The sequence below is a fragment of the Pseudarthrobacter sp. CC4 genome (genome assembly GCF_048957775.1).
In the GTDB taxonomy this organism is placed as follows: domain Bacteria; phylum Actinomycetota; class Actinomycetes; order Actinomycetales; family Micrococcaceae; genus Arthrobacter.
This window is the reverse complement of the sequence record NZ_JARCCZ010000017.1, coordinates 55,444-136,660: the sequence shown is the minus strand read 5'-3', so window position 1 is coordinate 136,660 and position 81,217 is coordinate 55,444. Positions and strand designations below refer to the sequence as shown.

Below are 81,217 nucleotides of genomic sequence, written 5' to 3'. Positions count from 1 at the left end.
ACAGGAGTCTCGAACCTCGGCCAGCCCTGCCCGAAACACCACAAACTCCGCCACACCAGCGGCTGGAAACCCACCCCCGCCACCACAACCGCACCACCCGGCTGGACCTCACCCGCCGGCCGCCACTACACAAGCGAACACCAGGACTGGGAACCACCCCACTGGCCGGACGTGCCGGCGCGGCCAAAACCGAAGGAGCAGCACACCGGGCAAACGCCTGGCCTGCTGCCGTATCCATCCATGACCACTACTCATGGCTGCCCTGCCGGAGACCTCCCTTACGTGGAACCTCCACCCGAGGAACCTGTGGGTGACAACCTGCTGGACCCGGACGACCTGCCGGCGGACGACCCCTTATGGGAGGACTTCTATGCCCTGCCGGCCGTTTGGGCCCGCGACCCGCTAAGGGCCGGCTACCCGGCGCTGACCTAGCTGGCACCACATGCCCGCCGCAGACCCGGCCAAATAGACGGTGCCAAGTACGCGGGCGGGACACCGCCCTGCCCTGCGGCCGGGCGCACGCCCGGCTAAGGCCTCAGGCGAGCGCGCCTACTCAGCCCCCGGCAGGCACACTTCCACGAGGCCGTCGCTCACACGGGTCTCGAACAGTGGCTGCCGTGCCGTTGCGGGGCCAGCCTGGACTTCTCCCGTACGGAGCGAGAAGGTGCTTCCGTGCCAGGGGCAGACGACGCACGGGTCGCCGCTGCCATCACCACCGCCAGAAGCCCCGGCAGCCTGAACCGCCCCGGCCTGAAGCCTGCCGCCCTTCAGCTTGCCTTCGTGAAGCGGCCCGGAGAGGTGGCTGCAGACATCGGACAGAACGCGCACATCTTCTGCCTCCCGGTAGACAAGCAACGGGATTTCGGCAACAACAACCTTGTGCAGCTTGCCGTCCGGCAGTTCCGCCAGCGGTGCCAGGGGCTGCCAGCCGGCCGGGAAGCGGTGCGGGATCTCCTCGCTGTGGTTAACGCCGGCCGCCTGCCGGTAGGTCAGGTGGCCACCCAGGAAACCGCCCGCACCCACCACGGCAAGGCCCAGGTAAGCGAGCACCTTGCCGCTTCCCCGGCCGCCCCGGGCACGTGCAACCAAGGAGGCAAGGTATAGGCCCGTTGCGGTGATGTTGGCGGCAGCGTGAACCAGCCCCACCCGCTGCTGCTGGGGGTGCAACTGGCTCCAATCGGTAAAACCTGCGACGGCGGAGGGCACAGCGGTGCCGGTTCCCATTCCGATCAGGACTGCGGCAGCCCGATCATTACCGGGGAAAGCATCCAGTACAGCGGCCGATATCCAGGCCCCGAGCGGCACCTGGACCGCCAGCGGATGCACGGGGTGCCCTATGGGAACGCCATGGAGGACGTCGCGTGCCCACTTCGGGCGGATAACCCGCTTCACCACCTTTCGGACCTTCTTGGCCACAGGATCCAGCCACTCGGCATCCTCCAGGCGGGTAACAAGTTCCAATGCAGGCAGCGGTTTCATGCGTCTCCCTTACCCCTTTGCTCCGTGTCCAGCCGTTGCCCGGAAGCTTACTTGCTGGGGCGGGCGGGGCACAGGGCAATGGGGCGCGGAAGGCTAACGGAGTGGAGAACCAAGCACCGTGAACTGGTGGCCGCCCATTTCGCCGGACAGCAGGGGCATGGCCTCGGTTATGGCAGCCTGCACGCTGTCCAGTTCCAGCGAAGCCCGGTGGGCCTCCGGCGATTCCCACAGTTCACATACGAACACCGTGTCCGGCGCGGCATCGTTGATGCCGACCTCATACAGCAGGCAGCCTGCCTCCTTCAGCCCGGCCATGGGCCGGACCAGGATGGAAACGACGGCGTCACGCTGGCCGGGTTTGGTCTCGAGGGTTCCCACATTCGCAAAGGTCATAGGGACAGTGTGCATGACGGGCACGACAGAACGCGGCGCTACCGCGCCCTCGCAGGGGACGTCTCCACGGGCAGGGTTTCCGCCGGCCGGGACGGTTCTGCTTCGGGCACCACTGCGGGGCCACCCGGCACTTTGCTGCTGGCTGGCTCCGTCGCTGCCTCCGCCGTCGTAATGCCACCGGCAAAGGCGATGTCACCGGCAAAGGCGCGAAGCATGGCGGCACGGTCGAACTGGCCCTCCCACTTTGCCACCACAAAAGTGGCAACGCAGTTCCCCAGCAGGTTCACCACTACGCGCATGGAGTCCATCAACCGGTCCGCGCCAAGGAGCAGCGCGACGCCGGCCACCGGGAAGATCCCCAGCGCACCCGCGGTGGCGGAGAGCGCCAGGAACGCCGAACCGGGTACGCCGGCCATTCCTTTGGACGTAAGCATGAGGACCCCAAGGGCGGCAAGTTGCTGGCCCAGGTCCAGGTTGTAGCCAAAGGCCTGCGCCAGGAACAGCAGCGAGATGGAAAGGTAAAGCGCGGCGCCGTCCAGGTTGAAGGAGTAGCCGGTGGGGACCACCAGGCCGGTGGTGGCGCGGGAACAGCCGGCGTTGGTCAGCTTGGTCATGATGCGTGGCATCACGGACTCGGTGGACGCGGTGCCCAGCGCCAGGAGGAATTCCTCCCGGGTGTACTTCATGAACTGCCACAGCGGCACCCGCGGATACGCCCATGCCACCACGAACAGCAGCCCGATGAACACGATTGCCGCGCCATAGCAGGCTGCGATGAGCAACGCATAGGTGCCCAGCGAGCCCAGGCCGTATTGTCCGATGATGAAGGCCATGGCGCCGAAGGCTCCCACGGGAGCCACCCGCATGACCCAGCCCATGATCTTGAAGAACAGTTCCAGCACCGTTTCCATCAGGGTGATGACCGGCAGGCAGCGTTCACGGCCGACGACGACGATCGCCGCACCGAAGAACACCGCGAAGCACAGGACCTGCAGCAGGCTGTTGCCGGCAAAGGCGCCCACCACGCTCGTGGGAATGATTCCCAGGATAAAGGCGCCGGCGTCCTTGGGCGGGGCGGTGGCGGTTTTCGCGTTGAGGGCGTCCTGGGAGAGCGACGCCGGATCGATGTTCAGTCCCGCGCCGGGCTGGACAAGGTTCCCCACAACGAGGCCGAAGACCAAGGCAAACAGCGTGGCTGCCGTGAAATAGGCCAGCGCCTTCACCCCGACGCGGCCTACGGCCTTGACGTCGCTGACTGCCGCGATGCCGGTGACGATCACCAGGAAGATCAGCGGCGCGATGATCATCTTGATCAACTGGATGAAGCCGTCACCCAGGGGGCGAAGCGCCGCGCCGGTGTCAGGCCAGAAGTGGCCGATCAGGACGCCGGCGACGACGGCAACCAGGATCTGGAAGAAGAGGGACTTGTAGAGCGGCTGCCTGGGCGCCCCGGTTGGCGGTTGCAGGGAAGGTGCTGCGTCGGCGGTGAAGTTCATGCCAGTGCCTGTTCGTTGAAGGACGGACGGCACACGGGATGCCGCAGGGTCACGAGCAACGCTAGGGAATGCATGTTTCCGGAAAGATAAATCCGTAATGCGGAATTATTAAACCGACGGGGTCCGTCGGGGCGAAATGAGCCGGCAACTTATGTGACATGACAGCGCCACGGGGGAGTGAAAGTATCCCCTTGTCTCAGCTGCACGGGCTGCACCCCAGCCCCGAAGAAACGGAGCATCATGCCACTCACTCCCCCCACCGACGCCGAACTGGACACCATGATCCGGGCCCGCCTCGCCTCGCTCGGCATCGACCTGAACCAGCTCCCCGCCGGAACCGCCAGCGACCCGGAGACGGGAAGCCCGGGACAGGCGTCGGTCCTGGCCAGCCTGCGCTCCTTCATGCGCACCACAGTCGCTGAACTCAGCGCCTACCAGGTGCCTTTCGCCGGCCCGGCAGGCAATGCGGACCCTGCGCTCTTGTCCCAGCAGGCGGCCCCTCCGGCCCTGTACCCCTCGATTGACACTGCACGGAGGACGGCATGAACCCGGTGGAAAGCTCGACCAGCCAGCCCATGGACCGCACCATCGACCGCCGGTCATTCGTCAACAGGTTTGCCGTGCTGGCTGCGGCCACCTCGTTGGGCGCGGCGGCGCTTCCCGCCGTTGCCCATGCGGCGCCCTCGGCAACAGTGCCCGCAGGCATCAACCCGGACGCCTACGGCGACGTCCGGCCCGAGGCCCTCACCGACATCACCGAACTGACCATCGCGGAAGCAGCAAGCCTCATCCGGCAGGGCCGGCTCAGTGCGGAACTCCTGGTGGAGGCCTACCTCGACCGGATCGGCGCCTTTGATGCGGGCTACCAGGCTTTCAACCTCGTGGCCGCCGACGACGCCCTTGCCAGCGCCCGCGCCCGGGCCGGCGCGGCGTACAAGGGTCCCCTGCACGGTATTCCCCTGGCCATCAAGGACAACTACTACACCCGCGCTTATCCCACGACGGCGAACTCCTACATCTTCAAGGACTTTGTTCCCCCTTTTGACGCAACGGCGGTCTCCAGGCTGGCGAATGCCGGCGGCATCGTCCTTGGCAAGACCCAGATGGGGCCGCTCGCCACCACCAGGGCCACCACGCCGGACGGCCGCATCACCACCGTCAATGCGTGGACGCCGGGGAATCCGCAGACGAATCCCGGCGGGTCCTCGTCCGGCTCAGCCACGGCTGTGGCCGCAAGGATGGCGGCGTCCAGCGTCGGAACCCAAACCGGCGGTTCCATCACCGCGCCCTCCAACGCCCAGAACCTCACCGGGCTCAAACCCACCATGGGCCGGGTCTCGCTGTACGGCATCATCCCCCTGAGCTATACCCGCGACCACCCTGGCCCCCTCGCCAGGGATGCCAAGGACGCGGCAATCATGTTGAGCACCATGGCCGGCGAGGATCCCAACGATCCGCGGACACTGGGGCTTCCACCGGTTCCGGACCTGATCCAGGCCGCCACCCCGGTGAAGCGCGGCAACAAGGTGGCCATGCGCTGGGGGACCCGCGTGGGCGTCATTCCGGACTTCACCGCGGGCTCATCCGAAACCGCGGCCGCACGGAAGGCCTTCCTGGACAAGCTCGCCGGCATTGAAGGCATCCAGGTGGTCGACGTGCGGTTGCCGGAGGACTGGGACACCCTCACCAGCACTGCCTTCAACAACGTCCGGCTGCCGGAACGCAGCGAGCCCTTCCTGCCGGTGCTGCGCAAGGACCTGCGCAGCTTCGGGGTGTCGGTAACCGGCTGGCTGCAGGGCTCCATGCTCGGCGCGAACGAGTATGTGCTGGGCCAGCGTGCCAAGGTCCTGCTGCTGGAACGCGTGCTGGACAACCTGTTCGAGCAGTGCGACGTGGTGCTGCAGACCAGCCCCAACCCGTTCGATGCCATCGGCCTGCCGGAACTCGCCCTGCCCATCGGCTTCGACTCCGCGGGCGTTCCCATCGGCACCATCCTCGGCGGCCAGCCCTTCGCCGAGGACCGGCTCCTTGCCGTGGCTGCGGCGTACCAGGCCGTGACGGACTGGCACCTGCGGCGCCCGGCGAACCCTGCCGGGGACTCCCCCGAGCCGATCTCCGTTGATCCGTCCAAGTCCCGGAAGCCCTTCAGCAAGAGCGCCCGCGGCAAGGTTGCGGCCGCGCCCGTTCCACCGGGCCGGGGCCGCCTCGAGGCGCACGAGGTGGCCGAGCTGTCCCAGTAGCAGCCCCGGAAGCCCCCGGCCCGCCCCCTTCCCGGAGGCGGGCCGGGACGTCCACGGCTCAGTCCGCAGCCGGCAGTCCTCCGGCCTCCACCACCACCGCGCCGCTCGACGTCGTATCCTCCTTCAGCATCCAGCCGACCCGCTTGACGGTCCGCAGCATCACCACGCTCTCCACCAGTTCGATGTCCGGGACCTTCTGCTGCAGTGCCAGTTCGGCGTTCATCACGTCGGCCAGGGACTGCAGCCACATGATGATCACGAAATTGGTGGGGCCTGTGGTGGAGGCGCTGAGCCGGACGTTGCTGATGGTACGGATTTCGGCGGCGGCAGCCTCATGGCGGCCGGCCGGAACGTTCGCGAACCACTGGCAGGTCACCGGGTAGGAAGAGTAGGCCTGCGCAATTTCGCACCGGAACAGCAGGATGCCGCTGGCCAGCACGCGGTTCAGCTGCCGCTGCACTGTGGCCGGGTGGCGCCCCAGCCCCCGCGCGATGTCAGCCGCCGTGGCGCGTCCGTCCCGCGCGAGGTACGGCAACAGGTCCAGGTGGCTCGCCGGCAGTTCACCCTGCGGGTCCGGCCGCCGCGTCCCCGCACCGGCCGAAGCACCCAGCGTCCTCAGGGTAGCCAGCTGGGTCCGGTCCAGGACGTTCAGGCGCCACTCGTCCGCGCTGGTGTGGAGCCGTGTACAAAGCGCCGTCTGGTACTTGGTGAGCCCCTCAACGGTCTTCAGCCGGGAAACAACCCGGCTGCTGAACTCGTCCAACGATTTCGTGATGACGGTCAGCATCAGGTCCCGGTTGCTGGCCGCCTCCTCGACGGTGACGATCTCCGGCACGGCCGCCAATTGCGCCGTGACACTGTCACGCAGATGCATCTCGCAGTCCACCGCAACGAACGCCAGGAGCATCTGCTGCGGATCCCCCACCAGGTGGGCGGTGACCCACGCTGCTCCGCTTGAGGCCAGCCGCTCCCACCGGGCAGCAAGCGTGGTGGCGTGGACGCCCAGCACCTTTGACGCATCCGCCCAGCCGAGCCGCGGGGAGGACTGCAGTACCTGGATGAGCGCCAGGTCGTCTTCGCTGAGTTCCACGGATCACCCCTTGTTTCTTCTGCACGAATCCTGCAGAGAGGCCGTACTTGCAGCATATTTCCAGCGGTTTCGGAGGATGTGAACTGCGCCACTCCAGAATAGTCCTCAGACCCGGAACGCCAATGCGAGGAGTGACAAGTGCCCGTAACCGAAGATGCGCAGGAACTGCAGGGGGACCTCATCCGCCTCCGCCAGGACCTGCACAGGCACCCGGAAATCGGGCTTCACCTTCCCCGGACCCAGGACAAGGTCCTCCAGGCCCTGGACGGGCTTCCCTTCGAGATCACCCTGGGCAAGGACACCACTTCCGTCACCGCGGTGCTTCGCGGCGGCGGCAGGCCTGCTGCCGAAAGCACCACGACGGACCGGCCCGCGGTCCTCCTCCGCGCGGACATGGACGGCCTCCCGGTGCAGGAAAAGACCGGCGTCGAATTCTCATCCCGGGCGGACGGCGCCATGCACGCCTGCGGCCACGACCTGCACACCTCGATGCTCGCCGGGGCCGCAACGCTCCTCGCCGAGAGGCAGCACCAGCTGCAGGGCGACGTCGTCCTCATGTTCCAGCCCGGCGAAGAAGGCTGCGACGGAGCCAGCTACATGATCCGCGAAGGCGTCCTGGACGCCGCCGGCACCCGGGTCCGGGCGGCCTACGGGATGCACGTGTTTTCCTCCCTCGAGCCCCACGGCACGTTTTGCACAAAGTCCGGCGTGATGCTCAGCTCCTCGGACGGGCTTGAGGTCACAGTACTCGGCGCCGGCGGCCACGGCTCGGCCCCGCACTCCGCGAAGGATCCCGTCACCGTGGCGGCCGAAATGGTCACGGCCCTCCAGGTCATGGTGACCCGGCAGTTCAACATGTTCGATCCCGTGGTGCTCTCGGTGGGCGTGCTCCATGCCGGCACCAAGCGGAACGTCATTCCCGAAACGGCGCGCATCGAGGCGACGGTCCGGACCTTCTCCGAGGAATCCCGCCTGAAGATGAAGGAAGCTGTGCCGCGCCTGCTCCAAGGAATCGCTGCCGCGCACGGGGTGGAAGTCCACGTCGACTACCAGGAGGAATACCCCCTCACCATCACCAACGAGGACGAAACCCACACGGCGGAAAAAGTCATCGCAGGGCTCTTCGGCGAGCGCCGCCTCTCCCGTTGGGCCACTCCGCTGAGCGGCTCCGAGGACTTCTCCCGCGTGCTGGCCGAGGTGCCGGGCACCTTCGTCGGCCTCAGCGCCGTCGCCCCCGGCGGCGATCCGGCCACCTCACCGTTCAACCACTCGCCTTACGCAACGTTCGACGACGGCGTGCTGGCTGACGGGGCAGCGCTTTACGCCGAACTCGCCACCTCGCGCCTGGCGGCGCTTGCAGCGGCGTCCTAGCCGCCGTCGGCCTCCCCCATCCCTCTCCCCGCCATCCTCCCCAATCCTCAGGAAGTAACCATGTCCATCGCAGTAAGCAAGCAGCAGACTGGACGCGTGTCCACCGCTAAAACCATCGTCGGGACCGGCATCGGCAATGCCGTCGAATGGTACGACTGGGCCATTTACGCCACGTTCACGCCCTTCATCGCCAGCCAGCTCTTCAGCAAAGCCGATCCCGCGTCGGCCGTGCTGTCCACGCTGGCGATCTTCGCCGTCGGCTTCGTCGCACGGCCCTTCGGCGGCTTCCTCTTCGGCTGGATTGGCGACAGGGTGGGCCGAAAGACGTCCATGACGCTCGCCGTCGGACTCGCTTCACTGGGCAGCCTGATGATCGGCATCGCGCCGACGTTCGCCAGCGTCGGCGCCTGGGCCTCGCTCATGCTGCTGGTGGCCCGCCTGGTCCAGGGCCTGGCGCACGGCGGCGAGCTGCCGTCGTCGCAAACCTACCTCTCGGAAATGGCACCCAAGGAGCACCGCGGGTTCTGGGCAACCCTGATCTACACCTCCGGAACCGTGGGCATCCTGTTCGGCACCCTGCTGGGCGCCGTCCTGAACATGACGCTGACCACCGAGGCCATGAACGCCTTGGGCTGGCGGATTCCGTTCCTCCTGGGCGCGGCGATGGGCCTGTACGCGCTGATCATGCGGTCACGGCTGCACGAGACCGATGCCTTCGAAGGCGAGTCCGTCGCCGAAAAGCGCGCTCCGATCTGGCCCCAGATCGTCCGCCACCGCAAGCAGGCGCTGCAGGTCATCGGCCTCACCGTGGGCCTCACGGTGATCTACTACATCTGGGGCGTCGTGGCGCCGAGCTACGCCACCACCGCCCTGAAAATCGACCGCGGCGAGGCGCTGTGGGCCGGCGTGGTCGCCAACATCGTGTTCATCGCCGCACTTCCCTTCTGGGGCAAGCTGTCCGACCGCATCGGACGCAAGAAGGTCCTGTGGTCCGGCGCGATCGGCGGCGGGGTACTCCACTTCCCCATGACCTGGCTGCTGAAGGACTCTGCGTGGCAGCTGGCGGTGAGCATGTCCGTGATGCTGATCTTCATCGCCGCGAGCGCCGCCATTGTCCCGGCCGTCTATGCCGAGCTGTTCCCGACGTCGATCCGCACCGTGGGCGTCGGCGTCCCGTACTCCATCTGCGTGGCAGCCTTCGGCGGAACGGCCCCGTACCTGCAGCAGTGGCTGGGAACCACCTTGGGCGTCCCGCAGGTGTTCAACGTGTACGCGGTGGTCCTGCTGGCCATCAGCGCCGCGTTCGTCTTCACCATTCCCGAGACGAAGGGCAAGGACCTGACCCACTAGGAAGCTGGGGGCGCCCGCCCCGGCGCACCACCAGTCCCCTGCCGCTCGCAAGAGCGGCAGGGGACTTTTTGGTGCCGTGCTAGATCCTGGCGTGCATTCCGAAGCTGCGGGGGCGGCCGAACGAGGCCGCACCCAGGAATTCGACGGCGACGAACGGCTCGTCGCCCACCACCCATTCATCGTGCCCGGGAGGCAGCGCATAAGTGTCATGGGCGTGAATCGTTGACCGTCCGCCGTCGGGCGTTTCCACCTCCAGTTGCCCCGATATGCAATAGCCGAGGTGGTGGTGCTCGCAGTAGGGGGTCAACTCGGAGGGCCTTGCAGAGTCCGACCACCGCCAGCCCGGCGCGAGGATCAGGCGCGCCACGGAGTAGTCGTCAACGGTGACAAGGTCGAATTCCGCCTTGTCCGGGCAACGCTTCGAGTCCGGTGAATCCAAGGACTTGACTGCCAGTTCCCTGATGAAATTTGCCGTCATGAGGTCACAGCCTATGAGTGGTGTGGAGAACGCCCGGCGCGGACCAGGCGATGGAATGGATACCGACGAGCGGCGAAGTTGTATTGAGACCATGTAGCGGCGTGCGCCCCTGCCCCGGCGCCCACCCCTCCACCGGACCGTGCCGATGTATCTCTAACCGTAGCCCTGCAGCACCTGAAGTCAATGGGAAATTTCCTCCCCCTCCCAAACCGGTCCGCCTTGACTCCGGCGCCCATCCTTCCCTAGACTTTTCATAAAGCAGAATCTAAATTCCACAAAGCGAAAACTTGAAGCTAGCCCGCCGCAAAGGAAGATAGATCAAAGCCCTCCCTGGAAGGACCTACGATGACGTACACAGTGAACTGCTCCATCCTCCTTACTGAACTGCCCCTGCTCGAGCGCCCCGCGGCAGCCAAGGCAGCCGGCTTTGACGCTGTCGAGTTCTGGTGGCCCTTCGAGTCCTCAGTTCCCTCCGACGCCCAGGTCACCGAATTCGAGAACGCCATCAAGGACGCCGGCGTCCAGCTCACGGGCCTGAACTTCAACGCCGGCAACATGCCGGGCGGGGACCGCGGCCTGGTGTCCTGGACTGGACGCGAGTCAGAGTTCAAGGACAACATCGAGGTTGTTGCCGGCATCGGCGGGCGCCTGGGCTGCAAGGCCTTCAACGCCCTTTACGGGAACCGGCAGGACGGCTCCACCCCCAAGGAGCAGGACGAACTCGCGGTCAGGAACCTGGCGGCAGCGGCAGAAGGCGTCGCCCACATCGGCGGCACCGTCCTCCTGGAACCCGTCAGCGGCGCACCCAAATACCCGCTCCTCACCGCTGATGACGCACTCAAGGTCATCGCCCGCGTGAAGGCGGAGGCCGGCGTCGAAAACATCAAGCTCCTCGCCGACTTCTACCACCTCGCAGTCAACGGGGACGACGTCGAGTCCGTCATCGAAAACCATGCCAAGGACTTCGGCCACATCCAGATCGCCGACAACCCCGGCCGCGGCGCCCCGGGAACGGGCACGCTCCCGCTGGGCCAATGGATCGCCCGCAGCCGCGAACTCGGCTACACGGGCTACATCGGACTCGAATACAAGGAACCGCAGGAAACAGCCTTCAGCTGGGCCATCCGCGAACACGCCTCCCGCTAGTCCACCCGCCCCGCCCAACTGAGTAGCGCCAAGTGTCGTTTTGAGCCCTCATAACGACACTTAGCGCTACCTAGTTGGGCCGGGCATCCCCACCGGCACCTCCGGCACCACCACAGACTTCAGGAAAGAGAACCATCATGAGCAACGTTGCAGTCATCGGACTCGGAATCATGGGCCTGCCCATGGCCATCAACCTGGTCAAGGCCGGCCACACCGTCACCGGCTTCAACCGCAGCCAGGACAAGATCGACAAACTGGTTTCAGAAGGCGGCAAGGGCGCCACCAGCATCGCTGACGCCGTCAAGGATGCCGACGTCGTCATCACCATGGTGCCGGACTCCCCCGATGTCGAGGGCGTGGTCAGCGGCAAGGACGGCGTCTTCGCCAACGCCAAGCAGGGCGCACTGTGGATCGACGCCTCCAGCATCCGCCCGGACGTGGCCAAGCGCCTCGCCGATGAAGCCCGCGAGGCCGGCATCCGCCCCCTCGACGCCCCGGTTTCCGGCGGCGAACAGGGCGCCATCGACGCCGTCCTCTCCATCATGGTGGGCGGCGACAAGGAAGACTTCGACGACGCCCAGGACGTCCTGAACGCCGTCGGCAAAACCATCGTGCACGTGGGCCCCTCCGGCTCCGGCCAGACCGTCAAGGCTGCAAACCAGCTGATCGTCGCGGTCAACATTGAGGTCCTGGGCGAGGCCATCGCCTTCCTGGAGGCCTACGGCGTGGACACCGACGCCGCCCTCAAGGTCCTCGGCGGCGGCCTGGCCGGCTCCAAGGTCCTGGACCAAAAGGGCCAGAAGATGCTGGACCGCAACTTCGACCCCGGCTTCCGCCTCGCCCTGCACCACAAGGACCTCGGCATCGTCACCTCCGCCGCCCGCGAAGCCAACGTCGCCATCCCCCTCGGCGCCGTCGTCGCCCAGCTCGTCGCCGCCACCGTCAACCAGGGCGACGGCAGCCTCGACCACTCCGGACTCTTCAAGCAGGTCCTGCAACTCAGCGGCAGGAAATAAGCACCAGCGCCACAGGCGCCCAGAAACACCAGCAGGGGACCCGCCGTCGTCCACGAAAACGACGGCGGCTCCCTCAGCACACCCAAAAACAGACTTTTCAAGCTTTCAAGGAGCACCCCATGAGCAAGATGCGTACCGTTGATGCAGCGGTGGCCATCCTGGAAAAGGAAGGCGCCATCGAGGCGTTCGGCCTGCCAGGCGCCGCGATCAACCCCTTCTATTCCGCAATGCGCGCCCACGGCGGGATCCGCCACACCCTGGCCCGCCACGTTGAAGGCGCAAGCCACATGGCGGACGGTTACAGCCGCGCCAAGGACGGCAACATCGGCATCTGCATCGGCACCTCCGGCCCCGCCGGCACCGACATGATCACCGGCCTGTACGCCGCCTGGGCCGACTCCATCCCGATGCTCTGCATCACCGGCCAGGCCCCCGTGGCCAAGCTGCACAAGGAAGACTTCCAGGCCGTGGACATCGAGTCCATCGCCAAGCCCGTGACCAAGATGGCCATGACCATCCTGGAGCCCGGCCAGGTTCCCGGCGCCTTCCAGAAGGCCTTCCAGCTGATGCGCTCCGGCCGCCCCGGCCCGGTGCTGCTGGACCTGCCGATCGACGTGCAGATGGCCGAGATCGAGTTCGACATCGACACCTACGAGCCCCTCCCCGTCGAAAAGCCCAAGGCCTCCCGCAAGCAGCTCGAGAAGGCCCTGGACATGCTGACCGCGGCCAAGCACCCGCTGATCGTCGCCGGCGGCGGCATCATCAACGCCGGCGCCTCCGCCCAGCTGGTTGAGCTGGCCGAAATCCTGGACGTCCCCGTCATCCCCACGCTGATGGGCTGGGGCACCATCCCGGACGACCACCGGCTGATGGCCGGCATGGTGGGCCTGCAGACCTCCCACCGCTACGGCAACGAGAACTACCTGCAGAGCGACTTCGTGATCGGCATCGGCAACCGCTGGGCCAACCGCCACACCGGCGGACTGGACACCTACACGGCCGGCCGCAAGTTCGTGCACATCGACATCGAGCCCACGCAGATCGGCCGCGTGTTCTCCCCGGACCTGGGCATCGCGTCCGACGCCGGCGCCGCGCTGGCAGGGCTGGTCGAGCTCGCCAAAGAGCGCAAGGCGGCAGGGTCCCTGCCGGACTACAGCGCCTGGGTTGCCGAGTGCCAGGACCGCAAGGCCTCCCTGCACCGCAAGACGCACTTCGAGAACATCCCCATCAAGCCGCAGCGCGTGTACGAGGAGATGAACAAGTCCTTCGGCCGCGACACCATCTACGTGTCCACCATCGGCCTGTCGCAGATCGCCGGCGCGCAGATGCTGCACGTGTTCGGACCGCGCAAGTGGATCAACGCCGGCCAGGCGGGCCCGCTGGGCTGGACCGCCCCGGCAGCGCTTGGCGTGGTCCGCGGCAAGCCGGATGAGACCGTGGTGGCCTTGTCCGGCGACTACGACTTCCAGTTCATGATCGAGGAACTGGCCGTGGGTGCGCAGTTCAACCTGCCGTACATCCACGTGGTGGTGAACAACTCCTACCTGGGCCTGATCCGCCAGTCGCAGCGCGGCTTCAGCATGGAGCAGAACGTGTCCCTGGCCTTCGAGAACATCAACAGCACCCACCTGTCCGAGGAAACCCGCGGCTACGGCGTGGACCACCTGAAGGTGGCCGAGGGCCTGGGCTGCAAGGCCGTGCGCGTGGAGGACCCCAACGATCTCGCCGCCGCGTTCGACAAGGCCAAGGCCCTCATGGGCGAGTTCCAGGTTCCTGTCGTGGTGGAAGTGATCCTGGAAAAGGTCACCAATATCTCCATGGGGCTGGAAATCAACGCCATCAACGAGTTCGAGGAACTGGCAGAATCGGCAGCAGACGCCCCCACCGCCATCCTGGCTCTGCAGGGCTAGAACGAGAAAGACAGACACTGCCATGCGCATCGTCATTGCCCCGGATAAATTCAAGGGCTCCCTGTCCGCCCCGGAAGTCTGCAGCCACCTGGAAAAGGGGCTTCAGGCCGCGGCCGGCGGGAACCTTGAGGTGGCCCGGATTCCAGTAGCCGACGGCGGCGAAGGGACCCTGGACGCCGCGGTCGGCTCAGGCTTCACCCGCCGCAGCGCCGTGGTGGCCGGGCCCTCCGGCGAACCGGTCACGGCCGAGTTCGCGGTCCGGGGCAATGAGGCAGTCATCGAGATGGCGGCCGCCTCGGGCCTGGCACTGCTCTCCGCCCAGGCATTGGTTGGCGGAAGGCCAGGCTCGACGGCGGCACGCACCGCCACGAGCCTGGGCACCGGCCAGCTCATCGCCGCCGCCCTGGACGCCGGCTGCAACCGCATCATCCTTGGGGTTGGCGGCAGCGCCAACACCGACGGCGGCGCCGGAGTCCTGCAGGGGCTCGGTGCCCGGTTCCTCGACAGCGAGGGCAACGAACTTCCGCCCGGCGGCGCCGCCCTGGCCCGCCTGGACCGGATCGACTTCAGCGGCTTCGAACCCCGCCTGAAGGACACACGCTTTGTGCTGGCATCCGACGTCGACAATCCCCTGCTGGGCGCCCAGGGCGCCGCGGCGATTTTCGGCCCGCAAAAGGGTGCCACGCAACAGGACGTCGACGTGCTCGACGCCGCCCTGGCCAGGTTTGTCGAAGTCCTGGCCAGGGAAATCGGTCACCGCGCAATTAAAGCCGCGGAAGCCCCGGGCGCCGGAGCGGCAGGAGGCGTTGGCTACGCAGCCATCGCCGTCCTCGCCGCGACCCGCCGCCCGGGCATCGACGTCGTCCTCGAATTCACGGGGCTGGTGGACCGGCTGGCCGGCGCCGACCTCGTGATCACCGGCGAGGGCAGCCTGGACGAACAAAGCCTGTTGGGCAAGACACCCATGGGCGTTGCCCGCGCAGCCGCCGCCCAAGGCGTCCCGGTGATCGCTGTGTGCGGCCGGACCACCCTTGAAACCGGCCAGGCAAGCGCCGCCGGATTCGAGGACGTCTACGCTTTGACCGAGCTTGAAAGCAATATAAACAGGTGCATGACAGAGGCAGCGCAGCTTCTCGAGCAACTGGGAACACAGATCGGCGGAAGGCTGGCCGGCGATACGCTGGCCCGTTCCGCCACCACCAAGGAGGACCTCCATGTCTGAAGAACGTTTTGACCTGGTCATCCGCGGCCAGCGCATCCTCACCACGGCCGGGCTGGCACCCCGCGAAGTGGGGGTCCGCGGCGGGAAGATCGTGGCCCTCGAACCGCTGGGCAACGGCCTGGCCGGTGCGGAGGTCATTGAGCTGGCCGACGACGAAACCCTGATCCCCGGCCTCGTGGACACCCATGTCCACGTCAACGAGCCCGGCCGCACCGAGTGGGAGGGCTTCGCCTCCGCCACCCGCGCGGCGGCAGCCGGCGGCGTGACCACCATCATCGACATGCCGCTGAACTCCGTCCCGCCCACCACCACCGTGGAGAACCTCAAGCTCAAGCGCGAGGTGGCCGAGGACCAGGCGTTCATCGACGTCGGGTTCTGGGGCGGCGCCATCCCCGGCAACAAGGCCGACCTTCGCCCCCTGCACGACGAGGGCGTCTTCGGCTTCAAATGCTTCCTCCTGCACTCGGGCGTGGACGAGTTCCCGCACCTGGACGCGGACGAGATGGAGGAGGACATGGCCGAGCTCAAGTCGTTCGACTCCCTCATGATCGTCCACGCCGAGGACTCGCACGCCATCGACCGCGCACCCCACCCCGGCGGCGACCACTACTCCACGTTCCTGGCCTCCCGCCCCCGTGGCGCCGAGAACAAGGCCATCGCCGAGGTCATTGAACGCGCGCGCTGGACCGGTGCGCGTGCCCACATCCTGCACCTCTCGTCGTCGGACGCCCTGCCCATGATCGCCAGCGCAAAGCGCGACGGCGTGAAGCTCACCGTGGAGACGTGTCCGCACTACCTGACGCTGATGGCCGAGGAAATCCCGGACGGCGCCACTGCCTACAAGTGCTGCCCGCCCATCCGTGAGGCCTCCAACCGGGAACTGCTGTGGCAGGGACTGCAGGACGGCACCATCGACTGCATCGTCTCGGACCACTCCCCCTCCACCCTTGACCTGAAGGACCTGGAAAACGGCGACTTCGCGGTGGCCTGGGGCGGCGTCTCGTCGCTGCAGCTGGGCCTGTCCCTGATCTGGACCGAGGCACGGCACCGCGGCATCCCGCTGGAGCAGGTGGTCAGCTGGATGGGTGAGAAGCCGGCAGCCCTGGCCCGCCTGTCCAACAAGGGCCAGCTGGCGCTCGGCTATGACGCGGATTTCGCCATCTTTGCCCCGGACGAGGCGTTCGTTGTGGACGTGTCCAAGCTCAAGCACAAGAACCCCATCACCCCCTACGACGGCAAGGCTCTTTCCGGCGTGGTCCGCAAGACCTTCCTGCGCGGCGCCGTGGTGGACGGCCAGACCCCCACGGGCAAGCTGATCCGCCGCGGCGGAGTCTAGGACGCGCCATGGCAGTGGAAGCACACCAGCCCGGGGTGCCCCGGCACCTGGTTCAGGCCAAGCGCGCTGCTGCCCGCGGGCTGGCCGTGTGGGTGGTTCCCGGGGAAGGCACAAGCCCCGAGCTCCTGGCCCGCGCTGCCCGGCTTGTCCTTGCCAAGGCCCTCGAAACTGCTCCGGAGGCGGAAGTCCATTGGCCTGCCGCCGGAGCCACCACGTCCGGGGTCTCCGCCACGGAAGGAGCCGCAGACCACTCCTCCCGCACTCCTTCCGCGGCGGAGGACCCCGGCGATACCCCGGCGCCCAACGAGGCCGACGCCGGCACCTGCCTGCCGCCGTCGGCCGGCCCTGTGAGCCGGGTCGCCGTGGACCTCGCCGCGGACACCGTCCTGCTGGACGGCAGCCCCGTGCCGTTGACCGGCGTCGAATTCAAGGTGCTCAGGTACCTGGTGACCCACCTGTCCCGGGCTGTCAGCAGGGAGGAACTACAAGAGTTCCTGGAGTCGCTGCAGTTCCCCGGCGCCTCAGCCCGGGCCATCGATGTCTATGTGGGCCGGGTCCGCCGGAAACTCGGGAATGCCCGCCATGCCGTGGCCACCGTCCGGGGCGGCGGATACCAGTTTGTGCCCGGTTCCTGCGCCACCGTCCGAGGCCCGGCGGAATACAGCATATGACGCCGGAGTTGTATGACTAAGCGCGAACCCGCTTCACTTGATGTTTGCCCGTAACTGACGAGTCTTCCGAAGGAACGCCATGAGCCCCACCCTGACCACCAAGCTTCAGCCCGGAACCCAGGCCCCTGATTTCACCCTCCAGGACGCCCAGGGCCGCGAGACTTCCCTGGCCGATTACCGTGGCAAGAACGTCATTGTGTACTTCTACCCCAAGGCCGCCACCCCCGGCTGCACCACCGAGGCCTGCGACTTCCGCGACAGCCTGGCCTCCCTGCAGGGCAAGGGCTACGAGGTCATCGGCATCTCCCCCGATGCCCCGGAGGCGCTGGCCGGCTTCACGGGCGACTTCTCCCTGACCTTCCCGCTCCTCTCCGATCCCGACCACGCCGTTGCCCTGGCCTACGGCGCCTGGGGCGAGAAGCTCGTCAACGGCGAAATCGTCGAGGGCCTCGTCCGCTCCACCGTGGTGGTGGACCCCGAAGGCAACGTCACCCTTGCCCAGTACCAGGTGACGGCCGACGGCCACGTCGCGGCCCTGAAGGAAGCCCTGGGAATCTAACGCTCCCGCACTTAATGTCGGGTTTCCCCCCGACGCTCCCGCACTTAATGTCGGGTTTCCCCCCGACGCTCCCGCACTTAATGTCGGGTTTCCCCGGACGCTCCCGCAGTTCAAGAACTGCGGGAGCGTCCGGCGTTAAGAGCCGTTGGCCGCCGCTTTCGCCTCGGCCGCTGCCGCCTGCGCATAGGATGCAGAGATCCGACGATAGACCGGCGTGAGGAAGGCCAGCAGCGCGGCCACAACCATGATGGTTCCGGCAACCAGGAACACCAGGGCGATGCCGCGGGAGGTGCCCTCGCCCAGGAGCGGAGCCAGCCGGGCGGCACCGTCCGCGGACCGGGCGTAGGGGATGATCCAGAACTGGGCGATCGGCGCAATGAGGAATGCCGTGACCGGCGAAGCAGCGGACTCGAACGCCATGGCGAACCCGAACACCCGGCCCTGCCGCTGCAAAGGGACCACCTGCTGGATGACCGTCTGCTCCGCCGCCTCCACAAAAGGCACCAGGACCAGGTACGCCCAGATGCCGGCGATGTAGAGCCAGGCCCACTCCCGCAGCGTGAACACCGCGCCGAGGACGCCCATCAGCACCACGGCGGCGAGGAGGGTGCGCAGCGGATTGGCCCCGAGCCCGAACTTTCCGATCAGCGCCCCGCCCACCAGGATCCCGGTGAAGCCGACAGCGGAGAAGATCCCCCACAGTTCAACGGGGAACATCTCCAGGCCGTACGGGTCCATCAACGCCATGTAGACGCCGCCGATGAAGTTGTTGAATGTGGAGAAGAGGATCAGCGCGAACAGCCCCGAAATGGCCAGTACCGCGGAGAGGGAGCCGCGCAGGTCGAAGCCGCCGTGCGCATCCGTTGCCGCCGCCCGCACCTCCTCGGGCATGCGCAGGGTGAGCAGGTGCGCGAATGCAAGCGCGGTAAGCACCAGGGCGGCTCCGATGGTCCAGCCCATGCCCAGCAGCCCCACCGAGAGCCCGGAGAGCACCGAAGTGACAATGAACATCAGTCCCTGCACCATGCCCACCAGCCCGTTGGCGTTTGCCCGCCGGTCCGGCTCGATGAGGATGGTGACGGTGGTGGAGAGGGCGATGTTCCGCATGTTCTCCACCACGGCGCCGATCAGGATGACCATGACGAAAACCCAGAACCACGGCCGGGCCAGGTCCAGCAGCAACGACGAGGGTGTCAGCAGGAACATGACCCCGGACAGCACGAACATCACCAGGGTGAAGGCCGCGGCGAAGCGCATCACGGCCAGCTTGCGGTAGCGGTCCACGAAGGTGCCGAAGCTGATGCTGGAAAGGGCGATCAGCAGCATGTAGGCACCGCCCACCACACCGGTTGCTATGACGTTGCGCGTTTCCAAGTACACCCAGAACGTCAGCGCAAACCAGAGGTAGCTGGTGGTGACGTTGGCGAGGGCGGTGTTCACCAGGATCCCGGTGAAGGTGCGGGAGCGCTGGGCCGGAGTGCGCAGGGAAGTGTCGACGGCGTCCGGATCAGTGAGGTGCAGGGCCTCCCCTACCCCTACCGGGACGGACGTGTCCGCCAGGTCCCCGCCGGGTCTCTTACCGCCGTCGGAAGCTGATGCGGCGCGCGGCCGGACCGGTTCCTGCTCGGTCATGCGTCCCAGTGTAGTGACGTCCCGCACTCATGGACATGGCCGGGGACGGGTCAGAGGTCAGCGTTTGTCGCGGTCGTTGAACTCAACGTCCAGTTCATAGTGGCGGAACTCGGTTTCACGGTCCGATTCGCCATCAACGACCATTTCGTGGTCGAGCTGGCGCTGGATGCGGCTGTCCAGGACCTGCAATTCGTTATCCGATACCTTTTCCAGGTCCTCGGGGAACTGGTCGTCCGGAGTGAGATGCAGCTTATCGTTCATTGTGCCCGCCATGTCTTCTGCCGTTACCTGGCTGCCCAGTCTATCGCTGCCCGGTCGGAGTGTCCCCCTTCTGCGGCACGGCAATGCCCCAGGGAAGCCCCGAGAGTGCTGTTGCCGGACTCCCTGCCCGGTGACAGGATGGCCGCATGGACATCCAGGTCCGACCCGCAACACAATTCGAGGACGTCAAAACCATAGTTGGGCCCAAGCGGCCGGACGCCAACGCGTGCTGGTGCCTGAGCTACCGCATCCCGTCCAAACTGAACCAGGCACTGCGCGGGACCGAGCGCGGGGACCTGGTGCGGCAGCTGGTGGCGGAGGATCCGCCGCCGGGGATATTGGCGTACGACGGCGGTGAGCCGGTTGGGTGGGCAGCGGTCCACCCCCGCGCGGACACCAGTTTCGCCGGCAACCGGAAGATCCCGCATGTGGACGGCGCGGATGTCTGGTCGGTCTGGTGCATCAGGGTGCGGCCCGGGTACCGCGGCAGGGGCATCTCGCACCAGTTGCTGGCAGGCGCCGTAGACCTGGCCCGGAGCTATGGTGCCCCGGCCATCGAGGGCTATCCGGTGGACAACGGCGGCAGGAAAGTGGACCTCACCATGGCCTACGTGGGCACCCGGAAACTGTTTGAGGACGCGGGTTTCGCCAAGGCGGCGGACACCGGGTCCGTTCTTAATGGCTTCCCTCGGGTGCTGATGCGCCTCGCTCTTTAGGAGCGTCTGCGGACTTTAGGAGCGTCTGCGGAGGTCTTTTGGGGCCGCAAACGCGCTGAACACCCACTCAGGAGATTTTGTCATATTTGATCGCGTGATTGACTGATCAGCATGCTTAGTATTAGCGTCGTGACGACGGTGTGGCTGATCATGCAATGCCGTTGCGGATGTTGTAACGAATCCTTCATAAGCAAATCAAGAGTTCCGCCGGCAGTCCCGCATGGGGGCTGGAATGCCGGGGGTTCAAGCGCCGGTCAACCCGGCACTGAAAGGAACATCAGAGATGCGAACACGAGTCTTAGCACCTATAGCAGCAGCAGCTCTTTCCGGAGCGATGATCTTCGGCGCAGGAGCGCCCGCGTCAGCGGCCCCTCCGGCACCGGTCCCGGCAGCATCGGCGAGCGCCACCGACCTGGCCAGCGTGACGGGAACAATCAACCAAACGATTGACGGGGTAGGAACCTTTGCCGGTTCCTTCACGCCCACGGGCTTTGGTACCCAGGACGGGAACCTGACTGTCACAGGCCTGGTAGACGGTACGTTCACGGACCTTGCCGGCGTTGCCACGCCCGTCAGCCAGACCGTGACAACCACCGTGGAAGCCGGCCAGTCCAACACGGCCTGCGACATCATCAACCTCGACCTGGGACCCCTCAACCTCAACGTCCTGGGCCTCGTGGTGGATCTCAACCAGGTTCAGCTGGACATCACCGCTGTGCCGGGCGCCGGCAACCTGGTTGGCAACCTGTTGTGCGCGGTGGCTGGACTGCTGGACGGCAACGGCACGGCCGGACTGGCGAACCTGCTGAACCGCGTGCTTGGGCTCTAACCCTTAGCGGCAGTAAACGAAGTAGTGTGGGCGGCCCTCCGGGGCCGCCCACACGACTTTAAAATCTGCGGCGCCGGGTCAGGGTTTCTTCCACCAGCTCCCGGGCCAGCCCTCGTCGATCGCCCAGAGCGCCAAGAGCAGGGCGTCCGCTGTCATGAGTCCCGCAATTAGGTATGCCCACCCTGTAAACCAACTCATAGCAATCTCCTGACCCGGTAAACCCCCAGCCACTCGATTGCTCATAAGTGTGGCACTTAAAACGCCAGTACGGAACGGCCTCCGTCCGCAGTCCTGAAAAGCGCTTCCAGCCTGTGGTGCGCTTCGGTTTCCAACTTGAGCCGGCGGGTCAGCTTCTCCACCTGCTGGGACATCTCCGCGCCTACCGGAAGCCTGTCCCCCGGCCAGCTCCAGACCTCCCTCGATTCCGCCAGGGCCTCAGCCAGCGCGCTGGCCGCTGCGCGCACCTTCCGCCTGTGAAAGTAGACGCGCAACAAAGCGCGGCCCTTATCCAGGCCCTTGTCCAGGGCCGCGCCGGCGGCCGAACCGACTCCCGCCTGGTCTGTGATCTTGACTTGTCCCATGGCTGCACCTTCTCCGAGCCGTTCAGCCTCCCCGGCGGGTCGTCTTTGACCCTCGTCCGGTGGAAGCTGCTGCCTGTCTTCGAGTGTCCCGCCCGCACCTCAACGTCCGGGCAAGCCGGTCCAAGGATTTCCGCAAGATCGGGCAACACCGCTTCTGTTGTAGTCTCTTGACACCACAGCCCGGCTGCTCTTCAATATTACGTATGCTGAAATAACAGTTCCATGATGCGGAAGCCGCGCGACAGCCAGTTGCCGGCGCCGGGAAGTCCGGCCTCCGCATAGCCGTCACCATGGATGCCAGCAGATTTACCCAAGGAACGAGCCAGCATGAAGCTTGCCGAATTCAACAGCGCGGACCCGGCCCGGGCCGCCCAAACCCTGAGGCCCTGCATCGACGTCAACCGATGGGTGGATGCAGTCACCGCGGGCCGCCCGTTCGCCAGCAAGGATGCCCTGCTGGCCTGGGCGTCGCAGGCTGCCAGCCCCTTCACCCCCGCCGAGGTGGAGTCCGCCATGGCGCACCATCCGCGCATCGGGGAACGTCCGACGGCGGCCACCACCGAAGCGTCCATGTCCCGTTCCGAGCAGGCCGGGGTGGATCCTGCGGACTCGGCCCTCGCGGAAGCCCTGGCCCGCGGCAACAGGGACTACGAGGAGAAGTTCGGGAGGGTCTTCCTGATCCGCGCCGCCGGCCGAACCGCCCCGCAAATCCTGCAGGCCCTGAACGAACGGCTCACAAACTCCCATGCTGAAGAAGACACCATCGTGGCCCAGCAGCTGCGCGAAATCGCCGTACTCCGGCTTGAAGGACTGATCACCGAATGAGCGTCTCCCACATCACTACGCACATCCTGGACACGGGTGCCGGACGCCCGGCGGCGGGAGTCGCCGTCGTCCTTTACCGGAACGACGGCGGCACCTGGCGCCACGTGGCAGATTCCATCACCGACGCCGACGGCCGCGCCAAGGACCTCGGTCCGGAGCGGCTGGAGGCCGGGCACTACAAGCTCAACTTCGCCACCGGCGACTACTACGCAGGCCTGCAGACTGCCACGTTCTTCCCTGAAGTGGACCTGGTGTTCGAGGTGACCGGCCCGGAGCACTACCACGTCCCGCTCCTCCTGAGCCCGTTCGCCTACTCCACCTACCGCGGCAGCTGAAGCCCTCGAAAAATGTAGGCTTGATGCATGCCTACTGAACAACCCCCTGCCGAGCGGCGCGAAGTTACCGTCCGCCGCGCGCCCAAGTATGTGCCGTTCCTCATCCTCGGCGCACTGGTGGGCATCGCGGCGGCAGCGGTGGCGGCGTATGCAGTTCCTGAGAACCCCAGCTTCGACGCCGGCGCCGTCTTTGGGTTCTTCATGGTGCTGTTCGCGGGCGGCGGCGCCATCCTCGGGGCCGTGCTGGCGCTGGTCCTGGACCGCCGCAGTGTCAGGCGGCAGCAGCGGGCCGTGGTGGAAGCCGTGCCGGACTCCGAGCCGGACACGGATCCCCAGCCGTAGGCCCGCTGCAGCGGGCCCGGGTCACAAACGGGCGGCCGGAAAAGTCCTACCCCATGTCGTGAGATAATCGACCAGTGGCACGCGGCGATGGAAAACTTTCCCATGATCTTCTCCCTGGCGAAAAAGGCCCGCAGGACGCTTGTGGCGTCTTCGGAGTCTGGGCACCAGGTGAAGAAGTAGCAAAACTTACCTATTACGGGCTGTATGCACTGCAGCACCGCGGTCAGGAGTCGGCTGGTATTGCCACCAGCGACGGCAAGCGGATCAACGTCTACAAGGACATGGGACTCGTCTCCCAGGTCTTCGACGAGACCACGCTGAACACCCTGACCGGGCACCTGGCGGTGGGACACTGCCGCTACTCCACCACCGGCGCAAGCCACTGGGCCAACGCGCAGCCCACCCTCGGCGCCACCAGCACCGGCACCGTCGCCCTGGCACACAACGGCAACCTGACCAACACCGCCGAGCTCAACGCCATGATCCAGGAACGGAACGGCGGCCAGCTCACCGGCGAAATGAAGCAGGGCAATACCTCTGACACCGCCCTGGTCACCGCCCTGCTGGAAGGCGAGCCGGGCAAGAGCCTCGAGGAAACCGCCACCGAGCTGCTGCCCAAGATCAAGGGCGGCTTCTGCTTCGTGTTCATGGACGAAGGCACCCTCTACGCGGCGCGCGACACCTACGGCATCCGCCCGCTGGTGCTGGGCCGCCTGGAGCGCGGTTGGGTGGTGGCGTCCGAGCAGTCCGCCCTCGCCACCGTGGGCGCCAGCTTCATCCGCGAGATCGAGCCCGGCGAGTTCATCGCCATTGACGAGCAGGGCGTGCGTTCCCAGCGTTTTGCGGAGCCGACGCCGGCCGGTTGCGTTTTCGAGTACGTCTACCTGGCGCGTCCGGACGCCGCCATTGCCGGCCGCTCCGTCTATGAATCCCGCGTGGAGATGGGCCGCCAGCTGGCCCGCGAGAACACGCAGGTGGCGGACATCGTCATCCCGGTCCCCGAGTCCGGCACGCCGGCTGCCGTGGGCTACGCCGAGGAATCCGGCATTCCCTTTGCACACGGCTTCGTCAAGAACTCGTACGTGGGCCGTACGTTCATCCAGCCGTCGCAGACCCTCCGCCAGCTGGGCATCCGGCTCAAGCTCAACGCCCTCGAGTCCGTGATCCGCGGCAAGCGCGTTGTGGTGGTGGACGATTCCATCGTCCGCGGCAACACCCAGCGGGCCATCGTCCGCATGCTCCGCGAGGCCGGGGCAGCCGCCGTCCACGTCAAGATTTCCTCCCCGCCCGTGCAGTGGCCGTGCTTCTACGGCATCGACTTCGCCTCCCGGGCCGAGCTGATTGCCAACGGCGCCACCATCGACGAGATCTCGCAGGCCATCGGGGCGGACTCGCTGGCCTACATCTCCGAAGACGGGATGATCGGCGCCACCCGGCAGCCGCGGGAGCGGCTCTGCACTGCCTGCTTCACCGGCAAGTACCCCATCGAACTTCCGGGTGCGGACAAGCTGGGCAAGAACCTGCTGGAGCGGACGGACCTCGGCGGGCTCAAGCCCTCGCCGTCGGCCCTTCCGGGCGCAACAGCTGCCCTCTCTGTTGATTCCCAGGAAGATCCGGCGGAGAAGTCCGGCGCCACCGGTTGCGATCCCGGACCGGACTCCGAGTTTGAAAACCTGCTCACCGACGCCGACCTTGTGCCGGATGTACACGCCGCCACCGCCGGCGCTGACAAGAAAGAGTCCGTATGACTTCCGCTGCCCCCGCCCCTGGCAACACCCCCGGTAACGCAGCCGGCATCACCTACGCCTCCGCCGGCGTTGACGTTGAAGCCGGGGACCGCGCCGTCGAGCTGATGAAGGACGCCGTCAAGGCCACCCACAACTCCTCGGTGATCGGCGGGGTGGGCGGATTCGCCGGACTCTACGACGTCTCCAGGCTCCTGACCTTCAAGAAGCCGCTGCTGGCCACGTCCACCGACGGCGTGGGCACCAAGGTTGCCATCGCCCAGGCCATGGACATCCACGACACCATCGGGTTCGACCTCGTCGGCATGGTGGTGGACGACATCGTCGTGGTTGGCGCTGAGCCGCTGTACATGACCGACTACATCGCCTGCGGCAAAGTGGTGCCGGAGCGCATCGCCGACATTGTCCGCGGCATCGCAGCAGCCTGCTCGGTGGCCGGCACGGCACTGGTGGGCGGCGAAACCGCCGAACACCCCGGCCTGCTGGGCGAGCACGAGTACGACGTCGCAGGCGCGGCCACCGGCGTGGTCGAAGCCGACCAGCTCCTGGGGCCGGACCGCGTGCGCGCCGGTGACGTGGTAATCGGCATGGCCTCCTCCGGCCTGCACTCCAACGGTTATTCCCTGGTCCGCCGCGTGATCAACCACGCCGGCTGGGCACTGGACCGCCAGGTCTCCGAACTGGGCCGCACCCTTGGCGAGGAACTCCTTGAGCCCACCCGCGTCTACGCCGCGGACTGCCTGGACCTGGCCCGCGCCTTCCCCGTCACCGGCACGGCCGCCGTGCACGGCTTCAGCCACGTCACCGGCGGCGGCCTCGCCGCCAACCTGGCCCGCGTGCTCCCCCAGGGCCTCGTGGCCACCGTGGACCGCAGCACCTGGGAACTGCCCGCCATCTTCAAGCTGGTGTCCGAACTGGGCAACGTGCCGCTGGCGGACCTGGAACGCACCCTGAACCTGGGTGTGGGCATGGTGGCCATCGTGTCCCCCGAAGCCGCGGACGCTGCAGTGACCCGCCTCAACGACCGCGGCCTGCCGTCCTGGGTCATGGGCACCGTCACCGAGGATTCGGACGCAATCCTCAAGTCCGGTCCGGACTACGTGCAGGGCGCCAAGGGCGTGGACGGCGGCGCGGTTCGCTTGGTCAACGCCTACGCCTGACAACCCCATCGAGTGCTCCGTACCTGCCCTTTTGACCCGTCAAAACGGCCGGTACGGAGCACTCGATTTGCTTTAACCAGCGCCGGGAAAGGCCGCAGGAACCGGAAATCTGAAGTAAAACACTCACTTCCCTTGACTGCTAAGCATACTTAGCTTTAGGCTTGTAAGTGGAAGTCAGCACAGAAGGTCACCGTGGGGTTTTCGAGAGCGTCATGCCCGCCCCGCACGAGTCCGGCGATAATTACCCGCTCGGTTGGACCGCCTTCCCCCGCCGATCCGGCGGATGCCAAAAGAAGCAACCACAAAGACGTCCGGTACCTGCGCGTGCAGCAGCACGGCATCAGGCAGTCCACACGCCCAATTGCGGACTGCCCGACAGGGGCACCAGGGCAGTTATCAAGGGAGCGAAAATCATGTCAGTTCTGAAAAAAGCCACCGCCGCAGCCGCTGGAAGCCTGTTCTTGCTGGGCGCCGTTGCCGGACCTTCGCAGGCAGCGGACAACAACACGTTGAATGACGGCCTTGTAAACGTCACGATCGGTGACATCACCGTAGAAGATGCCGTTGACATCAACGTGGCAGCCAGTGTCGCAGCAAACCTTTGCGACGTCGCCGACATCGGATCGGTAGCAGTTCTTGGCGAAGCAGTAGACGCCACCGGCACCGAGCAGACGGTCTGCGATAGCGCCACCGGACCGGTCCGCATCGTCAATAACTAACAGCGCAGCGGACCGGATAAGAGGGCAAGCCTCAGCGCCTTCAGCGCACCGTCCTCCCTCCGGGTTTTCACTCGAGGAGCCCCAGCCATCGGCTGGGGCTCCTTTGTGTGCCCAGCCAGTCCCCGAACTCCTCACAAGACGTTAAATGCGAATGATTCTTGATAGCATGTGGCTTAGACCCTTTGAAAGTCCTGCCATGAAATGACGCATACATGCCTGCACCAGCCCTGTCCGTGACAGATCTTGCCCTCTCGCTCGGCACGCGGAGATTGGTGCATCCCCTGACCTTTTCAGTAGAGGCCGGTGAATGCGTCGCCCTGCTGGGAGCCTCGGGATCGGGCAAGTCCCTCACGGCATCGGCGCTGGCCGGCTCGCTTCCGGACGGGATCACCGCCACCGGGACGATCACTTTTGCGCCGGGGACGCCAGGGCCAACCAGGGCAGCCTTCATCAGCCAGGACCCGGCGACGGCCCTCAACCCCCTCGTTCCGGTCGGCAGGCAGCTCGCCATTCCGCTGCTCGCCGCAGGGTCCACCCGGGCAGAAGCAAGGACGGAAGCGGCCCGCCTGTTGTCACAGGCAGGCATAGGGGATCCCGCCCGGATCCTTCCGTGCTATACCGGCCAGCTCTCCGGCGGACAACTGCAGCGCGTCTGCATCGCCCTCGCCCTGGCCTGCGGCAGTCCCGTCCTGGTGGCGGACGAACCCACCACCGCCCTCGACGCCGTCACGCAACTGAAAGTACTTGAAACCCTTCGCGGCTGGGGAGCCGACGGCCGCAGCCTGCTCTTCATTACCCACGACCTCACCGCGGCCGCCGCGCTCTGCACGCGCGCCATCGTGATGGAAGCCGGCCGCATCGTGGAGCAGGCACCCATGGCCGAGTTGCTCCAAGACCCGCAACACCCCTACACGCGCCGCCTGGTAACGGCGGCCGCAGCATGATGGGGCCGCTCACTGCCGACAACATTTCCTTCACCTACCCCAGGCCCGGCTTCCGCAGGAAAAGGCCGGCAGGGACACTCCACAACATCAGCCTGCACCTTTCACCGGGCACCAGCACGGCCCTGGTGGGGAGCTCCGGTTCCGGGAAGTCCACCCTGGTGCGGATCCTGCTGGCCCTGGCAAAGCCCGACGCCGGCACGGTCACCCTCGGTGCCCGTGCGGTCAGGCCCGGACCTGTCCGGTCCCTGCGCTGGTACCGGCAGACGGTGCAGTACATCCCGCAGAACCCGGCCGGTAGCCTCGACCCCCGGATGTCTGTTGCGCAGCTGCTGCGGGAACCACTAAGGCAGCTAAGGGTGGAAGGGAACCACCGGAGCCTCGTGGCCGACGCACTGGAACGGGTCGAGCTCCCTGCCGGCCTAATGGAGAGCCGCCCCGGCGAGTTGTCCGGCGGCCAGAACCAGAGGGTGGCCATTGCCCGGGCCATGGCAGTGCGGCCGGCCTACCTGCTGGCCGATGAACCCGTCAGCGGCCTGGATCTCCCCCTGCGGGATAACGTCCTGTCGCTGTTGGGCCGGCTGGTCCGCGAGGAAGGCCTGGGCCTGCTCCTGGTCACCCATGACCTCGGCACTGCTGCCAGGTTGTGCGCCACCACCGCCGTCCTTTCGCAGGGCCGCATCGTGGAGCACGCTCCCACGCACCAGGTGCTGGAAAACCCAGGCAGCCCCGAAGCCGCTGCACTGGTGCGCGCTTCATCAACCCTGCAGTTCCCCTGCCATGCCCCGGCCGGTGTCCTGTGACGGCACTTGGGACTGCGGTGCCGACGGACACAGCGCCTCGCCCGTCCCCCGGCCTGCTCCTGGCAAGCCAGCTTGTTTTTAATATCGGCTTCTACGCCGTGGTGCCGTTCCTGGCCCTGGTTTTGACCCGGGACTTCGGCATGACCGCCACGGCCGTGGGAGTGGTCCTCGGCGCCAGGGTCTTCTGCCAGCAGGGGCTTTTCCTGGTGGGCGGAATGGTCACGGACAGGTGGGGCCCGCGGCGGGCCATGCTGGCGGGCTGCCTCGTGCGCATTTCCGGCTACCTCACCCTGGCCATGGCCGGCAGCTTTGCGCTGTTCCTCCTGGGGGCAGTCCTCACCGGGATGGGCGGCGCGCTGTTCTCGCCGGCGCTGGAGTCCCTGCTGGGGAAGGCGGAAGAACGACGACGGAACACCGGCGGGAAGGCGGCGGGACTTTTTGCGCTCCTCGCCATCTGCGGAGAAATCGGAGCGGTGGCCGGGCCCCTGCTGGGGGCCCTGCTGCTGGGCATTTCCTTCAGCTGGGCAGCGCTGGCGGGGGCGGCGGTGTTTGCCGTAATGACCATGGTCCTGTGGCGCAGCATGCCCGCTGAAGATTCACGACCGGCGCCGGACATGCTCAGGGCCGCGGTCCCCCTGCGGGAAGCCGTCCCGCGCGCAGATGGAATCACCGGGATGCTGCGGGAGAGGCGCTTTGTGGCTTTCGCGGCCCTGTACAGCGTCAGCCTCCTGGCCTACAACCAGCTGTATTTCGGCCTCCCCGTCGAACTGGCCAGGACCGGGGCGGGAGCCGGCGCGCTGGCCGGCCTGTTCGCCGCCGCCTCGGTCCTGACCATTGCGCTGCAGCTGCCCATCTCCCGGTTGAGCGTCCGGATGGGTCCGGGACGCGCGCTCACCACCGGCTTCACCCTCAAGGGCCGGGCCTTCGCCGGAATGGCCCTGCTGGCCCAGTCCCCTGCCGCCGGCACACTGCAGCTCCTGCCGGCACTGCTGCTGGTGGCGGGGCTCTGCCTTGGGCACATGTGCGCCGGTCCGGTGGCCATGCCGCTGGTCCTCGACTTCGCCCGCGGCCGCCGCTCCGGCATCTATTACGGATTCCTGGCGAGCATGGGCGGGTGCGCTGTCCTGCTGGGCAACCTCGTCCTGGGGCCGCTCTACTCAGCGGCCACCCACCCGGGCGCCGCCGCCGCCTTGCCCTGGGCGGTAATGGCGGCACTCACGGTGATTCCCGCCGTCGGACTTCCCGGGCTCCTGCCACCCACACGCTCAACCCCTGGCACCTAACACGGGCCCAGCCCCGGCCAGTTCCCTCCACGACTCATCGAAACAGGTATCAACGTGCCCATAATGCGACTGGAAACCCACCTCATGACGCTTACCGCCGTCCTCCTCACGGTCAGCCTCACCGGATGCTTCGCCGGCGGCGGGCATGCAGCAGGCCGCGGAAACGGCGAGCGCCGCATCAAACTGGCGATGCTCCAGCCGCCGCGTTCGGGACTGTCGCCCCTCAGCGATGACGCCTTCAAGCTTTCACGCTGGAAGACAGCGGAGACCCTGGTGGAACTGGACAGGCTGGGCGAGGCGCAACCTGCCCTGGCAACGGAGTGGCAGCAGCTGGACCGGACCTCCTGGCGTTTTGTCCTGCGGGACAGCGTGGAGTTCCACGATGGAACCGCCATGACCCCGGTGGAAGTCGCTGCCTCGCTGACTGCCGCGGCGCAGGGCAGCCCCAAGCCCAGGATCCTGGACGGCGTGGAACTCACCGCCCGGGCGGAGGGCTCAAACGCGGTCATCATTACGACGGCGGCACCGGATCCGCTCCTGCCCCAGCGGCTGTCAAGCCCGCAACTGGCCATCCTCGCGGCCTCGGCATATAAGGACGGCGGTGTGGTCAGTCCCGTGAACGCGGGCACCGGGCCCTACCGGCTGGTTTCGGTGGAGGGCACATCCTCGGCCCGGCTGGACCGCTTCGACGCGTACTGGGGCGCGCAGGCGGAGGCCGACGGCGTGGACGTCCAGTTCGTCCCGGACGGCACCGCCCGGGCAGCAGCCCTCCGGACCGGCGACGCGGATGTTGTGGAAGCCATCCCTGTGGGCCAGGTGGCCCGGATCGAACCCGGGCTGGTGCACGAGGTGCCCATGCCGCGGACCAACACGCTGTACCTCAACACGGCGTCGGGCCCCTTCGCGGACCCGGCCGTCCGCGCCGCAGCCCGCGCCGCAATTGACGCCGGCACCATCGTGGACCGGGTCTATGAAGGGCGGGCAGACAAAGCCGCCGGGTTGCTGGGCCCGGCACTCCCGTGGGCAGCCGGGCAGCGGGAAAGCGATGAGTACGCAGCAGCCCTGGCCACCCGGGCGGCCGCCACCGCGGTCAGGGGGACCGCCATCCGGCTCGGCACCTTCACGGACCGCGCCGAGCTGCCCGAGGTCGCCGTCCAGCTTGAGCAGCAGCTGGAAGCCGCAGGATTTTCCGTGGAGCAGGATGTCCGGGAGTACCAGCACATCGAGGCTGACGCGCTGGCAGGGAAGTTCGATGCCTTCATCCTCTCGCGTGCCACAGTGCTGGATTCGGGCGACCCGGTTGCCTACCTTTACAGCGATTTCTCCTGCACCGGATCCTTCAACATCTCCCAGTTCTGCGACCCCCGGGTAGACGCAGCCCTGGCCACGGCCGCGGGCATGCCTGCCGGTCCGGACCGCCGCGCCGCCATTGCCGCCGCCGAAAGCCTCATCCTTGCCCGGGACGCCGCCATCCCGCTGCTCCACGAACGCGTCATCCAGGGTGAATCGGCACGGGTGGCCGGGGTGGAGCGGGATCCGCGGGAACGGGCCCTGATTACCAGCCGGACCGGGATCACGGGCGGCGCGCAGTGAGGTCCGGGATGTCCGCTGCAGTCAAAGTCACCGTGTCCCGGGTCCTCGCCCTGCTTGCCCTGGTGGTGCTGATCGGGATGATGCCCTGGCTCTCGGGCCGCGGCGCCGAATACACCGTCCTGCGGGCCAGGTACGCGGACCGGGAGCCCACGCCCGAGGCACTCGCCGCAATCCGCGCCGAGCTCGGCCTGGAGCAGGGCCCGGCGGCCATGCTCCTGTCCTGGGTACAGGGGATCTTGGCCGGCGACCTGGGCACGTCCTGGATCAGCAGCACACCCGTGGGACCCGGCATCGCGGCGGCGCTGGGCGTCTCGGTGACCCTGATGGCGTTCGCCACCGCGTCCGCGGCACTCGTGGCGCTGCTGGCCTGCACGCCGGCGGTAGTGGACGGGCTGCGGGGGCGGCGCAGGCCGGCGTCAGGCGCCCTGTCCGCTGCGCTGACATCCCTGCCCGAGTTCCTGCTGGCCGCCGTGCTGCTGGTGGCGGGTGCCATCTGGCTGCGGTGGTTTCCGCCCTTCGGCTGGCAGGGCCCGGAGCATGCGGTCCTGCCCGCCCTTTCGCTCGGAATCCCGGCCGGCGGTCTGATCGGGCTGCTGGTCTCCGACGCCGTACGGGCAGCGTTTGCCGAACAGTGGGTGGCCACGTGGCGGATGGCCGGGGCCGGGCCTGCGCTGCTGGCCGCAGCGGTGCTCCGCCGGGCGCTTCCCGCCGTGCTCCCGCAGGCCGGCCTGGTCCTGGTGGGGCTGACCGGCGGTGCAGTGGCAGTGGAAAAGGTATTCGCCATTCCAGGGCTCGGCCGGGCGCTGCTGGGCGCGGCCAGCGCGCAGGACGTCCCCACCCTGCAGGCCGGCATGCTGGCACTGATGGGGTTCGCCCTGCTGGTGGGAACGCTGACGACGGCGGTGCGGCACCTGCTGATCGGGCCCGCGGTCCGCTTCGGAACGCTTCCGCTTCCCGAGCCCCCGCGGTCAGCGAACCGCCGGCATCTGGCCGCGCCGGCAGTGGCCGGCCTGGCCCTGCTCCTGGTTGCCGGGGCCGGGCTGCTGCGCGACCCCCTCGCCTCGGGGCATGCCAGGCTGGCGCCGCCCGCCTGGACACTCCCCTTCGGCGCCGACGCCAGCGGCCGGGACCTGCTGGCACGGGTGGGGCACGGGGCCGTGGGAACGCTGGGGACAGCGCTGGCAGTGGTGCTTGCCTGCCTGGCTGTGGGAATCGCCGTCGGACTCTTTCCTCTTGCCGCCACGGGACCCCTGGAGGTAACGAACGCGGCCCCGCCCATCCTGGCCGGCCTTGTTGTTGCTGCGCTCACCGGCCCTTCGGCACACGGCGCGGCCCTCGCCGTGGCCGCCGTGAGCTGGGCGCCCCTGGCGGCGCACACTGCGGCTTTGGCCCAGGAAGCAAGGGCGCAGCCGTATGTGCGCATCCTTCCCGTCCTCGGGGTGGGCAAGGCACGCATCATGCTCCGCTACATCCTCCCGGCGGTGGCCGCCCCGCTCCTGCGCCATGCGATGCTCCGACTGCCCGGAACGGCACTCGCGCTGGCGGCTCTCGGGTTCCTGGGGCTGGGCCCGCAGCAGCCCTCGCCGGAGTGGGGACTCATCCTGGCCGAGGGCATGGGCTATGTTGAGCGTGCCCCGTGGGCAGTCCTGGCACCCGCCTCCGCACTGGTCCTGGCGTCCGTAGTGGCAGTGGGACTGGCTGGCGGAGGGCAGCAGAAAGCCCGCCGCCTGCACCGTTGAGGTGCGGGCAGCGGGCCCAATAACTGAAGTCGGCACCTTGGGACACCAGGTTCCAAAGGGCCGAAAAAGAAGCGCCGCACTGGTCCTGGGACCAGGATCCATAGCTGATCCGTTAGTGCTGCGGCGTCACAGGGCTGCCCGGTAACGGCAACAGCACCTTGCGACAACTAGCCGATCCGACGGGTGTCTACCTCGTCGTCGTCTTCTTCCAAATCATCCGCGTACTTATCCACATAAGCCGAATAGTCCGGTTCAACCGGCTCATTCGCGTAATGGCTCGTGGCACGACTGCTTGGGCCCGTCAGCTCACGCTGAAGTGCCGAGTAGTCAGTGTTCGGGGAGTAGTACTTGATATCCCGAGCCTGCTTGGTAGCTTTTGCCTTTTGACGGCCGCGCCCCATGGCGTGACCCCCTTTTGTACTTGGACCGGAGGTGGTCACCTTGGCTATCGGTGAGGCCCCGGAATGTTTGGTCAATTTGTCGTACACCTAGATTACATGCTTTCGACTGCCCCCGCTTGCCACGAACGGCCCCCGCAGGTGGTTTGCGTTACCATTCACGGCCCCGAGCCGCAGGTTTCCGGCTTTTTTCTTCGGTAGAGTCACTTGGACAACTGCTGATACAGGCCGCAGACCGGCTGCCCGCCGCGGAGAGAACGCAGGAGGATCCATCCCCGTGAACCACCAGGACGTCCCGCCGAAGCCCTCCTCGCCGCCCACGGCCGGGCTGCCCCGCGTGCCTGCCCCTGCTGCCCGCCCGGTCCTGCACCCGCACATGCAACCGCAGGACGGTGCGGCGCCGAGGTCCAGGCGGGTGAGGCCGCGGACCCTGTGGATAGCGTTCTTTGTGGCCGTCCTGCTGGCCGTTATCGGCTCACTGGTGTGGCTTGCCCTGTGGCTGAACTCCAACCCGGAGAGCAGCACTTCCCGGGGCCAGGTTCCGGGGGTGCCGGAAACCACGGTCACGCCACCCGCAACGCCGCAGCCGCTGCCGCGCGAGGGGGTCCAGCCCGCCGACTATGCGCTGGGCGACTGCTTCAAGGACTTCGACCCCGAGTCGCTGTCCTCCACCGTGGTGCCCTGCGATACCGGGCACTCAGCCCAGCTCGTGGCATTGTTCCGCTACCCGGAGCGCGGCTCCTATCCCGGCGCCGAGGCACTGAAGGCCAAGGCCCTGGAAGCGTGCCAGGCAGCAAGGCTGGGCCCGGCCGCCAACGACTACGACTTGAACTTCGAGCGCAGCTTCCCCAGCACCACCAGCTGGGAATCCGGCGACCGCAGGGTCGACTGCTATGTGACTGCCCCGGGCGGCAATGTGATCAACGCAAGCGTGCTGCCCTAGCGGCCAAACCGCCCGGGCAGCACGCCTGCGTTTTGCCCCCGCGGGCCTCAGTCCTTGCGCCGGACGGACAGGCCGCTGCCGCCCAACGGCGCGGACGGGAGGCCCGTTCCGGCCGCAGTGAGTTCCTCAAGGTCCGCCGCCGTGTCCACCAGCACCGTATCGCCGTCGCTGATCTCACCGGCCAGGATGGCTTTCGCCAGCCTGTCGCCGATTTCCCGCTGCACCAGGCGGCGGAGCGGCCGGGCGCCGTAGGCGGGGTCGAACCCGGAGATGGCGAGCCAGGCCCGGGCACCATCAGTGACTTCGAGGGTCAGGCGGCGCTCATGGAGCCGGCGTCCGAGTTCGTCCACATGCAGCTCCACGATGCGCGCCAGCTCCTCCACGGTCAGGGCATCGAACAGCACAACCTCGTCCAGCCGGTTCAGGAACTCGGGCTTGAAGGATGCGTTGACGGTGGCCATGACGGCGTTCCGCTTGGCTTCGGCGTCCAGGGACTGGTCCACCAGGAACTGGCTGCCCAGGTTGGAGGTCAGCACCAGGATCACATTGCGGAAGTCCACCGTGCGGCCCTGCCCGTCGGTGAGGCGGCCGTCGTCGAGCACCTGCAGGAGGATGTCGAACACCTCCGGGTGCGCCTTCTCCACTTCGTCCAGCAGCACCACTGAGTAGGGACGACGGCGGACGGCCTCGGTCAGCTGCCCGCCTTCCTCGTAGCCCACGTATCCCGGAGGCGCCCCCACAAGGCGGGCCACGGAATGCTTCTCGCCGTACTCGGACATGTCGATCCGCACCATGGCGCGTTCGTCGTCGAAGAGGAAATCAGCCAGCGCCTTGGCCAGCTCGGTCTTGCCCACGCCGGTGGGTCCCAGGAAAAGGAACGAACCCGTGGGGCGGTTGGGATCGCTGATTCCGGCACGCGCGCGCCGAACGGCGTCGGAGACTGCCGCGACGGCCTTCGACTGGCCGATGAGCCGCTTCCCGAGCTCGGCCTCCATGTGCAGCAGCTTCTGGCTCTCGCCCTGCAGCATGCGGCCGGCGGGAATGCCGGTCCAGGCGGAGATGACCTCCGCGATGTCCTCAGCTGTCACTTCCTCGGCCACCATCTGGGCTGGCTTGTCCACCACGGCCGCTTCCGCTTCCGCAGCAGCGGTCAGCTCGCGTTCGAGCGCCGGGATTTCCCCGTAGAGAATCCGTGAAGCAGTCTCCAGGTCACCCTCGCGCTGGGCCTTGTCCGCGGCCGAGCGCAGCTCGTCGAGTTTGGCTTTCAGGTCGCCCACCCGGTTGAGTCCTGCCTTTTCAGCCTCCCACCGGGCGTTGAGGGCGGAGAGTTCCTCTTCCTTGTCAGCCTTGTCGGCGCGGAGCGCCGCCAGCCGCTCCACCGAGGCCGGGTCCGATTCCCCGGTCAGGGCCAGCTCCTCCATGGTGAGCCGGTCCACCTGGCGCCGCAGCTTGTCTATCTCCTCCGGGGCGGAATCGATCTCCATCCGGAGGCGGGACGCGGACTCGTCCACCAGGTCGATGGCCTTGTCCGGCAGCTGGCGCCCCGAAATGTACCGGTTCGACAGCGTGGCTGCCGCCACGAGGGCGGAGTCGGCGATGGACACCTTGTGGTGGGCCTCGTAGCGCTCCTTGAGGCCGCGGAGGATGCCGATGGTGTCCTCCACGCTGGGTTCGCCGACGTACACCTGCTGGAAGCGGCGCTCAAGGGCGGCGTCCTTCTCGATGTTTTCGCGGTACTCGTCCAGGGTGGTCGCGCCGATCAGCCGCAGCTCGCCGCGGGCCAGCATGGGCTTGAGCATGTTGCCGGCGTCCATCGAGGAATCACCGGTGGCCCCCGCCCCCACGACCGTGTGGATTTCGTCGATGAAGGTCACGACCTGGCCCTCGGAGCCCTTGATCTCTTCAAGGACCGCCTTCAGCCGCTCCTCGAACTCCCCGCGGTACTTGGCGCCCGCCACCATGGAGCCCAGGTCCAGGGAGATGAGGGTCTTGCCGCGCAGGCTTTCGGGCACGTCGCCCGCCACCATCCGCTGCGCCAGCCCTTCCACCACGGCGGTCTTGCCCACTCCCGGTTCGCCGATGAGCACCGGATTGTTCTTGGTCCGCCGGGACAGGACCTGGATGACCCGCCGAATTTCGGAATCCCGGCCAATCACAGGGTCCAGCTTGCCGGCCCGGGCCATTCCGGTAAGGTCCGTGCCGTACTTCTCAAGCGCCTGGAAGGTGTTTTCCGGGTCCGGACTGTCCACCTTGCGGTCGCCGCGGACACCCGGCAGGGCGGCGAGCAGCGCCTCATGGGAGGCGCCGGCGTCGCGCAGCAGGCGGGCCGCGGCATCATTGCCCGCGGAGAGCCCGAGCAGGAGCACCTCGGTGGAGACGAACGTATCGCCCAGCCGGTCGGCTTCGTTCTTGGCGTTCTGGATGGCCTGCAGGGCGGGCCGGGAGAGCTGGGCCTGCTGGCTGGAGCCGCCGGAGGTGGCCGGCAGGGCCTTGATGGCGCTGCTTGCCTGGACGCTGACCGAGTCCGGATCGGCGCCGGTGGCGCGCAGCAGAGCCACGGCGACTCCTTCGCGCTGGTCCATCAGGGCCTTGAGCAGGTGCGCGGGCTCCACCTGGGGGTTTCCGGCCGTGGAGGCGTTCATGGCCGCAGCCGACAGAGCCTCCTGGCTCTTGGTGGTGAATTTGACGTCCAAAGAGAGCTCCTTCCGGGGGCAGTTTTCCTAAGTTGAGTGTACTACGCTCAACTTTCCTTTGGGGATCCATTTCCGGGACTGTTTGCCTACAGCGAAACAGCTCAAGGGCCGCGGCGGAAGGGGCAATCGACCCTATCTGCCTCCATCGCTGCTGTTCACATCCGCCGCCGCGCACTCTACTATCGGCCTGTGGCCGGGGGCAGCGTGCCGCCGGGGCAGTCAAGAGGGGACAATCCGTGAAAAAGTTCGTGGTTCTTTACGTCGCACAGCAGTCAGCCCAGGCGCAGATGGCGGAAAGCTCGCCGGAAGCCGCGCAGGAGGGCATGAAAGCCTGGATGGAATGGGCCGGGCGCGCCGGTGACGGCATCGTGGACATGGGGAGTCCGCTGGGTGCCGGAACGGAAATCACCGCAACAGGGGCCGCTGAAGCCCCTGCGGGGGTGGCAGGTTACGGGATCATCCAGGCCGACGATCTTGCCGGTGCCCAGGCGCTGCTGGACGGCCACCCCCACCTGATGATGCCCGGGGCCAGCATCCAGGTCTACGAAACCCTGGACCTGCCCGGCATGTAAGGGCGGCGCACAGTCTCCTCCTACAACGGGTAGACCGAAACCGCTGTCGCCTTCACCACGAAGTGCACCGGCAAGCCGGGAACCAGGCCGAGGTCCGCCGAGGCCGCGGGAGTGATGTCCGCCGCGAGGCTTCCCGCCCTGACCCGGATGAAGTCGCCATGCGGTTCAAGATCGGTGACGGCCACCTCGAAGGAATTCCGCGGGCTTCCGTGGGCATCGGTGAGGAACACCGAAACGGACGACGGCGGGAACACGGCCACAGCTGCCTGTCCCGGGGGGATGGGGTCCTCGCTGTGTCCGGCTATGTGCCGGCCCCGGCTGGTCAGGATGCCGTCACCGGCGAGCGTCCCGGGAACAAAGTTGAGCCCTGCCAGCCCGGCCGCGAAGGCGCTCCGGGGCCGTTGCAGCACCTGCCGTGTGGGGCCCTCCTCTGCGATGCCCCCGTTTTCAAGGATCACCACCCGGTCCGCCAGCATCAGCGCGTCCAGGACATCGTGGGTGATGATGAGGGCCGGCCGGTCCGCGAGGACATGTTTGAGCAGCCGCCGCAGTAGCGGGGCCGAGTGGATGTCCAGCGCGGCCATCGGTTCATCGAGGAGGAGGAGGCCGGGATCCGCGGCGAGCGCCCGGGCCACGGCAACGCGCTGGGCCTGCCCGCCCGAAAGCTCCCCCGGACGGCGTGCAGCAAGGCCTTCAGCTTCCACCTGTGCCAGCCACTGCAACGCCCTGGCCCTGGCCACGGGCCTGGGCGCACCCGCGCTGCGTGGACCGAAGGCCACGTTGTCCGCGGCGTTGAGATGCGGGAAAAGCAGCGGTTCCTGCGCCAGCAGCGCCGTCCCCCGGCGGTGGGGCGGGGTCCACTGGTTCCGTCCGTCCCCCACATGGAACAAGGTCCGGCCGTTCAGCTCGGCCCGTCCGCTGTCCGGCCGCAGCAGCCCCGCAATGACGGAGAACAGCGTCGACTTGCCGGCACCGTTAGGTCCCATCACTGCCACGGTTTCAGCGGGCCCCACGGAGAAGGCGACGTCGAAACCGCGCTCCGCCACGGCTGCCTGGAACGAGAACGTCACGGAACATCCCCGCCCGCCGCGGGAGCCGGCGTCGTCCGCTCTCCGGACAACCGGAGGGCGGGCGTCCTGCCCGCCGGGCGCCGGTACGCAAGTGCCACCACTGCGACTGCCACGGCCACCAGCACCAGGGAAAGCGCGACGGCGGCGTCGGGGTCCGTCTCCCGCTGCAGGTAGATCTCCAGCGGCAGCGTCCGGGTAACCCCCTGGAGGCTGCCGGCGAACGTGAGGGTGGCACCGAATTCGCCCAGGCTCCTGGCGAAGGCAAGGACCGCGCCGGAGGCCAGGCCGGGCAGGACGAGCGGCAGCGTGACGCGGCGGAAAACGGTCCCGGGCGATGCACCGAGCGTCGCTGCCACCGCCTCGTACCTGTGTCCGCCGGTGCGCAGCGCGCCTTCCAGGCTGACCACCAGGAACGGCAGGGCCACGAAGGTCTGGGCCAGGACCACGGCCGTGGTGGAAAACGCGATCTGCAGCCCCAGCACCTCAATCGCGCCGCCCAGGAGGCCCTGCCGGCCGAAGGTGTACAGGAGGGCAATGCCGCCCACCACGGGCGGCAGGACCAGCGGGAGCAGCACCAGCGCGCGCAGGAGCCCCAGCAGCGGGAGCGCGCCACGGGCAAGGACCACCGCCAGCGGCACGCCGAGCACGACGCACAGGGCAGTGCTGGCCGCCGAGGTCCGCAGGCTCAGGCCCAGCGCCGCAAGGGCGGACTCGGAGGTGACCAGCGGAACGAAGTTGGCCCAGTTGACGCGCGCCACGATGGCCGCCAGCGGCAGGACCACCACCGTGGCTGCCAGGACTGCCAGCGCGTACAGCCAGCGGGGGATGCCCGTATACGCCTGGCGCCCGCCTCCCCTTTGCCGCCGGTTGGCCTGCTGCCGGCCGGACGGCTGCCGGCTGGACTGCCTGCCGGTCACGTGCTGCCCATCATCTGCTGCCCGCTGCCGGCCCAAACCCGGCGGCTGCGAGGACTTCCCTGCCTTCGGGGCCTGCCACAAGCCCCAGGAACTTTGCGGCAGCGGTCTTGTTGCGGCTGCCGGCAAGCGTTGCGATGGGGTAGGTGTTCACCGCTGCGGCCGACTCGGGAAAGGGAACGCTGTCCACTTTGCCGCGGGCCGCCCGGACGTCGGTGACGTAGACGAGTCCGGCGTCAGCCTCTCCCGAGCTGACTTTGCCCAGGACATCGGCCACGGAGTTTTCCTCGCTGACCGGACTGAGGTCCGTCCCCGTCTGCTGTTCGACGGCGGCCGCGGCGGCCCCGCAGGGCACCTGGCGGGCGCACATCACAAGCTTCGTTCCGCTCCTGGCCAAGTCGGCGAAGGATCCAATTCCTGCCGGGTTCCCTGCCGGGACGGCGATGGCCAGGGTATTGGTGGCAAAGTCCCGCGGTTGGCCGTCCACCAGGCCGGCGTCCTGCAGCCTGGCCATGTTGCTGGTGTCCGCCGAGGCGAACACGTCCGCGGGAGCGCCCTGGCTGATCTGGGTGGACAGGTCCGACGAACCGGCAAAGCTGAGGGTGACGCCGGTTCCGGGGTTCTCCTTTTCGAACCGTGCCGCGAGCTCGGTAAAACTGGCTTTAAGGGAAGCAGCGGCGAAAACGGTCAGTGTTTCCCGGCTGGTTCCCTGGGCGGCGTTGCCGCCGTCGCCGGCAGCACCGGTGCCGGCACAACCGGCGAGCAGGGCCGCCAGCAGGATTCCCGCCAGCAGGGCTCCGGCCCGCCGAACCGGCGTCACGCGGCTCCCTTTCCCTGCGGCGTTTCGATGATGACCGTGGTGGCCTTGACCACGGCGGTGGCCACGGAGCCGAGTTCCAGTCCCAGTTCCTTGACGGCCTCGCTGCTCATCAGGGACACCACGCGGAAGGGCCCGCACTGCAGCTCCACCTGGGCCATCACACTGTCCGCCTTGATGCCGGTGACGAGGCCCACGAAGCGGTTGCGGGCCGAACTGCCCGTGCGGTGCGGATCGGCCGGAAGCTGCGCCAGCTTCTGTGCGTGCCGCGCCAGTTCCAGGCCGTCCACGGCGAGCCGGCCGGCGTCGTCCTTCCGCGGCGTCAGGCTCCCGTTCTCGGTCCATCGCCGGACGGTATCGTCACTGACGCCCAGGAAACGGGCGGCCTCCGAAACGCGGATAGTAGGCATAGCCCCACTCTAATACGCATTTGCGGATTCAAGAGCTCCTCGGCGCCGCATTTCAGGATTTCGCCCTCCTGGAAGGAGCAACCGGCTCGCGCAGCTGCGCAGCACTAGACTTCCCCCATGGTCCTCTACATCGACCCGCCCCTCTGGCCTGCGCACGGAACGCACTTCTCGCACCTCATTTCCGACGAATCTCTGGCGGAACTGCACGCGTTTGCGGCTGCGGCGGGTGTCCCCGAACGGGCCTTTGACGGGGACCACTACGACGTTCCGGAGCGCCGCTTCGATGACCTCGTGGCGGCCGGCGCCGTTCCCGTGGAAGGACGGATCCTGGTCCGCAGGCTCATTGCCAGCGGCCTGCGCATTCCTGCCCGGCAACGGAACAAATCGCTCAAGGTGCCGCTGCTGAACCGCTGGAACTCGATCATGCCCGGCCATGACGCCCTCTTCCTGGACCTCCTGGACCGGTGGAGCGAGGACCACCGCCACTATCACGGCTGCACGCACCTGCTGGCGGTACTCGAAGCCCTCGACCTTCTCACCGATCCCGACGACCCGCCGCGGACAGTCCTGCTGGCGGCCTGGTTCCACGACGCCGTCTACCGCGGCATAGCCGGCCAGGATGAGGAGGAGTCCGCGCGCCTCGCCGAGGAGCGCCTGCACGGCGCCGGCCTTCCGGAAGCGGAGGCGGCCGAGGTGGCACGGCTTGTCAGGCTGACATCCGACCACTGCCCGGAAGAGGGGGACCGCGACGGCGCCCTCCTGTGCGATGCCGACCTGTCCGTCCTGGGCGGGGACCCGGAGGAATACGCCAGGTACGTTGCTGCCGTCCGCAAGGATTACGCGCACATCGGCGACGCCGACTTCGCGGCCGGGCGCGCCGCCGTCGTGCGCCATCTGCTGGAACTGGAGCCGCTGTTCCACAGCGGCAGGGCAAGGGAGCTGTGGCTGGCTGCCGCGCACCGCAATTTGAAGGGCGAACTGGCGTGAACGCACCCACCTCGAATTCCCGCCACACGTTCACTGCAAGTGCCGCGCACCGGCAACTGCCCTACGCGGTCCGGGTGGAGTGGGGGCTCGACGGCGGGAGCACCGTAACGTCCGGCGCGGACCTTGCCGTGGTGGTTGACGTCCTCTCCTTCAGCACCTGCGTAAGCGTCGCCCTGGACCGGGGCGCCGCGGTCCTTCCTTTTCCCTGGAAGGACACCGGCGCGGAGGATTTCGCTGCCCGCCACCGAGCCCTGCTGGCCGGGCCCAGGGACGGGGGCGGGCTCAGCCTCTCCCCCGCAAGCCTTAGGGCTGCCGGTTCCCTGGAGCGGGTGGTCCTGCCGTCCCCCAACGGTTCCGCGCTCTGCCACGAACTGGCGCGCACAGTTCCGTTGCTGGCCACCGTGTGCCTCCGGAATGCCGCAGCCACCGCGGACTGGGTGGCGGCCAACCTCCCGGAAGATGCAGTGATCGCAGTGGTTGCGGCCGGCGAACGCTGGCCGGACGGCACCCTCCGGCCGGCCGTGGAGGACCAGATCGGGGCGGGGGCATTCATCGCGGGCCTGGTGGCTGCGGGCAAAGGCGGCTACGAGGCCGAAGACGGCAGGCACGGATACTCGCCGGAGGCTGTGGCTGCGATGGCCGTCTTTGAAGCCGCCGAGCCCCGGCTCCGGGAGATGCTGCGTGGCTGCTCGAGCGGCCGTGAGCTGACCGGGGCGGGCTACGGTGCCGACGTCGATATCGCCGCGGAACTGGACGACAGCGACGCCGTGGCCATCATGGCGGACGGGGCGTTCAGCCCCCGCTGACGTTGCCTGTGTTCCGCGCCGTTCCGCCCTGGCGTCCTAGCGGTAGGAGGACACGAAGGGCTGGGTGGTGGGCACAATCTGCTTGCCCAGCGGCATCAGGGACACCGGGATGAGCTTCAGGTTTGCGATGGCCAGCGGGATGCCAATGATGGTCACTGCCATCGCAAAGGCCGTGACCACGTGTCCAATGGCGATCCAGATGCCTGCCACCAGCAGCCAGATGACGTTGCCCAGCAGCGAGAACACGCCCGCACCGCCGGGTTTGTCCACCACCGTCCGGCCGAAGGGCCAGAGCGTGTACGCAGCGATCCGGAACGACGCGATGCCCCAGGGAATGGTGATGACCAGCAGGCAGCAGATGACCCCCGCGAAGAAATAACCCAGCGCGAGCCAGAAACCGCCGAAAACCAGCCAGATGATGTTGAGCAGTGCCTTCATCCCTCCATTGTGCCCCGGGGGCCGGGGCAACGGGATGGGGGCCTGCCCTGACCGGCCCCTGAATCCGCGGCTAGACCGAAGCAGCAGCTCCCTTGGCCGCCTGCACGAAGGCGCTGACCTTGGCCAGGTCCTTGACGCCGCGGGACGCCTCAACACCGGAGGAAACATCGACGCCCCAAGCGTGCGCCGCCGTGGCGGCCTGCGCAACATTGGCGGCGTCCAGCCCGCCTGCCAGCAGCCATTTACGTTCCTGCAGCACGGGGATTTCGGCCACGGACGCATAGTCCCAGGCCTCGCCGGAGCCGGGGACGGCGGCGTCGATCAGGAGCAGGTCTTCCCCCCAGTCCTCCAGCTCCTCGGCTGCGGCACCCATGGTGACGGCCCTGACCAGCTTCATGCCGGCGTCGTGCACTGTGGCCACGTCCCCGCGCGAGCGCCGGCCGTGCAGCTGGATCCACTCCAGCCCGGCGGCACGGGCGATGGCGAGGGCGTCGGCAACCGGCTCGTCACGGAACACGCCGATGGGCGTAACCCCGGCCGGCACTTCGGCCAGCAGCGCGGAGGCCTGGGAGGGCGAGACCACGCGGGGACTGGCCGTGAGGACGAAACCCACCGCGTCGGCGCCTGCCTCCGCGGCAGCGCGGATGGATTCCGGCGTGCTGAGGCCACACACTTTGACGAACATTCCCGGCTCCTTAGGCTGTTTTCGTGTTGTCCCCCCGCAGGAGAGTAGCAGGGATGGATGGGAGCTGCCGATACCGGCAGGCAGGCCAACTAGGCTGGGCTGATGGAGATCATCCGCTTCGCAGACCGCAAGCCCCAGCCCTGGCGCAACGGCGGCGGGGTCACGCGCCAGATCGCCGGCCATCCCGACGCCGCCTCCCTCCAGGATGCCGGGTGGGACTGGCGGGTCAGCATCGCCGAGGTCACCAAAGCCGGGGACTTCTCGCCGTTCCCTGACATGGAGCGGGTACTGACGGTGGTCGAGGGCGAACTCCTGCTCCTGACCGTGGACGGCGCTGAGCATCCCCTGGAGAAGTACCGTCCGTTCCGTTTTCCCGGCGGGGCCGCCACCTCCTGCGCCCTTCCCACTGGAGATGTCAGGAACCTCAACGTCATTACCCGGGCCGGCAGCTTCAAGGGTTTCACGTCCATCATTGAGATTTCGAAGAAACGTGCCCACCCGCTGTTTGCCGGCCAGTTGGGGATCCTGCTGCAGGGCCAGGCCACAGCCTCGGACGCAAGCCATGAACCCGAGGCCCTGGGCCGCTACGACGCCGTGGTGGGCTCGGACAGCGCGTCCCCGGAGATCCTGGGCCGCGGCTTCCTTGCCGTCGTGTCCATCGACCAGGTCACTGGCTCAGACTGAACGAGCCCACCTGCACAACAGTGCTGCTCCGGCGGGCCTCCTCTGCGGCGAAAACGGCTGCGTGGCTGACCAGGGACTCCTCCAGTCCAGACACCACCGTCGACCAGTCACCGGTGGCCAGCGCAGCCACCCAGGCCTGCACCAGGCCGCGGTCGCCGCCCTCGTGCTTTTCCCCCTGGACCCGCGGCGTGGCAGCGGGGACCGGGTGGACAGCGGTTGTCCCGGTCAGGAAATCGAAGACCGAGATGGCTTCGGCTTCCACGTCTATCTCCCCGTGGCTGCCGAAGATCCGGGTGCGCCGCGGGCCGACGGCGGTGAAGGCCGTGGCCGTGAAGGCGGCAGTTGTGCCGTTTTCGTATTCAATGTTCACCACCTGGTGGTCCACAACGTCGTTGTCCGAAAAATAGACGCAGCGGCCATAGGGGCCGGTTGCCAGGGCGTGCAGCAGCGACTCTGGCGTGCCGCCCGGATCCACCACGTCCGCGAAGTATGCCCTCGCGGGGTCAGCCTTAGCCCCGTTCAAGGGGCGGCCCGCACCATAGATCTTCAGCGCGGAATAGGGGCAGCGGGGCTCGGCGGGGCAGCCGATGCAGCGGCGGGCCGCACCCTCCGGCGCCCCTTCGGGGCGGAAATGGGCCAGCGTTCCGAAGGACGACACCTTCAGTGGCCTGCTCCCGATGATGAAGGACAGCCAGTCGACGTCGTGCGTGCACTTGGCAAGGAGGAACGGGCTCGAGTCTTCCTCCCGGCGCCAGTTTCCGCGGACGTACGAATGCGCGAAATGCCAGAAGCCCACGGGCTCCAGGTGTTGGACGGAGATGATCCGGCCCACCGCCCCACCCAACAGCAACTGCCTGAGGAGAGCTGTCAGCGGGGTGTAGCGCAACACGTGGCAGACAGTCGCGGTGGCGCCGCTTTCACGGCCCAGGCGTTCCAGTTCTGCGCAACCGGCGGGGTCGACGGCGACGGGCTTCTCCAGGAGGATGGGGTAGCCGTGGGCTGCGGCCGCCGCGAACGGACCCCCGTGCTCCCGGTCAGGCGTGGCGATGATGATGCCGTCGGCCGGCAGGCGGTTCTTGAGCATTGCCTGCCAGTCCTCGAATACGCCTTCCGCCGGCACTTTCAATTCGGCCGCCAGGCGGTTGCGCAGCAGCGGGCGCGGCTCGGCCAGGCCCGCAATGACGGCCTGTCCCGTGGCAACGGCGAGCCGGGCATAGGCTGCGCCCCTCGCGCCTGCACCTGCGATGAGGAGCCGCACCGGGTGCCCTTGCGCCGGCACGGCGCCCACTGATCAACCGTTCCCGGGATCGGCAAGCCATTCCAGCGCCACGGCGGCTGTCCACGACTGGTCCATGCTGCCCAGCGGTTCGCCGGTGAAGGGTTCGTAGTACTCACCGAAGTGGCCCTCCATCAGCTGGGCGAGGGAGGCCTCCCGCAGCTGGCGGTAGCGCTTCTCGTCGCCGCGCCTCCGCAGGCAGTGGGCCAGGTACCAGTTCATCACGGGCCATACGGGTCCGCGCCAGTACTGGCGGGGCTTCAGCCCTTCGTAGGTGGTGGACGTGGAAGCCGGCAGCGGGAAGGCCAGGCGGGGGTCGCCCGTCCAGTCCGGCCCTTCGAAGACTTCCAGTTGCCGGTCGAGGAGGGCCTGGTCATTGGTGGAAATGAGGGGCGCGAATCCGGCCATTGTGGGAGGTCCGATCCACTCCCCGGTCAGCACGTCCCGGTCGCGGGCGAGTCCTGTCCTGCCATCCACCGTCGCGTCGACGCCGTCGCGGAATTCCCGGGCCCATTCCCGCAACCGGGGCGCCTCCTCCGGCAGCCCGAACTGTTCCGCCAGCACGGCCAGGTCCTCGTTGGCCGCGGCGTAGATCGCGGACATGAAGACGTCCTTGACCTGGAAGGCCATTACCCGGGGCAACTGCGCGTCGTCGAACCGCACGTCTGCCATCTGTTGCACCAGCCAAAGGTAGCGGCTGTACTCCTCGTCGCTGGGGCGCTGGCTGTGGTCCTTGACCTTCTGCGTGTCCGTGCGGACGAACGGCTCCATCTCCCCCGGCTTGACCCTGGAATACGGGCCGTCGAAGCGGGGGGAGTTGTCCATCCCGGACTCCCAGCCGTGGTAAATGGTCAGCAGGCCCGAGCCGTCCCCGCCGCGGGCGCTCCGCAGCCAGGCGTGCCAGTCGATCCATCCCGGCAGCGTCCGGCGGGTGAATTCATCGGCGAGCCTGGCATCCTCGCCGCCCGCCGCCGTCGCCCTTTCCACGATGCGGCGCAGCATGGTGGCATGCACCGGCGGCTGGCAGATGCCGCTGGACTGCACACCCTCCGGCGAGGCCCCGCGGGTCCCCCACCGCTCGACGTCGGGGAAGTAGCCGGGGACGTCCGAGAAGACGATGTGCGGGATCATCCCGCTCTTCCACTGGGCGGCCAGCAGGTAGTCGAGCTCCCGGAGGGCCCGTTCGACGCTCACGGTCGAAAGTCCGGCGGCGACGAACGCGGCGTCCCAGCTCCACATGTGCGGATACAGGTTCGGTGCAGCCGTCACCATGGTGCCGAGGTCGTTGGCTGCCAGGACGTCCCTGGCACGGCGCCCGAGCTCCTCGAGGTCCCTGATCGGATACGTGTCCGGGCTCATGCCGTGAGCCCGAGCTGGGTTTCCGTGTCGAAGAACCGGATAGTTGCCTGGTCGAACCTCAGGCCAACCTTCTCCCCCGGGGAAACCCGTACGGTGGAGGCAACCTGGACCTTGATGGTCTGTCCGCCCAGGTCCACGGTCAGCAGCGTTGCGTGGCCAAGCGGTTCCACCACTTCCACGGTGGCGCCAAGGGTCCCCGGGGCTCCCCGCTGCTCAATGTAGATGTTTTCCGCGCGGATCCCGACCATCACGGGAAGGCCGCCGGACCGGGCCGCAGAGCGGGCCAGGAATTCAGGCGCCTCGGTGCTTTGGCCGGCGACTTCCAGGGCGCCCTGCTGCGTCACGCGGCCCTCGAGGAAGTTCATTGGCGGCGAGCCGATGAATCCCCCGACGAAGCGGTCAGCCGGCTCCTCATAGACGGTGATGGGATGCCCCAGCTGGGCTATCTGCCCTTTCTTCATCACGGCCACCCGGTCTGAGAGGCTCATCGCTTCCACCTGGTCGTGGGTCACGTAAAGCGTGGTGGAACCCAACTGCTGGACGATCTTTTTCAGTTCCGCCCGGAAGTCGAGCCGCAGGAGGGCGTCCAGGTTGGACAGGGGCTCGTCCATGAGCAGCACGTCCGCGTCCATGACGATGGCCCTGGCGACGGCGACGCGCTGGCGCTGCCCGCCCGAGAGCTGGGCAGGGTAGCGGTCCAGGTAGGGGGTGAGCTGGAGCAGGTCGGCCGCCCAGGCGACCTTCTTCTCGAGTTCATCCCTGGGCACCTTCTTCATCACCAGGCCGAACCCGATGTTGGTGCGGACCTTGCGGTGCGGGAACACGGCGTAGGACTGGAACACCATGGAGAGGTTCCTGTCCTGCGGGGGCAGGTACGTTACATCCCGGCCGCCGATGGAGATGCTCCCCTCATCCGGGAAGTCCAGCCCCGCCACCATGCGCAGCAGGGTGGTCTTCCCGCAGCCGGAGGGCCCGAGAAGCACCATGAACTCACCCTCCGCAACCTCGAGGGACACGTTGTTCGTGGCCAGCTCGGTGCTGCCGGGGTAGGTCTTGTGGAGACCCTTGATGGAGATGTCAGCCATGGGACAGCCTCTCTGGAGAGCACTAGCGGATCGTGGAGCCCCACATGTTTGTGAGGTAGCGGCGCATGAAGAAGATGAAGATCAGTGCCGGAATCACCAGCAGGAAGCCGCCGGCGAACCGGTAGGCCAGCGGCGACTCGGCGAGGGAACTGAGGACCTGGGCCGGCAAGGTGCGCTGGTTCAGGGTGAGGATCGACGCGCCGAGGACTTCGTTCCAGGACATGACGAAGGTGAAGATGGACGCCGCGGCGATGCCGGGGATGGCCATGGGCATGACCACCTTGAGGAAGGCCTGCACGGGGCTGCAGCCGAAGATGCGGGCAGCTTCCTCAACGTCGCGCGGCACGCCCAGGAATACCGAGGACGTGATCAGGATGGTGGTGGGCAGCGCCAGTGCGGTGTGGAGCAGGACGACGGCGAGGGCGCTGTCATACAGGCCCGTCTGGAGGAACAACTGGGCCAGCGGCACGGACAGGACCACGATGGGCAACGCACGGGTGAAGAGCAGGAAGAGCTGGTAGGGGTCCCGGCCGGGGAAGGCGAAACGTGCCACCGCGTACCCGGCGGGGACTCCGATGATCAGGGAGAGCAGGAGGGTGAAGATGCCCACCTGGACGGAGTTGATGAGCCCGGGCAGGATGCCCGTGGACTGCAGGAACGTCTGCATGGTCTCGAGGGAGAAGTTGTTCGGAATAAAGCTCAGGGGGAACGTCTGCAGGGCCGCCCTGCTGGAGGTGGCGGACAGCGCGATGAGGTAGATGGGGAGCGCCATGAAGAGCGTGATGACGATGCAGCCCACCTGGAGCAGTACCCGGTTCCTGCGCCGCCGTGCCAGCGGCCTGCGGTCCACTTCCGGCTGCGGCCGCGAGTCCGGAGCCGTTGTCTTGTTGGTGGTGGCGTGGCTCATCGGGCGGCCTCCGATTGGTCTCTCAGGAGCTTGAGGTAACCGACGGCGGTCACCATGGATACCGCCATGACCACCAGGGCCAGGGCCGAGGCCACGTTGGCGTCCTGCAGGCCGGTATACCACCGGTAGGTTTCACCGACCACCAGCGGAAAGTTCTGGCCGGTGAGGGCAAGCGCCACGGCGAAGGTCTGGAACGCGAGGATGGTCCTCAGGATCAGGGCCGTCTGGAGGCTGGGACGCAGCAGCGGAAGGGTCACGTGCCAGAGCCGGTCCCAGAACCCCGCGCCGAAGACGCCTGCTGCCTCCTCGTAGTCCTTGGGGATGGACTGCAGCCCTGCCACCACGATCACGAACACGAGGGACGTGGCCCGCCAGACCTCGGCGATCAGCACGGCCATGAACATCGAGGCGTAGTTGTCGTAGGCGAGCCAGGAGACCGGTTCAAGGCCTACGGAAGCCAGCACGGAATTGAGGTATCCCCGGTCCGTGAAGACGGTCAACCACACCAGGCCGGCGGCAAGGTCGCTGACGGCCAGGGGTATGGCCCAGATGTAGAAGTACACCGACGAGCCCCGCGGGTTTGCCCGGATCAGCAGGGCCATGGAAAGCGCCAGGACGAATTGGATCGGAATCATCACCACGATAAGGAGCAGCGTGTTGCCCACGGAGGACCAGAAGTAGGGGTCCTGCGCCATCCGGCTGAAGTTCGCGGTCGTAAGGCCTTCGGGGCCGCCGAACGCCTGAAGGATGCCGCTGACCATCGGCCAGCCGAAGAGCAGCGTCATGAAGATGATGGACGGGGCAATCAGCAGCATTGCTGCCGACGTTCCGCTCCTGCGCGGCCGGCCCCGCGGCGCTGCAGGCCGGGGCTTGGCGGCCGCCGGAGCGTCGGGGGCTGCCATCAGGCGACCTTACATGGGGTCTGTTTGGGATCGGGCGCCCAGCAGGGGACGTTGAGGCTGTCCATGATCTTCGCGAGTTCCGCACCCTGCCGGTCCAGCGTCGCCTTCACGTCGGCGTTGTTCAGGCAGATTTCCTGGAAGCAGTTCTTGAAGAGCTGGGAAACCTGCGGGTCTTTTTCTCCCAGGCCGACCGGCGGCAGTGCGAGCAGCGCATCGGAGGCCTCCTGCTGGGCCTTGACGGCCTTTGCCTCAAGGGCCACGCCGCCGGGAAGGTCGCCGCCGACGTCCGTCTTGACAACGGGGAAGAAGGAATTGGATTTCAGTGTCTCAATCTGCGCCTCGGGCTTGGACAGGGCCTTGATGAGTTCGAAGGCCTTGTCCTTCTCGGGTGAACCTTGGGGCACTGCCATGCCGCCGACGATCAGCAGGTAGCCCTTGCCCTTCGGACCGGACGGCGCCGGCACCATCAGCCACTCGTCGGGCTTGTCCTTGACCGCGGTGATAAGGCGGGCCACATGGTCCCAGGCCACCAGGACCTCGCCGTTGCCGAGCGGTTCCTGCATGAAGTCGTAATTCGCGGAGGCCGGGTTCATGTTGGCCCAAAGCTCCCGCATATAGGTCCAGGCCGTGACGGCATCCGGGTTGCGGAAGGTGGTGATTTGTCCGCCAGTGAAACTGGGGAGGAGGAAACCCTGGTAGAAGCGGTGGTGGAGGCCCTTGGGCCCGGCCGGAATGCCGAAGACCGGCCGGCCGTTCGCCGCCTTGGCGGCCTGCGCCCATGCCAGGTACTGATCGTAGGTGAGCTTGTTGACGTCGGCTCCCGACGGCAGCCACTCAAGCGCCTTCTTGTTGATCGCCAGCACATATGTCGCCTGGATCCACGGAATGTACCGGGGAACGTCCGTGCCCAGCTTGGACAGCTCCTTCAGGTCGTCTGAGTATCCTGCCGAGGACAGGTCCTTCATCAGGGAGCTCAGGTCCTCCAGCTGTGAGGCGAAGGGAACGAGGTCGCCGTGCAGGCCTCCTGCAATTCCCACCTCCACCTTCCCTGCGGCAAGCTGGGATTTCAGGGTGGTGTTGAAGATGCCGGTGTCAACGGGGTTGTAGGCCACCTTGATATCCCCGGCGAACTTCTTGAGCGTGGCTTCGTACTTCTGGCGCTCCTCCACCGGGGAGAACTGGGTGGAGAGGAAGTTGACCGAGCCAGCCCCTCCGCTTCCGCTGGTATTCACGCCGCAGGCCGCGAGGAGGGGGCCTGTGGCCAGGGCCAGCAGGCCTCCTTTCAACAAGGTCCGCCGGCTGACGTCGAAGTGAGCGAGATCGGACATGAGAGCCTCCTGCTTAAAGGGCAGATAGTATTTTTGTCTGATGATCGATCATAATTGTGTGATCCAGACCACGTCAACGCCCCGGCTGCAGGACAGCCTGGTCCACTTCAGAGGGAGCGAGCAGCATGACCCAGCAGAGGACGCTCGTCGGGGGCTCGGGCCAACCTCCGGTAGGGCTTGCCACAAGTGCCGGCCATGTACTCCAGCTGCTGCGCTCGAACGCGGCAGGTTACAGCCGCGCGGAACTGTTGGACATCACGGGCATGGCGCGGTCCACCCTCTATGAACGGCTCGACGCGCTTTTCGCCGCGGGCCTGGTTTACGAATCCACCCCAATACACGCGCAGAGAGGCAGGCCGCCGCGCGCCCTTCGCTTCGATGACCGCAACAAGCTGGTCCTCGGCATCGATATCGGCCACACCCACGCGGGGATCCACCTCATGTCCCTGAGCCGCGAAATCGTGGCCTCCGCCCGGCTGCCCATCGACATCACGCGGTCCCAGGAGGACGTGGCCGGCCAGGTCATCAAGGAATCCCTCCGGCTGCTCGACGGGCGGCAGCCCGTGGGGGCGGGAGTGGGACTGCCCGCTCCCGTGGACCCGCTCCACCGGCTGGGGCTGGAGCGGACTGTCCTTGCCCACTGGGACCTCCTGCGCCTGCAGGAGGTGATGGAGTCAAGGCTGGACTGCCCGGTCCTGCTGGAAAATGACGCCCGCTCGATGGCCGTCGGGGAGGTCCGGGAGCCGCTGGAATCCCTCGTGGCTGTCAAAGTCAGCACCGGCGTCGGCTCCGGCATCATCGTCGGCGGCGCCCTGGTGCGTGGCGCCCACGGCGCCGCCGGGGACATCGGGCACGTCCGCGTTCCCGAGGCCGCGGGCCGGCGCTGCCGCTGCGGCAGGGACGGCTGCCTCGCCGCGGTGGCCTCGGGGCGGGCGCTGCTCGCCGATCCGAAGCTCTCCAGCTATGGGACGCTGCGGCAGCTTGTGGACGCCTGTGACAGCAATCCCGCCGTTCGCTCCGCCGTCGCGGAAGCCGGAAGGGTGCTGGGACGTGCGCTCGCCGCGACCGTGGGCACGCTGAACCCGGGGCGCATCGCCATTGGCGGGCTCGTCGGAGTGCTCCCGGACTTCCTGGGCGCCTGCCGCCGGCAGATCCTGGACGACGCCTTCGAACCCTCCTTGGTGGACCTGGAGATTGTGCCGGCGGACAGCAGGACCGCCACGGCCATTGGACTGTGCAGGCTGGTGGAGGAGAGCCTCTACGCGCCGGAGCGTGTTGAACAGTTGCTGGTGCAGCGGGCCGGCTGAGAAGTGAAGCCTTCCCACACTGGCCACGTCCCTCGGCCGTCCCTAGACTCGGGCTATGACCACATCAAACTTCAATGCCCTCCTGTCCACCCAGATCGGCAATGAGTTCACTGCCTCGCAGCAGTACATTGCCGTGGCCACCTGGTTCGCCAACCAGGACCTCCCCCAACTGGCCAGGTACTTCTACCGCCAGTCCGTGGAGGAGCGGAACCACGCCATGATGATGGTCCAGTACATGCTGGACCGGGACATCACCTTCACCATCCCCGGCGTTCCGGCCGTCCGCAACGACTTCGCCTCCGTCACCGAGCCGCTGGCCCTGGCCCTGCAGCAGGAGAAGGAAGTGACCAAGAACATCGAGGACCTGTTCCGGGCGGCCCGTGGCGAAAATGACGCTTTGGGCGAGCAGTTCATGCTCTGGTTCCTCAAGGAACAGGTGGAGGAAGTCTCCTCGATGACCACGCTCCTGAACATCGCCGAGCGCGCGGACAACCTGTTCGACATCGAGAACTTCATCGCCCGGGAGACCATCGGCGACGGCGGCCGCGATGCTTCCGCTCCCGAAGCGGCGGGCGGCGCGCTCTAACCCCCGCCCGGCCCAACTAAGTAGCGCTAAGTGTCGTTTTGGAGGGTCATAACGACACTTAGCGCTACCTAGTTGGGGTGGGGAGGCGGTGGTGAGGTTCGGCACCACCGGTGGCCCGCCGCCGTCGTGCGTTGCTACGCTGGAAACCAAGGCTCTGCACCCGAGCCTCCGGACGACGGTTCAGTACCCGGCACACGACAAGACTGGCCAAAGGATCCCGTATGTCGTGGCTGATACTCATTCTTTCCGGTGCCCTTGAAGCCGTCTGGGCGGCAGCCTTGCACCGCGCCTTCCAGGCTTTCGGACGCCGCCGCATCGCTCCGGCCGCACTCTTCCTGGTGTCCGCCGCGGCAAGCACCGGCGGCCTGGCCCTGGCCATGCAGTCCATTCCCACCGGCACGGCCTACGCCGTGTGGGTCGGCGTGGGCGTGGTGCTGACCTCCGCCTACGCGATTGCCACCAGGGTGGAGCGCCCGACGGCGGCACGCCTCCTCCTGCTGTCCGGCATCGCCGTGTGCGTGGCGGGCTTGAAGGTGGTGGCGTGATGCTGCAGCGCAGGGTTCCCTGGGTGGTCCTGCTGGCCTCGGCGGCCCTGGAAGCCGTGTGGGCCACGGCCCTTGGCCTGTCCTACGGCTTCAGCAAGCCGCTCCCCACCATAGTTTTCGCCGTTACGGCAACGTTCAGCATGCTGGGACTGGGCTGGGCCATCCGGCACATCCCCCTGGGCACCGCCTACGCCGTGTGGGTGGGGGTTGGCGCCGCCCTGACCGTCGGCTGGGCAATGGCCACCGGCGCGGAAGCCTTCAGCGTGCTCAAAGTGGTCTTTATTGCGGGGATCGTTGGCTGCGTTGCCGGCCTGAAGGCTTTGCCGCAGGACCGGTAGAACCGCGCAGCACCAGGTCGGATGCCAGGACCACCGGCGAGTGCGTGGACTGTACAGCCGGCACCCCGGGCAGTCTAGGCTTTTGGCATGGACTCCCCCGAGATCGCCCAGGCCATGGACGCCCTCCGGCGCCGGCTGGTTCCCGGGACGCGCGTCATCCTGGGCATCGCCGGAGCGCCCGGCTCGGGCAAGTCCACCTTCGCGGCATGGATCCGGCAGCAGTTCGGGCCCGGGCAGGCCGTGGTGGTCCCCATGGACGGCTTCCACCTGGGCAACGCCATCATTGACGGCACGCCGCTCCGGCAGCGCAAGGGGGCCATGGACACGTTCGACGCCGGCGGTTACCTTTCGCTGCTGGACCGCCTGGCCCGCCGCGACGAGCCGGTGGTTTACGCACCGGAGTTCCGGCGCACCCTGGATGAACCCGTGGCAGCCTCCATTGCGGTGCCGGCGGAGGTGCCGCTGGTCATCACGGAGGGCAACTACCTGCTGATGGAGCAGGGACCATGGAAAGACATCCGCGCCCGGCTGGACGAGGTGTGGTTCGTGGACACGCCGCCGGCGCTGCGGCTGGGCCGGCTCGTGGAAAGGCATGTCTCGTTCGGGATGGACCGGCAGGCGGCGGAAGCGTGGGCAGCCGGTCCCGACGAAGCCAATGCCGTGCTGATCCAGGCCACCCGGCAGGCGGCGGACCGGGTGATCCCCTGGGATTAGGCCGTGCCGCGATTGTGAATATTTGAACCTGAACAAGAGCAAACGAACAGGAGAACCCATGGCTTCCACAGTTGGACTCGGCGACGGCCTCAACGTCAGCCCCCTCGGCTTCGGCGGAATGGCGCTCACGCCGGTCTACGGGGAGGTGGACCCGGAGGATGCGCTCCGGACGCTGCATCACGCCGTCGACTCCGGTGTCAGCTTCATTGACACCGCGGACATCTATGGCGGGGGCAGCAACGAGGAACTGATCGCCCGGCTGCTGAAGGAGCGGCGGGACGAGGTCCAGCTGGCCACCAAATTCGGGTTGGTGGGTACGCCGGCGGACGGCTACACGGACATCCGGGGTGACGCCGGCTACATCCGCCGGGCCGTAGACCGCAGCCTGCAACGGCTGGGCACAGACGTGATCGACCTCTACTACATGCACCGCCGTGACCTCCGCGTTCCGATTGTGGAAACCGTGGAGGCCATGGCGGAGCTTGTGCAGCAGGGCAAGGTCAAACACCTGGGGCTGTCTGAAGTGACGGCCCAGGAGTTGGAGGACGCCTCCGCCGTCCACCCCATTGCGGCGGTCCAGAGTGAATGGTCCATCTGGAGCCGCGACGTGGAACGCAACGTTGTTCCTGCCGCGGCCGCCCTGGGAGTGGGTTTTGTACCGTATTCGCCGCTGGGCCGGGGATTCCTCACCGGCACCCTGGACGCCTCGAGCCTGGGCGAGAAGGACTTCCGACGCCGGATCCCCCGTTTCGCCCTGGATGCTGCAAGTGCCAACCAGGCAGTGGTGGACACCGTCCGGTCCGTGGCAGGCCAGCTGGGCGCAACGCCCGCGCAGGTGGCACTCGCCTGGCTGTTCGCCCAAGGCAGGCGGCTGGGCCTGCCGGTGGTCCCCATCCCCGGCACCCGCAAGCGGCACCGGATCGACGAAAACCTGGGCGCCCTGGCCCTGGACCTCGCCCCGGCCCAACTGGACGCTTTGGACCAGGCCTCGGCCGCCGTCGTCGGTTCCCGCTCAGCGGACCCCAACTGGGTGTCCGAGGGCCGTGAATAGACTCAGGCCCATGGACTCACTTCTGTATGACCTGCCCGCCCTGACCATCCGCCGCATTTCAGTCAGCGAAATGGACAACAACGTGTACCTGCTGACAGCCAAAGGCAGCGGCGAGCAGGTGCTGATCGACGCCGCGGACGACCTTCCCGCCATCCAGCAGCTGCTGCAGGACGGCGCCGCTGACACGTCCGCACCAGCCCGGCTGGCCGTAGTCGCCACCACGCACCAGCACTGGGACCATGTCCGGGCGCTGAAGGAGCTGGTGGCCGCCACCGGGGCTTCGACCGTTGCGGGAACGGACGACGCCGGTGCGTTGCCTGTCGCAGTGGACCGGCCCCTTGGGCACGGGGACACCGTTGCCGTGGACGGCTTTTCGCTCACGGCCGTCCACCTGCGCGGGCACACGCCGGGCTCGACTGCCTTTGTGTATGAAGACCCCGAGGGGCCAACGCACATCTTCTCCGGCGACTCGCTGTTCCCCGGCGGCGTAGGCAACACCCAGAAGGATCCGGAGCGCTTCAGCCAGCTGCTGTCCGACGTCACCGAGCGGCTGTTCGGCGCCTACCCGGACTCCGCCGTCGTCCACCCGGGCCACGGCAAGCCGACGACCCTGGGTGCTGAGCGGCCGCACCTCGAGGAGTGGCGCGCCCGCGGCTGGTGAGCACCCCGCCGCTTTCCGCTACCGAATCGGACGGCCGCTCCGGGGATCCCGGGAGCGGCCGTCCGTTTCGGGCGCGAAAGTCCGAAAGGTTAGCGGCTGCGGCGTTCGTTCGACGCCGGAGCCGACGCGCGGCGGGGACCGCTGCGGGCGGGACGGCCGGAGCCGCCGCCGTTGCTTGAGCCGTAGGACCCGCCGGAGGTGCCGCCGGTGTTGGAGGACCAGACGGCTTTGTTGCCGCCGGTGGCCGCACCTGCACCAGCGGAGCGTGAACCGCCACCGCGGGTACCTGCACCGGCACCTGCTGCGGCCCGCTGGCCGGTTGCCGGACGACCACTGCGCTGGCCACCCGAGGTAGCCGGGCGCCCGGTGCCGCCGCGCGGGGCGTCGCTGCGGGTGACGCGTGATTCTGCACGGCCGTCCGAACCGCGGCCGGCCGATGCACGGCCACCTGCTGCGGGGACGTCGTTGCGGTGCGTGGAAGCGGTGACGCGGCCACGGTTGTTGCGCCGTGCCGCTGCCGCCGCAATGGCGCGGTCCTCGTTCTGCTCAGCCACCCGGTCGAATGCCGCGCGGGCTTCGGTGCGGCCCTCGAAGGCCACGGCCCGGCGCTCGGCGCGGGGAACATCGGTGCGGACGGGCTCGGCCGAAACCTTGCCCCGTCCGCCGCGTCCGCCACGGCCGCCCGTGGTGGGTGCGGCCTGCCGGCGGGCGCGCTTGCGCTCGGCGTTGGCACCGGTGGAGGTGCCGCCGCCCTGCTGCGCGGCTTTCTTGGCCAGCAGTGCTGCGCGGGTGCGCGGATCAATCTTGTCGGCCATCTCGCCCACGAGTTCTGCAACCAGCGGTGAGTTGGCGGTGACGCGCTCGAAGTTGACCTCGACGCCGGCGGCCTTCATCAGCTTCTTCACGTCGGACTGCTGCTCCGGGAGGGTCAGCGTGACCACGGTGCCGTCGGAGCCGGCACGGGCGGTGCGGCCGGAACGGTGCAGGTATGCCTTGTGCTCGGTGGGCGGATCAACGTGGATGACCAGTTCGACGTCGTCCACGTGAACACCGCGGGCGGCGACGTCGGTGGCCACCAGGACGCGGACGTCACCGTTGGAGAACTCGGCGAGGTTGCGGTCACGGGCGTTCTGCGACAGGTTGCCGTGCAGGTCGACGGCGGGGATGCCGGCGTCGGTCAAGGTCTTGGCCAGCTTGCGGGCGTGGTGCTTTGTCCGCATGAAGAGGACACGGCGGCCGGCGCCGGAGGCCAGCTCCACGATCAGCTGCTTCTTGACGGTCTGGTCGTTGACCACCAGGACGTGGTGCTCCATGGTGGTGACGGCGGCCTGCGGGTCATCCACGGAATGGGTCAGCGGGTTGGACAGGTAGCGCTGGACGATCTTGTCCACACCGTTGTCCAGGGTGGCGGAGAAGAGCAGGCGCTGGCCCTGGCTGGGGGTCATGTCCATGAGCTTCTTCACCACGGGCAGGAAGCCGAGGTCGGCCATGTGGTCCGCTTCGTCCAGCACGGTGATTTCCACGGCCTCAAGGGTGAGGATGCGCTGGCGGATCAGGTCCTCCAGGCGGCCGGGGCAGGCGATGACAATGTCAACGCCGGCACGCAGGGCCTTTTCCTGCCTGGCCTGGGAGATGCCGCCGTAGATCACGGTGGTGTTCAGGCCGGCGGCCTTGGCCAGCGGCTCGATGGTGGCGTTGATCTGGGTGGCCAGTTCGCGGGTGGGTGCAAGGACCAGGCCCATGGGGCGGCCGGGCTTGCGGAAGTACGGGGCTTCGCGCTCGGCGAGCCGGGCCACCAGCGGGATGGCGAAGGCAATGGTCTTGCCGGAGCCGGTACGGCCGCGGCCCAGGACGTCGCGTCCTGCAAGGGTGTCAGGGAGGGTCTTCACCTGGATGGGGAACGGGGTTTCGATTCCCTGGGCGGTGAGGGTGTCAGCAAGGGCTTTGGGCGTGCCGAGGGCAGCAAATGTAGTCAAAGTCAAAGGTCTTTCAGGCGGTATCCGTGCGGATATCGGCCCCCGATGCCGGTTGGCTCAAGGGTTCGCCGAAGAAAATTCAGGTGATCAACCAGCCTGCTGCCGCTTATGCAAAGCGGCGGCCGGGACCAAATGGAACGCGTTCATCGACGCAGGATGTGCCTCTCACATGAAAAAAGCCCAGTCCCTGGATGAAGGAGGACCTTCACACCGGAAAACCTGGGCATCACTGCACATCAAGTTCCACCAGTCTAGCATCCCGGGACCGCTCCCCGTTTCCGCCCCTCCCAACTAGGTAGCGCCAAGTGTCGTTTTGACCCCTGAAAACGACACTTAGCGCTACCTAGTTGGGCGTTGCCTTGGGCCCGGGGCCGGGGCAGGCTTGAGGCATGAGTGAACACGCGCCCCACCGGAATGAAGCGCAGCATCCTGCACCGCAGCAGAAGATGCACGACGCCGGCCCCTCCGGCGGCACGTTCGCCGAGGGCGTGGCAGTACACACCGGAGCCGATGCCGCGGCCATCTGGGACGACCGCTACCGCAGCAAACCCCGGCTGTGGAGCGGCAAGCCCAACCCCCAGCTGGTGCGGGAAGCCGGCGGCCTCCGTCCCGGGAAAGCGCTGGACCTCGGCTGCGGCGAAGGAGCTGATGCCATCTGGCTTGCCCGGCAGGGGTGGACAGTCACCGCCGTCGACGTTTCCGCGGTGGCCCTGGACCGGGCACGTTCCCATGAAAAGGCCGAGCTGGCCCGCGAAAGCGTCCATGCCGCGGAGGGCGCCATCGGAAGCCGGATCACCTGGCAGCAGGCTGACCTTGACCAGTGGGATCCCGGGGACTCCTTCGACCTGGTGACATCGCAGTTCCTGCACTCGCAGGAGCTCACCTGGCAGGGCCCGCTCCGCACCGCCGCGGCGGCAGTCAAGCGCGGCGGCACGCTGCTGGTGGTGGGCCACCACCCGGACAGGCTGCCGCCGTGGGGCGGCGGGCACGACCACAGGGGGATGTTCTACACCGGTGACGAGCTCGTCCGGGAGCTGGGACTGGACAGCCCCGAATGGCAGCTGGAGGTCCAGACCAGCCGGGAGCGGCCGGTAACGGGGCCTGACGGCCAGCACGCAACGATCGCCGACGTCGTCCTGCGGGCCACCCGGTTGCCCTGACCCCGCGCCAGGAATCAGGCCAGCCACAGGAATCAGGCCTGCCCGGGAGCTCCGTCGGGCGCGCTACGTGCGCGGGCGGCCGGTGACCCGGGGCGCGACGGCGGCCGCGGCTACGGCGAGCACGGCGGCGAGGCCGAAGACCCCGGCGAAGGATTCCGTCGTCGTCGTAAACGCTGCGAAGACGAGGCCCGTCGCAGCGAGGGCCAGCGCCCCGCCCAGCGAGTCCGCGATGGACATGGCGGAGCTGTTGAAGCCCTCGTTCTCCTTGCTGGACAGGGCCAGGGTCATGACACTGAGCCGCGGATACAGCAGCCCCATGCCTCCGCCGGCGAAAATCCAGCCGGCAATCGCGACGGCGGCAGGCCAGTGGAGCGCGGTGGTGGCCAGGGCGAGGATCACCGCCCCGAGGACCATCAGCGCGCCGATGACCGCCGCACGGCGATGGGACAGCCTGGTGCCCAGGCGGCCCTGCACTGCCGCCGCTCCTGCCCAGGCCAGCGCCCCGCCGGTAAGCGTAAGGCCGGCGAAGGTGGGCGAAAAGGCGTACTGCTCGATCAGCAGGTACGGCAGGTAAACCTCGGCCCCGAAGAACGCGGCCGAGGCGAGCCCGCGCACCAGGATCACGCTGGGCAAGCCGCGGCGGGCGGTGAGGGTGCCCCGCGGCACCAGCGGGCGGACGGCCAGCAGGGCAATCACGACGGCGGCGGCCGCCAGGAGTGCCGGAGCGGCGGGAACGCCGGGGATCCGGATCTCCCGTGACAGGTTGAGCCCCAGCACGGCGAGCGCCGCCAGGGTTGCCCAGGCCAACCGGCCCAGCGCCCAGGGTGGCGGCGGATGCGGCTCCCCGGCCGGTCCGGGAGGGGGTTCCAGTCCCCGGAGCACAGGCGCGATCATCAGCAGCGCGGGGATGACCAGCCCCACCACGCCCAGGAACACCCAGTGCCAGCTGAAGACCTGCGCAACGATCCCGGCCGCAAAGGGCCCCACCAGGGAGGGGACCACCCACGCCGCGGAGAACGCGGCAAAGATCTTGGGGTGCAGGGCGCCGGGATAGATGCGCGCCACCAGCACATACAGCGCCACTGTCAGGGCTCCCCCGCCCAGGCCCTGCACCAGGCGGCCTGCAACCAGCACGGGCATGGACACCGCGGTTCCGGCAATCAGCAGGCCCAGCACAAACAAGGCCGCGGAGGCATAGAGCGGGGCTGTGGGGCCGCGCCGGTCGGACCAGTTTCCGGCGGCAACCATGCCGATCACCCCTGTTGCCAGCGGGCCGGCAAACGCGAGCGCGTAGAGTCCTGCGCCGTCGAGTTCGCGGCTGACCAGGGGCATGATGGTGGTGACGGCCAGGGATTCGAACGCCGCCAGGAACACCAGGGCGCACGTGCCCACGGTCACCCAGAGGTACGGCCCCCGGAGGATGCCCGCGGCGGGACGGGTGGCTGGAACAACGGAATCCTGCACGTCAGCCTGGCCCCTTAACTGACGAACCGGTTGCGGCCGGCGCGGTATCCGAAGATCCCCGCCAGCAGGCCCACCACCAGGAACAGGACACCCGCGGCGGTGAAGGACCCTGTGGCCTGGTGCAGCTGGCCCACCATCAGCGTGCCGGTGGAGCCCAGCCCGTAGCCCACGCCCTGCATCATTCCGGACAGGTGTGCGGCGGTGTGCCCGTCGCGGGTCCGCAGCATGATCATGGTCAGCGCCACGGCGGTCAGGCTCCCCTGGCCCAGCCCCAGCAGGCCCGCCCACACCCAGACCAGGTCCAGGGGGCCGAAGATGCTGAGCGCGAAGCCTGCCCCGGTTAGCAGGGCCACGGTGGTGTTGATGGCACGTTGGTCCTTCGACCTGGCGGCAAGTGCGGGCGCGAACAGCGAGCCAATCATCTGCAGCACGATGGACATCGAGACGATCAGCCCCGCCGTTGCCCCGTCCACACCCCGTTCCCGGAGTATCGGCGCCAGCCAGGCGAAAACGCTGAAGGACATCATTGCCTGCAGCACCATAAAGATGGTCACCTGCCATGCCACCGGGGAGCGCCACACGTTCACGCCGTCCCGGACGGCCTGGTGCCGGATGCGCGGCTGGCGGAGGGCCACCGGGAGGAACAACAGAAGGACGACGGCGGCAGGCACCGCCCAGAACCACAGCGCCAGGGTCCACTCGCCCGTTGCCGTGTAGACCGGGTAGGTGAAGCCGGCCCCCAACGCCGCCGAGGCGCAGATGGCCGTGGTGTAGAGCCCGCCCATCAGGCCCAGCCGGTGCGGGAAGTCGCGCTTGACCAGCCCGGGCAGCAGCACGTTGCACAGGGCGATGGCCGCCCCGCAGGCCGCTGTCCCGGCCAGGAGCGCGGGCAGGTGGCCGGCGGCCTGCCCGGTTCCCGGCAGGCCGAGTTCAGCGGGACGCAGCAACAGCCCTGCCGTAAGCACCGCCATGGCGCCGAGGAGCACGCGCTCGGCACCAAACCGCCTGGCCAGTACGGGGGCCAGGGGTGCGAACACGCCCAGCAGCGTGACGGGCACGGTGGTCAGCACCACCACGGCCCAGCCGGGCAGGGCTGCCTGGGCCGTTACCTCGGGGAAGACTGCGGAGAAGCTGGAAAAGACTGTCCGCAGGTTCAGTCCAATCAGGACCAGGCACAGCCCCAGGTATACGAGCTGCCGGCGGCTGCCAACCTGGGTGGGCCCGGGCGCGGGCGTCTCGTCAACCTCTGCGTCCACCAGCGTCCCTGACTGCCCCTTCACCGCAGGGTCAATTGCCCGGCGGTTCCTTGCCTCGGCGTTGGTCGCTTCCCTCATCCGCCCATTCTTGCAGGATGGGTTGGCTGCCTGGTTATCCACATATGGACCGCGGCACCTTCCGGCGGTTCCGCCCCGGCCCCTACGTTGGAACCCGCAGCAGCCGCAGGTTGCTCAGTGATCACGCAAACGACAGGAGGGTGATGGGCATTCAGCCACCGAATGAGCCACGTGGGCACGGGCTGTCGCAGGCTGGGGAAACCCCGGCTGAGAGTAGGGCGCCCCAAGTCCACGGCAACGTCCGCAAAGCAAACGCCAGCCTGATATTGGCCGGCCTTGCCCTTGCCAGCATGACGATTACTGCGCCGCTGGCCATGTTTGCCATGCTTGCCACGTATCCGTCCAACGGCCCCTCAGAGACGCCCTGGCTGGTGCCTTTGGTGTTCTTCAGCCTGCCCCTCCTCTTTTCGCTGCCGTCCCTGGCACTGTCCGTCCCCATCGTGTACGGCCAACCGCAGTCATCGCCCGGGCGGCGGCGGGCTGCTGGTGCACTGTGCATCGGCGGCTTAGTGGTTGCCCTGGCCGCGGGGCCTGCGCTGGACCAGTTGGGGAAACTGTGAGCAGCGCATTGGCGTGCGCCGCTATTCTGGAAGTGATGAGCGAATCCCCAGAAAACCCCCAGCAGCCGCATGTCCCGAGGCCCGTCACGCCGGGGACGCAGGCTTCCTTCGGCACGTACGGCGGCCGGCCGGTCAGCTTCGTCCGCCGCGGCACGCGCCTGCAGGGCCGCCGGCAGGCAGCCTGGGAGGAGCATGCGGAACGGTGGGCAGTGGACGTCCCCCGCCACATTGCGAACACCTCGGTCCACCCCGACTACACGTTCGACGCCGAAGCCGAGTTCGGCCGCAAGGCTCCCCTCATTGTGGAGATCGGTTCGGGCCTGGGCGATGCCGTGTGCCACGCCGCCGAGCAGAACCCGGACACCGACTTCCTGGCAGTCGAGGTCTACACCCCGGGCCTGGCCAACACCATCATCAAGATCAACAGCCGCGGCCTCAGCAATGTCCGGGTGGTGGAGGCCAACGCCCCCGAGGTCCTGGCCACGATGCTCCCGGCGGGCTCCGTCAGCGAACTGTGGGTCTTTTTTCCCGATCCGTGGCACAAGTCCCGGCACCACAAGCGCCGCCTCATCCAGCCGGAGTTTGCGGACCTCGCGGCCCGTGCCCTGAAGCCGGGCGGCCTGTGGCGGATCGCCACCGACTGGTCCAACTACGCCGTCCACGTCCGGGATGTCCTGGCAGGTTCCAAGGACTTTGAAAACCTGCACACCGGCGAGCGCCGCGGGCCCGAAAGCCCCCTCACGCAGGTGTGGCAGTCGGGCGTCGAGTCCGTCGTTGGCGGAGCACCGGTCCGGGAGGGCCGCGCCCCCGTCAGCACCGAGCACACCGGACCCAACGAAGGAATCGACGAAACCGGAGGCTGGGCGCCCCGGTTCGAAGGAAGGATCCGGACCAGCTTCGAGGCCAAGGCCCACGAGGCCGGGCGTCTGATCTTCGATCTCTGCTACCGCCGGCTGTAGGACCTTCCTGCAGGGCCGCAGCCGGCGTCAGGCCACGCTGCTGCCGCCACTCCCGCCGGCCGCCAGGGCCCGGCCACTGTTCCGCACCGCCTTCGCGTGGCACGATTGCCCTGTGTGCAGGGGGCGCACGCCAGCTCAGCGGATGCACAAAGGAACAGCCATCAAAAAGGAAATGAAGCAGGCCGTCGACGCGGCGGAGAACGTGACCAACTCCCGGACGCTGGAACTGCTGGCGAGGGCAGGGTTCGCGGCGAGCGGCATCCTGCACCTGCTGGTCGGCGCAATCGCCATCCGGTTGGCGTTTGGAGGTACGGGGAACGCTGATTTCAGCGGCGCGGTGGCCGAGCTCGCCACCCAGCCCGCGGGGCCATTCCTCCTGTGGGCAAGCTTCGCGGCCTGCGCGGGGCTGGCACTGTGGCAAACCAGCGATGCCATCTTTGACTACAACCGCCTGCCCACCAAGGAAAAAGCCGGAAAGAAGGCCAAGGCGGGCGCCCAGGCGCTCGTCTTCACCGGACTCGCGTTGACGCTCATGTCCTTCGCCCTGGGAACAGGGTCCGGCGCGGACAACCAAAAGTCCGCCACCGACCTCACCCTCACCCTGATGAAGGCTCCCGGCGGTGTGGCCCTGCTGGTCCTGCTGGGCGCCGCCATCGCCGTCACCGGAGTCATCTACGGCATCCGCGGCCTCAGGAAATCCTTCGAAAAGCACCTGGTCATGCCGGCTGCCCCGCCAGCCCGGACTGCCGTTACGGTGCTTGGCGTCGCGGGGTACGTGGCCAAGGGCACGGTGCTGCTGCTGACGGGACTGCTGATCGCGGTCGCCACCCTCCAGGCCCATCCGGAGGACTCCACGGGGCTCGACGGCGGGCTCCGCGCCCTCCGTGACCAGCCCTTCGGCGTCTACCTCCTGGCCGCGGTGGGGGCAGGCCTGATCTGTTACGGCGTGTTCATGATGGTGCGCGCCAAGCTGGGCAAATTGAACCACTAGCCTGTTTTGGCGGTTCCACGGGGCTGGCGCTACCCCAAGGGTGGTGCTTCCCCACGGGCCGGCACCTCAGGGCACGGTGATCACGGCCACGGCGCGTTCGGTGGCATCGCGCAGTTCAACGCTTGAGATGCTCCCCAACTGAAGCGGCGTGGCCCCGGTGACCTTGACCCTGCCGCTGGGAGTCGCCGTCCAGGCGCACGCCCGGTCCTCACCGCCATCACGGTCCCGTACCCACAGGGACAGCGTCCCCTCGGCCGGGAGGCTGCTGCCGTTCACGGCAAGCTCGGTTCCCCAGGTCTTCCGTGCGAGGTCGACCCTGAACTGGAGGCCGCCGCCGGACTGTACCGAGTAGGTGGCGTCCGGCTGCGGGGGCCGGACCAGGAGGGGACCGCCCGCCAGGCCCAGGGCAAGGCAGGCGGCGGCTGCGGCGGCTGCCAGCGCCGTCCACCGCCGTCGTAATGTCCGACGGCGGTGCGCCAGTTTGCGCAGCAGCGGCGCCGGATCGGGGGACGGCACCGGATCCGGCAGCCTCCCGGGCACAGCCGTGAGCGCCACTGCGTCCGGCACGGGGAGGGCGTCGAGCAGCACGGGAATCTTCTCCAGGCCGGCAAGTTCGTCGCGGCACTTCCCGCACTCCTGCAGGTGGGCCTCGAACGTTTCGAGGTCCTTGGCGTCGAGGCCGCCCAGGAGGTAAGCGCCCAGCAGCTGGTGCGGTTCCGCGGTGTTCACCGTTCCACGCCCATCTCGTCCAGGATGGTGCGCAGCGCCCGCACGGCGTAATAGGCGCGGGACTTGACCGTTCCGCTGGGGATGTTGAGCTGGACGGCGGCCTCGTTCACGGTGAAGCGCCGGTAGTGCAGGGCCACCAGGACGTCCCGGTGTTCCTTGCTCAGCCGGACCAGGGCCTCCTCGACCAGCACGCGGTTGAGGAGCTCGTCCACTCTTTCCATGACGACGGCGGGCTCGGTAACGTCGCCTTCCAGCATCTCGGCGGGGCGGCGCTGCGCCCTGCGGTAGTTGTCGATAATGATGTTCCGGGCCGTCCGGTACAGGTAGCTGCGGAGGCTCCCGGTGATTTCAGGCGTTTGCTGCCAGACGCGCAACACGGTTTCCTGGACCACGTCCTCCGCGAGCTGCGGGTCGCGGGAAATGCCCAGCACAAAGCGGCGCAGGGCAGCGCCGTGGTCGCGGTAGATGGACTTCACCACGTCCTCGTCAAGCGGCATGCCGTCCCTCCTGCCGGGTTCTTCGCACAGTTCTTTATACGCCCGTAAAGACGCCATGGGACGGCGGAAGGTTCAATGCGCAGGCGGGGTGAACCAAAGCCCGTCCCGGTGCGTCGTAGGGGTTAGCGTCCGGTGATCCGACGCCGGGCCCAGCCAAGGAGCAAACCATGAAACACACCTTAGCCGCAGGCCTCGCCGCGCTGGCCCTTTCCGCGACGCTGGCTGCCTGCGGCGGCAGCACCGGCACAGCACCGGCCACCACCAGTCCAGCGGCCACCAGTCCCGCGGCCACTGCGGGATCACCCGCAGCCACTGCAACCGCCAGCACCGCCGCCGACCTCAAGACGGCCTCTTCAACCGCCGGGACCATCGTTGTGGACGCCAAGGGCATGAGCGTCTACTTCTTCACGAAGGATTCAAAGGATTCCGGCACCAGCGCCTGCACGGACGCCTGCCTTGCAGCGTGGCCGCCGGTCACCACTACCTCGGAACGGCCGTCCGCGGACGGCGTCAGCGGGACGCTGGGCACCATCGCGACGCCGGACGGGAAGAAGCAGGTAACCCTGGAGGGACTGCCGCTGTACTACTTCGCCAAGGACGCCAAGCCCGGCGACATCCTGGGCCAGGGCGTCAACAATGTCTGGTACCTGGCCAGCCCGTCAGGCGCCATGATCAAGGCAGGTGGTGCAGCGTATTGAGAGCCGTGCTTTAGGGCACCGGGACGGTGGGCAGTGTCCGGGGCAGCGGGATGTCCGACGGCCCGGGGACGGGGACCGGCGGACGGCTGAGGCCGTCCGCGAGGTCCTCCGGAACGGCGGTGGGCAGCGTGCCGGCTGCCGGGACGTCGGCGGGCTTGCCCGGCACGGCCTGGCCGGGAGCGGTTGCCGGGGCTGTGGGCTCTTCGGAAGGCACAGCCGGGACTCCGCCGGCCGGCACGGAATCCGGGGCGGGGGCTGGTACGGCCGGGGCTGTTGCCGGGCCTTCTGGATTCGCCGGGAGGGGCGCAGCGGGTTCCTCGGCCCGGTTGCCGGCAGGTGCTCCCCCGGAACCGGTCACGAATGACGTGATGCTGTGGCCCAAGTGGGTAAAAGACTCGCGGATCCCCTGGTCCGACGCCGCGGCAACAGCGCCGCCGGCACTCAGCGAAACTGCCACGGACAGCGCGGTGAGCGCGAGGCGCCGCTTGGCCCTGCGGCGCGCCGCCAGCTCATCCGCACGAGGGACATCCTCCACGGTTGCGGTCTGGTGAAGGGCCGCTGCCCCGGCCGGCGCCATCAGCGCAGCGACCGCGGCGGAGGGCTCGGGCGCCGCGTCAGCGAGCTCACGGAGCTCCAGCAGCGCGGGGCGGAGCCGGGCGTCGTCGTCCATGCCTGCCTCCAGGAGCAGCTGGTTTACGAACGCGTCGCTGCGGGATGCTGCGGTGTCACTCATGATTCGCCTGGTTTCTTTGAAGCGTCTGTGCCTTGAGGTTGTGCAGGGCCCTGCGCTGGAGCTGTTTGACGGCTCCGGTGCTTTTGCCCATGATGTCCGCTACCTGTTCTATGGACAGGTCGGCCACTACGCGGAGGGCCAGTACTTCCTGGTGTTCCTCGCTGAGTCCGTCCAGCATTGCAGCGGCGCCGCCTTGAAGTTCAACGGCGTGTTCTTCCGCCGACGGCGTGGTCCTGGCGTCCTGCGCGGGATCGTAGCGGCTCAGCTGGGGCCTGCGCTCCAGCCGGCGGTAATAATCAACCATCCGCGCGTGTGCAATGGAAAAGAGCAGAGACTTGGCGCCTTGGAGCCCGCCGGTGAGAGCGCCGATTTTCGGGTAGAAGGCAAGGAACACGTCCTGCGTCACCGCCTCCGGATCATCCACCCCGCGCGCCCGGAGGTACCCCTGGACGGGGCCGGCGAAGGACCTGTAGGCAGCACCGAACAGCACCGCCGGATCTGTTCCGGCCGTACTCTCGAGTATGTCGGTCTCTTCTTGGGCCAAAGTGCTTAGCACCAGCGGCTCCTCCATCCCGGGACGCGGCTCACGCCTGTCCCGGTCTCCGGTTCGGACTGCCAGTCTCCATGGTGTTGCGTGCCGTCATTCGGCATCTGGTCCGGGGCACGTTGCGGCACGTGCGGCTGGCGTTCGTGCAGTCCCGGACTGCCGTACTGCGGGAACGGAGCCACTGCCGTTCCCGCAGTACAGACTACCGACTGGCGGCTAGCGGACCGAAACGGAGGGGGTGTCCACTACGCTGCCGGCTTCGGCGGGGACAGCCGGAACGGCGGGAACGGCAGGTTCGCCGTCGACACCGGGAACGGCGGGAACTGCCGGAACAGCAGGCGCCTCGGGAAGTTCAACATCAACAGCTGCAGACCCTGTGGCGGCGGCGCCGGCTTCAGCGGCGGCGTCAGCCTCGGCAACGACGTCGGCGCAGAAGCTTTCGATGTTTGCCTCGCCTTCAGCGGCGATCACCAGCGAGGAGAAGCCCTCGGAGGAAGCGTTCAGGCCGCCGTTGGTGAAGGCGGTGCACAGGCCGAAGGCTGCGGCACCGGCTGCATCAACGGCCGTGTTGGCACCAGCGGAGGCAGAGGCCTTGGCGGAGACGTTTTCGTCGGTGACGGTGGCGCCGCCTTCGGCCGCAGCGTCGGCGTCTGCATCTGCGGAAGCGTCGGCGTCAGCAGCAGCGTCAGCGGCCGCCTCGGCAGTTGCCTGCGCGTCGCCTGCTGCTTCTGCTGCCAGCTTCGGGGCCGGGGCGCCGAAAAGGTCGTGGGCGGTCTGCTGCGCCTCGGCGGGGAGGACACCGGAAACGGCGGCGGCGCCGGTTCCGCCGACGGCAATGGTGCCTGCTGCCAGGACTCCGGCGGCTACTTTGCTGGTGGCAAGAACGGTGAACAACGACATAAGAGACTCCAGAAACTAGACAACACGTTTGGTTCGGGCCCGGCGGGCGGACCCATCACCTCCTACATCGCAGGGGAAGGCGGAAAGGTTACGGAGGGCCAAAAGTTTTTTTCACGCCCTGCTGCAGGAGGCCGCACCGGCTGCCGGACGGCCGGGACCGGCGGCGCTACGATCGACCCATGCCTACGGATCCGGAACCCACAAAGAAGGCCAGCACCTGGCAAACAATGGTGGACAACAATAAGGCGCTGCTTCTGCGGAAGACAGGCAAAGACACCGCGCACTGGGCAGGTCAGGCCCGCGCGGCCGGCATCAAGGACGACGACGGGCTCCGCACCTGGATGCGGGACGGCTTCGGGGTGACGGGTTACGCCCGGTATGCGGTGTCATGGGAAATGTTCGGCTACCCGGAGTTCATGCTCCGGGACGCCGATGAGCTGCTCGACGGCCAGTACGCCGGCCACCCCCGGCTGCGGCCCATCGCGGACGCCATCCTGGGCTGGGCGTCCGCCACCGAAGGCGTGCAGATCCAGATGCGGAAGGGCTACGTTTCACTGCACAGCCCGCGGCGCAAGTTTGCCCAGGTTACCCGCACCACCAATACGGCAGTGGATGTGACCCTCCGGCTCGACGGCCCTGCTGAAGGCAGGATCGAGGCAGCCAGGACCCGGGCGGACGACCCCTTCACCCGGAAGGTGCGCCTGACGTCCGTGGACCAGGTGGGTGAGGATCTGCTGGACATCCTCGTGACCGCCCTGCAACAGAACCGCTGACAGGCCAAGGGCACGGCACCCGGGCGCGCCTGGAGTACGGCGGCCCGGGCCGTCAATGCCCGGCCGCTAACGCTCCTAGGCGTTGGCCATCTCGGTGTCGGCCTCTTCGAACTCCACCGCGGCCACGATCTCCCGGGTTTCCGGGTTGATCATGTAGGCCTCGTCCTCTTCCTCGACCATGAGGAAGTCGCCGTGATCGGTGGAGAAGTGCCACGCCAGGACGCGCTCGCCGTCGTGGACGTAGTTGGGGTCGCCCATGGTGATCTTGAGGAGCTCATACCCCGCAACGCTGCAGAGCTCGCGGATGATTAGCTCAAAGTCGGGAGCCTCCTCCAGCGCTTCGGCTTCGGCCTGGGCCTTGCGCTCGGGCAGGTCGGTGATCATTGACGCCAGGCGCTCAATGTACGCGCCGACCTCTTCGTCGTCGAGCACCAGCAGTTCCGCCTGGCCGCGCAGCCAGGCAGCGTTAAGCGCGGTGATGTTTTCGCTCTCCAGCAGCTCCTCGAACTCGCCGTCGAGCTCCTCCATCCGGAGGACGCCCTCGGGAGTGTCCTGCGTGTCATCCAGGCCGCCGTCGAGGTAGTTCTCCTCGTCCTCTTCGGAAAGGTCGTCGAACGCCTCAACTGCCCTGTTGAAGAGGTCAAGGTGGGCGGCGGCGCCCATGCCCGCCATGCCTTCGCGGATCAGCGTGTCAGTTTCGGACCTGTCGACGGCGGTGAACACGTACTGCGCGAAACCGCCCTCCAGCGCCTGGGTGAGGTAGAAGTCCACGTAGTAGCTGCGGACGGCCACGGGTGACATCTCTTCGGTCCGGAGCAGGGCGGTGTGCATGGCATCCACGATGCTCACGTTGGCCTCTACGACGTCCTCGTCGCTTGAGTCGATGCTGCTGCTGGTCAGGACGACGGGCTGCTGGCTGGTGATCATGGAAATCCTCACTGCTGTTGACGGGTGGTGCAGGGTACGTTTTCACGCTACGTCGGGCGGGCCGACGTGTTGCTGAGGAAGAAATGAACGTCGGGCGAAGTTTCCGGGTCGGCGAAGTTTCCGGCGCCGGGGCAGCCGGCGAAGGGCGGGAGCCGCGGGAACGGCGGCACGCCACGCCCGGCCGGCGAACTAAGATGGATCAGATAACCACCCACCGGCCGCGGCCCGCCGCGGCCTGCTGAAAGTAGCGCGCACCATTCCATCCCAACCGGACGAAAGTACGGCACTGGCAATACAAACCCCCGCCATCAACGACCGTTCCCTGGCGGCCGGGCTGGCGTATGCCATGGGCAGCCGCGTCTCGGGCATTTCGTTCGACGCCGCCACCGGGCTCATGCTGGGCAAGGTCCGCGGCGGGGCGGACGTGCCCTACTCCACCACTGCCAAGCTGGTCCGCAAGGCAGGCGGCTGGAGCTGCACCGTGGGCGTGTGCAGCTGCCCGGTCCGCAAGGACTGCAAGCACGTGGCCGCGCTGCTCTTCGCCGCCGAGGACAACCCCGCCATCCGCGTGCAGCTGCTGGCGCCGTCAACGTCCACACAGCTGTCCCGCAGCCCGTCCGCTCCCGCCCTGTCCGACTGGGAGCAGGCGCTCAGCCCGCTGATCTCGCAGGGAACCGCACCTCCCAGCACGGGTGTTCCGCTGGCGCTGCAATTTGAGATCGAAGAACCCGCCCCGCACTTCTCCTACACAGGTCGGCGGGACCCGCTCCGCAGCGTGCGCCAGCTCAAGGCCCGGCCGGTGATCATGGGCGCCAAGGGCAAGTGGATCCGCGGTGACGTCTCCTGGACCACCCTGAACTACCTGAACTTCCGGCGCGAGTGCAACCCGGCGCATGTGGAGTGGATGCAGGAGTTCCTGGCCGGCCATTCCGCCGCTGCCGGCCGGACGTACAACCCCTCCGGCTTCTGGCTCGGCCTGAACTCCTACGCCGGCAAGAACCTGTGGAGCCTGCTGGCAGACGCCCGCAAGATCGGCCTCACCCTGGTGCACTCGCGCGGCACTGAGCCTGTGCGGCTCGCCGAAGCCCCTGCCGCCGTCGGCCTTAACCTCGGCCGCTACGGCTCCCCCGGCACCGGACCCTCCGCCGCCGGGGCAGGTTCCCAAGGCACAACAGCTGCCGACGGCGGGCTGGAACTGGCGCCCGCCATCACCGTGGAGGGGGCCGAGGTTGATCCGGCGTCCGTGGGCACCATCGGCCGGCCCGCCCACGGGATCTTCTTCACCGCCGGAGAAGCGTCGTTGCCCGGCGTGCCCGACCCCGACGGGATCATCACCCTTGCACCGCTGGAAAGCGGCCTGAGCGAGGAGCTGCTCGCGTTCGTGACGGCCGGCAGCACCCTGCACATTCCGGCCAAGGACGAATCGCGCTTCCTGACCGGCTTCTATCCGAAGCTGAAGCAGACTGCCCGGGTCACTGCCAGGGACGAATCCGTCGAGCTGCCGGCGCTCGCAGTCCCCACCCTGTCCCTGCTGGCAAACTACGGCGCGGACCACCGCGTGCGGCTGCACTGGGAGTGGCACTACAAGAGCGGAAACCTCGTCACGGCCCAGCCCCTCTGGCGCCACCCCGGCGACCACGGCTACCGCGACGACACCGCCGAGGCCCGCATCCTGGAAGGCATCGGCCAGCCGTGGGACATGGTGCCGGCGCTGGGCGAGTCCGCCACCGGCGGCTGGGGCACCCCCCGGCTCGCGGCCTCCGCCGAACTGACGGGCCTGGACACCCTGGCCTTCACCGAGGAGGTCCTGCCGCGCCTGCGCGAAGCCCCCGACGTCGAGGTGGACACCGTGGGCGACATCGCCGACTACCGCGAGGCCGAGGAAGCTCCGGTGGTGTCCCTCTCCACCAAGGCCACCGAGCAGCGCGACTGGTTCGACCTTGGCATCCAGATCTCGCTGGAAGGCCAGCCGGTGTCCTTCGCCGCGGTGTTCTCCGCCCTGGCCGCCGGGCAGACCAAGATGCTGCTGCCCAGCGGCGCCTACTTCTCCCTGGACCTGCCCGAGCTGCACCAGCTGCGCGCGCTCATTGAGGAAGCCCGCTCGCTGCAGGACAACAAGGACGCGCCGCTGCAGATCAGCCGCTTCCAGGCCGGCCTGTGGGATGAACTGGCCCAGCTGGGTGTCGTGGACGAGCAGGCGGCCGCGTGGCGGTCCGCGGTGGGGGGCCTGCTCGAAGGCGGCATGGACGGCCTCCCGCTCCCCGCCACCCTCAACGCGGAGCTGCGCCCGTACCAGCTGGAAGGCTTCAACTGGCTCACCTTCCTGTACCGGCACAGCCTGGGCGGCATCCTCGCGGATGACATGGGCCTCGGCAAGACCGTGCAGGCGCTGGCCCTGATGTGCGCCGCCAAGGAGCTGGCGCTGGCGGCGGCAGACACTCCAGCGTCCGACGCCGGCGCTCGCCGCAGCGGTGACAGCATCACCGGCGCCATCGCTTCAGCAGGCCAGCCCGACGCCGGTGCTCCCTTTTTGGTGGTTGCCCCCACCAGCGTGGTGGGCAACTGGGCCGCGGAGGCGGCGCGCTTTGCGCCCGGCCTGAAGGTGCACGCCGTCAGCGAGACGTTCGGAAAGAGCGGGCAGGACGCCGCGGAGGTCCTGGCCGGGGCGGACATCGTGATCACGTCCTACGCCCTGTTCCGGATCGATTACGAGTCCTATGCCTCCCGCACATGGTCCGGCCTGGTGCTGGACGAGGCGCAGTTCGTGAAGAACCACCAGTCCAAGGCGTACCAGTGCGCCCGCAAACTGCCGGCGGCGTTCAAGCTGGCCATCACGGGCACGCCCCTGGAAAACAATCTCATGGAGTTCTGGGCCCTGACATCGATTGTTGCGCCGGGGCTCTTTTCCAGCCCCAAGCGCTTCGCGGAGTACTACCAGAAGCCGGTGGAAAAGAACGGTGACAAGGCGCAGCTGGACAAGCTCCGCCGCCGGGTCCGCCCGCTCATGATGCGCCGCACCAAGGACCAGGTGATCAAGGACCTGCCGCCCAAGCAGGAGCAGATCCTGGAAGTGGTGCTGAACCCGCGCCACCAGAAGGTGTACCAGACCCACCTGCAGCGCGAGCGGCAGAAGATCCTGGGGCTGATCGAGGACGTGAACAAGAACCGGTTCACCATCTTCCAGTCGCTGACCCTGCTGCGCCAGCTCAGCCTGGACGCCTCGCTGATCGACCCGTCGCTCTCGGGCGTGCGCTCCAGCAAGCTGGACGTGCTGTTCGAGCAGCTGGAGGACCTGGTGGCGGAAGGCCACCGCGCCCTCATTTTCAGCCAGTTCACCGGTTTCCTGGGCAAGGTGCGGGATCGGCTGGACGAGGAAAAGATCGAGTATTGCTACCTCGACGGCAGCACCCGCAACCGCGCGGACGTGGTCAACGAGTTCAAGAACGGCAGCGCTCCGGTGTTCCTGATTTCGCTGAAGGCCGGCGGGTTCGGGCTCAACCTTACCGAGGCCGACTATGTGTTCCTGCTGGACCCCTGGTGGAACCCGGCCTCGGAGGCGCAGGCCGTGGACCGGACCCACCGGATCGGGCAGGCCCGGAACGTGATGGTCTACCGGCTCGTGGCGAAGGACACCATCGAGGAAAAGGTCATGGCCCTGAAGGCCCGCAAGTCGCAGCTGTTTTCCGATGTCATGGAAGGCGACGCCCTTGCCGGCGGAGCCATCACTGCGGAAGACCTGGCCGGGCTGTTCAAGGAGTAGTGGCGAAGGCGGGGCTTTGTGCCCTACGTCCGCTTCGGGGAGGCGCCGTAACCTGAAACCGGCAGAGCGGCCGGGGCGCCTGCCGGCTTCCTGGAGGCGAATAGTGAAATCGGCAAACGCAAGCATCATTACCGGCGTCATCCTGATAGCGGTCGGTGTGCTGTTGCTGCTGGACCTCCTCGACGTGATCGAGAGCGCGGCCTATGTGCCGATAGTGATCTTCACCGCTGTGGGGGCTGTATTCGTATCGCTCTTTGTTCGCGGCCGGGAGTTCTGGTGGGCGGCGATCCCCGGATCGGTGTTCCTGGGCCTGGCTGCGGTTGTCGCCGCCACCCAGCTCACCGGCGGCGGCGCGGGAGCGGCCTTCCTGTTCCTGTTCATGGCAGCCGGATTTGCCGCGGTCTACCTTCGCCAGCCGGACAACTGGTGGGCCGTTATCCCGGGCGGAGTGATGTTCACGCTGGCACTCGTCGTGGCACTCCCGCCGCAGGTGCAGGGCATGCCCACCGCCGCCGTCCTGTTCCTGGGCCTGGCTGCCACCTTTGGTGTGCTGTCCCTCGTTCCGGTCCCGGCGGCCGGTCAGGCCGGGCGGATGAAGTGGCCCTTGATTCCCGCCGCTGTCCTTGCAGTGCTTGGGGTGATCTTCGCGCTGCAGTCCACGGTGCTGCTCCTCGCCGCGGACTTCGTGGTGGTTGCCGTCATGATCCTGGCGGGCACTGCCTTGCTGGTCTACGCCTTCCGGGCACGCCATGGCGGACAGGACAAGGCACACGGTTAACACCGGCCCGGGCATGACAAAGGGCCAGTCCTCGGAACTATAAGCCAGCTGCTGCTGGCACCGGTCCGGAGGTTGGCCCCCTGCCTGACTCGTGATCCGGATGGCATGCACCCGGACTTCCTGGGAATCCCTACACGCGCTGCGGAGAGCCCAGCTCCACCGGATCCTCATCCGTAAGGTATGCGAGCTCGGAGTGTGCTGCGAGGTCGATGCCGCGCATCTCGTCCTCGGGATTGATCCGCAGGCCAATCGTCTTGTCCAGGATCTTTGCGAGGATCCAGGTGATGCCGAACGAGTAAACGAGCACCGTGACAGTGGCGAGGGCCTGGACGCCGAGCAGTTCAACGCCGCCGCCGTAGAAGAGTCCGCTGACCCCGTTCGGGGCAGCATCGGTGGCGAAGAGGCCGATCAGGAGCGTGCCCAGGATGCCGCCCACAAGGTGGACGCCCACAACGTCGAGCGAGTCGTCGTAGCCGAGGCGGTACTTCAGTTCAATGGCCAGCGAGCATACGGCCCCGGCGATCGCCCCGATGGCCAGCGCGCCCAGCGGGCTTACCGCGCCACAGGCGGGGGTGATGGCCACGAGCGCCGAGATCAGGCCGGACGCTGCGCCCATGCTGGTGGCTGCCCCGCGGCGGAGCCGTTCCACCAGGGACCAGGCCAGGAGGCCGGCCGAGGCAGCTACGGCGGTGTTGAGGAGAACCACCGACGCCGACTGGCCGGCGGACAGCGCGGAGCCGGCGTTGAAGCCGAACCAGCCCACCCAGAGGAGGCCGGCGCCAACCAGTACCAGCGGGCGGCTGTGCGGCTTGGCGTGCTCCACTTTCGGCCAGCCGGAGCTCTTGCCGAGCACCAGGGCCAGGGCCAGTGCTGCCGCGCCGGCGTTCATGTGCACGGCGGTGCCGCCGGCGAAGTCGATGGCCTTGATCCCGCTGGCGATCCAGCCGCCGGTCACGCTGCCATCCGCCGAAGTGAAGGCGAAGACCCAGTGCGCGATAGGGAAATAGACGATCGTGGCCCAGATGCCGGCAAACAGCATCCAGGCGCCGAACTTCATGCGGCCCGCTGCGGCGCCTGCCACCAGCGCCGTGGTGACGCAGGCGAAGAACAGCTGGAAGGCAGCAAACAGGATGACCGGGATGGACGCCTCCTCATCCGCGGCCAGCAGCTGCCCCATGCCGGGGAATTCGGTGACGTCACCGATCAGCCCCAGCCCCCCAACCGAGTTGCCGAAAGCCATCGAGTACCCGAACAGTGCCCAGAGGACAGCCACCAGGCTGGCGCCGCCGAAACACATCATCATCATGTTGAGAATGCGGCGCGACCCCACCATGCCCCCGTAGAACAGGGCGAGGGCGGGGATCATCATGCAGACCAGCGCCGAGCTGGCCAGTATCCAAGCGACATTTCCCGAATCCATGGGAAACCCCTTTCAAGATGCGAAGAGAGAACGGTAAGTTGCCGTCAGAGCCGCTCCGTGGAGGCACTCCGGGGGAGGGACGCGGATGGAGAGACCACGTTCAGCGGAGGGGCGGCTGTTGCCGTCTGGTTCCAACTGTATGGCGGCTATTTCGGGGTGGGTTTCCGGCGTGTTAAATGATCGTTTCGGTCATCCGCCAGCGAGTTTCAGGCGTCCCTCTGAGCGCAGGGTCCTCCCCCAGGGCCGCCGTGACGGTTTGCTGCGGCACGGGAGACGTGCGGTAGCGCCGCAACCGGGTCGCGATCACTCGTGCGAGTGTTCCGGCGACCTCATTGCGGGCCTGGCCGCCCATGTCGGCCATCATAGGTGGCAGGCCGCGAGGGCTCTGCGGCTAAGCTGGGGAAAACCGCCACTGCACTGCATGCACGGGCACGGCAGCGAGGACCCCGGTGCAATGGTCGCGGAAGGAAGAGGAATGGCGCGAGCGACAGTCCAGGACGTCGCCAAAACGGCAGGAGTGTCGGTCGGGACAGTTTCACGGGTCCTTAACGGCAGCCCGGCAGTCAGCGCTGCGAGCAAGGAAAAGGTCAAGGGTGCCATCCGCGAACTCAACTACCGGCCGCTGGCTTCTGCCCGCGACCTGCGCCGCGACCGCACCATGCGCCTGCTGGCCCTCGCCAAGAGCCTCGACTCCCCTGTCATCAGCGAAGCCTTCCGTGGCTTCGGGGACGCCGCGGCACTGTCCGGCTATGTCAGCCTCATCGCACCCACCTCGGGGGACCTCGAGCGGGAACAGCAGCTGGTGGACATGCTGCGCAACGGCTCGGTGGACGGCCTGATCCTCTTTTCGCCCACCATGCCGGACGCCGATGTTGAGGCACTGGCAGGGCAACTGAGCGTTGTCCAGGTGTGCGAGATCGTCGATTCCGAGGCGGCATTCGGTGTTTCCATCGACGACCGGCGGGCCGCCGTGGACATCACCCGGCACCTCCTGGCAACGGGCAGCCGGCGCCTGGCGATGATCGGCAACAGGGCGGCACGCTCCGGCCGGCTGCGGGAGGAAGGATTCCTTGCTGCCGTCCGGGAGGCAGGTCTGCAGCCGGAGCACCTGTTGTTCGCTGAGGGCGAGTTCGGTTTCCATGCCGGGCGCCGCCTCACCAGGGAACTCCTGCTGCTGGACCCGCTGCCCGATGCCGTCTTCTGCGGCAGCGATACTGTGGCCGCCGGATGCGTCCGCGAGATTACCGACGCCGGCCTGCGGGTTCCGGACGACATCGCCGTGGCAGGTTTCGACGATTCCGTCCAGGCGGAAATGTGTGTCCCTGAACTGACCACCATCAGGCAGCCCGCCTACGAGATGGGCCGGGTGGCCTTTGAAGCGCTGTTCGCACGCATGACTGAGCCAGGCGAACACCGCCGAGGCCGCACCTTCCTCCCCCACGAGCTCGTGGTCCGCGACTCCACGAAGGGCTAGCACCAGGGGTTGACAGTCCTCGACGGCGGCTGCAAGACTTTTGGAATCGATTCCAAACCTGCGGCAGCCTTCAACGGTGCGACGGGTTGGAATCGATTCCAACCGGCTTCACAGAGCCCCCTCCGCCACCCACCAGTTAAGGAAGCACCCCTTTGATCAACGAGCAGCAGCCGTCAGTGCAGCCCGCCGCCCTTCCCGAAGAAGCACCGGCAGAAGCGTTGCGGGTGGGCGTGGTAGGCATCGGATGGGCCGGCCAGCAGCACCTGAAGGCCTACCACGCCCTTGACGGCGTCAGCATCGTTTCGCTTGCCGGCATGGAGCAGGAACTCCGCGACTCCCTGCAGGCCGAATACGCCATTCCGAACGCCTTCGCGGACTGGAAGGACATGCTGGACCACGGCGGACTGGACGCCGTCAGCGTGGCAGTGCCAACCTTCCTGCACGCCCCCATCACCATCGCCGCCCTGGAACGGGGAATCCACGTCCTGAGCGAGAAGCCCATCGCCCGCAACGCCGTCGAAGGCCAAGCCATGGTTGACGCTGCCCGCAGAGCCGGGCGCGTCCTGGACGTCGCCTTCAACCACCGCCGCCGCGGCGACATCCAGGCGCTGAAGGGCGTCATCGATGCGGGCGGGCTCGGCCGGCCGTACTACGCCAAGGCATCCTGGCTGCGCCGCTCCGGCATCCCCACCCTGGGCAGCTGGTTCACCAACCCGGAGCTTGCCGGCGGCGGACCGCTGGCGGACATCGGCGTCCACGCCCTGGATTACGCCCTGCACCTGCTGGGCGAACCGAAAGTGGTGGCCGTCTCGGCGGCCACCCATTCGGAACTGGGACCACAGGGGCGGGGCGGCGGCAGCGCCTACTCCGCCCTGGCATCCAGCCACGCCTTCGACGTGGAGGACTTCGCCTCGGCGTTCCTCCGGCTCGAGGGCGGCGGAACCCTGGTGATCGAGGCGAGCTGGGCCACGTACCGGGAGACGGACGACCTCCTGGACTTCACGATTTACGGAACGGACGGCGGCGCGGAGCTCAAGGTGCAGGGCGCGCCTTTCCCGCCCGTGGGCCAGCTGCGGGTGTTCACGGACAAGGACGGCGAAAGCGCCGATTACGTCCCGCCGGTACTGCCGGGCCGCGCCCATGATGCAGTGGTGGAGGATTTCGTCACGGCAGTCCGGGGCGGCGAGGCAGTCTGGGGCGGGCATGACGGCTCCCTGGCGCTCTACCGGGCACAGATCATCGACGCGTGCTACCAGTCAGCGCTGGAGCAGAGGGAGGTTCGGCTCTAATGAACGGCAAACTGAAGATCCGGGTATGGAACGAGGGCGTCCACGAGGCCATCAACGAGCCGCCCCACATCGGGGAGATCTACCCTGACGGCATCCACGGTGCCATCGCCGCCGGGCTCCGTTCCTTCTACCCGGAGGCAGAGATTACGACGGCGGTCCTCGCCACGGACGATGAGCACGGCCTCGACGAGGAGGTGCTCGCGGAGACGGACGTCCTGCTGTGGTGGGGACACATGGCCCATCATGAGGTGAGCGACGCCGTCGTCGAACGCGTCCACCGGCACGTCCTCGGCGGCATGGGCCTGATCGTGCTCCACTCGGGGCACTTCGCCAAGGTGTTCACCAGGCTGCTGGGCACCAGCTGCTCGCTCGCCTGGCGGAACGACGGCGAGCGCGAGCTCGTGTGGACCGTGAAGCCCTCGCACCCGATCGCTGAGGGCGTGGACAGCCCCATCGTCATCCCCGAACAGGAGATGTACGGCGAGCTGTTCGATATCCCGGAGCCGGACGACCTCATCTTCATCAGCTCCTTCGCGGGCGGCGAGGTGTTCCGTTCCGGCGTCACCTTCACCCGGGGCAAGGGCCGCATCTTCTACTTCAGCCCCGGCGACCAGGAGTACCCGGTGTACCACCACCCGCAGGTCCAGCGGGTCCTGGCCAACGGCGTGAAGTGGGCGGCCCAGCCGGGCCTGCACCGCTCGGCCCCAGGGGTCACCAACCCCGCGCGGGACTGGTTCAGCTAAGGATGGCTGCAGCCGGCCTCCGGCATGGCAACCCTGGCGACAGCAGCTGCGGGTTTCCCATAGCCGGGGCCGGTTCCAGCGGGTACAACTGAGGGATGACTACCCCGGCACTGGTGTTAGGCCCCATGATGCGGTACGTGGACCAGACCTCGGCGAGCATCTGGGTGGAAACCCGGGACAACGCCAGCGTGACGGTCAGCGCCGGGGCCGGGGAGTGGAAAGCCCGGACCTTCGCCGTCCACGGCCACCACTACGCGCTGGTGGAAGTGGACGGGCTGGAGCCCGGATCCGTGACACCGTACGCGGTGGCCGTCAACGGAGTGCCAGTGTGGCCCGAGCCCGGGACGGGGTTCCTGCCGCCGGTGATCGCCACCCTCAAACCCGGCAAGCCGCTGCGCCTGGCCTTCGGTTCCTGCCGCACCAGCGTCCCGCACGACGAGTCCGGCAACCGGAGCCACGGCGTGGACGCTTTGCGGGCCTACGCAGTGGCGATGAGTTCCGGCGGCGGCGGGGAGCCGTGGCCGGACCTGGTGGCATTTCTCGGGGACCAGGTCTACGCGGATTTAACCAGCGAACAGATGCAGGAATTCATCAAGGCCCGGCGTGATATTGAGGCGCCTCCCGGCGAAGAGCTCAAGGACTACGAGGAGTACGCGCACCTCTACCACCTGGCATGGTCCGACCCCGCGAACAGATGGCTGCTGTCCACCCTGCCCAGTGCCATGATTTTCGACGACCATGACATCCGGGACGACTGGAACTCGTCGA

The 81,217-nt window shown here is 67.6% G+C and carries 80 protein-coding genes, 1 pseudogene and 1 riboswitch (1 of these 82 cut by a window edge); of the genes and pseudogenes, 49 read left to right on the top strand and 32 right to left on the bottom strand.

Annotated features, from left to right (window positions below):
- Positions 1-432: pseudogene (locus PV768_RS13285) on the top strand (endonuclease); the annotation flags it as partial.
- A gap of 117 nt (positions 433-549) precedes the next feature.
- Here PV768_RS13285 and PV768_RS13280 read toward each other — a convergent pair.
- From PV768_RS13280 to PV768_RS13270, 3 genes are all read right to left on the bottom strand, one after another.
- Entirely contained in the window at positions 550-1,479 is a 930-nt protein-coding gene (locus PV768_RS13280; protein ID WP_421093243.1) for a Rieske 2Fe-2S domain-containing protein, read from the bottom strand.
- Positions 1,480-1,572: 93 nt separating this feature from the next.
- Positions 1,573-1,872 (bottom strand): putative quinol monooxygenase, encoded by a 300-nt coding sequence (locus PV768_RS13275; protein WP_157240688.1) that lies wholly within the window; start codon positions 1,870-1,872, stop codon positions 1,573-1,575.
- A gap of 38 nt (positions 1,873-1,910) precedes the next feature.
- Positions 1,911-3,368 carry a cation:dicarboxylate symporter family transporter gene (locus PV768_RS13270; RefSeq protein ID WP_157240686.1) on the bottom strand — a complete coding sequence of 486 codons (1,458 nt, stop codon included), beginning with the start codon at positions 3,366-3,368 and terminating at the stop codon, positions 1,911-1,913.
- Between the two features lie 240 nt (positions 3,369-3,608).
- Between PV768_RS13270 and PV768_RS13265 the strand changes: the two genes are divergently transcribed.
- On the top strand, positions 3,609-3,914 hold the full coding sequence (locus PV768_RS13265; protein ID WP_157240684.1) for a hypothetical protein: 306 nt from the start codon (positions 3,609-3,611) through the stop codon (positions 3,912-3,914).
- Entirely contained in the window at positions 3,911-5,608 is a 1,698-nt protein-coding gene (locus PV768_RS13260; RefSeq protein ID WP_421093242.1) for an amidase, read from the top strand. Before PV768_RS13265 ends, PV768_RS13260 begins: the two co-directional genes overlap by 4 nt.
- A gap of 58 nt (positions 5,609-5,666) precedes the next feature.
- On the opposite strand, the gene PV768_RS13255 is transcribed toward PV768_RS13260, so the two are convergent.
- On the bottom strand, positions 5,667-6,698 hold the full coding sequence (locus PV768_RS13255; protein WP_321214584.1) for an Lrp/AsnC family transcriptional regulator: 1,032 nt from the start codon (positions 6,696-6,698) through the stop codon (positions 5,667-5,669).
- A gap of 138 nt (positions 6,699-6,836) precedes the next feature.
- On the opposite strand from PV768_RS13255, the gene PV768_RS13250 reads away from it, so the two are divergent.
- Both PV768_RS13250 and PV768_RS13245 read left to right on the top strand, forming a co-directional pair.
- Positions 6,837-8,069 (top strand): M20 metallopeptidase family protein, encoded by a 1,233-nt coding sequence (locus tag PV768_RS13250; RefSeq protein WP_421093241.1) that lies wholly within the window; start codon positions 6,837-6,839, stop codon positions 8,067-8,069.
- Positions 8,070-8,129: 60 nt separating this feature from the next.
- Positions 8,130-9,419, top strand: a complete 1,290-nt coding sequence (locus PV768_RS13245) for an MFS transporter (protein ID WP_421093240.1) — start codon at positions 8,130-8,132, stop codon at positions 9,417-9,419.
- A gap of 79 nt (positions 9,420-9,498) precedes the next feature.
- Here PV768_RS13245 and PV768_RS13240 read toward each other — a convergent pair whose 3' ends face one another.
- Positions 9,499-9,897: a cupin domain-containing protein gene (locus PV768_RS13240; protein ID WP_157240680.1), complete on the bottom strand. Its 399-nt coding sequence runs from the start codon at positions 9,895-9,897 to the stop codon at positions 9,499-9,501.
- A 345-nt stretch (positions 9,898-10,242) separates the two neighbouring features.
- Between PV768_RS13240 and PV768_RS13235 the strand changes: the two genes are divergently transcribed.
- The 7 genes from PV768_RS13235 to bcp all read left to right on the top strand — a co-directional run bounded on the left by PV768_RS13235 (position 10,243) and on the right by bcp (position 17,757).
- Positions 10,243-11,043, top strand: coding sequence for a hydroxypyruvate isomerase family protein (locus PV768_RS13235; protein ID WP_321214587.1), 801 nt, complete (start codon positions 10,243-10,245; stop codon positions 11,041-11,043).
- A 74-nt stretch (positions 11,044-11,117) separates the two neighbouring features.
- A complete protein-coding gene (locus PV768_RS13230; protein ID WP_421093239.1) occupies positions 11,118-12,059 on the top strand; it encodes a 2-hydroxy-3-oxopropionate reductase in 942 nt (313 codons plus the stop codon).
- Positions 12,060-12,178: 119 nt separating this feature from the next.
- On the top strand, positions 12,179-13,969 hold the full coding sequence (gene gcl, locus PV768_RS13225) for a glyoxylate carboligase (protein ID WP_157240674.1): 1,791 nt from the start codon (positions 12,179-12,181) through the stop codon (positions 13,967-13,969).
- A 22-nt stretch (positions 13,970-13,991) separates the two neighbouring features.
- Positions 13,992-15,191, top strand: a complete 1,200-nt coding sequence (locus PV768_RS13220; RefSeq protein ID WP_157240672.1) for a glycerate kinase — start codon at positions 13,992-13,994, stop codon at positions 15,189-15,191.
- Positions 15,184-16,527 carry an allantoinase AllB gene (gene allB, locus PV768_RS13215; RefSeq protein WP_157240670.1) on the top strand — a complete coding sequence of 448 codons (1,344 nt, stop codon included), beginning with the start codon at positions 15,184-15,186 and terminating at the stop codon, positions 16,525-16,527. Before PV768_RS13220 ends, allB begins: the two co-directional genes overlap by 8 nt.
- A gap of 8 nt (positions 16,528-16,535) precedes the next feature.
- Positions 16,536-17,198: a winged helix-turn-helix domain-containing protein gene (locus PV768_RS13210; protein ID WP_157240668.1), complete on the top strand. Its 663-nt coding sequence runs from the start codon at positions 16,536-16,538 to the stop codon at positions 17,196-17,198.
- A 79-nt stretch (positions 17,199-17,277) separates the two neighbouring features.
- Positions 17,278-17,757, top strand: coding sequence for a thioredoxin-dependent thiol peroxidase (bcp, locus tag PV768_RS13205; protein WP_157240666.1), 480 nt, complete (start codon positions 17,278-17,280; stop codon positions 17,755-17,757).
- 135 nt (positions 17,758-17,892) lie between these two features.
- Here bcp and PV768_RS13200 read toward each other — a convergent pair whose 3' ends face one another.
- Together PV768_RS13200 and PV768_RS13195 are read right to left on the bottom strand one after the other, a co-directional pair.
- On the bottom strand, positions 17,893-19,389 hold the full coding sequence (locus PV768_RS13200; protein WP_421093238.1) for an MFS transporter: 1,497 nt from the start codon (positions 19,387-19,389) through the stop codon (positions 17,893-17,895).
- Positions 19,390-19,446: 57 nt separating this feature from the next.
- A complete protein-coding gene (locus tag PV768_RS13195; protein ID WP_157240662.1) occupies positions 19,447-19,650 on the bottom strand; it encodes a hypothetical protein in 204 nt (67 codons plus the stop codon).
- Between the two features lie 146 nt (positions 19,651-19,796).
- Between PV768_RS13195 and PV768_RS13190 the strand changes: the two genes are divergently transcribed.
- On the top strand, positions 19,797-20,366 hold the full coding sequence (locus PV768_RS13190; protein WP_421093237.1) for a GNAT family N-acetyltransferase: 570 nt from the start codon (positions 19,797-19,799) through the stop codon (positions 20,364-20,366).
- A 283-nt stretch (positions 20,367-20,649) separates the two neighbouring features.
- Complete coding sequence (locus PV768_RS13185; RefSeq protein ID WP_231754850.1) at positions 20,650-21,195, top strand: ABC transporter substrate-binding protein; 546 nt, start codon at positions 20,650-20,652, stop codon at positions 21,193-21,195.
- 254 nt (positions 21,196-21,449) lie between these two features.
- On the opposite strand, the gene PV768_RS13180 is transcribed toward PV768_RS13185, so the two are convergent.
- A complete protein-coding gene (locus PV768_RS13180) occupies positions 21,450-21,776 on the bottom strand; it encodes a hypothetical protein (protein WP_231754849.1) in 327 nt (108 codons plus the stop codon).
- Between the two features lie 327 nt (positions 21,777-22,103).
- On the opposite strand from PV768_RS13180, the gene uraD reads away from it, so the two are divergent.
- The 11 genes from uraD to PV768_RS13125 all read left to right on the top strand — a co-directional run bounded on the left by uraD (position 22,104) and on the right by PV768_RS13125 (position 33,261).
- On the top strand, positions 22,104-22,601 hold the full coding sequence (gene uraD, locus PV768_RS13175) for a 2-oxo-4-hydroxy-4-carboxy-5-ureidoimidazoline decarboxylase (protein ID WP_323057492.1): 498 nt from the start codon (positions 22,104-22,106) through the stop codon (positions 22,599-22,601).
- A complete protein-coding gene (gene uraH, locus PV768_RS13170; RefSeq protein ID WP_321214594.1) occupies positions 22,598-22,936 on the top strand; it encodes a hydroxyisourate hydrolase in 339 nt (112 codons plus the stop codon). The genes uraD and uraH overlap by 4 nt, the downstream gene beginning before the upstream one ends.
- Before the next feature lie 27 nt (positions 22,937-22,963).
- On the top strand, positions 22,964-23,278 hold the full coding sequence (locus tag PV768_RS13165; protein WP_421093236.1) for a hypothetical protein: 315 nt from the start codon (positions 22,964-22,966) through the stop codon (positions 23,276-23,278).
- A 74-nt stretch (positions 23,279-23,352) separates the two neighbouring features.
- The gene (purF, locus tag PV768_RS13160; RefSeq protein ID WP_370460562.1) at positions 23,353-25,026 is read left to right on the top strand and encodes an amidophosphoribosyltransferase; all 1,674 of its coding nucleotides are present in this window, start codon (positions 23,353-23,355) and stop codon (positions 25,024-25,026) included.
- Positions 25,023-26,183, top strand: coding sequence for a phosphoribosylformylglycinamidine cyclo-ligase (gene purM, locus PV768_RS13155; RefSeq protein WP_421093235.1), 1,161 nt, complete (start codon positions 25,023-25,025; stop codon positions 26,181-26,183). Before purF ends, purM begins: the two co-directional genes overlap by 4 nt.
- Positions 26,184-26,596: 413 nt before the next feature.
- The gene (locus PV768_RS13150) at positions 26,597-26,902 is read left to right on the top strand and encodes a hypothetical protein (RefSeq protein WP_421093234.1); all 306 of its coding nucleotides are present in this window, start codon (positions 26,597-26,599) and stop codon (positions 26,900-26,902) included.
- Positions 26,903-27,114: 212 nt separating this feature from the next.
- Positions 27,115-27,846: an ATP-binding cassette domain-containing protein gene (locus tag PV768_RS13145; RefSeq protein WP_421093233.1), complete on the top strand. Its 732-nt coding sequence runs from the start codon at positions 27,115-27,117 to the stop codon at positions 27,844-27,846.
- Positions 27,843-28,646: an ABC transporter ATP-binding protein gene (locus tag PV768_RS13140; protein ID WP_421093232.1), complete on the top strand. Its 804-nt coding sequence runs from the start codon at positions 27,843-27,845 to the stop codon at positions 28,644-28,646. The genes PV768_RS13145 and PV768_RS13140 overlap by 4 nt, the downstream gene beginning before the upstream one ends.
- Positions 28,647-28,663: 17 nt before the next feature.
- Positions 28,664-29,929 carry an MFS transporter gene (locus PV768_RS13135; RefSeq protein WP_421093231.1) on the top strand — a complete coding sequence of 422 codons (1,266 nt, stop codon included), beginning with the start codon at positions 28,664-28,666 and terminating at the stop codon, positions 29,927-29,929.
- A gap of 63 nt (positions 29,930-29,992) precedes the next feature.
- The gene (locus PV768_RS13130; RefSeq protein WP_421093230.1) at positions 29,993-31,522 is read left to right on the top strand and encodes an ABC transporter substrate-binding protein; all 1,530 of its coding nucleotides are present in this window, start codon (positions 29,993-29,995) and stop codon (positions 31,520-31,522) included.
- Between the two features lie 8 nt (positions 31,523-31,530).
- The gene (locus PV768_RS13125; RefSeq protein ID WP_421093229.1) at positions 31,531-33,261 is read left to right on the top strand and encodes an ABC transporter permease subunit; all 1,731 of its coding nucleotides are present in this window, start codon (positions 31,531-31,533) and stop codon (positions 33,259-33,261) included.
- 167 nt (positions 33,262-33,428) lie between these two features.
- Here PV768_RS13125 and PV768_RS13120 read toward each other — a convergent pair whose 3' ends face one another.
- Positions 33,429-33,662, bottom strand: a complete 234-nt coding sequence (locus tag PV768_RS13120; RefSeq protein WP_009359485.1) for a DUF3073 domain-containing protein — start codon at positions 33,660-33,662, stop codon at positions 33,429-33,431.
- A 274-nt stretch (positions 33,663-33,936) separates the two neighbouring features.
- Here PV768_RS13120 and PV768_RS13115 point away from each other — a divergent pair, with 274 nt between their 5' ends.
- The gene (locus PV768_RS13115) at positions 33,937-34,602 is read left to right on the top strand and encodes a septum formation family protein (protein WP_421093228.1); all 666 of its coding nucleotides are present in this window, start codon (positions 33,937-33,939) and stop codon (positions 34,600-34,602) included.
- Positions 34,603-34,649: 47 nt separating this feature from the next.
- Here the strand turns inward: PV768_RS13115 and clpB are convergent, their stop codons facing one another.
- A complete protein-coding gene (gene clpB / locus PV768_RS13110; protein WP_321214604.1) occupies positions 34,650-37,295 on the bottom strand; it encodes an ATP-dependent chaperone ClpB in 2,646 nt (881 codons plus the stop codon).
- 236 nt (positions 37,296-37,531) lie between these two features.
- Here clpB and PV768_RS13105 point away from each other — a divergent pair, with 236 nt between their 5' ends.
- Positions 37,532-37,867 (top strand): hypothetical protein, encoded by a 336-nt coding sequence (locus PV768_RS13105; protein ID WP_157240638.1) that lies wholly within the window; start codon positions 37,532-37,534, stop codon positions 37,865-37,867.
- A gap of 20 nt (positions 37,868-37,887) precedes the next feature.
- Here PV768_RS13105 and PV768_RS13100 read toward each other — a convergent pair whose 3' ends face one another.
- The 4 genes from PV768_RS13100 to PV768_RS13085 form a co-directional block, all read right to left on the bottom strand.
- Entirely contained in the window at positions 37,888-38,937 is a 1,050-nt protein-coding gene (locus PV768_RS13100) for a sulfate/molybdate ABC transporter ATP-binding protein (protein WP_370460560.1), read from the bottom strand.
- Entirely contained in the window at positions 38,934-39,764 is an 831-nt protein-coding gene (locus PV768_RS13095) for an ABC transporter permease (RefSeq protein ID WP_421093247.1), read from the bottom strand. Before PV768_RS13095 ends, PV768_RS13100 begins: the two co-directional genes overlap by 4 nt.
- Positions 39,765-39,864: 100 nt before the next feature.
- A complete protein-coding gene (modA, locus tag PV768_RS13090; protein WP_421093227.1) occupies positions 39,865-40,671 on the bottom strand; it encodes a molybdate ABC transporter substrate-binding protein in 807 nt (268 codons plus the stop codon).
- The gene (locus tag PV768_RS13085) at positions 40,668-41,078 is read right to left on the bottom strand and encodes a TOBE domain-containing protein (RefSeq protein WP_157240636.1); all 411 of its coding nucleotides are present in this window, start codon (positions 41,076-41,078) and stop codon (positions 40,668-40,670) included. Before PV768_RS13085 ends, modA begins: the two co-directional genes overlap by 4 nt.
- 117 nt (positions 41,079-41,195) lie before the next feature.
- On the opposite strand from PV768_RS13085, the gene PV768_RS13080 reads away from it, so the two are divergent.
- Together PV768_RS13080 and PV768_RS13075 are read left to right on the top strand one after the other, a co-directional pair.
- Positions 41,196-42,065 carry a DUF4031 domain-containing protein gene (locus tag PV768_RS13080; protein WP_321214607.1) on the top strand — a complete coding sequence of 290 codons (870 nt, stop codon included), beginning with the start codon at positions 41,196-41,198 and terminating at the stop codon, positions 42,063-42,065.
- The gene (locus PV768_RS13075) at positions 42,062-42,871 is read left to right on the top strand and encodes a 2-phosphosulfolactate phosphatase (protein WP_323057499.1); all 810 of its coding nucleotides are present in this window, start codon (positions 42,062-42,064) and stop codon (positions 42,869-42,871) included. The genes PV768_RS13080 and PV768_RS13075 overlap by 4 nt, the downstream gene beginning before the upstream one ends.
- Before the next feature lie 36 nt (positions 42,872-42,907).
- Here PV768_RS13075 and PV768_RS13070 read toward each other — a convergent pair whose 3' ends face one another.
- Together PV768_RS13070 and PV768_RS13065 are read right to left on the bottom strand one after the other, a co-directional pair.
- A complete protein-coding gene (locus PV768_RS13070; RefSeq protein WP_157240631.1) occupies positions 42,908-43,309 on the bottom strand; it encodes a YccF domain-containing protein in 402 nt (133 codons plus the stop codon).
- 70 nt (positions 43,310-43,379) lie between these two features.
- Positions 43,380-43,994 (bottom strand): phosphoribosylanthranilate isomerase, encoded by a 615-nt coding sequence (locus PV768_RS13065; protein WP_157240623.1) that lies wholly within the window; start codon positions 43,992-43,994, stop codon positions 43,380-43,382.
- 102 nt (positions 43,995-44,096) lie between these two features.
- On the opposite strand from PV768_RS13065, the gene PV768_RS13060 reads away from it, so the two are divergent.
- Entirely contained in the window at positions 44,097-44,678 is a 582-nt protein-coding gene (locus tag PV768_RS13060; protein ID WP_421093226.1) for a HutD family protein, read from the top strand.
- On the opposite strand, the gene PV768_RS13055 is transcribed toward PV768_RS13060, so the two are convergent.
- From PV768_RS13055 to PV768_RS13030, 6 genes are read right to left on the bottom strand one after another with little or no spacing between them, the layout of a single operon-like run.
- Positions 44,662-45,966, bottom strand: coding sequence for a Gfo/Idh/MocA family protein (locus tag PV768_RS13055; RefSeq protein ID WP_421093225.1), 1,305 nt, complete (start codon positions 45,964-45,966; stop codon positions 44,662-44,664). The genes PV768_RS13060 and PV768_RS13055 overlap by 17 nt on opposite strands.
- 3 nt (positions 45,967-45,969) lie before the next feature.
- Positions 45,970-47,313, bottom strand: coding sequence for a glucosylglycerate hydrolase (gene ggh, locus PV768_RS13050; RefSeq protein WP_421093224.1), 1,344 nt, complete (start codon positions 47,311-47,313; stop codon positions 45,970-45,972).
- Positions 47,310-48,398, bottom strand: coding sequence for an ABC transporter ATP-binding protein (locus PV768_RS13045; RefSeq protein ID WP_157240620.1), 1,089 nt, complete (start codon positions 48,396-48,398; stop codon positions 47,310-47,312). Before PV768_RS13045 ends, ggh begins: the two co-directional genes overlap by 4 nt.
- Before the next feature lie 22 nt (positions 48,399-48,420).
- On the bottom strand, positions 48,421-49,305 hold the full coding sequence (locus PV768_RS13040; protein WP_157240619.1) for a carbohydrate ABC transporter permease: 885 nt from the start codon (positions 49,303-49,305) through the stop codon (positions 48,421-48,423).
- Positions 49,302-50,207, bottom strand: a complete 906-nt coding sequence (locus PV768_RS13035) for a carbohydrate ABC transporter permease (protein WP_197432452.1) — start codon at positions 50,205-50,207, stop codon at positions 49,302-49,304. Before PV768_RS13035 ends, PV768_RS13040 begins: the two co-directional genes overlap by 4 nt.
- A complete protein-coding gene (locus PV768_RS13030) occupies positions 50,207-51,535 on the bottom strand; it encodes an ABC transporter substrate-binding protein (protein WP_157240618.1) in 1,329 nt (442 codons plus the stop codon). The genes PV768_RS13035 and PV768_RS13030 overlap by 1 nt, the downstream gene beginning before the upstream one ends.
- 125 nt (positions 51,536-51,660) lie before the next feature.
- Between PV768_RS13030 and PV768_RS13025 the strand changes: the two genes are divergently transcribed.
- From PV768_RS13025 to PV768_RS12995, 7 genes are all read left to right on the top strand, one after another.
- Positions 51,661-52,842 carry an ROK family protein gene (locus PV768_RS13025; RefSeq protein ID WP_421093223.1) on the top strand — a complete coding sequence of 394 codons (1,182 nt, stop codon included), beginning with the start codon at positions 51,661-51,663 and terminating at the stop codon, positions 52,840-52,842.
- Positions 52,843-52,897: 55 nt separating this feature from the next.
- Positions 52,898-53,428 carry a ferritin gene (locus PV768_RS13020; protein ID WP_157240616.1) on the top strand — a complete coding sequence of 177 codons (531 nt, stop codon included), beginning with the start codon at positions 52,898-52,900 and terminating at the stop codon, positions 53,426-53,428.
- Positions 53,429-53,574: 146 nt separating this feature from the next.
- Positions 53,575-53,640, top strand: a riboswitch (guanidine-III (ykkC-III) riboswitch).
- 9 nt (positions 53,641-53,649) lie between these two features.
- The gene (locus PV768_RS13015) at positions 53,650-53,973 is read left to right on the top strand and encodes a DMT family transporter (protein WP_421093222.1); all 324 of its coding nucleotides are present in this window, start codon (positions 53,650-53,652) and stop codon (positions 53,971-53,973) included.
- On the top strand, positions 53,973-54,311 hold the full coding sequence (locus tag PV768_RS13010; protein WP_157242884.1) for a DMT family transporter: 339 nt from the start codon (positions 53,973-53,975) through the stop codon (positions 54,309-54,311). Before PV768_RS13015 ends, PV768_RS13010 begins: the two co-directional genes overlap by 1 nt.
- A gap of 87 nt (positions 54,312-54,398) precedes the next feature.
- Positions 54,399-55,025 carry a nucleoside/nucleotide kinase family protein gene (locus PV768_RS13005; protein WP_323057508.1) on the top strand — a complete coding sequence of 209 codons (627 nt, stop codon included), beginning with the start codon at positions 54,399-54,401 and terminating at the stop codon, positions 55,023-55,025.
- A gap of 58 nt (positions 55,026-55,083) precedes the next feature.
- Positions 55,084-56,076: an aldo/keto reductase gene (locus tag PV768_RS13000; RefSeq protein WP_421093221.1), complete on the top strand. Its 993-nt coding sequence runs from the start codon at positions 55,084-55,086 to the stop codon at positions 56,074-56,076.
- A gap of 10 nt (positions 56,077-56,086) precedes the next feature.
- Positions 56,087-56,737 (top strand): MBL fold metallo-hydrolase, encoded by a 651-nt coding sequence (locus PV768_RS12995; protein ID WP_421093220.1) that lies wholly within the window; start codon positions 56,087-56,089, stop codon positions 56,735-56,737.
- An 89-nt stretch (positions 56,738-56,826) separates the two neighbouring features.
- On the opposite strand, the gene PV768_RS12990 is transcribed toward PV768_RS12995, so the two are convergent.
- Positions 56,827-58,713: a DEAD/DEAH box helicase gene (locus tag PV768_RS12990; RefSeq protein ID WP_323057511.1), complete on the bottom strand. Its 1,887-nt coding sequence runs from the start codon at positions 58,711-58,713 to the stop codon at positions 56,827-56,829.
- A 389-nt stretch (positions 58,714-59,102) separates the two neighbouring features.
- Here PV768_RS12990 and PV768_RS12985 point away from each other — a divergent pair, with 389 nt between their 5' ends.
- Positions 59,103-59,873: a class I SAM-dependent methyltransferase gene (locus PV768_RS12985; RefSeq protein WP_421093219.1), complete on the top strand. Its 771-nt coding sequence runs from the start codon at positions 59,103-59,105 to the stop codon at positions 59,871-59,873.
- Positions 59,874-59,936: 63 nt separating this feature from the next.
- On the opposite strand, the gene PV768_RS12980 is transcribed toward PV768_RS12985, so the two are convergent.
- Positions 59,937-61,337 carry an MFS transporter gene (locus PV768_RS12980; protein WP_421093218.1) on the bottom strand — a complete coding sequence of 467 codons (1,401 nt, stop codon included), beginning with the start codon at positions 61,335-61,337 and terminating at the stop codon, positions 59,937-59,939.
- 14 nt (positions 61,338-61,351) lie between these two features.
- On the bottom strand, positions 61,352-62,671 hold the full coding sequence (locus PV768_RS12975) for an MFS transporter (protein WP_421093217.1): 1,320 nt from the start codon (positions 62,669-62,671) through the stop codon (positions 61,352-61,354).
- 290 nt (positions 62,672-62,961) lie between these two features.
- Between PV768_RS12975 and PV768_RS12970 the strand changes: the two genes are divergently transcribed.
- From PV768_RS12970 to PV768_RS12960, 3 genes are all read left to right on the top strand, one after another.
- The gene (locus PV768_RS12970; RefSeq protein WP_321214624.1) at positions 62,962-63,231 is read left to right on the top strand and encodes a hypothetical protein; all 270 of its coding nucleotides are present in this window, start codon (positions 62,962-62,964) and stop codon (positions 63,229-63,231) included.
- 35 nt (positions 63,232-63,266) lie between these two features.
- Positions 63,267-64,190 carry a tRNA (guanosine(46)-N7)-methyltransferase TrmB gene (gene trmB / locus PV768_RS12965; RefSeq protein ID WP_157240599.1) on the top strand — a complete coding sequence of 308 codons (924 nt, stop codon included), beginning with the start codon at positions 63,267-63,269 and terminating at the stop codon, positions 64,188-64,190.
- 142 nt (positions 64,191-64,332) lie between these two features.
- A complete protein-coding gene (locus PV768_RS12960) occupies positions 64,333-65,181 on the top strand; it encodes a DUF1206 domain-containing protein (protein ID WP_421093216.1) in 849 nt (282 codons plus the stop codon).
- A 66-nt stretch (positions 65,182-65,247) separates the two neighbouring features.
- Here the strand turns inward: PV768_RS12960 and PV768_RS12955 are convergent, their stop codons facing one another.
- Positions 65,248-65,910, bottom strand: a complete 663-nt coding sequence (locus PV768_RS12955; RefSeq protein ID WP_321214627.1) for a zf-HC2 domain-containing protein — start codon at positions 65,908-65,910, stop codon at positions 65,248-65,250.
- On the bottom strand, positions 65,907-66,407 hold the full coding sequence (locus PV768_RS12950) for a sigma-70 family RNA polymerase sigma factor (protein WP_157240595.1): 501 nt from the start codon (positions 66,405-66,407) through the stop codon (positions 65,907-65,909). Before PV768_RS12950 ends, PV768_RS12955 begins: the two co-directional genes overlap by 4 nt.
- 167 nt (positions 66,408-66,574) lie before the next feature.
- On the opposite strand from PV768_RS12950, the gene PV768_RS12945 reads away from it, so the two are divergent.
- The gene (locus PV768_RS12945) at positions 66,575-67,105 is read left to right on the top strand and encodes a hypothetical protein (RefSeq protein ID WP_421093215.1); all 531 of its coding nucleotides are present in this window, start codon (positions 66,575-66,577) and stop codon (positions 67,103-67,105) included.
- Between the two features lie 10 nt (positions 67,106-67,115).
- Here PV768_RS12945 and PV768_RS12940 read toward each other — a convergent pair whose 3' ends face one another.
- From PV768_RS12940 to PV768_RS12930, 3 genes are all read right to left on the bottom strand, one after another.
- Positions 67,116-67,838, bottom strand: a complete 723-nt coding sequence (locus tag PV768_RS12940) for a hypothetical protein (RefSeq protein ID WP_321214629.1) — start codon at positions 67,836-67,838, stop codon at positions 67,116-67,118.
- Positions 67,831-68,409 (bottom strand): RNA polymerase sigma factor, encoded by a 579-nt coding sequence (locus tag PV768_RS12935; protein WP_421093214.1) that lies wholly within the window; start codon positions 68,407-68,409, stop codon positions 67,831-67,833. Before PV768_RS12935 ends, PV768_RS12940 begins: the two co-directional genes overlap by 8 nt.
- Positions 68,410-68,601: 192 nt before the next feature.
- A complete protein-coding gene (locus PV768_RS12930) occupies positions 68,602-69,285 on the bottom strand; it encodes a protein tyrosine phosphatase (RefSeq protein WP_421093213.1) in 684 nt (227 codons plus the stop codon).
- A gap of 179 nt (positions 69,286-69,464) precedes the next feature.
- Here PV768_RS12930 and PV768_RS12925 point away from each other — a divergent pair, with 179 nt between their 5' ends.
- A complete protein-coding gene (locus PV768_RS12925; RefSeq protein ID WP_421093212.1) occupies positions 69,465-70,058 on the top strand; it encodes a DUF5655 domain-containing protein in 594 nt (197 codons plus the stop codon).
- 75 nt (positions 70,059-70,133) lie between these two features.
- Here PV768_RS12925 and PV768_RS12920 read toward each other — a convergent pair whose 3' ends face one another.
- Positions 70,134-70,985 (bottom strand): DMP19 family protein, encoded by an 852-nt coding sequence (locus PV768_RS12920; protein ID WP_157240583.1) that lies wholly within the window; start codon positions 70,983-70,985, stop codon positions 70,134-70,136.
- A 256-nt stretch (positions 70,986-71,241) separates the two neighbouring features.
- Between PV768_RS12920 and PV768_RS12915 the strand changes: the two genes are divergently transcribed.
- A complete protein-coding gene (locus PV768_RS12915) occupies positions 71,242-74,745 on the top strand; it encodes an SNF2-related protein (RefSeq protein WP_370460780.1) in 3,504 nt (1,167 codons plus the stop codon).
- 103 nt (positions 74,746-74,848) lie between these two features.
- Entirely contained in the window at positions 74,849-75,523 is a 675-nt protein-coding gene (locus PV768_RS12910) for a hypothetical protein (protein WP_370460556.1), read from the top strand.
- 130 nt (positions 75,524-75,653) lie between these two features.
- Here the strand turns inward: PV768_RS12910 and PV768_RS12905 are convergent, their stop codons facing one another.
- Positions 75,654-76,943, bottom strand: coding sequence for an ammonium transporter (locus tag PV768_RS12905; protein ID WP_157240579.1), 1,290 nt, complete (start codon positions 76,941-76,943; stop codon positions 75,654-75,656).
- Positions 76,944-77,418: 475 nt separating this feature from the next.
- Between PV768_RS12905 and PV768_RS12900 the strand changes: the two genes are divergently transcribed.
- From PV768_RS12900 to PV768_RS12885, 4 genes are all read left to right on the top strand, one after another.
- Positions 77,419-78,417, top strand: coding sequence for a LacI family DNA-binding transcriptional regulator (locus PV768_RS12900; protein WP_157240577.1), 999 nt, complete (start codon positions 77,419-77,421; stop codon positions 78,415-78,417).
- Positions 78,418-78,569: 152 nt separating this feature from the next.
- Entirely contained in the window at positions 78,570-79,706 is a 1,137-nt protein-coding gene (locus PV768_RS12895; RefSeq protein WP_157240575.1) for a Gfo/Idh/MocA family protein, read from the top strand.
- A complete protein-coding gene (locus PV768_RS12890) occupies positions 79,706-80,449 on the top strand; it encodes a ThuA domain-containing protein (RefSeq protein WP_157240573.1) in 744 nt (247 codons plus the stop codon). Before PV768_RS12895 ends, PV768_RS12890 begins: the two co-directional genes overlap by 1 nt.
- A gap of 95 nt (positions 80,450-80,544) precedes the next feature.
- Positions 80,545-81,217: the beginning of an alkaline phosphatase D family protein gene (locus PV768_RS12885; RefSeq protein ID WP_421093211.1), read on the top strand. The gene runs 1,019 nt beyond the window's last position; the window shows 673 of its 1,692 coding nt (coding positions 1-673); it begins with the start codon at positions 80,545-80,547; its stop codon lies beyond the right edge, outside the window.

Coding starts and splice junctions, on each gene's coding strand:
- PV768_RS13035 (WP_197432452.1), bottom strand. CDS start 50,207: ATGGCAGCCCCCGACGCTCCGGCGGCCGCCAAGCCCCGGCCTGCAGCG.
- PV768_RS13195 (WP_157240662.1), bottom strand. CDS start 19,650: ATGAACGATAAGCTGCATCTCACTCCGGACGACCAGTTCCCCGAGGAC.
- PV768_RS13085 (WP_157240636.1), bottom strand. CDS start 41,078: ATGCCTACTATCCGCGTTTCGGAGGCCGCCCGTTTCCTGGGCGTCAGT.
- PV768_RS13065 (WP_157240623.1), bottom strand. CDS start 43,994: ATGTTCGTCAAAGTGTGTGGCCTCAGCACGCCGGAATCCATCCGCGCT.
- PV768_RS13280 (WP_421093243.1), bottom strand. CDS start 1,479: ATGAAACCGCTGCCTGCATTGGAACTTGTTACCCGCCTGGAGGATGCC.
- uraD (WP_323057492.1), top strand. CDS start 22,104: ATGAAGCTTGCCGAATTCAACAGCGCGGACCCGGCCCGGGCCGCCCAA.
- PV768_RS13045 (WP_157240620.1), bottom strand. CDS start 48,398: ATGGCTGACATCTCCATCAAGGGTCTCCACAAGACCTACCCCGGCAGC.
- PV768_RS12945 (WP_421093215.1), top strand. CDS start 66,575: ATGAAACACACCTTAGCCGCAGGCCTCGCCGCGCTGGCCCTTTCCGCG.
- PV768_RS12970 (WP_321214624.1), top strand. CDS start 62,962: ATGACGATTACTGCGCCGCTGGCCATGTTTGCCATGCTTGCCACGTAT.
- purM (WP_421093235.1), top strand. CDS start 25,023: ATGACTTCCGCTGCCCCCGCCCCTGGCAACACCCCCGGTAACGCAGCC.
- PV768_RS12985 (WP_421093219.1), top strand. CDS start 59,103: ATGAGTGAACACGCGCCCCACCGGAATGAAGCGCAGCATCCTGCACCG.
- PV768_RS13240 (WP_157240680.1), bottom strand. CDS start 9,897: ATGACGGCAAATTTCATCAGGGAACTGGCAGTCAAGTCCTTGGATTCA.
- PV768_RS13210 (WP_157240668.1), top strand. CDS start 16,536: ATGGCAGTGGAAGCACACCAGCCCGGGGTGCCCCGGCACCTGGTTCAG.
- PV768_RS13060 (WP_421093226.1), top strand. CDS start 44,097: ATGGAGATCATCCGCTTCGCAGACCGCAAGCCCCAGCCCTGGCGCAAC.
- allB (WP_157240670.1), top strand. CDS start 15,184: ATGTCTGAAGAACGTTTTGACCTGGTCATCCGCGGCCAGCGCATCCTC.
- ggh (WP_421093224.1), bottom strand. CDS start 47,313: ATGAGCCCGGACACGTATCCGATCAGGGACCTCGAGGAGCTCGGGCGC.
- PV768_RS12900 (WP_157240577.1), top strand. CDS start 77,419: ATGGCGCGAGCGACAGTCCAGGACGTCGCCAAAACGGCAGGAGTGTCG.
- PV768_RS13245 (WP_421093240.1), top strand. CDS start 8,130: ATGTCCATCGCAGTAAGCAAGCAGCAGACTGGACGCGTGTCCACCGCT.
- PV768_RS12940 (WP_321214629.1), bottom strand. CDS start 67,838: ATGAGTGACACCGCAGCATCCCGCAGCGACGCGTTCGTAAACCAGCTG.
- PV768_RS12890 (WP_157240573.1), top strand. CDS start 79,706: ATGAACGGCAAACTGAAGATCCGGGTATGGAACGAGGGCGTCCACGAG.
- trmB (WP_157240599.1), top strand. CDS start 63,267: ATGAGCGAATCCCCAGAAAACCCCCAGCAGCCGCATGTCCCGAGGCCC.
- PV768_RS13265 (WP_157240684.1), top strand. CDS start 3,609: ATGCCACTCACTCCCCCCACCGACGCCGAACTGGACACCATGATCCGG.
- bcp (WP_157240666.1), top strand. CDS start 17,278: ATGAGCCCCACCCTGACCACCAAGCTTCAGCCCGGAACCCAGGCCCCT.
- PV768_RS13275 (WP_157240688.1), bottom strand. CDS start 1,872: ATGACCTTTGCGAATGTGGGAACCCTCGAGACCAAACCCGGCCAGCGT.
- PV768_RS12950 (WP_157240595.1), bottom strand. CDS start 66,407: ATGCCGCTTGACGAGGACGTGGTGAAGTCCATCTACCGCGACCACGGC.
- gcl (WP_157240674.1), top strand. CDS start 12,179: ATGAGCAAGATGCGTACCGTTGATGCAGCGGTGGCCATCCTGGAAAAG.
- uraH (WP_321214594.1), top strand. CDS start 22,598: ATGAGCGTCTCCCACATCACTACGCACATCCTGGACACGGGTGCCGGA.
- PV768_RS12925 (WP_421093212.1), top strand. CDS start 69,465: ATGCCTACGGATCCGGAACCCACAAAGAAGGCCAGCACCTGGCAAACA.
- PV768_RS13220 (WP_157240672.1), top strand. CDS start 13,992: ATGCGCATCGTCATTGCCCCGGATAAATTCAAGGGCTCCCTGTCCGCC.
- PV768_RS13125 (WP_421093229.1), top strand. CDS start 31,531: ATGTCCGCTGCAGTCAAAGTCACCGTGTCCCGGGTCCTCGCCCTGCTT.
- PV768_RS13150 (WP_421093234.1), top strand. CDS start 26,597: ATGTCAGTTCTGAAAAAAGCCACCGCCGCAGCCGCTGGAAGCCTGTTC.
- PV768_RS13120 (WP_009359485.1), bottom strand. CDS start 33,662: ATGGGGCGCGGCCGTCAAAAGGCAAAAGCTACCAAGCAGGCTCGGGAT.
- PV768_RS12930 (WP_421093213.1), bottom strand. CDS start 69,285: ATGTCGTTGTTCACCGTTCTTGCCACCAGCAAAGTAGCCGCCGGAGTC.
- PV768_RS13080 (WP_321214607.1), top strand. CDS start 41,196: ATGGTCCTCTACATCGACCCGCCCCTCTGGCCTGCGCACGGAACGCAC.
- PV768_RS13005 (WP_323057508.1), top strand. CDS start 54,399: ATGGACTCCCCCGAGATCGCCCAGGCCATGGACGCCCTCCGGCGCCGG.
- PV768_RS12960 (WP_421093216.1), top strand. CDS start 64,333: ATGCACAAAGGAACAGCCATCAAAAAGGAAATGAAGCAGGCCGTCGAC.
- PV768_RS13025 (WP_421093223.1), top strand. CDS start 51,661: ATGACCCAGCAGAGGACGCTCGTCGGGGGCTCGGGCCAACCTCCGGTA.
- PV768_RS13070 (WP_157240631.1), bottom strand. CDS start 43,309: ATGAAGGCACTGCTCAACATCATCTGGCTGGTTTTCGGCGGTTTCTGG.
- PV768_RS13000 (WP_421093221.1), top strand. CDS start 55,084: ATGGCTTCCACAGTTGGACTCGGCGACGGCCTCAACGTCAGCCCCCTC.
- PV768_RS13030 (WP_157240618.1), bottom strand. CDS start 51,535: ATGTCCGATCTCGCTCACTTCGACGTCAGCCGGCGGACCTTGTTGAAA.
- PV768_RS13180 (WP_231754849.1), bottom strand. CDS start 21,776: ATGGGACAAGTCAAGATCACAGACCAGGCGGGAGTCGGTTCGGCCGCC.
- PV768_RS13200 (WP_421093238.1), bottom strand. CDS start 19,389: ATGACCGAGCAGGAACCGGTCCGGCCGCGCGCCGCATCAGCTTCCGAC.
- PV768_RS13165 (WP_421093236.1), top strand. CDS start 22,964: ATGCCTACTGAACAACCCCCTGCCGAGCGGCGCGAAGTTACCGTCCGC.
- PV768_RS13235 (WP_321214587.1), top strand. CDS start 10,243: ATGACGTACACAGTGAACTGCTCCATCCTCCTTACTGAACTGCCCCTG.
- PV768_RS12935 (WP_421093214.1), bottom strand. CDS start 68,409: ATGGAGGAGCCGCTGGTGCTAAGCACTTTGGCCCAAGAAGAGACCGAC.
- PV768_RS13145 (WP_421093233.1), top strand. CDS start 27,115: ATGCCTGCACCAGCCCTGTCCGTGACAGATCTTGCCCTCTCGCTCGGC.
- PV768_RS13015 (WP_421093222.1), top strand. CDS start 53,650: ATGTCGTGGCTGATACTCATTCTTTCCGGTGCCCTTGAAGCCGTCTGG.
- PV768_RS12995 (WP_421093220.1), top strand. CDS start 56,087: ATGGACTCACTTCTGTATGACCTGCCCGCCCTGACCATCCGCCGCATT.
- PV768_RS13040 (WP_157240619.1), bottom strand. CDS start 49,305: ATGAGCCACGCCACCACCAACAAGACAACGGCTCCGGACTCGCGGCCG.
- PV768_RS13140 (WP_421093232.1), top strand. CDS start 27,843: ATGATGGGGCCGCTCACTGCCGACAACATTTCCTTCACCTACCCCAGG.
- PV768_RS13190 (WP_421093237.1), top strand. CDS start 19,797: ATGGACATCCAGGTCCGACCCGCAACACAATTCGAGGACGTCAAAACC.
- PV768_RS12905 (WP_157240579.1), bottom strand. CDS start 76,943: ATGGATTCGGGAAATGTCGCTTGGATACTGGCCAGCTCGGCGCTGGTC.
- PV768_RS13270 (WP_157240686.1), bottom strand. CDS start 3,368: ATGAACTTCACCGCCGACGCAGCACCTTCCCTGCAACCGCCAACCGGG.
- PV768_RS13260 (WP_421093242.1), top strand. CDS start 3,911: ATGAACCCGGTGGAAAGCTCGACCAGCCAGCCCATGGACCGCACCATC.
- PV768_RS12975 (WP_421093217.1), bottom strand. CDS start 62,671: ATGAGGGAAGCGACCAACGCCGAGGCAAGGAACCGCCGGGCAATTGAC.
- PV768_RS13130 (WP_421093230.1), top strand. CDS start 29,993: ATGCGACTGGAAACCCACCTCATGACGCTTACCGCCGTCCTCCTCACG.
- PV768_RS13185 (WP_231754850.1), top strand. CDS start 20,650: ATGCGAACACGAGTCTTAGCACCTATAGCAGCAGCAGCTCTTTCCGGA.
- PV768_RS13010 (WP_157242884.1), top strand. CDS start 53,973: ATGCTGCAGCGCAGGGTTCCCTGGGTGGTCCTGCTGGCCTCGGCGGCC.
- PV768_RS12920 (WP_157240583.1), bottom strand. CDS start 70,985: ATGATCACCAGCCAGCAGCCCGTCGTCCTGACCAGCAGCAGCATCGAC.
- PV768_RS13020 (WP_157240616.1), top strand. CDS start 52,898: ATGACCACATCAAACTTCAATGCCCTCCTGTCCACCCAGATCGGCAAT.